114 protein-coding genes and 3 pseudogenes (2 of these 117 only partly in view) are annotated in these 108,451 nt (G+C 71.6%); 77 read left to right on the forward strand and 40 right to left on the reverse strand.

Annotation, left to right across the window (positions count from 1 at the left end):
• The 3 genes from ACIA5C_RS22110 to ACIA5C_RS22120 all read right to left on the reverse strand — a co-directional run.
• Positions 1-759, reverse strand: partial view of an ABC transporter permease gene (locus ACIA5C_RS22110; RefSeq protein WP_396057362.1) — the 5' portion only. 594 nt of this gene lie to the left of the window's left edge; only the first 759 of its 1,353 coding nucleotides appear in the window; the start codon lies at positions 757-759; its stop codon lies off the left edge, out of view.
• Positions 756-1,664, reverse strand: coding sequence for an ABC transporter ATP-binding protein (locus tag ACIA5C_RS22115; protein WP_396057364.1), 909 nt, complete (start codon positions 1,662-1,664; stop codon positions 756-758). Before ACIA5C_RS22115 ends, ACIA5C_RS22110 begins: the two co-directional genes overlap by 4 nt.
• 89 nt (positions 1,665-1,753) lie before the next feature.
• Positions 1,754-2,089, reverse strand: a complete 336-nt coding sequence (locus ACIA5C_RS22120) for a PASTA domain-containing protein (RefSeq protein WP_396057366.1) — start codon at positions 2,087-2,089, stop codon at positions 1,754-1,756.
• An 18-nt stretch (positions 2,090-2,107) separates the two neighbouring features.
• On the opposite strand from ACIA5C_RS22120, the gene ACIA5C_RS22125 reads away from it, so the two are divergent.
• From ACIA5C_RS22125 to ACIA5C_RS22135, 3 genes are all read left to right on the forward strand, one after another.
• Complete coding sequence (locus tag ACIA5C_RS22125) at positions 2,108-3,427, forward strand: PQQ-dependent sugar dehydrogenase (protein WP_396057368.1); 1,320 nt, start codon at positions 2,108-2,110, stop codon at positions 3,425-3,427.
• A gap of 240 nt (positions 3,428-3,667) precedes the next feature.
• Entirely contained in the window at positions 3,668-3,970 is a 303-nt protein-coding gene (locus ACIA5C_RS22130; RefSeq protein WP_396057371.1) for a hypothetical protein, read from the forward strand.
• A 40-nt stretch (positions 3,971-4,010) separates the two neighbouring features.
• Positions 4,011-4,256: a hypothetical protein gene (locus tag ACIA5C_RS22135; protein ID WP_396057373.1), complete on the forward strand. Its 246-nt coding sequence runs from the start codon at positions 4,011-4,013 to the stop codon at positions 4,254-4,256.
• On the opposite strand, the gene ACIA5C_RS22140 is transcribed toward ACIA5C_RS22135, so the two are convergent.
• The gene (locus ACIA5C_RS22140) at positions 4,253-4,459 is read right to left on the reverse strand and encodes a hypothetical protein (protein WP_396057375.1); all 207 of its coding nucleotides are present in this window, start codon (positions 4,457-4,459) and stop codon (positions 4,253-4,255) included. The two genes, ACIA5C_RS22135 and ACIA5C_RS22140, sit on opposite strands and share 4 nt — an antisense overlap.
• Before the next feature lie 38 nt (positions 4,460-4,497).
• On the opposite strand from ACIA5C_RS22140, the gene ACIA5C_RS22145 reads away from it, so the two are divergent.
• The 4 genes from ACIA5C_RS22145 to ACIA5C_RS22160 all read left to right on the forward strand — a co-directional run bounded on the left by ACIA5C_RS22145 (position 4,498) and on the right by ACIA5C_RS22160 (position 8,559).
• Positions 4,498-5,265, forward strand: coding sequence for an esterase/lipase family protein (locus ACIA5C_RS22145; protein ID WP_396057378.1), 768 nt, complete (start codon positions 4,498-4,500; stop codon positions 5,263-5,265).
• Between the two features lie 88 nt (positions 5,266-5,353).
• Positions 5,354-5,935, forward strand: a complete 582-nt coding sequence (locus tag ACIA5C_RS22150) for a LemA family protein (protein ID WP_396057380.1) — start codon at positions 5,354-5,356, stop codon at positions 5,933-5,935.
• A complete protein-coding gene (locus ACIA5C_RS22155; protein WP_396057382.1) occupies positions 5,928-7,634 on the forward strand; it encodes a DUF2207 family protein in 1,707 nt (568 codons plus the stop codon). Before ACIA5C_RS22150 ends, ACIA5C_RS22155 begins: the two co-directional genes overlap by 8 nt.
• A 43-nt stretch (positions 7,635-7,677) precedes the next feature.
• On the forward strand, positions 7,678-8,559 hold the full coding sequence (locus ACIA5C_RS22160) for a UbiA prenyltransferase family protein (RefSeq protein ID WP_396057384.1): 882 nt from the start codon (positions 7,678-7,680) through the stop codon (positions 8,557-8,559).
• Here ACIA5C_RS22160 and ACIA5C_RS22165 read toward each other — a convergent pair.
• Positions 8,547-8,756 carry a hypothetical protein gene (locus ACIA5C_RS22165; RefSeq protein WP_396057386.1) on the reverse strand — a complete coding sequence of 70 codons (210 nt, stop codon included), beginning with the start codon at positions 8,754-8,756 and terminating at the stop codon, positions 8,547-8,549. The genes ACIA5C_RS22160 and ACIA5C_RS22165 overlap by 13 nt on opposite strands.
• Before the next feature lie 30 nt (positions 8,757-8,786).
• Between ACIA5C_RS22165 and ACIA5C_RS22170 the strand changes: the two genes are divergently transcribed.
• The gene (locus ACIA5C_RS22170; protein WP_396057388.1) at positions 8,787-9,062 is read left to right on the forward strand and encodes a hypothetical protein; all 276 of its coding nucleotides are present in this window, start codon (positions 8,787-8,789) and stop codon (positions 9,060-9,062) included.
• Positions 9,063-9,165: 103 nt separating this feature from the next.
• The gene (locus ACIA5C_RS22175; protein ID WP_396057391.1) at positions 9,166-9,444 is read left to right on the forward strand and encodes a hypothetical protein; all 279 of its coding nucleotides are present in this window, start codon (positions 9,166-9,168) and stop codon (positions 9,442-9,444) included.
• 4 nt (positions 9,445-9,448) lie between these two features.
• Here the strand turns inward: ACIA5C_RS22175 and ACIA5C_RS22180 are convergent, their stop codons facing one another.
• A complete protein-coding gene (locus tag ACIA5C_RS22180; RefSeq protein ID WP_396057393.1) occupies positions 9,449-9,844 on the reverse strand; it encodes a VOC family protein in 396 nt (131 codons plus the stop codon).
• Positions 9,845-9,890: 46 nt separating this feature from the next.
• Here ACIA5C_RS22180 and ACIA5C_RS22185 point away from each other — a divergent pair, with 46 nt between their 5' ends.
• Both ACIA5C_RS22185 and ACIA5C_RS22190 read left to right on the forward strand, forming a co-directional pair.
• Complete coding sequence (locus tag ACIA5C_RS22185) at positions 9,891-10,385, forward strand: hypothetical protein (RefSeq protein ID WP_396057395.1); 495 nt, start codon at positions 9,891-9,893, stop codon at positions 10,383-10,385.
• A gap of 51 nt (positions 10,386-10,436) precedes the next feature.
• Positions 10,437-11,314 (forward strand): annotated as a pseudogene (locus tag ACIA5C_RS22190) (IS5 family transposase).
• Positions 11,315-11,329: 15 nt separating this feature from the next.
• Here ACIA5C_RS22190 and ACIA5C_RS22195 read toward each other — a convergent pair.
• From ACIA5C_RS22195 to ACIA5C_RS22205, 3 genes are read right to left on the reverse strand one after another with little or no spacing between them, the layout of a single operon-like run.
• Positions 11,330-12,163, reverse strand: a complete 834-nt coding sequence (locus ACIA5C_RS22195) for an ABC transporter permease (RefSeq protein WP_396057397.1) — start codon at positions 12,161-12,163, stop codon at positions 11,330-11,332.
• A complete protein-coding gene (locus ACIA5C_RS22200; RefSeq protein ID WP_396057399.1) occupies positions 12,160-13,062 on the reverse strand; it encodes an ABC transporter ATP-binding protein in 903 nt (300 codons plus the stop codon). Before ACIA5C_RS22200 ends, ACIA5C_RS22195 begins: the two co-directional genes overlap by 4 nt.
• Complete coding sequence (locus ACIA5C_RS22205) at positions 13,059-14,186, reverse strand: hypothetical protein (RefSeq protein WP_396057401.1); 1,128 nt, start codon at positions 14,184-14,186, stop codon at positions 13,059-13,061. The genes ACIA5C_RS22200 and ACIA5C_RS22205 overlap by 4 nt, the downstream gene beginning before the upstream one ends.
• Before the next feature lie 209 nt (positions 14,187-14,395).
• Between ACIA5C_RS22205 and ACIA5C_RS22210 the strand changes: the two genes are divergently transcribed.
• The 5 genes from ACIA5C_RS22210 to ACIA5C_RS22230 all read left to right on the forward strand — a co-directional run bounded on the left by ACIA5C_RS22210 (position 14,396) and on the right by ACIA5C_RS22230 (position 17,599).
• Positions 14,396-14,722, forward strand: coding sequence for a YciI family protein (locus ACIA5C_RS22210; protein WP_396057705.1), 327 nt, complete (start codon positions 14,396-14,398; stop codon positions 14,720-14,722).
• Entirely contained in the window at positions 14,719-15,933 is a 1,215-nt protein-coding gene (locus ACIA5C_RS22215) for an RNA polymerase sigma factor (RefSeq protein ID WP_396057403.1), read from the forward strand. The genes ACIA5C_RS22210 and ACIA5C_RS22215 overlap by 4 nt, the downstream gene beginning before the upstream one ends.
• Before the next feature lie 32 nt (positions 15,934-15,965).
• Positions 15,966-16,292 (forward strand): ArsR/SmtB family transcription factor, encoded by a 327-nt coding sequence (locus tag ACIA5C_RS22220; RefSeq protein WP_396057405.1) that lies wholly within the window; start codon positions 15,966-15,968, stop codon positions 16,290-16,292.
• Positions 16,289-16,831 carry an SRPBCC family protein gene (locus ACIA5C_RS22225; protein WP_396057407.1) on the forward strand — a complete coding sequence of 181 codons (543 nt, stop codon included), beginning with the start codon at positions 16,289-16,291 and terminating at the stop codon, positions 16,829-16,831. Before ACIA5C_RS22220 ends, ACIA5C_RS22225 begins: the two co-directional genes overlap by 4 nt.
• A gap of 93 nt (positions 16,832-16,924) precedes the next feature.
• Entirely contained in the window at positions 16,925-17,599 is a 675-nt protein-coding gene (locus ACIA5C_RS22230) for a hypothetical protein (protein ID WP_396057409.1), read from the forward strand.
• Here ACIA5C_RS22230 and ACIA5C_RS22235 read toward each other — a convergent pair.
• Positions 17,586-18,578, reverse strand: coding sequence for an SGNH/GDSL hydrolase family protein (locus tag ACIA5C_RS22235; RefSeq protein WP_396057411.1), 993 nt, complete (start codon positions 18,576-18,578; stop codon positions 17,586-17,588). The two genes, ACIA5C_RS22230 and ACIA5C_RS22235, sit on opposite strands and share 14 nt — an antisense overlap.
• Positions 18,579-18,712: 134 nt before the next feature.
• Here ACIA5C_RS22235 and ACIA5C_RS22240 point away from each other — a divergent pair, with 134 nt between their 5' ends.
• A complete protein-coding gene (locus ACIA5C_RS22240) occupies positions 18,713-18,934 on the forward strand; it encodes a hypothetical protein (protein ID WP_396057413.1) in 222 nt (73 codons plus the stop codon).
• Between the two features lie 79 nt (positions 18,935-19,013).
• Positions 19,014-20,837: a glycoside hydrolase family 76 protein gene (locus ACIA5C_RS22245; protein ID WP_396057415.1), complete on the forward strand. Its 1,824-nt coding sequence runs from the start codon at positions 19,014-19,016 to the stop codon at positions 20,835-20,837.
• Here ACIA5C_RS22245 and ACIA5C_RS22250 read toward each other — a convergent pair.
• Complete coding sequence (locus tag ACIA5C_RS22250) at positions 20,823-21,431, reverse strand: hypothetical protein (protein ID WP_396057417.1); 609 nt, start codon at positions 21,429-21,431, stop codon at positions 20,823-20,825. The two genes, ACIA5C_RS22245 and ACIA5C_RS22250, sit on opposite strands and share 15 nt — an antisense overlap.
• Before the next feature lie 71 nt (positions 21,432-21,502).
• Here ACIA5C_RS22250 and ACIA5C_RS22255 point away from each other — a divergent pair, with 71 nt between their 5' ends.
• A complete protein-coding gene (locus tag ACIA5C_RS22255) occupies positions 21,503-21,700 on the forward strand; it encodes a hypothetical protein (RefSeq protein ID WP_396057419.1) in 198 nt (65 codons plus the stop codon).
• 50 nt (positions 21,701-21,750) lie between these two features.
• On the opposite strand, the gene ACIA5C_RS22260 is transcribed toward ACIA5C_RS22255, so the two are convergent.
• Positions 21,751-22,257 (reverse strand): hypothetical protein, encoded by a 507-nt coding sequence (locus ACIA5C_RS22260; RefSeq protein WP_396057421.1) that lies wholly within the window; start codon positions 22,255-22,257, stop codon positions 21,751-21,753.
• Between the two features lie 108 nt (positions 22,258-22,365).
• On the opposite strand from ACIA5C_RS22260, the gene ACIA5C_RS22265 reads away from it, so the two are divergent.
• The gene (locus ACIA5C_RS22265) at positions 22,366-22,530 is read left to right on the forward strand and encodes an ATP-binding protein (protein WP_396057423.1); all 165 of its coding nucleotides are present in this window, start codon (positions 22,366-22,368) and stop codon (positions 22,528-22,530) included.
• 15 nt (positions 22,531-22,545) lie between these two features.
• On the opposite strand, the pseudogene ACIA5C_RS22270 reads toward ACIA5C_RS22265, so the two are convergent.
• Positions 22,546-23,418 (reverse strand): annotated as a pseudogene (locus ACIA5C_RS22270) (DMT family transporter); the annotation flags it as partial.
• A gap of 55 nt (positions 23,419-23,473) precedes the next feature.
• Between ACIA5C_RS22270 and ACIA5C_RS22275 the strand changes: the two are divergent.
• Positions 23,474-24,034, forward strand: coding sequence for a TetR/AcrR family transcriptional regulator (locus tag ACIA5C_RS22275; protein WP_396057425.1), 561 nt, complete (start codon positions 23,474-23,476; stop codon positions 24,032-24,034).
• A 380-nt stretch (positions 24,035-24,414) separates the two neighbouring features.
• On the opposite strand, the gene ACIA5C_RS22280 is transcribed toward ACIA5C_RS22275, so the two are convergent.
• Positions 24,415-25,407: a Gfo/Idh/MocA family oxidoreductase gene (locus ACIA5C_RS22280; protein ID WP_396057427.1), complete on the reverse strand. Its 993-nt coding sequence runs from the start codon at positions 25,405-25,407 to the stop codon at positions 24,415-24,417.
• Positions 25,408-25,578: 171 nt separating this feature from the next.
• On the opposite strand from ACIA5C_RS22280, the gene ACIA5C_RS22285 reads away from it, so the two are divergent.
• Positions 25,579-26,706, forward strand: a complete 1,128-nt coding sequence (locus ACIA5C_RS22285; RefSeq protein ID WP_396057430.1) for a LacI family DNA-binding transcriptional regulator — start codon at positions 25,579-25,581, stop codon at positions 26,704-26,706.
• 39 nt (positions 26,707-26,745) lie between these two features.
• Here ACIA5C_RS22285 and ACIA5C_RS22290 read toward each other — a convergent pair whose 3' ends face one another.
• On the reverse strand, positions 26,746-27,252 hold the full coding sequence (locus ACIA5C_RS22290; protein WP_396057432.1) for a winged helix-turn-helix transcriptional regulator: 507 nt from the start codon (positions 27,250-27,252) through the stop codon (positions 26,746-26,748).
• Positions 27,253-27,330: 78 nt separating this feature from the next.
• Between ACIA5C_RS22290 and ACIA5C_RS22295 the strand changes: the two genes are divergently transcribed.
• The gene (locus tag ACIA5C_RS22295; RefSeq protein WP_396057434.1) at positions 27,331-27,984 is read left to right on the forward strand and encodes a Type 1 glutamine amidotransferase-like domain-containing protein; all 654 of its coding nucleotides are present in this window, start codon (positions 27,331-27,333) and stop codon (positions 27,982-27,984) included.
• A gap of 130 nt (positions 27,985-28,114) precedes the next feature.
• Here the strand turns inward: ACIA5C_RS22295 and ACIA5C_RS22300 are convergent, their stop codons facing one another.
• Positions 28,115-29,734 carry a RecQ family ATP-dependent DNA helicase gene (locus tag ACIA5C_RS22300; protein ID WP_396057438.1) on the reverse strand — a complete coding sequence of 540 codons (1,620 nt, stop codon included), beginning with the start codon at positions 29,732-29,734 and terminating at the stop codon, positions 28,115-28,117.
• A gap of 91 nt (positions 29,735-29,825) precedes the next feature.
• Here ACIA5C_RS22300 and ACIA5C_RS22305 point away from each other — a divergent pair, with 91 nt between their 5' ends.
• Entirely contained in the window at positions 29,826-30,263 is a 438-nt protein-coding gene (locus ACIA5C_RS22305; RefSeq protein WP_396057440.1) for an SRPBCC family protein, read from the forward strand.
• Positions 30,264-30,272: 9 nt separating this feature from the next.
• Here ACIA5C_RS22305 and ACIA5C_RS22310 read toward each other — a convergent pair whose 3' ends face one another.
• Genes ACIA5C_RS22310 through ACIA5C_RS22320 form a run of 3 tightly spaced genes read right to left on the reverse strand, consistent with a single transcriptional unit; the run spans position 30,273 to position 32,871 of the window.
• Complete coding sequence (locus ACIA5C_RS22310) at positions 30,273-30,944, reverse strand: DivIVA domain-containing protein (protein ID WP_396057442.1); 672 nt, start codon at positions 30,942-30,944, stop codon at positions 30,273-30,275.
• A gap of 53 nt (positions 30,945-30,997) precedes the next feature.
• Positions 30,998-31,633 (reverse strand): LuxR C-terminal-related transcriptional regulator, encoded by a 636-nt coding sequence (locus ACIA5C_RS22315; protein ID WP_396057444.1) that lies wholly within the window; start codon positions 31,631-31,633, stop codon positions 30,998-31,000.
• Positions 31,606-32,871, reverse strand: a complete 1,266-nt coding sequence (locus tag ACIA5C_RS22320) for a sensor histidine kinase (protein ID WP_396057446.1) — start codon at positions 32,869-32,871, stop codon at positions 31,606-31,608. The genes ACIA5C_RS22315 and ACIA5C_RS22320 overlap by 28 nt, the downstream gene beginning before the upstream one ends.
• A gap of 121 nt (positions 32,872-32,992) precedes the next feature.
• Here ACIA5C_RS22320 and ACIA5C_RS22325 point away from each other — a divergent pair, with 121 nt between their 5' ends.
• The 4 genes from ACIA5C_RS22325 (at position 32,993) to ACIA5C_RS22340 (ending at position 36,016) form a co-directional block, all read left to right on the forward strand.
• Positions 32,993-34,021, forward strand: a complete 1,029-nt coding sequence (locus ACIA5C_RS22325; RefSeq protein WP_396057448.1) for a fatty acid desaturase family protein — start codon at positions 32,993-32,995, stop codon at positions 34,019-34,021.
• A 188-nt stretch (positions 34,022-34,209) separates the two neighbouring features.
• Positions 34,210-34,413: a cold-shock protein gene (locus ACIA5C_RS22330; RefSeq protein WP_396057450.1), complete on the forward strand. Its 204-nt coding sequence runs from the start codon at positions 34,210-34,212 to the stop codon at positions 34,411-34,413.
• 164 nt (positions 34,414-34,577) lie between these two features.
• Positions 34,578-35,405, forward strand: a complete 828-nt coding sequence (locus ACIA5C_RS22335; RefSeq protein WP_396057452.1) for a phytanoyl-CoA dioxygenase family protein — start codon at positions 34,578-34,580, stop codon at positions 35,403-35,405.
• Positions 35,406-35,467: 62 nt separating this feature from the next.
• A complete protein-coding gene (locus tag ACIA5C_RS22340; RefSeq protein ID WP_396057454.1) occupies positions 35,468-36,016 on the forward strand; it encodes a hypothetical protein in 549 nt (182 codons plus the stop codon).
• Positions 36,017-36,051: 35 nt separating this feature from the next.
• On the opposite strand, the gene ACIA5C_RS22345 is transcribed toward ACIA5C_RS22340, so the two are convergent.
• Positions 36,052-36,711: a hypothetical protein gene (locus ACIA5C_RS22345; RefSeq protein ID WP_396057456.1), complete on the reverse strand. Its 660-nt coding sequence runs from the start codon at positions 36,709-36,711 to the stop codon at positions 36,052-36,054.
• Positions 36,712-36,799: 88 nt separating this feature from the next.
• Between ACIA5C_RS22345 and ACIA5C_RS22350 the strand changes: the two genes are divergently transcribed.
• On the forward strand, positions 36,800-37,528 hold the full coding sequence (locus ACIA5C_RS22350) for a hypothetical protein (RefSeq protein WP_396057458.1): 729 nt from the start codon (positions 36,800-36,802) through the stop codon (positions 37,526-37,528).
• Positions 37,529-37,587: 59 nt separating this feature from the next.
• Positions 37,588-38,820, forward strand: a complete 1,233-nt coding sequence (locus ACIA5C_RS22355) for an ROK family protein (RefSeq protein ID WP_396057460.1) — start codon at positions 37,588-37,590, stop codon at positions 38,818-38,820.
• A 631-nt stretch (positions 38,821-39,451) separates the two neighbouring features.
• Here ACIA5C_RS22355 and ACIA5C_RS22360 read toward each other — a convergent pair.
• The 3 genes from ACIA5C_RS22360 to ACIA5C_RS22370 all read right to left on the reverse strand — a co-directional run bounded on the left by ACIA5C_RS22360 (position 39,452) and on the right by ACIA5C_RS22370 (position 42,700).
• Positions 39,452-40,210 (reverse strand): ABC transporter permease subunit, encoded by a 759-nt coding sequence (locus ACIA5C_RS22360; protein WP_396057462.1) that lies wholly within the window; start codon positions 40,208-40,210, stop codon positions 39,452-39,454.
• 70 nt (positions 40,211-40,280) lie between these two features.
• Positions 40,281-41,780, reverse strand: a complete 1,500-nt coding sequence (locus ACIA5C_RS22365; protein ID WP_396057464.1) for an ABC transporter permease subunit — start codon at positions 41,778-41,780, stop codon at positions 40,281-40,283.
• Entirely contained in the window at positions 41,777-42,700 is a 924-nt protein-coding gene (locus ACIA5C_RS22370) for an ATP-binding cassette domain-containing protein (protein WP_396057467.1), read from the reverse strand. The genes ACIA5C_RS22365 and ACIA5C_RS22370 overlap by 4 nt, the downstream gene beginning before the upstream one ends.
• Positions 42,701-42,815: 115 nt before the next feature.
• Between ACIA5C_RS22370 and ACIA5C_RS22375 the strand changes: the two genes are divergently transcribed.
• The 3 genes from ACIA5C_RS22375 to ACIA5C_RS22385 all read left to right on the forward strand — a co-directional run bounded on the left by ACIA5C_RS22375 (position 42,816) and on the right by ACIA5C_RS22385 (position 45,216).
• Positions 42,816-43,478, forward strand: a complete 663-nt coding sequence (locus tag ACIA5C_RS22375) for a response regulator transcription factor (protein ID WP_396057469.1) — start codon at positions 42,816-42,818, stop codon at positions 43,476-43,478.
• Positions 43,475-44,548, forward strand: a complete 1,074-nt coding sequence (locus ACIA5C_RS22380; protein ID WP_396057471.1) for a sensor histidine kinase — start codon at positions 43,475-43,477, stop codon at positions 44,546-44,548. Before ACIA5C_RS22375 ends, ACIA5C_RS22380 begins: the two co-directional genes overlap by 4 nt.
• A gap of 332 nt (positions 44,549-44,880) precedes the next feature.
• Positions 44,881-45,216, forward strand: coding sequence for a hypothetical protein (locus ACIA5C_RS22385; protein ID WP_396057473.1), 336 nt, complete (start codon positions 44,881-44,883; stop codon positions 45,214-45,216).
• Positions 45,217-45,508: 292 nt separating this feature from the next.
• On the opposite strand, the gene ACIA5C_RS22390 is transcribed toward ACIA5C_RS22385, so the two are convergent.
• Complete coding sequence (locus ACIA5C_RS22390; RefSeq protein WP_396057475.1) at positions 45,509-45,646, reverse strand: hypothetical protein; 138 nt, start codon at positions 45,644-45,646, stop codon at positions 45,509-45,511.
• Positions 45,647-45,709: 63 nt separating this feature from the next.
• Here ACIA5C_RS22390 and ACIA5C_RS22395 point away from each other — a divergent pair, with 63 nt between their 5' ends.
• The 7 genes from ACIA5C_RS22395 (at position 45,710) to ACIA5C_RS22425 (ending at position 55,277) form a co-directional block, all read left to right on the forward strand.
• Positions 45,710-46,696 (forward strand): sugar ABC transporter substrate-binding protein, encoded by a 987-nt coding sequence (locus ACIA5C_RS22395; protein ID WP_396057477.1) that lies wholly within the window; start codon positions 45,710-45,712, stop codon positions 46,694-46,696.
• Positions 46,693-47,619: a carbohydrate ABC transporter permease gene (locus ACIA5C_RS22400; RefSeq protein ID WP_396057479.1), complete on the forward strand. Its 927-nt coding sequence runs from the start codon at positions 46,693-46,695 to the stop codon at positions 47,617-47,619. The genes ACIA5C_RS22395 and ACIA5C_RS22400 overlap by 4 nt, the downstream gene beginning before the upstream one ends.
• The gene (locus ACIA5C_RS22405; protein WP_396057481.1) at positions 47,616-48,461 is read left to right on the forward strand and encodes a carbohydrate ABC transporter permease; all 846 of its coding nucleotides are present in this window, start codon (positions 47,616-47,618) and stop codon (positions 48,459-48,461) included. Before ACIA5C_RS22400 ends, ACIA5C_RS22405 begins: the two co-directional genes overlap by 4 nt.
• Positions 48,462-48,474: 13 nt before the next feature.
• Positions 48,475-51,180, forward strand: coding sequence for a hypothetical protein (locus tag ACIA5C_RS22410; protein ID WP_396057483.1), 2,706 nt, complete (start codon positions 48,475-48,477; stop codon positions 51,178-51,180).
• Positions 51,181-51,188: 8 nt separating this feature from the next.
• Positions 51,189-54,128, forward strand: coding sequence for a glycoside hydrolase family 2 TIM barrel-domain containing protein (locus ACIA5C_RS22415; protein ID WP_396057485.1), 2,940 nt, complete (start codon positions 51,189-51,191; stop codon positions 54,126-54,128).
• A 105-nt stretch (positions 54,129-54,233) separates the two neighbouring features.
• A complete protein-coding gene (locus tag ACIA5C_RS22420; RefSeq protein WP_396057488.1) occupies positions 54,234-54,623 on the forward strand; it encodes a helix-turn-helix domain-containing protein in 390 nt (129 codons plus the stop codon).
• 66 nt (positions 54,624-54,689) lie between these two features.
• Positions 54,690-55,277 carry a dihydrofolate reductase family protein gene (locus ACIA5C_RS22425; protein WP_396057490.1) on the forward strand — a complete coding sequence of 196 codons (588 nt, stop codon included), beginning with the start codon at positions 54,690-54,692 and terminating at the stop codon, positions 55,275-55,277.
• 239 nt (positions 55,278-55,516) lie between these two features.
• Here the strand turns inward: ACIA5C_RS22425 and ACIA5C_RS22430 are convergent, their stop codons facing one another.
• The gene (locus ACIA5C_RS22430) at positions 55,517-57,403 is read right to left on the reverse strand and encodes a glycoside hydrolase family 9 protein (RefSeq protein WP_396057492.1); all 1,887 of its coding nucleotides are present in this window, start codon (positions 57,401-57,403) and stop codon (positions 55,517-55,519) included.
• Between the two features lie 94 nt (positions 57,404-57,497).
• Between ACIA5C_RS22430 and ACIA5C_RS22435 the strand changes: the two genes are divergently transcribed.
• The 5 genes and pseudogenes from ACIA5C_RS22435 to ACIA5C_RS22455 all read left to right on the forward strand — a co-directional run bounded on the left by ACIA5C_RS22435 (position 57,498) and on the right by ACIA5C_RS22455 (position 61,853).
• On the forward strand, positions 57,498-58,400 hold the full coding sequence (locus ACIA5C_RS22435) for a thioredoxin (protein ID WP_396057494.1): 903 nt from the start codon (positions 57,498-57,500) through the stop codon (positions 58,398-58,400).
• 113 nt (positions 58,401-58,513) lie between these two features.
• Positions 58,514-59,176 (forward strand): annotated as a pseudogene (locus ACIA5C_RS22440) (ABC transporter ATP-binding protein); the annotation flags it as partial.
• A gap of 50 nt (positions 59,177-59,226) precedes the next feature.
• Positions 59,227-59,958: an ABC transporter permease gene (locus tag ACIA5C_RS22445; RefSeq protein WP_396057496.1), complete on the forward strand. Its 732-nt coding sequence runs from the start codon at positions 59,227-59,229 to the stop codon at positions 59,956-59,958.
• A gap of 9 nt (positions 59,959-59,967) precedes the next feature.
• Positions 59,968-61,200: a sensor histidine kinase gene (locus ACIA5C_RS22450; protein ID WP_396057498.1), complete on the forward strand. Its 1,233-nt coding sequence runs from the start codon at positions 59,968-59,970 to the stop codon at positions 61,198-61,200.
• Positions 61,197-61,853: a response regulator gene (locus ACIA5C_RS22455; protein ID WP_396057500.1), complete on the forward strand. Its 657-nt coding sequence runs from the start codon at positions 61,197-61,199 to the stop codon at positions 61,851-61,853. The genes ACIA5C_RS22450 and ACIA5C_RS22455 overlap by 4 nt, the downstream gene beginning before the upstream one ends.
• Here ACIA5C_RS22455 and ACIA5C_RS22460 read toward each other — a convergent pair.
• Positions 61,808-63,064, reverse strand: a complete 1,257-nt coding sequence (locus ACIA5C_RS22460) for a cytochrome P450 (protein WP_396057502.1) — start codon at positions 63,062-63,064, stop codon at positions 61,808-61,810. The genes ACIA5C_RS22455 and ACIA5C_RS22460 overlap by 46 nt on opposite strands.
• 68 nt (positions 63,065-63,132) lie before the next feature.
• Positions 63,133-63,921 carry an endonuclease/exonuclease/phosphatase family protein gene (locus tag ACIA5C_RS22465; RefSeq protein ID WP_396057504.1) on the reverse strand — a complete coding sequence of 263 codons (789 nt, stop codon included), beginning with the start codon at positions 63,919-63,921 and terminating at the stop codon, positions 63,133-63,135.
• A gap of 116 nt (positions 63,922-64,037) precedes the next feature.
• Here ACIA5C_RS22465 and ACIA5C_RS22470 point away from each other — a divergent pair, with 116 nt between their 5' ends.
• Both ACIA5C_RS22470 and ACIA5C_RS22475 read left to right on the forward strand, forming a co-directional pair.
• Complete coding sequence (locus tag ACIA5C_RS22470; RefSeq protein WP_396057506.1) at positions 64,038-67,031, forward strand: EAL domain-containing protein; 2,994 nt, start codon at positions 64,038-64,040, stop codon at positions 67,029-67,031.
• Between the two features lie 54 nt (positions 67,032-67,085).
• Positions 67,086-70,850: an AfsR/SARP family transcriptional regulator gene (locus ACIA5C_RS22475; protein ID WP_396057508.1), complete on the forward strand. Its 3,765-nt coding sequence runs from the start codon at positions 67,086-67,088 to the stop codon at positions 70,848-70,850.
• Positions 70,851-70,853: 3 nt separating this feature from the next.
• On the opposite strand, the gene ACIA5C_RS22480 is transcribed toward ACIA5C_RS22475, so the two are convergent.
• Both ACIA5C_RS22480 and ACIA5C_RS22485 read right to left on the reverse strand, forming a co-directional pair.
• A complete protein-coding gene (locus ACIA5C_RS22480) occupies positions 70,854-71,681 on the reverse strand; it encodes an ABC transporter permease (protein ID WP_396057510.1) in 828 nt (275 codons plus the stop codon).
• Positions 71,678-72,661 (reverse strand): ATP-binding cassette domain-containing protein, encoded by a 984-nt coding sequence (locus tag ACIA5C_RS22485; protein ID WP_396057512.1) that lies wholly within the window; start codon positions 72,659-72,661, stop codon positions 71,678-71,680. Before ACIA5C_RS22485 ends, ACIA5C_RS22480 begins: the two co-directional genes overlap by 4 nt.
• Before the next feature lie 162 nt (positions 72,662-72,823).
• Here ACIA5C_RS22485 and ACIA5C_RS22490 point away from each other — a divergent pair, with 162 nt between their 5' ends.
• On the forward strand, positions 72,824-74,419 hold the full coding sequence (locus tag ACIA5C_RS22490; protein WP_396057514.1) for an FUSC family protein: 1,596 nt from the start codon (positions 72,824-72,826) through the stop codon (positions 74,417-74,419).
• On the opposite strand, the gene ACIA5C_RS22495 is transcribed toward ACIA5C_RS22490, so the two are convergent.
• On the reverse strand, positions 74,409-74,840 hold the full coding sequence (locus ACIA5C_RS22495) for a GtrA family protein (RefSeq protein WP_396057516.1): 432 nt from the start codon (positions 74,838-74,840) through the stop codon (positions 74,409-74,411). The two genes, ACIA5C_RS22490 and ACIA5C_RS22495, sit on opposite strands and share 11 nt — an antisense overlap.
• A gap of 258 nt (positions 74,841-75,098) precedes the next feature.
• Between ACIA5C_RS22495 and ACIA5C_RS22500 the strand changes: the two genes are divergently transcribed.
• From ACIA5C_RS22500 to ACIA5C_RS22525, 6 genes are all read left to right on the forward strand, one after another.
• Positions 75,099-75,965: an alpha/beta fold hydrolase gene (locus ACIA5C_RS22500; protein WP_396057518.1), complete on the forward strand. Its 867-nt coding sequence runs from the start codon at positions 75,099-75,101 to the stop codon at positions 75,963-75,965.
• Positions 75,966-75,979: 14 nt separating this feature from the next.
• Positions 75,980-76,252: a hypothetical protein gene (locus ACIA5C_RS22505; RefSeq protein ID WP_396057520.1), complete on the forward strand. Its 273-nt coding sequence runs from the start codon at positions 75,980-75,982 to the stop codon at positions 76,250-76,252.
• Between the two features lie 69 nt (positions 76,253-76,321).
• The gene (locus tag ACIA5C_RS22510) at positions 76,322-78,871 is read left to right on the forward strand and encodes an AAA family ATPase (RefSeq protein ID WP_396057522.1); all 2,550 of its coding nucleotides are present in this window, start codon (positions 76,322-76,324) and stop codon (positions 78,869-78,871) included.
• Positions 78,872-78,935: 64 nt separating this feature from the next.
• Positions 78,936-79,436: a sigma-70 family RNA polymerase sigma factor gene (locus tag ACIA5C_RS22515; protein WP_396057524.1), complete on the forward strand. Its 501-nt coding sequence runs from the start codon at positions 78,936-78,938 to the stop codon at positions 79,434-79,436.
• A gap of 39 nt (positions 79,437-79,475) precedes the next feature.
• A complete protein-coding gene (locus tag ACIA5C_RS22520) occupies positions 79,476-80,183 on the forward strand; it encodes a histidine phosphatase family protein (protein WP_396057526.1) in 708 nt (235 codons plus the stop codon).
• The gene (locus tag ACIA5C_RS22525; protein WP_396057528.1) at positions 80,176-81,000 is read left to right on the forward strand and encodes an NAD(P)H-hydrate dehydratase; all 825 of its coding nucleotides are present in this window, start codon (positions 80,176-80,178) and stop codon (positions 80,998-81,000) included. The genes ACIA5C_RS22520 and ACIA5C_RS22525 overlap by 8 nt, the downstream gene beginning before the upstream one ends.
• Positions 81,001-81,054: 54 nt before the next feature.
• On the opposite strand, the gene ACIA5C_RS22530 is transcribed toward ACIA5C_RS22525, so the two are convergent.
• Positions 81,055-81,291 carry a hypothetical protein gene (locus ACIA5C_RS22530; RefSeq protein ID WP_396057530.1) on the reverse strand — a complete coding sequence of 79 codons (237 nt, stop codon included), beginning with the start codon at positions 81,289-81,291 and terminating at the stop codon, positions 81,055-81,057.
• Positions 81,292-81,423: 132 nt separating this feature from the next.
• Between ACIA5C_RS22530 and ACIA5C_RS22535 the strand changes: the two genes are divergently transcribed.
• The 3 genes from ACIA5C_RS22535 (at position 81,424) to ACIA5C_RS22545 (ending at position 83,372) form a co-directional block, all read left to right on the forward strand.
• Positions 81,424-81,762: a hypothetical protein gene (locus tag ACIA5C_RS22535; RefSeq protein WP_396057532.1), complete on the forward strand. Its 339-nt coding sequence runs from the start codon at positions 81,424-81,426 to the stop codon at positions 81,760-81,762.
• A gap of 80 nt (positions 81,763-81,842) precedes the next feature.
• Positions 81,843-82,568: an SDR family oxidoreductase gene (locus tag ACIA5C_RS22540; RefSeq protein WP_396057534.1), complete on the forward strand. Its 726-nt coding sequence runs from the start codon at positions 81,843-81,845 to the stop codon at positions 82,566-82,568.
• A 12-nt stretch (positions 82,569-82,580) separates the two neighbouring features.
• The gene (locus tag ACIA5C_RS22545; RefSeq protein ID WP_396057536.1) at positions 82,581-83,372 is read left to right on the forward strand and encodes a nuclear transport factor 2 family protein; all 792 of its coding nucleotides are present in this window, start codon (positions 82,581-82,583) and stop codon (positions 83,370-83,372) included.
• Here the strand turns inward: ACIA5C_RS22545 and ACIA5C_RS22550 are convergent.
• Entirely contained in the window at positions 83,289-84,125 is an 837-nt protein-coding gene (locus ACIA5C_RS22550) for a hypothetical protein (RefSeq protein WP_396057538.1), read from the reverse strand. The two genes, ACIA5C_RS22545 and ACIA5C_RS22550, sit on opposite strands and share 84 nt — an antisense overlap.
• A 155-nt stretch (positions 84,126-84,280) precedes the next feature.
• Between ACIA5C_RS22550 and ACIA5C_RS22555 the strand changes: the two genes are divergently transcribed.
• On the forward strand, positions 84,281-84,538 hold the full coding sequence (locus ACIA5C_RS22555; RefSeq protein WP_396057540.1) for a hypothetical protein: 258 nt from the start codon (positions 84,281-84,283) through the stop codon (positions 84,536-84,538).
• A 10-nt stretch (positions 84,539-84,548) separates the two neighbouring features.
• The gene (locus tag ACIA5C_RS22560; protein ID WP_396057542.1) at positions 84,549-85,469 is read left to right on the forward strand and encodes a cation diffusion facilitator family transporter; all 921 of its coding nucleotides are present in this window, start codon (positions 84,549-84,551) and stop codon (positions 85,467-85,469) included.
• A 22-nt stretch (positions 85,470-85,491) separates the two neighbouring features.
• Here ACIA5C_RS22560 and ACIA5C_RS22565 read toward each other — a convergent pair whose 3' ends face one another.
• The 4 genes from ACIA5C_RS22565 to ACIA5C_RS22580 form a co-directional block, all read right to left on the reverse strand.
• Positions 85,492-86,310, reverse strand: a complete 819-nt coding sequence (locus ACIA5C_RS22565; RefSeq protein WP_396057544.1) for an endonuclease/exonuclease/phosphatase family protein — start codon at positions 86,308-86,310, stop codon at positions 85,492-85,494.
• 3 nt (positions 86,311-86,313) lie between these two features.
• Positions 86,314-86,946: an NADPH-dependent F420 reductase gene (locus ACIA5C_RS22570; RefSeq protein ID WP_396057546.1), complete on the reverse strand. Its 633-nt coding sequence runs from the start codon at positions 86,944-86,946 to the stop codon at positions 86,314-86,316.
• 214 nt (positions 86,947-87,160) lie between these two features.
• Positions 87,161-88,924, reverse strand: a complete 1,764-nt coding sequence (locus ACIA5C_RS22575) for a thiamine pyrophosphate-dependent enzyme (protein ID WP_396057548.1) — start codon at positions 88,922-88,924, stop codon at positions 87,161-87,163.
• Positions 88,925-88,980: 56 nt separating this feature from the next.
• Positions 88,981-89,196, reverse strand: coding sequence for a CDGSH iron-sulfur domain-containing protein (locus ACIA5C_RS22580; protein ID WP_396057550.1), 216 nt, complete (start codon positions 89,194-89,196; stop codon positions 88,981-88,983).
• Between the two features lie 74 nt (positions 89,197-89,270).
• Between ACIA5C_RS22580 and ACIA5C_RS22585 the strand changes: the two genes are divergently transcribed.
• From ACIA5C_RS22585 to ACIA5C_RS22615, 7 genes are all read left to right on the forward strand, one after another.
• Complete coding sequence (locus tag ACIA5C_RS22585; protein ID WP_396057552.1) at positions 89,271-90,245, forward strand: iron-containing redox enzyme family protein; 975 nt, start codon at positions 89,271-89,273, stop codon at positions 90,243-90,245.
• A 103-nt stretch (positions 90,246-90,348) separates the two neighbouring features.
• Positions 90,349-91,128, forward strand: coding sequence for a hypothetical protein (locus tag ACIA5C_RS22590; protein WP_396057554.1), 780 nt, complete (start codon positions 90,349-90,351; stop codon positions 91,126-91,128).
• The gene (locus tag ACIA5C_RS22595; RefSeq protein ID WP_396057556.1) at positions 91,125-91,532 is read left to right on the forward strand and encodes a phage holin family protein; all 408 of its coding nucleotides are present in this window, start codon (positions 91,125-91,127) and stop codon (positions 91,530-91,532) included. The genes ACIA5C_RS22590 and ACIA5C_RS22595 overlap by 4 nt, the downstream gene beginning before the upstream one ends.
• Positions 91,508-92,167: a DUF3618 domain-containing protein gene (locus tag ACIA5C_RS22600; RefSeq protein WP_396057558.1), complete on the forward strand. Its 660-nt coding sequence runs from the start codon at positions 91,508-91,510 to the stop codon at positions 92,165-92,167. The genes ACIA5C_RS22595 and ACIA5C_RS22600 overlap by 25 nt, the downstream gene beginning before the upstream one ends.
• On the forward strand, positions 92,164-92,613 hold the full coding sequence (locus ACIA5C_RS22605; RefSeq protein ID WP_396057560.1) for a DUF2243 domain-containing protein: 450 nt from the start codon (positions 92,164-92,166) through the stop codon (positions 92,611-92,613). The genes ACIA5C_RS22600 and ACIA5C_RS22605 overlap by 4 nt, the downstream gene beginning before the upstream one ends.
• Positions 92,595-93,371, forward strand: coding sequence for a cytochrome c oxidase assembly protein (locus ACIA5C_RS22610; protein ID WP_396057562.1), 777 nt, complete (start codon positions 92,595-92,597; stop codon positions 93,369-93,371). Before ACIA5C_RS22605 ends, ACIA5C_RS22610 begins: the two co-directional genes overlap by 19 nt.
• A gap of 107 nt (positions 93,372-93,478) precedes the next feature.
• Positions 93,479-94,384, forward strand: coding sequence for an alpha/beta fold hydrolase (locus ACIA5C_RS22615; protein ID WP_396057564.1), 906 nt, complete (start codon positions 93,479-93,481; stop codon positions 94,382-94,384).
• Positions 94,385-94,388: 4 nt separating this feature from the next.
• Here ACIA5C_RS22615 and ACIA5C_RS22620 read toward each other — a convergent pair whose 3' ends face one another.
• Positions 94,389-95,057: a sensor histidine kinase gene (locus ACIA5C_RS22620; protein WP_396057566.1), complete on the reverse strand. Its 669-nt coding sequence runs from the start codon at positions 95,055-95,057 to the stop codon at positions 94,389-94,391.
• A 30-nt stretch (positions 95,058-95,087) separates the two neighbouring features.
• Here ACIA5C_RS22620 and ACIA5C_RS22625 point away from each other — a divergent pair, with 30 nt between their 5' ends.
• Positions 95,088-95,723, forward strand: a complete 636-nt coding sequence (locus ACIA5C_RS22625) for a response regulator (protein WP_396057568.1) — start codon at positions 95,088-95,090, stop codon at positions 95,721-95,723.
• Between the two features lie 34 nt (positions 95,724-95,757).
• On the opposite strand, the gene ACIA5C_RS22630 is transcribed toward ACIA5C_RS22625, so the two are convergent.
• On the reverse strand, positions 95,758-97,008 hold the full coding sequence (locus tag ACIA5C_RS22630) for an Nramp family divalent metal transporter (protein WP_396057570.1): 1,251 nt from the start codon (positions 97,006-97,008) through the stop codon (positions 95,758-95,760).
• Between the two features lie 123 nt (positions 97,009-97,131).
• Between ACIA5C_RS22630 and ACIA5C_RS22635 the strand changes: the two genes are divergently transcribed.
• Complete coding sequence (locus tag ACIA5C_RS22635; RefSeq protein ID WP_396057572.1) at positions 97,132-98,052, forward strand: manganese catalase family protein; 921 nt, start codon at positions 97,132-97,134, stop codon at positions 98,050-98,052.
• Between the two features lie 42 nt (positions 98,053-98,094).
• Here ACIA5C_RS22635 and ACIA5C_RS22640 read toward each other — a convergent pair whose 3' ends face one another.
• Positions 98,095-99,267: a zinc-dependent alcohol dehydrogenase gene (locus ACIA5C_RS22640; protein WP_396057574.1), complete on the reverse strand. Its 1,173-nt coding sequence runs from the start codon at positions 99,265-99,267 to the stop codon at positions 98,095-98,097.
• Positions 99,264-99,668 carry a hypothetical protein gene (locus ACIA5C_RS22645; protein WP_396057576.1) on the reverse strand — a complete coding sequence of 135 codons (405 nt, stop codon included), beginning with the start codon at positions 99,666-99,668 and terminating at the stop codon, positions 99,264-99,266. The genes ACIA5C_RS22640 and ACIA5C_RS22645 overlap by 4 nt, the downstream gene beginning before the upstream one ends.
• A 94-nt stretch (positions 99,669-99,762) precedes the next feature.
• Between ACIA5C_RS22645 and ACIA5C_RS22650 the strand changes: the two genes are divergently transcribed.
• The 9 genes from ACIA5C_RS22650 to ACIA5C_RS22690 all read left to right on the forward strand — a co-directional run.
• Positions 99,763-100,737: a methyltransferase gene (locus tag ACIA5C_RS22650; protein WP_396057578.1), complete on the forward strand. Its 975-nt coding sequence runs from the start codon at positions 99,763-99,765 to the stop codon at positions 100,735-100,737.
• Complete coding sequence (locus tag ACIA5C_RS22655; protein WP_396057580.1) at positions 100,734-101,825, forward strand: glutamate--cysteine ligase; 1,092 nt, start codon at positions 100,734-100,736, stop codon at positions 101,823-101,825. The genes ACIA5C_RS22650 and ACIA5C_RS22655 overlap by 4 nt, the downstream gene beginning before the upstream one ends.
• 28 nt (positions 101,826-101,853) lie before the next feature.
• Entirely contained in the window at positions 101,854-102,654 is an 801-nt protein-coding gene (locus ACIA5C_RS22660) for an MBL fold metallo-hydrolase (RefSeq protein WP_396057582.1), read from the forward strand.
• Between the two features lie 54 nt (positions 102,655-102,708).
• The gene (locus tag ACIA5C_RS22665; RefSeq protein ID WP_396057584.1) at positions 102,709-103,110 is read left to right on the forward strand and encodes a ChaB family protein; all 402 of its coding nucleotides are present in this window, start codon (positions 102,709-102,711) and stop codon (positions 103,108-103,110) included.
• A 33-nt stretch (positions 103,111-103,143) separates the two neighbouring features.
• Positions 103,144-103,911: a MerR family transcriptional regulator gene (locus ACIA5C_RS22670; RefSeq protein WP_396057586.1), complete on the forward strand. Its 768-nt coding sequence runs from the start codon at positions 103,144-103,146 to the stop codon at positions 103,909-103,911.
• A gap of 72 nt (positions 103,912-103,983) precedes the next feature.
• Positions 103,984-105,060, forward strand: coding sequence for an L-dopachrome tautomerase-related protein (locus ACIA5C_RS22675; protein WP_396057588.1), 1,077 nt, complete (start codon positions 103,984-103,986; stop codon positions 105,058-105,060).
• A 54-nt stretch (positions 105,061-105,114) separates the two neighbouring features.
• Positions 105,115-105,720: a flavodoxin family protein gene (locus ACIA5C_RS22680; RefSeq protein ID WP_396057590.1), complete on the forward strand. Its 606-nt coding sequence runs from the start codon at positions 105,115-105,117 to the stop codon at positions 105,718-105,720.
• Positions 105,721-105,800: 80 nt separating this feature from the next.
• The gene (locus tag ACIA5C_RS22685; protein ID WP_396057592.1) at positions 105,801-107,156 is read left to right on the forward strand and encodes a hypothetical protein; all 1,356 of its coding nucleotides are present in this window, start codon (positions 105,801-105,803) and stop codon (positions 107,154-107,156) included.
• 64 nt (positions 107,157-107,220) lie between these two features.
• Positions 107,221-108,451: the 5' portion of a catalase gene (locus ACIA5C_RS22690; RefSeq protein ID WP_396057594.1), read on the forward strand. Its footprint extends 983 nt past the window's final position; the window shows 1,231 of its 2,214 coding nt (coding positions 1-1,231); its start codon is at positions 107,221-107,223; its stop codon lies beyond the right edge, outside the window.

Raw genomic sequence — 108,451 nt, forward strand, 5'->3', positions numbered from 1 at the left:
CAGCGGGCCGCGCTGGGCCGGGCTGGTGAGGAGACCGTTCCACGAGATGAAGGCGTAGCCGGGCAGGGCCAGCCGTACGGCGACCGGCAGCGGCAGCATCTGCGCCAGCTGGAGGGCGAGCGCGACGATCGCGGGCAGCAGCAGGCCCATCGGGGAGCGGCGCAGCAGCACCGAGCCGAGCAGGCCGATGCCGGCCAGGGCCAGGGTCGGTGCGATCGCGCAGGCCCAGGCCAGGAAGACCCGGCCGGCCGCGTCGCCGCCCGGCAGCAGGTCACCGTCGAGGCCGATCAGCGGCTGGTTGCCGACCGCCAGGACGCCGCCGAGCGACGCCGAGACGACCAGTCCGATCAGGAGCATCAGCAGGACGGTGAGACAGGCCAGAGTCTTGCTGACGAAGATCCGCCGGGGCGAACGGACCGAGACCAGCAGGTGACGCCAGGTGCCGAGGCGGTCCTCGGAGGCGAAGATGTCGCCGGCCACCACCGAGGTGAGCAGCGGCAGCGCCCAGGTGCCGGCGAAGCCGAGCATGACCAGCGGGCCGGCCCAGCCGGTGGCGTGCATCCAGCGGCCGAACAGGGTGTCGACCGGCAGGGTGCTCTGCCGGCTGACCGCGGCGACGAAGAGGCCGGGGGCGAGCCAGCAGGCCAGCACGAGCAGGCGGATGCGCCACTGGGCGAACAGTTTGACCATTTCCAAGCGGTAGCCGCGGTGGACGCTGACGGGCTTCCTGATCTCGGCGCGGAGCAGCGTGTCGGTCATTGAAGATCTCCGGTCAGGGCCAGGAAGGCCGCTTCGAGGGGCGAGACGAGGGGAGACAGCTCGCGGATCGCGACCTTGGCTTCGACCAGGCGGATGATCAGCTGGTCGAGGGCCGCCACCTCCGCGCGTACGACCAGAGCGTCGTCGCCGTCGGCGACCTTGACCCCCGCGGTTCGGATCGCGACCTTCCGGGCGGCCGGCGGGTCCGACGTGACCACGCGATAGTCGAGCTCGCGATTTTCCGAAGCCAGCTTGCTCAGCGGACCGGTGAAGACGACCCGGCCGAGGCTGAGGATCGTGACCTCGGAACACAGCGCCTCGACGTCGTCCATCCGGTGACTCGACAGGATCACCGTGGTGCCCTCGCCGGCCAGCCGCCGGAGGACATTGTGGACGTGTCGCGACCCGGACGGGTCGAGGCCGTTGGCCGGCTCGTCCAGCACGAGCAGCCGCGGCCGGGTGAGCAGCGCGGCGGCGAGCCCGAGCCGCTGGCGCATGCCGAGCGAGAACCCGTTCGCCTTCTCGTCGGCGACGGCGGCCAGACCGACCTCGGCCAGCACGTCGTCGATGCGGTCGGCGCTCTCCGCCCGCAACCGGGCCAGCGCGGCCAGATTCTGCCGGGCGGTGAGCGACGGGTAGAGGCCGGGGCCGTCGACGAACCCGGCGACCCCGTCCGGGGCGGCGAGCGCCCGCTTGATCGGTGTGCCGAGGATCTCGAGGCTGCCCCCGTCTGCGACGGCCAGGCTCAGCAGCAGACCGAGCAGTGTGGTCTTTCCGGCGCCGTTCGGGCCGACCAGGCCGTGGATCTGACCTTGCGGTACGTCGAGGTCGACGCCGTCGAGCGCGACGACCTCCCCGAAGCTCTTGGTGATCCGGCGAGCCCGGATGGCGAGGCGTGTGTCCATGGTGCCCTCTTTCGTGACTCCGACCGAACGTAGGAGAAGATCACGAAGAGAGACCACGACGTAGGTGAACGTCGATGGAACGGCAGGCGTCAGGGAATCGGCAGGACCCACTTGTGGTCGCCGATGCGGGCGCAACCGAGCACGATCTTGGCGTCGGGGGCCAGGTGGGCGCCGCTCTTGGCCGACTGTGCCCGCACGGTCCAGTTCTGCGGGAGCACGACCACGTGGTGGCCGTCGACCGTGCCGAGGTCGATGTTCTTGAAGCCGAGCTTCTTCAGCGAGTCCTGCGCGACGTCGGCGTTCTGCCCGACCACGTTCGGCATGGTGAGCAGGGCGGGAGTGGTGGACGGCGCGGATTGTCCGAGCGCGCTGGCGTCACAGCCGGCCAGCGCCAAGGTCAGGGCGAGCACTAAAGCGGCCTTCACCTGGCTAGAGTCTCAGAGATGGGAGGCTTGGCGAGGGCAGTAATTGGCGGCAGCCTGGTTTTGACGCTGGCCGCGTGTTCCGACTCGTCGGCCGGTGCGCCGCGGGCGACCGTGCCGTCGTCGGTCGGCCCGTCACTGGCCGCGGTGCCCGGGCTGGCCACCGCCACGGTGCGGACCCCGGCCGGCGACGACGCTTCGCCGTTCAACAAGAAGAGGCAACTTTCGGCCCCGCCGGGCTGGGAAGTGACGGTCTGGGCGCGGGTGCCCGGTGCGCGCCTGCTGGCCTGGACGCCGGACCGGCGACTGCTGGTGTCGCGGCCGTCGGCCGGCGACGTGGTCGTGCTGACCGCCTCGGGAACGGAGACGACGCTGGTCGGCGGCCTCGACCAGCCGCACGGGCTCGCGTTCGACGGCGACACGCTCTACGTGGCCGAAAGCAATCAGGTCGACACGTTCACCTACCGGGACGGGGCCGTTTCCGGCAAAAACGTCGTGGTGAGGGGCCTCCCGGACGCCAAGAGCGCCGAACTCGGCGGCGCCTACGCGCACGCCCTCAAGAGCGTGGCGATCGGCAAGGACAAGACCATCTACATCTCCGTCGGCTCGACCGGCAACGTCTCACCCGACGACCGCGACGCGACACCGGAACGGGCCACGATCCTCAAGGCGCCGCCGGGCGGCGGCACACCCACGACGTACGCCCGGGGCGTACGCAACGGCACCGGCCTGGCCATCGACCCGGACGGCGGGGTGTGGACCGCCGTGAACAACCGGGACAACGTGGCCTACCCGTACAACGGGCCGGAGCGGGGCGACGTCAAGCAGGACTACGTCAACGACCACCCGCTGGAACCCCTGGCCAAGCTCACGCCGGGACGCGACCTGGGCTGGCCCTACTGCAACCCCGACCCCGACCTCAAGCCCGGCGCGGCGGACACGCCGCTCAGCTACACCCACCGGCCGTTCGTGCGCGACCTGCAGACCAACGCCGGCGGCAGCAAGCTCGACTGCTCCGCGCTGCCCCCGGTCGAGCAGGGCATGGGCGCCCACTCGGCGCCGCTCGGCCTGAGCTTCGGCACGCTGCCCGGTGCGTACGGGGCGGGCGCGCTGGTCGGCGTCCACGGCTCATGGAACCGCAAGCCGCCGCGGGCCCCCGAGGTCTCGTTCTTCGCGTGGCGCGACGGCACCCTGGGCCCGCAGCAGACCTTGCTGTCCGGCTTCCAGAATGCCGACGGCTCCCGCTGGGGCCGCCCGGTCATGGCGGTCATGGGTCCCGACGGGGCGCTCTACGTCAGCGACGATCTGGCCGGCGCCATCTATCGGGTCACCGCCGGTTAGCCGTTCCGCCGCTGGGTGTGCCCGGCACCTGCTCCTACTTCAGCTGCATCGCGGCCTTGGGGGACGGCGTGGGCTACATGGAGCAGTGCGAGGACGGCATGGTCAGCATGTCCGGGCGCCGCTCCGGCTCATGTTCCCGGCACGGCGGCAACCGACGGCCGGCATATCAGCGTTGACGCAGCGGAAGTTGTCTATAAAGTGGCTGCCGGTTGATCTTCCGGTGCGTCGAGGGGTAGGGGCATGATCCCGCTGTGGCGAGAGCGCTGGGTCGAGCGGGAGAACGCCCGTCGCGGCGCCGCCTATAAGGCCTACTTCGACGCCTGGCAGCGCGAAGACGCTGACCTGCGGGCGGCCGGTGAGCAGTGGGCGGCGGCGGTCGCGGCGCATCAGCAGCATCGGCCGCTTCCGCCGCCGAGGGCCGACCCGGATCAGGCTCCCGGCACGGCCTGGTGGACGCCGACACGCGTCACCTGGATCTCGATAATCGGCGGACTGTTGCTCATCTGCCTCTGCGACAATCTCCTCAACCGCATCCTCGACTGAACGCCCAAATCGGGAATGTCGGAAGCGTACCGTCGGCAGCATGACCTACATCCAGTCTCCGCTGGCCCTGCCGCTCGCGATGCGGCTCGTCGCCAAGGCCACCCGGGCCCAGGTGGCGGCCGGTGAACCCGAGGACCCGTGGCCGCTGATCGGCGCGTCCGACGTCGAGGCCGACGCCGCGCTCTCCGGCGCACCGGCCGACCTGTCCAACGTCATGCGCGACGGCGACGGCGTAGCGGTCGGCGAACAAGACCTGGCCGCCGACCGCCACAACTCGGGGGTCTAACCGGCGAGAATCCGGCGGGCCTCCGCCTCGTCCTCGCGGTAGACCAGCACGTGCACGCCCTGCAGCTGCAACTGCGGCTCCTGCGCGCCCGCGTCGTCGGCCGTCACGCCCGCCCGCAGGCCGTTGCTGCGCAGCAGCCCCACGGCGATCTCCGCTTCGATGCGGCTGCCCACGGTAGCCACGGAAACGATGTTTTTCTCCACGGTCCAACTCCCCGGTCGGTCAAGAGCATGATGGAGTGGTGTCACCGCGACGGAAGTACCTGCTTCTGGGCGCCGCCGCGGTCGTACTGATCCTGATCATCGTCCTCGGCATCCGCCTTTTCGCCAACCGCGCCGACGACCACGGTCCCCGCCCCGACCAGGCGCTCCCCGGCACGGTCCTGCTCGTGCCCGGTTACGGCGGCAGCCGCTCCGCCCTGACCCGGCTGGCCGAGCGCCTGTCCGCCACCGGCCGGACCACTCAGGTGCTGACCCTGCCGGGTGAGGGCACCGGCGACCTGCTTGCGCAGGTCGAAACCCTCAATGCGGCCGTACGCGCGGTGCTGCGCAACGGCGCACCGTCGGTCGACGTGATCGGCTACTCGGCCGGCGGCGTGGTCACCCGGCTCTGGGTCGACCGCGACCACGGCGCCGAGTCGGCCCGCCGCATCGTGACGCTCGGCTCGCCACTGCACGGTGCGAAGATCGCCGGCCTGGGCGCCGCCCTCGCGCCGGACGCCTGCCCTCAGGCCTGCCGGGAGCTTGCACCGGGCAGCGACCTCCTCGACAGCATCGACAAGCCGCTACCCGCCGGCCTGCCCTGGCTCTCCATCTGGACCACCGACGACGAGACCGTCCAGCCACCCGACTCGGCCCGTCAGGCCGGTGCGGTCAACCTGCCGCTGCAGAGCATCTGCCCGTCGGCCCAGGTCTCGCACAGCGACCTCCCCACCAACCCGCAGATCGAGGCGCTGGTCGTCCGGGCGCTCGGCACCGGCCCGCTCACCGAGCCGACGACCTGTCCTTGAGGCGGGAGCCGCCGTCGGTGTCCGGACTGGACCGCCGCCGTTGGCCCGCGCCGGAGCGCGGTGGACGGCGTCCGCTATCTTGCCCCGCATGGCATCGATTGTCGCCATCGCACTGCTGGTCGTGGTCGTGGGCGTCGGCCTGCTCGCGGTCTGGCTCGTCATCGTCTACAACCGACTCGTCCGGATGCGCAACCAGGTCGACGCGTCCTGGTCGCAGATCGACGTGCAGCTCCGGCGGCGGCACGACCTGATTCCCCAGCTGGTCCAGACCGTCAAGGGATACGCGTCCCACGAACGCACCACCCTCGAGGCCGTGGTGGCCGCACGCGGCGCCGCCATGGCGCACCAGGGCGGCGACGCCGGCCGGGCCGACGCGGAAAACTCGCTGAGCCGGGCGCTGGGCCGGCTGATCGCGCTCGGCGAGGCGTACCCCCGGCTGCGGGCGAACGAAAACTTCGCGGCGCTGCAGCGCGAGCTCGCCACGACCGAGGACAAAATCGCGTACGCCCGGCAGTTCCTGACCTACGCCGTGCAGCAGTACAACACCGCGATCGAGAGCTTCCCCGCCAACCTGGTCGCCGCCCGGTTCGGGTTCGGCAAGCGGGAACTGTTCGCGGCGGCCGGCGAGGAACGCGACGCGGTCCCGGTCAGCTTCCAGTTCGATGCTTGAGATCGTCGTCGCGGCGGCCGCCGTAGGGCTCTGGCTGCTGGCGTACGCGTGCTGCCGGGCCGTGACCCGCACCGTGCTGCCGCCCACCGGGCCGGCCGGCATGGACCTCGGCCCGGAGCCGCCGGCCGTGGTCAGCATGCTGGTCAACGGGTGGTCGACGAGCGTGGACACGGCCGAGTCGACGGTGCTCGACCTGGCCGCGACCCGCTATTTCGAGCTGCGCCAGCCGGACGCCGACCCGTTCCGGACCACCATCCACCTCTCCCCGGCCCCGCCGGACGAGAGCGGGCTGCGACCCTACGAGCGGCAGGTGCTCGACCGGATCCGGGGGCTCGCGGTCGGCGGCGTCGTGCCGGTCACGGCGCTCGGCTTCCGCGACGACAACGAGTCCAAGGCCTGGAACAACCGGCTGCGGGCCGCGGTGGTCGCCGACGCGCGGGCGGCCGGTCTGTCCCGGCGGCGGTTCGGCCGGACGATGATGACGGCGCTGTACCTCGGCGCTGTCGCCGCCGGGCTGGTGTGCAGCTGGGTGACCGCGCACGCCACCTCGCCCTTCGGCGCGTTCCTCGCCTTCCTGCCGGTGGCGGCCCCGTTGGCGGGCCTGGTTCAGCACACCGGTGAGCGGGACACCCCGGCGGGCGTGGAAGCCGCCTCGCGCTGGTTCGGAGTGCAGGCCTGGCTTCGCAACCACGAGCAGTTCGCCGGGCTGCCCCCGTCGGCGGTGGCGATCTGGGACCGCTACCTCGCGTACGGCGCCGCGCTGGGCGTGACCGGGTGTGCCAGCGCCGTGCTCGACCTCGGGGTGGGCGACCGGCGGAGGGTCTGGTCCTCGTACCGCGGAGGCTGGCGCCGCATCCGGGTGCGTTACCCGGCGGCGTGGCCCTGGTCGGCGGCCACCACTCCGGCTCTGGTTCTGCGGGCCGCGCTGTTCATGGCGGTCGGCGCGGTCGTCCTGGCCGTCACCGGCCCGCCCCGCGGGTGGTCGCTGCCGGGGTACGCGCTGCTCGCCGTCGGCGTCTACATGCTGGTCCGCGCGGTGCTCGACGCGCAGCGGCCGGTGGACGTCACCGGCCAGGTGCTTCGGCGCCGGACGTGGCGGTCCGGGCTGGAATACCTGGTGATCGACGACGGCACCGCGGACCGGACGACCGCGTGGGGCCTGCCCGGCCGGTGGAGCGACCTCTGCCGCGAGGGCGACGTCGTGACGATCACGGCCCGGCCGTGGACGAGGCGCGTCGTCCAGGTGACCCGGCATTCGCGCGGTCCGGCCGCGGCCGGCGCCGGGGAACCGACTGGCGCGGTGGTGATGGACATCTTCGGCGAGGAGCGCCCGGTGCGGCTCGGCCCGCTCCCGGTGTCGGTCGAGGACGTGGCCCGGTTCGCCGGCCGGCCCGTGCACGCCCGGCCGGGGCCCCAACGCGTCGAGTTCCGCGCCGAGGACGACAACGCGCTCGTGCTCCGTGCCGAGTGGGCGTACGGAGCGTCCGGACGGCTCGCCTGGCAGCTCAACGGGCGCGGGCGGGGGACTCCGCTGCCCGGGATCGGCGACGAGGCGTACGCGGCCGGCAACCGGGTCGTGATGCGCGCGGGTGACCTGACGCTCCTGCTCATCGCGGTCGGCGCCGGCCGGATCGGCATACCGCACCTCCCGTGGCTGCTCAGCCGGTGCGCACACGACGGCCTCCAGGCGGCCGAGTAGCGATCTCAGCGGGGGCACAGGGCCCGGGGACGACGATGCGGGCATGACGGCGTTGTACGAACGTCCCGCTGCGGTGCTCGTCGCGGTGTCGCGGCCCTGGTTCTGGCCGGTGTCGTGGGTGCCCGCCTACCTCGGCACCGTGCTCGCCGGTCGCGCCTGGCTGCCCGCCCGCGAGGACGCCGCCCGGGCCGTCGTGGCGTTGCTGATCCTGGGCCCGCTGGTCTGGGGCGCGGTGCTGGCGCAGAACGACCTGCACGACCTGCCCAGCGACTGCGCGAACCCGCGTAAGGCGACCGCGCCGCTCGTGACCGGCGCGGTGTCCGTCGCCGATCTGCGGAGGTGGTACCGGGTGATCGCGCTTGCCGCGGTCGGGGCGGCGCTGTTCGTGGGCCCGCTGTTCGTGCTCGGCGTGGCCGGCGTACTGCTGCTCGGCTGGGCCTACAGTGTGCCGCCGTTGCGTCTGAAGACCCGGCCGGGCTGGGACGTCGCGGTCAATGCCCTCGTCGTCGGGGTGGTGTCACCGGTCGCCGGTTGGTCGATCACCCGCGCCCCGTGGCAGTTCCCGTGGCAGTTCGGCCTGATCGGGGTGTTGTTCGCCGCCGCACTGTACGTGCCGACCACGGTGACGGATCTGGCCGCGGACACGGGGGCCGGCGACACCACGTTCGCCGTGCGGCTCGGCGCGCGTTTCGCGTACGGGCTCGGACTCGCCCTATGGGGCGCGGCGCTCGCCGTGTCGGTGCTGTGCGCCGCGCTCGACGTCCTGGTGCCGCGCTCGACGCTGGTCGAGCAGCTGGTGATGGCGCCGGTGCTGCTGGCCGCGTACGCGGCTCTCACCCGCCGCCCGACGATCACCCGGATGGCCGCGGTCTCGATGGTGTTCGCCATACCGACCGTCGGCTTCGTGCGGGCCTATCTCGGGTAGGACACGCCCGGGACGCGCGTGCCGTCGAGAAATACCGTGATGACCGCCGCCGAGGCCTCCTCGGTGCCGACCCGGCCGCCGGCGGTCGTTTCGAGCGCCGCCTTGATGAGGCCGCTGTAGAGGACACTCAGCGTCTCCAGGGTGAGGCCGGCCCGGAGTGCGCCCTCGGCGATGCCCCGGCGGAAAAGCGCGCGCACCGGCTCGGTCGGCCGGGCGTCGGTGTCGGGGTGGTCGGCGGTCCGCTGACGGCCTCCGCCGGCCAGCACGGTGTACCGGTTGCCGACGGCGAGGAATCCGCGGGTCAGGCGTCCGATGGCCGCATCAGCACGGTTCTCGACGACCCGGACGCCATCTGCCTGACCAAGATCTGGACCGACAAGGCGGCACACGACACCGCGACCCGCTCCGACGTCGTGGTGTCGGCCACCGCTCGCGTGACAGCGTTGCTGGCGGGACGGCCGGAAGGTTCCTACGGCCACGTGGCACTCCGATGGGACGGATAGGCGCCGGAAACTTCCGGTTTCACCCACCCGTTATCGGTGGAACTGACGCTACAGCGCTCGACTGTGCGACATCTGCCCCGTGGGCCCGTTACGGTTGGCGACCATGACGACCTATTCCGGTCCGGCGAGGCTGACTCTCGTCGACGGCTCCCACGTGTCCGGCATGGCTTCGCTCAGCACCAACCAGCGCGGAGGCATCGAGGGCTGGGGCGGCACGTTTCGCCCCGACCAGATCAGCGATGACCTCCGCAACGCCGGTGAAGGGCTGTACCTGGAGCTGCCCTATGACCAGGTCGCGGCGGTGGCCGTGACCGGCTTCCGGAAGCTGCTCGCGACACAGATCCTGGTGTCCCTCACAGGGAGCGGACCGGCACCGTTCTGAGCCGTCACGACGGCCGGCCGGTGAGCTCGGCTTCGCCGCGGAGGATGCAGAACTCGTTGCCTTCCGGATCGGCGAGCACCACCCAGCCGGTTCCGTCGGTGTGGCGGCGGTCGGCCACCACTGTCGCACCCAGCTCGGTCAGCCGGGCCAGTTCGGCGTCGCGCGCGCGGTCGGCCGGACGCAGGTCGAGATGGATCCGGTTCTTGACCTGCTTGGCGTCCGGCACCTCGATGAAGAGCAGGCGGTGCCGCCGGTCGGCCGAGTGAATCATGCATTCCTCGTGGCCGGGCTCGTTCGGATCGTCCGGGTCTTCGCCGTAGTTCAGAACGGTCCGCCACCACCGGGACAGGGCATAGGCGTCGGCACAGTCGACGGTGGTGTGCGATATGTAAGACGTCATAGCCCGATGATCTCAAGGGCCGGCCCGGACCCGGAACGGAGAACGAATGGAGACCGTGGACTCGGACGCCCAGCTCATGCAACGAGTGCGGGACCACCTGCGGCCCGGCGAGACGCTCGGCGCCGTGACCCTGGCCAGCCGGGCCGACGAGCGTACGTCGGTCGGGGTGACCCGCGCCGAGATGTCGCCGTTCCGCTTCCGGTTCCGCCGGCCGGAGTCCGAGGGCGCCGGTGGCCGCCGCGGCGTGCAAGGTTCGCCGAGCAGTCTCGCCGTCGGTCTGGACCAGCACATCCGCATCGTCACCGATCCGCGGGTGCTGGCCCGGACCGACCGCCGCCTGCTGGTCCTGGCGAGGCGGCGGGGGCTGTTCCGCCCGGCCGCCGACCCGGTGCCGCCGCTGAGCCTGCTCTGGGAGTGCCCCCGGGAGGCTCTCGCATCGGCCTCCGAACGGGCCGGCCGTCTGCGCCTGGCCTTCACCGACGGATCGGCGATCACCCTGCTCACGCCGGCCACCGGCCTGCATTCCTTCCTCGCCGGCTGAAGGGGCCTAGGGCGTACCTGACGGATCATGCTGCTGGGTCGTTGTATTGATGTGGCGCGTTTCGGTCTGATGGATGCTGAGTGGGCAATCTTGGAGCCGTTGTTGCCTGAGCAGGGCAAACGGGGCGGTAGGTGGCGTGATCACCGGCAGGTGATCAACGGGATCTGCTGGGTGAAACGTACTGGATCACCGTGGGCGGACATGCCTGAGCGGTACGGGCCGTATCAAACGGCGTACGACCGGTTCTGCCGCTGGCGTGACGACGGCACCTGGGCCCGGCTCAAAGCAGCGGTCATCGCGCTGGCCGAAGCCGAGCAAGACATCGACTGCAACGCGCAGGCCGACTCAACGATCGTGCGGGCCGACCAACACGCGGCCGGGGCTCGTAAAGGGGGCTGGATGCCAAAACCTCGCAGGCACGTCAAGGTCTGGGTCGCTCCCGCGGGGCACTGACCACGAAGGTGCACACTATGGCCGACGGCCGGGGCCGGTCGCTCGCCACGCGGGTCACTGCTGGTCAGGGTTCTGACACCCGGCAACTGATCGCCTTGCTGGACCAGGTCGCCGTGGCCCGGCCCGGCGGCGTGGGCCGGCCGCGCAAGCGCCCGGACTCGGTGACCGCCGATAAGGCGTACTCCAGCAAGGCGAACCGGGCCGCGCTACGCGCCCGCAAGATGGTGGCCGTGATCCCCGAGCGCAGTGACCAGAAAGCCAACCGGGCCAACAAGAAAGCAGCCGGTGGACGCCCGCCGAACTTCGACGCCGAGCGCTACCGCGACCGCAACAACGTCGAACGAGGCTTCAACCGGCGAAAGCACTGGCGTGGCCTGGCGACCCGATACGACAAGCGAATCGACTCCTACCAGGCCACCCTCAACCTCGCCGAAACCCTTGACTGGCTGCGCGCTACCCGCGACCACACACCATGATCCGTCAGTTACGCCCTAGTTGGCGACGTCCTTGGTGAGGAAATTGGCCCACGCGGCGCCCAGCAGCACCACCAGATAGACCAGCTGGATCCCCGCGCCGCGCTCGATGTCCCGCCACAGCACCGGCTCCCGGAAGAAGTCGATCCAGGCCAGCCAGTAACGGGTCGGCAGATAGGGCCGGATCGCCGCCGCCGCGTCCAGCGTGACCAGAACCTGGCTGGTCACCAGCACCGCCAGCGCCCCCATCGCCGCCCCGAGCGCCGAATCCGTCACCGTCGACAGGAACAGGGCGATCGCCGCCACGCCCAGCATCGAGATCACGATGTAGGCGACCGTACCCAGCAACCGCAGCGCCAGCCCGAACGGCGTGATCGTCACCCCGGACAGCGAGGTCACGTCGGCCGGCAGCGCCACCCCGGCCGACGACGTGGTCTCGCCGAAGAGCAGCGTGCCCGTCACGAACGCGGTCACCAGGACGGCCAGGATGGCGAACAGCACGAACGTGACAAGCGACAACAGCTTGGCGATCAGCAGGCGGCTGCGGGAGACCGGCCGGATCAGCAGGTAGCGCAGCGTCCCCGCGGAGGCCTCGCCGGCCACCGCGTCGCCGGCCAGCACCGCGACCGACACCGGCAGGAAGACCGGCAGGACCAGGGCCATCGCGGCCGCCGGGTAGAGGGCGCCGTTGCTCAGCACCGCGGACAGGAACGCGCCGCCCTGGCCCGGCGGCGGCGGGATCCGGCTGGTGGCCAGGAAGATCGCGACGATCAGCGGCAAGGCGCAGAGCAGGCCGGTGATGACGTACGTGCGCGGCCGACGGAACAGCTTGGCCAGCTCCACCCTGATCATGCAACCCGGTCCGAGCTGGTCGTGGTCGCTTCGAGCACGACCTCTTCGAGCGTGCGGCGCCGGACCGAGAGGCCGGTGACGGATATGCCGGCCTCGACCAGCGACGCGTTCAGCACCCCCGGGTCGTCGTGACGCACCGTGACGACATCGCCGGAAAGCGACAGGACCCGGCCATCGAGCAACGCCACCACCTCCGAAGGCGTAGGTGTGGTCACCACGACCTCCCCGGTAGCGGAGCGCAGCGACGACAACTCGTCCTGCACGACGAGCCGCCCGCGGTCCATCACCCCGACGCGGGTGCACAGGGCGTCGATCTCACCCAGCATGTGGCTGGACAGGAAGACGGTGGTGCCGCCCGCGTTCAGCGACGCCAGCAGATCCCGGATCTCGCGTATCCCGCGCGGGTCCAGCCCGTTCGTCGGCTCGTCGAGAATCAGCAGCCGCGGCTTGCGCAGCAGCGCCCCGGCCAGCCCGAGCCGCTGCCGCATGCCCAGCGAATAGGCCCGCACGGGCCGCCGGTCGATACCGGCGAGCCCCACGCGCTCCAGCGCCTCGTCCACCCTTCGGCGCCGGTTCCGGCGCTCGCTGCCGGGCCCGGCCGCGTCGAACAGCGCCAGGTTCGTGCGTCCGCTCAAATTCCCGTACGCGCCGGGGCCTTCGACAAGCGCACCGATCTCGGGCAGGACTTCTCGCACGCGACGGGGAACCGCCTTCCCCATCACCTCGATGTCGCCGCGTGTCGCGAACACCAGCCCGAGCAGCATCCGGACCAGCGTGGTCTTGCCCGAGCCGTTGGGCCCGAGCAGCCCGTAGCGGTCGCCCTCGCGCACGTCCAGCCCGACCCCGTCGACCGCGACCGTGTGCCCGTACCTCTTGGTCAGCTCGTGCGTGGTGATCATCGGCTGCGCTCCGCCAGGCTGCCCGCCACGCGCTGCATGAGCGCCGGACCGACCAGGCCGGCGACCAGGAACACGCGGTTGTCCATGCGGACCGCCAGCAGGCTCAGCAACCCGGTCGTGATCAGGGACGCCTCGCTGTCACCCGGCACGGTCACCTCCTGTCCGTACGTCTGGATCTGCTGGAACGCCTGCCCGCCGAACCGGCCCGGCAGCCCGAGGACCACCACCGACGCCAGCCCCGTCCCGTACACCGCGACCGCCGACAGGCCGGCCACCGAATCGCGGCGCGGAAGACCCGCCAGGCCGGCGGGCAGGAGAACCGGCCGGCCCCGCCGGTTGATCGCGCTGATGATGTCGGGCGCCTCGGTGACCGTGTAGCCGATGCCGGGACGCGGGGCCGGCGGCGTCAGCACGGACGCGGCCGGCGCGCCGAAGTGGATCTCAAGAAATCGGGTGACGAAGACCGGGCGGGTGCCGCCCTTCGCAGTGACCTCGGCCTGCAGCGGCAGCCCGTGCGCGGCGTCGGCCCAGATGTCGACGTGCGCGACCGTCGTGTCGGGGCTCGCCGGCACCAGCCGGAGCCCGGCCGCGTCGACCCCGGCGACCCGCTTGGCGGGCAGCGGCACGACCCGGTCGGTGGATGCGATCGACAGGACGCGCCGGGCCAGTTCGGGCGGCGTGAAGTCGGCCGCGCGAGGCAGGCGTACGGGCTGGTCGCCGACGACACGGGTGAGCTGGTTGTCGCCGAAGTCCCAGGTGAACTCGGCGTCGGAGGTCCGGTAGACGTCGTGCTCGGTGCCCTCGCCGAGCACGTCGACCCGCCAGCGGTCGGCCGCCGCGTACCAGGTGCGCATCTCGGTGACGCCGCTGACCAGGGCCGTCACCTGGGACAGGCCGGGCAGCGACGGGAGGGGGAGGAGACCGGAGCTCTGCGCGTACCCCTGGAAAGCCTGACCCCCGGAGGCCGCGACGCGGGCCCGCAGCGTGCCAACATCGATGCCCGCCGCCCGGACCGGCCAGCGGCTGATGCCGATCGGGATCGCCGCGAGCACGACGATCAGGCCCAGCACGAGGCCCCACCGGCGCAGCCCGGGCCCGGTGACGACGGTGCGGCTGGTACCCATAGGCCGCCAAAGCTACCTCGGCCTCCCCGCGCGTACGGCTGATCCGCAACCACGACCTCGACCTCGACCTCCCCGCGTGACCGAGGCGGCGCTGGGCCGGCCCAGGACGGCGACGCCGAGGACGCCGCCGGCGGCGAACGTGTCCGACCGGGGCGCTGCCGTTCGTAGTAGTGGTGGAATGCAGGCCACGACGACAGGAGATGACCACGATGGCGCAGTACCTGATTTCCGTCCTGACCGACTCGACCGACCTGGCCAGCGACGAGGAGATGGCCGCGATCGACGTTTTCAACGCGCAGATGCAGACCGACGGGCACTGGGTCTTCGCCGGCGGCCTCGCGGGACCTGACAGCGCCACGGTCGTCGACAGCCGGGCGGGTGACGCCGTGTTCACCGACGGGCCCTTCCTGGAGTCGAAGGAGTTCATGATCGGCTTCTGGATCGTGGAGGCTCCGCACCTCGACGTGGCGCTGAAGCTGGCCGCCGCGGGTTCGAAGGCGTGCAACCGGCGGGTCGAGGTCCGCCCGTTCCTGTGACCGGTACCGACGACGCGATCGTCCGGGTCCACCACGAGGAGTGGGCCCGGGTCGTCGCCGCCCTGGCCCGGCGTTTCGGCGATCTCGACATCGCCGAGGAGGCGGCGGCCGAGGCGTTCGCGGCCGCCGTCGAACGCTGGCCGGCCGACGGCGTGCCGCCCAACCCCGGCGCCTGGATCACCACCACCGCCCAGCGCAAGGCCATCGACCGGCTGCGGCGCGAGGCGAAACGCGACGAGAAACATCGGGAGGCGCTGATGCTCATCGACACGCCGGGGCCGCTGGGCGCCATCGACGACGACCGGCTGCGGCTGATCTTCACCTGCTGCCATCCGGCGCTCGCGATGGAGGCCCGGATCGCGTTGACCCTCCGCATGGTCGGCGGGCTCACGGTGGGCGAGATCGCCCACGCTTTCCTGGTCGAGGAGACGGCGATGGCCCGGCGCATCACGCGCGCCAAGGCGAAGATCAAGGCCGCGAAGATCCCGTACGGGGTTCCGCTGCGGGACGATCTCCCGGCGCGGGTGACCGGCGTGCTCGCCGTCCTCTACCTGATCTTCAACGAGGGCTACCTGTCCTCGAACCCCGGGTCGCAGGCGGTCCGCGCCGACCTGACCGCCGAGGCGATCCGCCTGACCCGGCTGGTCCGCGCGCTGCTCCCGGCCGACGGGGAGGCCGCCGGGCTGCTGGCCCTGATGCTGCTGACCGAGGCCCGCCGGACGGCCCGCATCTCGGCCGGCGGCGATCTGGTCACCCTCGACGAGCAGGACCGCGGCGCGTGGAACCGCACGCTGATCGCCGAGGGGCATGCCCTGGTGCGTGCCCGGCTGGCCGCGGGCGAGGCTCCCGGCCGCTATCAGATCCTGGCCGCGATCAACGCTGTCCACACCGACGTCCGGGACTGGTCGCAGGTGGTCGCCCTCTACGACCAGCTGATGCGCCTCGATCCGTCGCCGATCGTCCGTCTCAACCGGGCGATCGCGGTGGCCGAACTCGACGGCCCGGCGGTTGCGCTCGCGCTGGTCGAGGGGCTGCCGCTGGAGGGTTACCGCGCCTTCCACGCCACCCGGGCCGAACTGCTGCGCCGTCTGGGCCGTACGGCGGATTCCCGCGCCGCCTACGACCGGGCTCTCGACCTGCCCGGCAACACCGCCGAGACCGCCCACCTGCTCCGCCGCCGCACCGAGCTCACCGATCCTTATGTACCTTGACGGTTACGTAACCAGCTTGGTACGTTCGCGGCATGGAAGCGGCGCTGCGTGCCCTGGCGGACCCGAGCCGGCGGGCGATGGTGGAACGGTTGGCCCGCGGTCCGGTCACGGCCGGCGAGTTCGATGCGATGCTGCCGATCGCGCGCCCCGGGGTGTCCCGGCACCTGCGGGTGCTGCGGGAGGCGGGCCTCGTCGACGTGCGCCAGGACGCGCAGCGCCGGATCTACAGCCTGCGGCCCGCGCCGCTCGCCGAGCTCGACGAATGGCTGGCCACCTACCGGGCCCTGTGGGAACAGCGGCTGGACGCCCTGCACACCGAGATCGCCCGGGGTAAACATCAACGAGGGAGCACCCGATGAACAGTCCGCGTGTTGTGGGCCACCTGCGGTCGGCCGGCGGCGCCGGCGTCGTCCGCATCGAGGACCGCTACGACACCGGCATCGACGACCTCTGGTCGGCGGTCACCGACCCCGAGCGGCTGGCCCGCTGGTGGGGCCGGGTGGACGGTGACCTCCGGCCCGGTGGGGCGGTCCGGTTGTTCGTCGAGTCCGCCGGCCTTCAGAGCACGGGACGCATCGAGGAATGCGAGCCCCCGCGGCGGCTCCGGGTGACGAGCAGGGAAACGGACGAGAGCTGGGCCGGGAGTGCCCCGGACGCACCGCCGCCGTTCGACTCCGTCATCGAGGTCACGCTCACCCCGGCCGGCGACCAGACCATCCTGGTCATCGAGGTCTCGGGCCTGCCCCTCGACAAGGTCGCCTTCTACGGCGCCGGCTGGCAGATGCACGCCGAAAACCTGGCCGCCTACCTCGCGGGTCGCGAGCGCGGCGACGAGGAGGCGCGGTGGAAGGAACTCGTGCCGCCCTACCAGGACCTCGCGGCGGTATTGAACCCCTAGGCGGTGCCGGGCCGTAGTGCTGGGCGGCCGGAATTGTCCGGCTGACCCCGGGCCTTGGAGGGATCCCTAGTGCGACGGCAGGCAGTCGGCCTCGTGGCGGCACTTCTGACGCTGGCGGCGTGCGCACCAACCGCACCGGCCGCCACGCGTACCGGCAGCAACGGTGGCAACGGCGGTGGTGGGACGGCGACCGGGCAGCCGGCGGCGGGCGGCGACGGCGGGGGAGCGGACTGCGCCAAGGCCAGCAAGGTGACGATCGGGTCGGACGGCTCGATCAGCCCGGCGAAGCTGTCGCTGAAGAAGGGCGCCTTCATCTTCGTCACCAACCGCTCGGACGCGGTGCACGAGCTGGTCGCCTCGCCGGACGCCGGGCTGGTGACCAGCGTGCTCGGCAAGAAGGAGAAGCAGGTCATCCAGTTCCCCGAGACGGGCCGGTTCGCGGTCTCGGCGGGCGGCGCCGAGATGCACGTGACGGTGTCCGGGGACAGCGGCTGCGGCACGCCGGAGCCGACGCTGACGATCAAGGACGGCTACGCGTTCTCGCCGTCGGAGCTCGAGGTCGCGGCGACCGCCAACTTCACCGTCGTCAACAAGTCGGGCTCCGCCCACGGCATCCTGTGCGACCCCGACCCGGGTGGCAACGGCGACAACACCCGCCTGGAGAAGGGCGAGACGCAGATCCTCGCCTTGGACAAGCCCGGCACCTACCGCTGCCACAGCGTGCAGCACCCGGACGCCAAGGTGGCGATCACCGTCACCAGCCGGTGATCCACCGGGTCGACGAGACCTTCCTGGTCGTCCCGCCGACCTTGACGGTCCGGGTGGTCACGACCGGCAACTGCCACAGCTGCTTGGCGCGGTTGAGGTACCAGGTGTGGCAGCCGACCGCGTACCGGGCGAACGGTGCGGCCGTCCAGCTGATGCATCGCGAAACCCGGGTCCGGCTGTAGGGGTCGTTGCCGGCCGGCCACCGGCCGGCGCCCAGGACGCCGTTCATCGCCTGGTACCACTTCCAGGCCATCTTGGCGTAGCCGGCGCCGTTCGGGTGGACGGCGTCGGCGAGGTCGAGCCCGTGGATGTCGGACATGTCGACGAGGTGGAAGTTCGGGCCGGCGGCGGCCACGATGCCGGGGACGGCCGCGTTGATCAGGTCGATGCGACGGGCTCGAGTGACGCCCGTGGCGTCGTAGCGTGCGCTGTCCACGATCTCGGCCACGAAGACGACGGCGGCCGGGTCGTGCGCCTTGATGATCTCGATGGTCCGGCGGTAGGCCTCGGGTGCCGCCGCGGTGTACGTGTCGCGCCTGGAGTTGTTGGTGCCCAGGTGCATGAGGATGACGTCGGGCCGGTACGTGTGGAGCCGGTCGGCCAGCACGTCGTTGATCTGTTCGATGGTCCAGCCGGGGTGGCCCTCGTGCTGGACGTCGCCGAAGGTGCCGCTGTGCCGGCTGCCCACGAAGTCTGTCCTGAGGCCGGCCCGGTTCAGCCGCGCCTTCAGGTCCGGCCGGTAGCCGTTGTAGGGGTCGGTGTGGGCCTCTTCCCAGTCCGGGTCGGTTCTCGACCCGGGGTGGGCGTCCAGCCAGGCCACGGTCGCGGCGTACGGAATGCTTCCCAGGCCGTTGGTGATCGAGTCGCCCAGCGGCATGACCTTCAGGGGCGCGGCCTCCGTGGCGGTGGCGGCACCGGCCGGGGCCACGGTGAGGGCCATCGCGGCGCAGACGAGCACCGCGGCAAGTGGTTTCGTCATCGCTCGTACAGTCGGCAGCTTCGCCCCCGCGGATTAACAACCGGCGTCCCGGCACGTAGTTCATCAAGATCCGCTAGACTCCGCGTCCGGCAACGGCGAATCCACTGTGGATTCCCGCTTTTCTAGGAGGAACTATGGCCGGCACCGTCGATCTGACGACGATCATCGACAAGGCCTGGCAGGACAAGTCGCTGGCCGAGATCGCGGACGCCCCGGTGGAGGCGCTGGCCGGCGTCAGCGAGAGCGGCGGTCAGCTGATCCGCCAGGCGCTCGGCATCCGGACCATCGGCGAACTGGGCCGCAACAAGTACTTCAAGGCGGCCGCGGCGATCGCCGCCCTCGCCGACGCCAACTGAGTCAGAAGGGGCGCCGCGACCCGGCCGAACGGGCAACAAAGCTTGCTGAAAACATTCACGTGCGCCTATACGTGGAGGTATGAAGCGTGCCGTGCTCGTCGTCCTCGTACTGGTCGCGGCGCTCCTTGCCGCTCCCGCGGCCGCTGCGGCCGCCACCGCCGTCTGCTCGGTCTACTGCGACACCCGCGACCCGTCACTCAGTCGCCAGGACACCTTCCCGGTCGCCGACCGCATCCAGAACGGCCGGAAGATCTCGCTGCACCTCTCCGACGCCGACGCGATGGCCTGGGGCAGCATCGACAACGGCACCGCCGGCGACTCGATCTGGCTCGACCGCACCTTCGACGGCGGCGCCACCTGGGACGGCCTGCTCGGCAAGGTGTCGATCCCGGGCTCGTGGACCGGCACCCGCACGCTGATGTACAACCTCGCCGACCCGTCCCACCACCGCCGCGGCATGATCCGGGCCTGCGGCGACGCGGCCGGCGTGCAGTGCACCGACTGGGTGCACCTCCAGGCCTGCGACGCGGTGTGCGACGGCACGACGAACCCGGTCGGCGACGCGCAACCGGTCGGGCCGGCCACGCTCAGCGGCCGCACGATCGCCCTGCACACGGACACCCGCGGCATGGCGTGGGCGACGATCGCCGGCGGGGCCGCGGGCGACGAGGTCTGGCTCGACCGGTCCTTCGACGAGGGCGCGACCTGGTCCGGCGGGTCCTCGCTCGGCCGGGTCAGTACGCCCGCCGGGGCATCCGGCACCCGCACCGCCCTGTTCGCGTCGCGCGACCCCAAGGCGCTGCTCTACGGCGCGGCGCTGCGTGCCTGCGGCCGGGCGGTCACCGGCAACAACGGCTCATGCACGGCGTGGGGCCGCCCGGGCACGGACCGGGCCGCCGCGGCCGCCGACGCTCTGATGTGGGCCTACCAGCCGGACACCGCGTGGTGGCAGTCGAGCTGGTGGAACTCGGCCGACGCGCTCACCAACCTGATGGCCTGGATGAAGCGCAGCGGCCGCACCGACTACCTGTGGGTGGTCGACCGCAGCTTCACGGTCAACAAGGCGGCCTTCCCGGCCGGCCAGAAGAGCAGCGACCCCATCGAGGGCGATTTCATCAGCCGGGCGGTGGACGACGCGGCCTGGTGGGGGCTGGCCTGGGTGCAGGCGTACGACCTGACGCGCGACAGCCGCTACCTCAGCGAGGCGACCGTGATCGCCAACTACGTCAGCGGGTTCTGGGACACCTCCACCTGCGGGGGCGGCGTGTGGTGGGACCGCGAGCGGACGTACAAGAACGCGGTCACGATCGGCCTCTACGTCCGGCTCGCGGCCGGCCTGCACAACCGGATCGCCGGCGACACGACCTGGCTCAACCGGGCCACGACCGGCTGGAACTGGTTCACCGGCAGCGGCCTGATCAACTCGTCCGGCCTGGTCAACGACGGCCTGACCGCCGGCTGCGCCAACAACGGCGGCACGGTCTACACCTACAACCAGGGCCTGGCGATCGGGGCCGGGGTCGAGGTCTACCGGGCCACCGGCAGCAGCGCGGTGCTGGCCACCACCCGGCGCCTCGCCGACGCCGCGACGACCGGCGGCACGCTGACCAGGAACGGCATCCTCACCGAATCGTGCGACGGCGCCAACAGCGCCTGCGACGACAACGCCAAGGAGTTCAAGGGCATCTTCATGCGCTACCTGATGGAACTGGCCGACGTGACCGGGGAGGCCGGCTACCGGGCGTACGCGCGTACGCAGGCCGACAGCGTTTGGAACGCCGACCGCGACTCCCTGAACCGTCTCGGAGAGCGCTGGTCGGGCGTGACTTCCACGGCGTACCCGAATGTGCGCGACTGGCGCACCCAGGCCTCCGCCCTCGGGGCCCTGCTAGCCGCGATCTGATCGCCATCCGACGTTGACCCGGTCCCGGCGGGGTTCGCGGCGGGCCGGCTCGGCGAGAGCGTCGAGCACCTGGGTCAGCGCCGAGGCGAGCCGGTGGTCGGCGCCGTAGCGGCTGCGCTGCCGGTGAAGATCGTGCATGACCGTGCCGAGCAGGCGGGCGGCGTCGGGCTCGGTCCTCGCGAAGCGGGTCAGTGCCTCGTCGACCTGTTCCCGGGCGGCCGTGAAGGCGGTGGTGAGCAGGTCGTCGAGCCGCTGGGGGGTCATCGGGCCCAGTTCGCTGTCCAGCACGACCCGCCACGTCTCGATCAGCTCGATCGGATGCGCCTTCTCGTCCCGGTCGAGGATCCGGCGGTGCGGGACGCAGAGCAGCAGGAGGTTGGCGAACGAGTCCCGCTGCCGCGGGCTGGTGCCCGCGACGTAGCGCGGGCCGGCCGGATCGGTGTCCCGGATGGGGACGATCTCGACGTTGATCTCGAGGTCGTCGCCGAGGAACACCAGGATCGGGGTGCGGCAGCCGGGGAATTGGCACGAACCCTGGGCCAGGGCCACCAGGGCGGCGCGAGTCTCCGGTGTGAATTGCGGTAGTTCGTCCATTCTTCGCTCCCGAGTAAAGGGCGTTTGCCGTGGAACATGGAGAAAGGACCGACCGCTGAGAGGAGTCGATCATGAGCGTGCACCGGATGGTCTGCGAGGGTGAGAACTCCGCCGAGGTCCTGTTCGTCTGCACCGACGATCAGTGTGGGCGCCGGGTGGTGCTCGGGAAATCCAGCCCGAAGATCGTCGTCATCGACGACGGCGAGTTCGGGGCCAGCCACTTCGGCTCGATGGGTGGCGTCTTCATCGACGACGTGGAAGCGGCGTAGCTCGAGATGACGCGGCCCGCCCGGACCGGCTGGTCCGGGCGGCCCGGTCGTCAGATCGGGTTCTCCACCTTGACCAGCGGGAAGTCGGCGACGCCCATCATGTCGAAGCCCACCGCCCCGAGATCCGAGTCGAGGAACGCGGTCACGGTGAGCTGGTAGACACCGGAGTTCTGCGGGTTGCCGGGGTCCTCCTCCGGCAGCGTGTTCGCCGGCACCGTGATCTTGGCGTTGTAGGCCACGTTGTCGGTGAACGGCGGGCCGGCGATCGGGACGTCCACGCTGCCCAGCGTCAGGCCGTTGCCGGGTCCGCGCGGGTTGGCGTACGCGGTGACCACCCAGTTCTTGGTGTCTACCGAGAGGGCGGTCAGCCACAGCGGCGTCAGGTTGCCGGTGATGTGCCAGGCGACGTCGATGTCGAACGACTTGCCGCCGTTGATCACGAGGTTGGACTTGCCCAGGGCGGGCTGCTCGGCGATGCGGATCGTCGTGAACGCGCCCTCGATGGACGGCGAGTTCGGCCCGGTGGACGGGATGTTGGGATCGAAGTTGTTGCTCATCGCGATGCTCCTTAGCTTGCCGACGCCTAGCAGGTTCACATCCGGTGAGTCACCACGCCGTCACCACGCAGCACCTGACGAGTTCCTGACTTTCAGCCGGGCGGCTCGGTGTTTTTCGACGGAAGGCGGGCCGACGAATCACACAGCCGCGCCACCGGAGGGAGTGGTCTGGGGCCGGCGATCGCCCGCAAGCTGGTCGAGGCCCACGGCGGCAGGATCGAGGTCGCCGGCGAGGTCGGCGTGGGCACCACCTTCACCATCCGGCTGCCGTAGGGACGCCACCGCGGTCAGGATCATCGCCCCTCCGAGGAACGCGGGCCAGGGCAGGCGTTCACCGAGCAGCACGGCGGCGAGCAGGGCCGCGGCCACCGGCTCGAGCAGTGTGGCCACGGTCGCCGCCGAGCCGGAGGTCGTGCGCAGCCCGGCGTAGAGCAGGCCGTAGGCGAGCGCCATGGTCGCCACCCCCAGATAGGCCAGGGCGCTCAGCGAGGCCGGGCTGGTGCCGATCAGCGGGTCATGGCGGGTCGCCGCGACCAGCAGGAACGGCGCGAGGGCAAGCGAGCCGACCGCGGTCGCGCAGGTGGTCAACGCGACCGGGTCGGTGGTCCGGGCGACGGTGTGACCCACCACGGTCGTCGCCGCGTAGGTCACCCCGGCGGCCACGGCCAGAGCCAGGCCGAGGAGCGGGTTCCGGCCGGATTCGGCCGTGCCGTGGCCGGCGGTCAGGCTGATCAGCACCAGCCCGGTCAGGGCGGCGACCAGCACGGCCGCCTGCCGCGCCGACGGGCCGGTCCGGCTGCGCACGTGTTCGGAGAGCGCGGCCAGGATCGGCGCGAGCCCCAGCGCGACGACCGTGGCCACGCTGACGCCGACCAGCAGCACCGACACGAAGTAGAGCCCCTGGTAGGCGGCGGTGCCGCAGCCCACGAGGGCAGTGCGCACCGGCCGGGTCCGCAAGGTCGCCAGCACCATGCGCGACCGGCGGGTCACGACCGCGAACCCGAGCAGGGCGACCGCCCCGACGGCCATCCGCCAGGCGCTGACGGTCATCGCGCCGAGGCCGTCCCGTTCGTGCAGAAACGTGACCACCAGGCCGCCGGTGCCCCACAGCACTCCCGCCGCGCTCACCTGGAGAAGGCCCACCCGGCCGCTGACCGCCATGGCGCCAGGCTAGCATCATGGGTAGACCGACCTACCTAATTTGTCGGAGGCTGTGATGGGCAGAGCACGCGAGCGTCTGCTGTCGGCCGCGGGCCGCCTGTTCTACGCCCACGGGGTGTCCGCGACCGGCATCGACACGATCACGACCGAGGCCGGCGTGGCCAAGATGAGCCTCTACAACAACTTCGCCTCCAAGGCCGACCTGGTGCAGGCCTATCTGGACGCCCGGCACGACGAATGGCTGCGGCTGTACCGGCGGCGGCTCGAGCAGACCTCCGACCCCCGCGGTGCCGTGCTCGCGATCTTCGACGCCTACGCCGACCACGCCGCCTTCGCCTACGAGCACGGATTCCGCGGCTGCGGTCTGCTGAACGCGGCCGCCGAACTCCCGGCCGGCGACCCGGGCCGCGACATCGTGCGCCGGCACAAGGAACACGTCGAAAGCCTGCTGGCCGGGCACCTCCGGCAGTTCCGGCCGGACGATGCCGGGGCGCTCGCCGAGCACCTGTCGTTCCTTCTCGAAGGGGCGATGGCCCGGGCCGGGCTGGAAGGCGGACAGGCACGCCTCGAGCACGCCCGCGCGATGGCCGCGGCCCTGATCGGCGCCCCGGCCTAAGGAGTCGAGAAGGCGCTTCGGAACCGCTCCAGCGCCTCGCCGGACGGACCGGAGGCCCAGGCCGACCGCCTCGACCACGGCGATCGTGTCGGCGGCCCGGGCGAACGGCGTGCCCGGGTGGTCGGCCGCGGTGTTGAGATTCTCGAGCGTGAAGACCCGGCCCGCCCGCTCACCGAGATCGGCCAGGCGGGTCAGGGTGCGGGCGCGGTCAGCCACATCGCCGAGGTGACCTCGGTCGCCGGAACCACCGGCCGGCCACGGTCGTCGAGACCGGTGCCGTGCAGTTCCGGATCTCCACCTCGAACCCCGGATCGGCGATTCCCGGACCCGCTCGGCGAAGGGCAGATCCAGAAACACCATCTCGGCGCATGCGGCCGGCCTCATCGGGCCACCGCCTTTCCGGTACGCGCGGACTCCGCGGCCGCCAGCGCGATCTCCAGGGCCGCGCGCGCGTCCTCGCCGGTGACCTCGGCCGGGCGGCCGGTGGTGACGGCCGCGGCGAACGCGGCCAGCTCGGCCGTGTAGGCGCCGCCGAACAGCTCCTGGTCGCCGCGTACGGTCTCGACGGTGCGGCCGCCGGGGCCGGAGAAGGTCAGCCCCGTGCGGCGGCCGTCGCCCAGGGACGCCATCCCGCCCTCGGCCAGCACCTCACCGCGTACGTCATAGCCGTAAGCCGCCTCGAAGCAGGCCTCGGCGATGCCGATCGCGCCGTTGTCGAACCGGACCGTGACCACCGCGGTGTCGAGCAGGCCGCGGTCGCCCCAGGTCGGCTCGACCAGCGCGCCGGCCGCCGCGAACACCTCGGTCACCGTCGCGCCCGGGTTGAGGAAGCGCAGCGTGTCGAAGTCGTGGATGAGCGTCTCGTTGAAGATGGTGTCCGGCGCGACGCGGCTCGGGTCGAACCCGCCGGGGTCGCGGGTCAGCGAGCGCAGAAGCCTCGGAGTGCCCAGGGTTCCGTCGTCGAGCAGGGCGCGGGCGGCCGCCCAGTCGGGGGCGAACCGCCGGTTGAACCCGACCTGGAACACCACCCCGGCGGCGCGGGTCGCCTCGATCGCCCGATCAAGGTCGTCGAGGGTGAGCGCGGCCGGCTTCTCGCAGAAGACCGCCTTGCCCGCCCGGGCCGCCGCGACGACGAGCCCGGCGTGGAAGCGGGCCGGCGCGGCGATCACGACGGCCTGCACGCCGGGGTCGTCCCAGACCGCTTCGACGTCGGTGCAGAAGCGGTCGGCGCCGAGGTCGCCGGCCAGCTTCTCGGCCGTGCCCGGGGCCGGGTCGGCCACCGCGGCGAGGCGCACGCCGGGCAGTCGCCGGCTCAGCGTCTCACCGTGGAACGCGCCCATCCGGCCCGATCCGATCAGTGCCACTTTCAGCATCTCGTGGCCTCCCTCGCGATGTTTCCTGGAACGTTCCAGCGAATGCGGCTCGTCGTCAAGGGGCGTGACTGGAACGTTCCAAGATGTGCGATTAGGCTGCGGCCGACGGCCGGTCCGGGTCGTCCTCGGGCGGGAAGGGCGGCCGTCGTGCCGGGAGATCGCAGACCGACCTTGCCGGATGTCGCCGCGCTGGCCGGCGTCTCGAAGTCGCTGGTCTCGCTCGTCATGCGTGACGAGCCCGGCGCGGGCGCCGAGACCCGCCGGCGGGTGCTCGACGCCGCGGCGCGGCTGGGCTACCAGCCGGACAGCCGGGCGCGCCTGCTCCGCAGCGGCCGCAGCCGCCTGCTCGGGGTGGTGTTCGGCATTCAGCACCCCTTCCACGGCGACCTGGTCACCGACCTCTATACGGCGGCCGGCGAGGCGGGTTACGAGCTGGCGCTGAGCGCGGTCACCCCGCACCGCGACGAGGAATCGGCGGTCACCGGGCTGCTGCAGGACCGTTGCGAGGCCCTGATCGTGCTCGGCCCGCAGTCGTCGGCGGCCCGCCTGACCCGCCTGGCCGAACGGCTCCCGGTGGTGGCGGTGGCCCGGGGCGTGCGCTCGGCCGCGGTCGGCGTGGTCCGCAACGCCGACGCGGACGGGCTCCGGCTCGCCGTCGACCACCTGGCCGGGCGCGGCCACCGGCGGATCGCCCACATCGACGGCGGCCGGGCGCCGGGCGCCGCCGACCGCCGTCGCGGCTACCGCGAGGCGATGCACCGGCACGGCCTCGACGCCGAGATCCGCATCATCCCGGGCGGCCTGACCGAGGAGGACGGCGCCGCCGCGGCCCGCGCCATGCTCGGCCTCCCGCCCGCGGCCGGGACCGCCTCGACCACCGGCATCGCTCCTGCCACCGAAGCCGCGGCGGCCGCCTCGCCCACCGGCATCGCTCCTGCCACCGAAGCCGCGGCGGCCGCCTCGACCACCGGCATCGCTCCTGCCACCGAAGCCGCCACGGCCGCCTCGCCCACCGGCCGGCCCACCGCGGTGACGGTGTTCAACGATCGGTGCGCGACCGGGGTGCTCGACGTGCTGGCGCGGGCCGGTGTGCGGGTGCCCGAGGACGTCAGCGTGGTCGGCTACGACGACAGCCGGCTGGCCCGGCTCGCCCACGTCGACCTGACCACGATCGCGCAGGACACGGCCGCGATGGCCTGCCTCGCCGTCGACCAGGCGGTCGCCCGGGTGGAGGGCCGCCCGGTCGCCGCCCGGGAGTGCATCGTCCCGCCCCGGCTCGTGATCCGCGGGACGGGTTAGAAGTCCGTCCATCCTGCCGATCACGCCGGAGGGCAGACCCTAGCCTTCCTTGACCGCCGCCTCGTACGCCTCCTGCAGCTCGGCGAAGACCGACGGCGTGCCGGGTGGGCGGGGGATGCCCATGTGCTGTTCGCGCAGCTCGTCCATGAACCGGTCCCACAGTTCGGGGCCGCCCTGTTCGAGCAGCTCCGCGCGTACGGAAAGCTCGTGGCTCGCCGGCATGTGCCGGCGCCCCCATGTTCCGAGGGCGGCCATCACCGGAACCAGTTGCACGCCGGCCTCGGTGAGGCTGTAGCGGATCTTCTGCCGGTGCGACTCGTCGTCGGCGCGCCAGAGCAGCCCGTTGGCGACCAGGCGCCGCAGCCGGTCGGCCAGGATGTTGGAGGCGATGCCCTCCTCGGAGCCGGTCAGCAGCTCCCGGAAGTAGTGCCGGTTGCCGAACATCACGTCGCGCAGCACGACCAGCGACCACCGGTCGCCGAGCACCTCGATCGCCAGATTGATCGGGCATCCCGACCGGTGCACCGGGCCTCCTTCGTCAGCCATCGGATCCGATGGTAGTTCGCAATCGGTCGTGTTACGGTCAGCCAACCAATTTCAATCTGCAACCGGTTTGGAGGCTCGGTGAAACTGCTCCTCACGTCCGCCGGCATCAGGAACGCGAGCATCCAGGAGGCGCTGGTCGAGCTGCTGGGCAAGCCGATCGCCGAATCCCACGCCCTCGCGATCCCCACCGCACAGTACGGGCATCCCATGATCAAACCTCAGGGGGTCTGGCGTTTCATCGCCGGGCAGAGTCCCCTGCACATGTGCGACCTGGGGTGGAAGTCGGTGGGCGTCCTTGAGCTCACCGCCCTGCCGAGCATCGAGAGGGAGCGCTGGGTGTCGTGGGTCCACGAGGCCGACGTCCTGCTGGTCACCGGCGGCGACGCGGCCTACCTGGCCCACTGGATGCGCGAGTCGGGACTGTCCGATCTGCTGCCGTCGCTGGGCGACAAGGTGTGGGTGGGCCTGAGCGCCGGCAGCATGGTGATGACGCCGCGCATCGGGTCGGCCTTCGTCGAGTGGGAGTCCGCCACCAGCGACCGCACGCTGGGGGTCGTCGACTTCTCGATCTTCCCGCATCTCGGCATGGAGCCCGAGAACACGATGGCCGAGGCCGAGAAGTGGGCCGCGTCGATCGGGGCACCGGCGTACGGGATCGACGACGAAACCGCCATCAAGGTTGTCGACGGCCGGGTCGAAATCGTGTCCGAGGGTCAGTGGAGGAGGTTCTGATCAGGCGGGCGGGTTCCGGCGGACGAAGAGGACCAGCTCGACGATCCCGGTGATCGCGGCGATCACCATCGCGACCGGGAGCGTCATGAGGGCGTTCGCCAGTGCCCCCGAGCAGTCGGCGGCCGTGACCTCACGCGGGCTCAGGGGTGAGCAGTCCGTTGGTCAGCGAGGCCGCGGTGAGATGCCGGTAGCCGACCGAGTCGAACGCGACCACCAGCTCGTGGTCGTCCCGGCTGAGCAGCGTGCCCGGCCCCCAGAGCTTGTGCCGCACCTTCAGACCGGCGGCGGGCGGCCGCTCCTTGAACGTCGGGGCGGCGGGGGCGTGCTCGTCGTTGTCGCAGGAGCCGCACGGCGGGTCGTACTCCTCGCCGAAGTAGCCCAGCAGCTCGGCCCGGCGGCAGTGGACCGTCTCGGCGTACCCCCGGGCGGCCTCGATCCGCGACCGCAGGATCGCCTGCCGCCGGTTGCCGGCCGCGGTCACCTGGCGGAACGCGTCGCCCATCGGCGCCGCCAGAACCGCGTCGTTGCCGTCCGGCTTGAGCAGGTCGAGGTCGAGCAACTCGTCGACGACCCGGGACACCGAGGCCCGGCTCACCTTGCTCACCTCGGCCAGTTCCTTGACCGTGATCCGCCCGCCGGCCGCCTCGATCGCGTCGATCACCGCGTGCACCGGCGCGTCGCCCATCCTGGAGCGGGCCGCGAGCAGACGCGGGATGCGTACGGTCCGGGGGTCGTAGACCAGCACCGCACTGGCCGGCTTGCCGTCCCGCCCGGCCCGGCCGATCTCCTGGTAGTACTCGTCGAGGCTGCCCGGCACCCCGGCGTGCACGACCGTGCGCACGTCAGGCTTGTCGATGCCCATGCCGAACGCGCTGGTGGCGACCACGACGTCGAGCCGCCCGGCGAAGAACGCGTCCTGCACCTCGCTGCGCCGGGCCGCGGGCAGGCCGGCGTGGTAGGGCTCGGCCCGATAGGCGTCCAGGCGGAGCCGTTCCGCCAGGCTTTCGCAGCGGGCATGACTGAGCGCGTAGACCAGCGCCGGACCGTCGTGGGCGAGGACCACCTCGACCGTACGGTCGTCGACCGCCCGGTCTTCCGGCAGATCGTGCCGGGCCCGGCGCACGGCCAGCGAGATGTTGGGCCGATCGAAATCGGCCACGATGACCTGCGGCTCGCGCATCCTCAGCTGGCGGGTGATGTCGGCCTGCACCGGGGGAGCGGCCGTCGCGGTCAGCGCCAGCACCGGCGGCCGGCCGGCCGCGTCGACCACGTCGGCGAGCCGCAGATATTCCGGCCGGAAATCGTGCCCCCACTCGCTCACCAGGTGCGCCTCGTCGACCGTGACCAGCGTGATGCGCCGCGGGCTGCCCTGGATCGCCGCCAGCGTCTCGGCGTTGGCCAGCTGCTCCGGCCCGAGCATGACGAAGTCGACCTCGCCCCGGCCCAGCGCCTCCAGCGACGACGCCCGGTCGGCGTGGTGCTGCGACGAGTTGAGCATCACGGCCCGCACCGACCCGCGCGCGGTCATCGCCCGCAACTGGTCGCGCTGCAGGGCGATCAGCGGCGACACGACCACGGTCAGGCCGCCCAGCGCGAGGCCGCCGACCTGATAGATGGCGGTCTTCCCGCTGCCCGTCGGCAGCACCGCCAGGGTGTCGCCGGTCGTGGTCAGCGCGCTGAGGGCCCGGCGTTGCGCGGGCCGCAGCGTGATGCCGAGGACGTCGGCGGCGATCCGGTCCAGTTCATCCATGGCGTTCAGCAGCTTAGCCAGCGATGTCCCGGGTGATCGACCAGGGAGTTGCCCGGGCTCGCCCGGGCCCGGCCTCGGGCAGTCTGGTCGCATGTCAACGATTCACTTCGCCGAGACCGTCGCCGCCACCCCCGAGCGCATCGTCGCGGCGCTCACCGACTTCGGGCCGGGGCGGCAGGAGCTCTTCGGCAACAGCTCCGACGACTACCTGCGGGTGCACGGCCGGGGCGCGACCTACGCCGACGTCACCGAGGGTGCGGGCGGCGTCTGGGAGCGGCTCCGGTACGACTGGGCCGACCCGCGCCGCGTGGTCATGACGACGACCGACTCCAACCTCTGGGGCGGCCGGTCGGGTCACGTCTATGCGATGACCCCGCAAGCCGACGGCACGACGCTGCTCGACGTGGTCGTGGTGCGCGAGGGCCGGAACCTCAAGGGGCGCCTGGTCGGCGCCCTGCTCGGCAGCGTCGGCAAGGGTGGCCTGCACAAGGCCCTGCGCAACACGATCAAGGTGATCGAGTCGCGATGACCGGCCGGCTCAAGCCTGGGGGGCGTCGCTGAGGTGGTGCTGCTGCCGGACGATGTGATCCTGCAACGCGGCCTGGTAGTCCTCGGCGAACGTGGTCATCTCGCCGATGTCGCGCAGCGCACCGGCCTGCTGGGTCTCCAGCTCGGCCACGGCTTGGTCGTGGCGGCGGCGGGCGTCCCGTTCGATGTCGCCGGCCTTCTCGGCGGCCTCGTGCACCAGGCGCCCGGACCGCTGCCGGGCCTGGTCGAGCAGCTCTTCGGACTCCCGGCGGGCATCGGAAAGATGCTGGTCGGCGGTGTGCTGGGCCATCGCCAGGACGCGCCCGACGCTCTCCGGCGGCACGATCGCGGGCGCGGCCGGCGTCGTCCGGGCCTGACGGAGCTGGTGCTGGAGTGCGTCGGCCCGCCGCTGCGCCTGGTCACACGCCTGGCGGGCGCGGTCGAGCTGGGCCGCGAGCGCATGAAGCTGGGCTTCGGCGGCACCGTCGTCGCGGCGCACGACCGGCGCGCCCGAGCGGTTGAGCAGGTCGGCGTTCTCCTCCAGAAGATTGATCATCTCCATGGAGACCTCGTCGAGGAGGGCGTCGACCTGCTCCTCGTCGTAGCCACGCTTGCCGAGCGTGGCCTTCCCGAACTCCCGGTTGTGGATGTCGGCTGGGGTCAGCGGCACAGTGCTCCTCACGTCGGTGCTCCTCACGTCGGTGGACAGGGTCCCACCGTACGCGCTTCCGCGGATCAGGCGTCCAGGTACATCAGGACGGCGAGCACCCGGCGATTGTCGTCCTCGGACGGCGGCATCCCGAGCTTGCTGAAGATGTTGTTGATGTACTTGCTGACCACCTTCTCGGTGATGAACAGCCGCGACGCGATGGCCGCGTTGGATCGGCCCTCGGCGATGCAGCCGAGCACGTCCCGCTCGCGCTGGGTGAGCACGGCCAGCGGTTCCCGCCGGGCCAGCAGCTTCGTGACGACCTCGGGGTCGAACGCGGTGCCGCCGGCCGCGACCCGCTCGACCGCCTGCACGAACTCCTCCACGTCGGAAACCCGCTCCTTGAGCAGGTAGCCGATGCCGCCGCCGCTGTCGGTGAGCAGTTCATGGGCGTACAGCGGTTCGACGTGCTGGGAGAGCACCAGCACCGGCAGCCCGGGAATCGCCGCGCGGGCCGCGATCGCCGCCTTCAGGCCCTCGTCGGTCTGCGTCGGCGGCAGCCGGACGTCGATGATGGCCACGTCCGGCCGGTGGCCGAGCAGGGCCGGCAGCAGCGCCGGCCCGTTGTCGACCGCCTCGACGACCTCGAAGCCGAACGCCTCCAGCAGCCGGGTGAGACCGACCCGCAGCAGCGTCAGGTCTTCGGCGATGACAACACGCACGGCACCTCCATGCTCACAACGGTCGGGCCGCCCGGCGGGGAGGTCAGCGCCATGGTCCCATCGAACGCGTTCAGGCGGCGCTTGATGCCGTCGAGTCCGGTGCCCCGCCCCGGGTCGGCGCCGCCGACCCCGTCGTCGCCCACCTCGACGATAAGGACACCCTCGGTGTGCCGGATGGTTACCCAGGCCGACTCGGCGTGACTGTGCCGGCCCATGTTGGCGAGCGCCTCGGCCACCGCGAAATAGACCGCCGACTCGACCGGGGTGTCCAGGCGCCCGGGCAGTTCGGAGGTCACCCGGGCGCGTACGGGAAGGCTCAGCGCGAGCGCCCGGACCGCACCCTCCAGACCCCGCTCGGCGAGCACCGGCGGATGGATGCCGCGGACCAGGTGCCGCAGGTCGACCAGCGCGGCGGTGCTCGACGCCCGCGCCTCGGCGAGCAGCTTGAGCGCGGCCGCCGGGTCGCGGCGTACGAGCCGCTCGGCGAGCCCGATCGTCATGCCGACCGAGACCATCCGGGCCTGCGCGCCGTCGTGCAGGTCACGTTCGATGCGGCGCAGCTCGGCCGCCTGCGCGTCGATCGTGTCGGCCCGGGTCACGGTCAGGTGGGCGACCCGCAGCCGCAGCTGGGCGCCTCCGGTCGGCGCGAGCAGCAGCCGGGCGAACCGTACGTCCAACGCCCGCAACTGCGGTGCGACGGTAAGTCCGACCGCCAGGATCACCAGGCCCTGGGGAAGGGCCAGCCAGGCCTCGCCGAGGTCGCTGGTCGGCCAGATGAGGCCGTAGCCGAACCACACGTCACCCAGGTACAGCCAGAGCGGCAGCAGCGCGATGCCAACCACGCCGTACACCGTGACCGCGAGGGCGAGCAGCCCGAGAGCGGCCCCGATCAACGCACCCGGCAGCAGCCAGGCCATGTCGCGCCAGGTGGCGGGGTCGGTGATGATCCAGCGAAGCCAGCGGCGGCTGCCCATCTCGGCGCGGTCCGGGGCGGGCAGGTAGGGACGGAGGATCGGGACGCCGACCCGTGCCGCGAGGCGCCGCTCGACGTCGGCCCGCCAGCGGACGACGGTGGTCGTCACCGCGAGCAGGTCGGTGCCGAGGACGGGAAGCGGGCACAGCAGCAGCCCGGTCAGCCACAGGGCGAGCACCGGCACGTTGAGGACCGCGAGGCCGGCCGCGAACAGGCTGTACGCGGTCGCGCGCAGACCCGTACGCATCCAATGCCCCGGTGTCATGTGTCCATCATCGCGCGCCCCGGCCGGCCGCTGAAAAGGGGGCACAAGGGTGCTGGCACCCCAAGCCGGGTGGGGCCCCGCACTCCTGATGAGCCGGCCCGGAAAGCGAACAATGGACGACATGACGGCAACCACAGTCGAACGGAGCGCGGTCGCCGGTAGCGACTTCGCCCAACTGAACCGGCGTATCACCGCACTCGGCCTGATGAAGCGCCGACCGGCCTATTACGCGCTGCGCCTGATAGCGGTAGGCCTGTTGGTGGCCGGCGGCTGGACCGCCTTCTTCCTCATCGGGTCGTCCTGGTGGACACTCGCCGTGGCGGTGCTGCTGGCCGTCGCGTTCGCGCAGCTGGCCCTGGTCGCCCACGACCTGGCCCACCGGCAGGTGTTCCGCACCAAGCGGCCCAGCGAGATCGCGGGCATGGTGGCCGGAAACCTCGGCATCGGCATGAGCTACGGCTGGTGGATGGACAAGCACACCCGCCACCACAACAACCCCAACCACGACGACCTCGATCCGGACGTGGCGCCCGAGGTGCTGATCTGGGCGACCGAGTCGGCGCTCGGGCGGCGGGGCCTCAAGGGTTTCGTCACGCGGCACCAGGCCGGGCTGTTCTTCCCGCTGCTGACACTGCTCGGCGTCGACCTGAAGGTGTCCAGCGTCAAGGCGCTGCGCAACGGGATCGTGAAGCGCCGCCGGCTCGAGGCCACCCTGCTGGCCGTGCACGCGATCGTCTACTTCACGACCCTGTTCCTGGTGCTGTCGCCGCTGCAGGCGGTCGCGTTCATCCTGGTGCACCAGGCCCTGTTCGGCGTCTACCTGGGCATGACGTTCGCGCCCAACCACAAGGGGATGCCGCACCCGACCGGCGACGAGGACTACCTCCGCAAGCAGGTGCTGACCTCCCGCAACGTCCGCGGTGGCTGGTTCGTCGACGTCGCCCTCGGCGGCCTCAACTACCAGATCGAGCACCACCTGTTCCCGGGCATGCCGAGCCCGAGCCTGCGGCGCGCGAAGCCGATCGTGGAGGCGTACTGCGCCGAGATCGGGGTGCCGTACGCGCAGACCGGCCTGATCGAGTCGTACCGTCAGGCGCTGCGTCACCTGCACGAGGTCGGCGAGCCGCTGAGGGCTTCGCGGGCCCGCTGAAGACCGGCGGGCCGTGCTACGGTTGCCGGGTTGCAGTTTTGATTCCTTAGACGTTCTCAACGCCTGATGGGCATCTCGGCCCGTCAGGCGTTTTGTCTTCGTCGGTGTTCGGATTTGTCCGAGGCGATCAATGCGGTGACGTGAGGGGTCACACGGTGTGGCACCTCCAGGTTTGCAGGGAGAACAGCATGGTTACCGGAACCGTTAAGTGGTTCAACGGCGACAAGGGCTTCGGCTTCATCACTCAGGACGGCGGCGGCGCTGACGTCTTCGCGCACTACTCGGCCATCGCCGCCTCGGGCTTCCGCAGCCTCGAGGAGAACCAGCGGGTCGAGTTCGATGTGACGCAGGGCGCCAAGGGCCTCCAGGCGGAAAACATCCGTCCGCTCTGATCGAACGGCCCGGCCACCCCGCAAGGGGAGGGCGGGCGTGGTGGCGGCCGATCGCCCCAGGTCGAGATCCGTGCAAACGTGATCTCCCGGGGCGGTCGGCCGCCTCCTTTTCTCTCCGGCCGGTGGACGTGCGCTGCGGCGACTGTGGCCGCAGCATGGAAAGCATGACGACTTCCGTTACCCCGGACGCCGGCGAGAAGGCCCGCACGGCGATCTACGAGGACGGCATCACCGCCCTGCCCGGCGCCTTCACCACCGCGTGGGCGGACGACATGCGCGCCGACATCGAGGCCGCCTTCGCGGAGGCGAAGGACCGCCCCGGCGGCGCCGTCGGCCGCGGCCCCAACCGCTACTACGTCGAGATCCACCCCGAGCAGCTGCGCGGCTTCGCGGACCTGGTCACGCACCCGTGGGTCACCGCGGTCTGCGCCGCGGTGCTCGGCGCCGACTACAAGATCGTCGAGCTGGGATTCGACATCCCGTTCCCGGGCGCGGCCGATCAGCCCTGGCACCGCGACTTCCCGATGCCCGAGATCACCCGCACCCAGCGGCGGCTCGACTCGCTGGCCTTCAACCTGACCGGCGTGGACACCGTCGACGAGATGGGCCCCTTCGAGATCGCCCCCGGCACCCAGTTCGACGACGAGCCCGACTTCGACCACGGCATGTTCCCGCCCAAGTCGCGCTACCCGCGGTACACCGACCGGGCGGTACGGAAATATCCACGCCGCGGCGACATCTCGGCCCGGTCGGCGCTCACCCTCCACCGCGGCACCGCGAACCGGTCGTCGTCCTCCCGGCCCGTCCTCGTACTGGGTGTGGACGCCGCCAACGGCACTAACGCCGACAAACACGACATGGCGGTCACCGACGCGTACTGGAAAGCGCTGCCGACGCAGGCGCGTGACCACCTGCCCTGCCGCATCGTCGACCGTCTCACGCCCATCGTGCAGAAGCACACCATCGAGGGATTGGTGATGGGCGACGCATAGGCGAGCCGTGTAACCGCCGGACACCGGGGTAGGCCAAAAGCACACCTACCTTGGAGGACATCTTGTCTACCGACACACTTTCCCGTTCCCTGCACGACGTCGGGCTCGCGGCCTGGTTCGGCGGCACCCTCGCCAACGCCGTCGCCCTCAACCGGGCGTCGGCCGAGGCCGACACGGCGAACGGCACCGGCCGCGTCGCCAACACCGGCTGGAACAAGTGGACGCCGGTCAACGCGGCCGCGATCGGCGCGCACCTGGCCGGCAGCGTCGGCGAACTCGTCGGCAACCGCGCCCGCCTGGCCGTCCAGCAGGGCGCCGGGGGCACCGCGATGGCCAAGACCGGCCTGACCGTGGCCGCCCTCGCCGTCACCGGGTACAGCCGGCTCCTGGGCCGCAAGGTCGCCAAGGAGTCGTCGGTTCCGGCGCTCGCGGCCACCGAGCCCGCGGCCAGCACCCCGGACGACGTGGCGAAGGCACAGCGGAAGCTCGCGTTGCTGCAGTGGGCCGTGCCGGTCCTGACCGGTGCGCTCATCGTCGTCAGCTCGCTGGCCGGCGAGCAGCAGCGTGCCGGCGCCGTGAAGAAGGGTGTACTCGCCCGCTTCAGCCGCTGACCCAGTTCGGTCATCAGGTTTTCGAGGGCGGCAGTTCAGGTTTTCGAGGGCGGCAGGAACGCGGCTGCGGCAGCCGCAAGATCGGTACCGGAGTGCGCGGCGTGGATGCACAAAGTCAGGTACGCGTCGTCGGCGGTGCCGCGGTCCTCCTTCATGATGGCGGCAACAGCGCGGTGGATGCGGTCACGCACCGCCAGCGCCTCGGCGTAGCCGGCAACCAGTTCCTGACCGCCGGAATCGGTCAGCGAAGGGGCGCCCTCGAGAACCAGCCCCCGGACGGTGCAGATCGCGCCGATCAGCGGCATCATCGCCGACGGGTTCCGGCCGTACACATTCAGCACGGCCACCGCCTGCCCGCAGCCGGTGTGCAGCGGCACCGACACGGAGGCGGTCAGGCCGAGCCGCGGCGCCTGCTGATGGAAGCCGGGCCAGTGGATCGTCGTATCGGCGACGGGCCCGGTGCCGCCGTCCACCGCCCGGACAAGCTCGTCGCCGACCGCGACGACCACGTCGGACCCGTCGCGCAGCGAGGCGACCGAGGCGTAGGCAGCGACCGACACCCGATTCGCGGCCAGCCGCACGATGGCCGAGAGCTGCGACTCGATCGTGGACAGATATTCCGGGCTCCCGGCCAGGTTCCGGAGACCCGTGAGCAACGGGCCCCGGATCGACGGATAAGGATTGTCGACGACCATGATGGCGGCGCGGGTTACCCCGAACGACGCGTTTTAGTCCGATCGACTCCATCAGATTGGAAAAGATGGACCCGGGAATCCTCCGCACATGAGAGCCCGCTGGTTGGCGGCGGCCGTCGCCGCTGTAGCCCTCACCGTCCGTGCCACCCGGTCGAGGCATCGCCGCTCGCTGCACCCGGCGGGCCGGTCGTTCACCGGCGACCTGCACATCACGGCGGCCGACCCGCCGATCGGGGCAACCCTCCTCGATCAGACGGCAAGCTATCCGGTCACGCTTCGCGTGTCCAAAGCCGCGGGTACGCCGGGAAGCCTCCCCGACGTCAGAGGGCTGGCCATCCGCGTACACCTGCCCGGCCGCGACTTCGACCTGCTGCTCGACAGCACCGGCCGGCGGGTCAGGCACTTCCCGGTGCCGAGGCGCAGCTTCAACACCCCGTACGGCACGATCACCTCCTACCGCGCTGGCAGCAGCAGCCGTGGTCGTGCTCCTGACCGCGGCCGTCGCACCTCTAGCCCGGGTGGCACCGGCCGTGGCGAGAAGGTCTACCTACTGGCTGAGCCGGACCGGCGCCACGGGCTCATTCTGTGGGCCGGCGATCAGACGGTCGGCCGGGTGACGATCGGCCGCCCCCTGCCGCCGTCGGAGGATGCTGCTCTCGCGTTCGACCCGGTCCGCAACTCCCTTCCCGACCTGCATCCGAGCGGCTTCCTCCACGCGGCGCGCGCGTTCGCGTACCCCTGGAGCCAGCGCTGGCGCCGCGCCGCACCCGCGCCGCAGAATCCGGCCGCGGTGAGGCGGGCGGGCGCGCATCGCTGAGGGCGCGGCCCGGGTCGGAGCTACGCTGTGGCCAGTCGGGTCGCGTGGAGGGGTCAGCGTTGGACAGAACGGGGACGAACCTTCCCGCAGTCGGCGGATACAACCAGACGGTCGTCCTTGACGCGATCCGCCGGCGCCCGGAAGGCATCACCCGCTCGGAGCTGGCCGCGCTGACCGCCCTGAGCAACATGACCGTCACCAACGTGTGCCGGCGCCTGCTCGACGCCGGCCTGGTCGACGAGCAGGGCCGCCGGGCAGGCGGCCCCGGGAAACCGGCCGCGGTGGTCAAGCTCAACCCGGGCGGCGGCTTCGCGATCGGCGTACACATCGACCCGGCCGCCGTCACCTACGTGATGGTCGATCTGTCCGGGACGGTGCGGGACCACTCGCGTACGGGAACTCCCGCCGTCGGCGACCCCGGACTGGTCATCGACGAGATGGCCAATGCCATCGAGGCCTTGATCGTCAGCTCGGCGGTCGACCGCTCGCGCATCCTGGGCATTGGGATCGCCTCGCCCGGCCCGGTCAACACGTCCGACGGCATCGTGCTCAACCCCCCGATGATGCCCAACTGGCAGCGCGTCCCGCTGCGCCGAGCCCTCGCCGAGGCAACGGGCTTGCCGGTGCTGCTAGAGAAGGACGCGACCGCCGCGGTCGTAGCCGAGCTCTGGTACGCCGACCCGGGCGCCAGCCGGGACTTCGCGTTCATGTACTACGGCACCGGCCTGGGCACCGGCCTGTCCGTCTCCGGCGAGGTGGTCCGCGGCGTCACCTCCAACGCCGGCGACGCCGGCCACATCACCGTCGACCCGGCGGGCGCCGTCTGCCCGTGCGGCCGCCGCGGATGCGTCGGCTACATCACCGTCCCCCGTACGCTCGTGGACCGCGCAGCCACCGAAGGCATCCTGGAGCCCGTAGACCTGGACGACACGGACGCCGTCGAGACCGCCTTCCGCCGCCTGGCCGACCTGGCAGACAACGGCGACCCGGCCGCGACCGCGATCCTGACCGACGCCGCCCGCGCCCTGGCCCGAGCAATCGTCCTGGTGGTAAACCTGCTGGACATCGACCGAGTCATCTTCGGCGGCCCCTTCTGGCCCCCGATTGCGGCAACGATCCTGGCCGCCCTCCCGACCGCAGTCCAGAACGACCCGGCCCTGGTCCTGCCCCATCCGGTCCGCCTGTCCGAGTCCGCAATCCCCGTCGACGTAGCCGCCGTCGGCGCCGCCACCCTGGTCCTGGACAACACGTTCTCCCCACGCCCCTCAGCCCTCCTCCTGGCCGCAGACTGACACCGCCGCAGCCGGCAGCCGCAGCCGGCAGCCGGCAGCCGGCAGCCGTAGCCGTAGCCGTAGCCGTAGCCGTAGCCGTAGCCGTAGCCGTAGCCGCAGCCACCGCCGTAGCCGTAGCCGTAGCCACCGCCGGTCGTCGTTGCCGCCGCCGGACCCGTTGCCGCCTGCGCCGCCGCTCGCCGCCCGGCGCCCACACCGCCATCGCCACGACCCATCGCCGCACCCGTCGTGACTGCCGCACCGCGACCCGCTGCCGCCTGCTACCCGCCGCCCGGCGCGGAGCCCCTCACCGCCACCGCCCCGATGTCCTCGATGGCGAGGGCCGGCCGCGGCCACATCGCCGCACCCGTCGTGACTGCCGCCGCTGCGACCCGTTGCCGCCTGCGCCGCCGCCCGGCGCCGAGCACCCACCGCCGCCGCTGCGACCCACCGCCGCCGCTGCGACCCGTCGCCGCCTGCGCTGTCGCTCGTCGTCGCCCGCCGCCGTGGCCTGTCGCCGCCGCCCGTCGGGCGCCCGTTGCCGCCGCCATCCGTCATCCGCCGTCGTCGTCACGGCCCGTCGCCCGTCACGTGGCCCGCCGCCCGCCGCGAGCGCCGAGCGCTGTCACCGCCCGGCGCCGCCGCGGCGCTGTTACGCGTCGCGCGCGATGAGGAGCAACCAGCCCACGATGAGGGCGCCGAAGGCCCATGCGGCCAGGACGGCGAGACCGGCCCACGGGCTCAGCACCAGGTCGTGCAGGTTTACCGTCGCCTGGATGTTGAGGCCGGCGCCCATCGGCTGGATCTGCTCGAGGTGGCGCCGCCAGTGCTTGTCGCTTACGACCGAGGTGATGAGCGGAAAGACGTACAGCAGGCCCAGCACGATTCCGATTGCCGCCGCCGGCTCGCGTACCGTCGCGGCGAGGCCCAGGCCGAGCAGCGAGATCAGGATGAGGTAAAGGACGGAGCCGCCGACCGCGCGCAGTATCGTCGGCTCGGTCAGCGCCGCGAGGTGGTAGCCCCGGCTGGGAAGAAGCAGCCGGCTGCAGACGTAGCTGCCCAGCACGCCAAGCGCACCTGAGACTGTCACAAGCACGACCAGGTTGGCCGCCTTGGCCAGTAACAGGGACGTGCGGCGAGGAGTCGCGGCCAGACTCACCCCGATCATGCCGGTGCCGTACTCGCCGCCCAGCACCAGCACGCTGAGTGCGACCACGACTGCCTGCCCGAGTTGTACGCCGATCAGCCCGGTGCGGGCCGGGTCGACCGCACAGCCGTCCCCACCCGGGCACCCGGCGGTGGCGGCCGACGCGGCACTCATGCCGGTGGTCAGCGCGACGATCCCCAGCAGCATCCAGACCGTGCCGGGCGAGGTCCGCAGCTTCGTCCACTCCGACCGCAGCGCGCTCACTCGTCCCTCCGGCGTAGTAGGGCCGTCGTGACGCTCCGCGCGACGACTGTCCACTCTGATCGCCGTGCTTTCATGCGTCTCTCCGGCGTAGCAGGATCGTTGCGAGGCCCAGCGCGACGGCCGTCCAGGTGGCGAGCACCCCGAGGCCGGCCGTCGGCGAGAGCGGGAAGTAGCCGCCCGCCGGGGCGTACACGTTGTCGACCTGAGCCCACTGGACGGCGCTCTGCTGGATGGCGAATGCCGCCGCGGGGCTGAATCTCAGCACCCACTCGGCCGCGCCCAGCGGTAGCACCGAAACGGCCAGCAGATAGGGCAAGACGATCAGCACGATGACTCCGGCCACCGCCGCGGAACTGCGCCGCAGTACGACCCCGACGGCGAGGGCGAGGACTGCCGCCAGTGCAAGCAGGAGGCCGGTGCCGAAGACCAGGCGCAACTCGGTGCCTGTGCCGGCGGGTAGGACGTAGACGCCGTGGGAGCGCAACACCCCGACGCCGAAGGCCAGCACGACCGCCGCGGCGACCACGCCGACCACGAACGACACCGCGCCGACGACGGAGGCTTTCGAGGCGAGGACCACCCCGCGCCTGGGACGTGCGGCCAACGTCGTCCGGATCAAGCCGCGGCGATATTCCCCCGTGGCGTAGAGGGCGCCGACGACCACGATGGCGACCAGCCCGATGAAAGTGCCGATCAGCGTCTGGGTGATTGATACGCCCAGGCCGGCGCCACCGGTGACCAGGGGTGCGATGTCGCCCGAGCCGCTGAGGGTGAACGTGTCACCGCTGCGCCGGTAGTTCTGCTGCTCGAACGGACCTCCGTTGCCCGGCCCGCCGATCCGCGTGCCGGTCCACGCCGAGGCCGTCCAGTTGCCTTGCTGGGAGAGGTGATCGAAGGTTGCGGTGACCTGCGACGGGCCGCTCTCGACGCCGCTCATGCCGAAGGGGCCGCTGGCCGTGGCGCTGTAATCGGGCGACGCGGCGAACAACCCGGCCTGCGCGGTCGAAGGAAGGTCGGCCACGCGTACGGTTCCGATGGTGGTCCAAGTGATGCCGTCGGCGGACGATGCGCCCGTCACTTGGTCACCGCTGCGGGTCAGCCGGAGCCAGCGCGGCGAGGAACCGGACGGACCGGCGATGTCGCCGGTGAAGTCGGACTGCATCCGTACGCCGTGGGATCCGGTGAGCATGACGGCCGCGTACGCGGAGCCCGGTGTAGTGCCGGCCTTCATGATCAGACCGACCTTGGCCCACGGCACGAGGCCCGGGCGATTACCGTGCTCGCCGGCGATCGCGCCGGTCAGCGTGGCCACCCGTACGGTGATCGAGCCGTCGCCGGCCAGGGGCTGCGCGACCAGGTAGAGCCCGTCGCTGACCACCTCTCCACCCGGCCCGGTCGGCGGCTTGCACTCCGAACCCGGGCCGCGCGTGCCGCAGCTGCCCGACATGCCGGGCGCCAAGCCGAGCCCGATGACGGCGACGGCGGCGACGAACAGGGCGAACACCCAGCCCGGAACGGTGCGCAGCTTGGTCCACTCGGCCCGGGCCTGTTGCCGGAACTCGGCGATCATCGCGCGCCTCCCGGAGCCCGGTAGTCGACCGCGTTGCGGGTCAGCTCCAGGTAGGCGTCTTCCAGCGTCGGCCGGTGCGCGGCGACCTCAGAGAACGGGACCTCAGCCGCAAGGAGCGCCGCGATGACGCGCTGGGACCCCAGCCCGGTGACCGACCATGAGTCAGGCCCGGTGCGCGTGACCGCCCCGCCTTCGCGGTGGAGCACGTCGGCCACCGCGGTCTCCTCGGTGCGCAGGGTGATGCGGTCGCCGGCGGCCCCGGCCAACAGCTCCGCCACCTCGGTGTCGGCGATGACGCGGCCCCGGCCGACCACCACCACGTGATCGGCGGTGTCCTGCATCTCGCCCATCAGATGGCTGGACACCAGCACCGTCCGGCCCTCGGCGGCGAGCGACCGCAGAAAGCCGCGCATCCAGACGATGCCTTCCGGGTCCATGCCGTTGAACGGCTCGTCGAGCATCAGCGCGGGAGGCTCGCCGAGCAGGGCGGCCGCGATCCCCAGCCGCTGCCGCATGCCGAGTGAGTAGCCGCCGGCCCGGCGCCGGGCCACGCCATCGAGCCCGACCTGCTCCAGCGTCTCGTTGACCCGGCGAACCGGGATGCCCTGCGAGTGGGCCAGCCACAGCAGGTGGTTGCGCGCGGTGCGGCTGGGTTGCAGGGCGCCCGCGTCGAGCAGCGACCCCAGCCGGGTCAACGGCCGACGCAAACTGCGGTAAGGCCGGCCGCCGACCAGTGCCTGACCCTCGTCGGCCGAGTCCAGCCCGAGGATCACCCGCATCGTGGTGGACTTGCCGGCGCCGTTGGGCCCCACGAACCCGGTCACCCGCCCCGGCCGCACCGTGAACGTCATGCCGTCGAGCGCGACGGCCGGACCGTACCTCTTGTGCACCGCTGTGACCTCTATGGTCGCCTCGTTCATCTCGCTTCCTCTCCCGAGAAGTCGCTTCGCCGGCAAGTTCTACGCGGGCGGTGGTGTCATGCCGGTGTCATCGGCTGACACCTGGATGACACCGGCCAACTGGCAAGGTGTTGGCATGCGAGTGCTGGTCGTGGAGGACTTCGAGATACTGGGGCAGACGATCGGCACCGGCCTGCGCCGCGAAGGGATGGCCGTCGACGTGGCGCTCGACGGTCACGAGGCGCTGGCCCACCTGGCGGCGACGCGATATGACGTGGTGGTGCTCGATCGTGACATCCCGGGCGTCCCGGGCGACGAGGTGTGCCGGCGGATCGTCGCCGGACCCTCGGGCAGCCGGGTGCTGATGCTGACCGCGGCGAGCACGGTCAGGCAGCGCGTGGAGGGGCTGGGCCTGGGCGCCGACGATTATCTTCCCAAGCCGTTCGACTTCGCCGAGTTGGTGGCCCGGGTGCGTGCTCTGGCCCGCCGTTCGGTTCCCGCGTTGCCGCCGACCCTGGAGCACGGCGATGTGAGCCTGGACCCGGCGCACCGGGTGGCGACGCGCGGCGGCCGCCGGCTCGACCTCAGCCGGAAGGAGTTCGCTGTCCTCGAGTGCCTGTTGTCCTCGCCCGGCCGTCCGGTCTCCGCCGAGGAGTTGCTGGAGCGGGTCTGGGACGAGGCGGCCAACCCGTTCACCACCGCTGTCAAGACCACGGTTAGACGCCTGCGAGCCAAGCTTGGCGATCCGCCGGTGATCGAGACCGTCCGCGAGGGCGGCTACCGGATCGGGCAGCCATGATTCCCCGGCGAAACCGGCTGCGGGTGCAGTTGACGCTGCTGTACGCGATTCCGTTCTTTGCTACCGGGGCGGTGCTGTCATCGATTCCGCTCTTCGGCGCCGAATCGACGGCGCCGGCCGGCTCGGCGGCGACGCAGCCTGAGCAGCACCCTCCGCTGGAGACCCACGGTTCGCTCACGAGCACGGCCATTGCGCTCGCTGTGCTGACCGTGCTGTCGCTGCTGGTCGGGTGGTGGGTGGCCGGCCGGTTCCTGCGGCCGCTGCGCACCCTGACGGCGACGGCCCGGGAGATCTCGGCCACCAACCTCGACCGCCGGCTCGGCCTGGCGGATCGCAAGGACGAGTACGGCGAGCTCGGCGAGACCCTCGACGACCTGTTCGCGCGCCTGGGAATGGCCTTCGAGTCCCAGCGGCGTTTCGTCGCCAACGCCTCGCACGAGTTGCGCACCCCGCTGACGGCCGAGCGGGCGCTGCTCCAGGTGGCGCTGGCCGACCCGGCCGCCGATCCGGAAGAGTTGCGCCGGGCCTGTGCCGAGGTGCTGGAGCTGGGCCGTCGCCAGGAACGACTGATCGACGCGTTGTTGACCCTGGCCAGCAGCGAGCAGGGGGTGGAACGGCGGCTCCCGTTCGACCTCGGCGCGCTCGTGTCGGAGGCGGTCGACGCGCGGCGGGACGAGGCCGCGGCCAGGGGCATCCGGTTGACCGCCACGGTCTCCGCCGCGCCGGTGGTCGGCGATCCCAACCTGGTGGGCAGCCTCGTGGCCAACCTGCTTGACAACGCGTTGCGGCACAACGTGCGCGGTGGCCGGGTCGAGGTCGGCGTGGGCGGCGGGGCGCTGTCGGTCGGCAACGACGGGCCGGTCGTGCCGGCCGACGAGGTCGACGGCCTGTTCGAGCCGTTCCGGCAGATGGGAGGTGACCGCATCGGCAATACCGCCGGTCACGGCCTGGGCCTGGCGATCGTCCGGGCGATCGCGAATGCGCACGGCGCCGCGCTGACCGCCACGCCCCGCCGCGCCGGCGCGGGCGGCCTCGACATCACGGTGACCTTCCCGGCCCTCGGCCGCTGACTGCTGCCACCAAGGGTTCAGGGCGGCGTCGGGCGCTGGTTGGGCTGGTCGCGCGGCTTCGCGGGCGAGCTCGTCCTCTGGCGGGGTCGGAGTGGTGGCGCGTCCAGGTTGGCCAGGGTGTGGCGACCTTGCGGGCGAGGTTGCTGCCCGGCGGTGGCGGTGGCGCCGTCGGAGGCGGTGGCGGTCGCGGTCGCGGTGGCGGTCGCGGTCGCGGTGGCGGTCGCGGTGGCGGTGGCGGTCGCGGTGGCGGTGGCGGTGGGGGTGGCGAGGTGAGGTTGGCCGGATTCTGGTCGCTTCGGGCGGTCGGCCGCGAGCGCAGCCAGGTCTCCCGCATGCTCAAGTCGCTGGTCGCGACCGGTCTCATCGAGCAGGATCCGGAGACCCGCGCCTATCGGCTCGGCCTGCCGATGTACGCGCTGACGGCGCGCGCCGGCGATCAACAGCTGTTGCGACGGGCCAGCCCGGTGCTCCGGGCGCTGGCGCTGGAGACGGGTGAGTCGGTGGTGCTGTCGGTGCTGCGTGGAATGGTCGCCGCGCTGAACGTTTCCGGTTCGTCGGAGCGGATGTGCGACCGCGTCGCGACGCACAGTATTGCTGCTCAGGGTGCGGCGATGCGGATCTTCCCGGGCTTCGGTCACGAGGGTGTTGCCTGCAGTTTGAAAATATGATGTTCTAACTCGGTCACGGCGCCTGGTGCGCGAACCGCCCCGCGTTGTGCCCCACTCCACCGATCCTTAAGGCATCCCGAAACCCACGCGTCAGCGTCGACCGGCTTGAGAAAGACCTCGGGAAGGACCACATGAGCACTGCAAGGAAGCGCCTGCGGCTGGCGGGCGTCGCGTTCACCGTGGCGGTCGGCGTGGCCGCGCTCACCGCCTGTTCGTCGAGCGACAAATCGGACAGCAGCGCCGGGGACGCCAAAGCGGCGGCCTGTGCGCCCGCAAGCGGCCCGGTCACCGTTCAGTACTGGAACACGGTCCCGGGCATGGACCAGGTCGTCGCGCTCTGGAACAAGAACAACCCGAACATCCAGGTGCAGGTCAAGAACATCTCGAACGACCAGTACGGCCAGATCGGCAACGCGCTGAAGGCCGGCACCGCCCCCGAGCTGGCCCAGGTCGGCTACGACGAACTGCCCGACCTGCGGACCCGGACGCGTTCGTGGACGCCTCGGCCTGCGCCGACGCGAAGGCGGCCGAGTCGAAGTTCGTGCCCTGGACGTGGACGCAGAGCAGCTTCGGCAAGACCGGAGTGTTCGCGTTCCCGCAGGACACCGGCCCGATGGCGCTGTTCGTGCGCAGCGACCTGTTCACCAAGTACCACGTCGACATCCCGAAGACCTGGGACGACTACGCCACGGCGGCCCAGAAGCTGCACGCCGCGAACCCGAACCTGTCGATGACGTTCTTCGACCCGAACAACGCCGAGTGGTTCAACGGCCTGCTCTGGCAGAACAGCGCCGACATGTACAGCTACTCAGGCGACCAGTGGCACGTCACCGTCGCGTCGGACAAGAGCAAGCAGGTCGCCGAGTACTGGCAGAAGCTGATCGACCAGAAGCTGGTGCGCACCGATCTGGCCAACAGTTCGCCCCCGATGTATGCGGCTTACCAGAAGGACCAGGTCGCGACGTATGTCGGCGCCGCCTGGGGGTACAGCATGTTCCGCGACAACCTGCCGAAGCAGGCGGGCAAGTGGACGATCGTGCCGATGCCGACCTGGGGCACCAGCCCGGCCTCGGGTGACTGGGGCGGCTCGACGGTCGCGTTCATGAAAGGCAACAAGCACCTCTACGAGTCGGTCAAGTTCAACGAGTGGCTGAACTCCGACCCGGAGGCGCTGGCTCTGGAGAACAAGCTCGGCGGCCTTTACCCGGCCGCCACGGCCGGCCTGCAGCTGCCCGCGCTGTCGCAGGGCGTGCCGTACTACAACAACCAGAAGATCTTCGACGTCTTCGCGGACTCGTCGAAGAACATCGACACCAGCTTCACCTGGGGCCCGACTCAGAAGACGGTCAACCTCGCCCTGCAGGACGCGATGGCCAAGGCGGCGGCCGGTAAAGGCACGCTGACCGACGCGATCAACGCCGCGCAGGACAAGGCGCTGTCCTCGATGAAGGACCAGGCGATCCCGGCTTCTGCCGGATGACCGGTACCGCCAGGCCGGCCATGGGCCGCCGTCGCCATCGCGGCGGCGGCCCCCGGGCGGGCACGATCGCCGCTTTCCTGACGCCGTTCTTCGTGCCGTTCGCGCTGTTCTACCTGCTGCCGGTCGGCTACGCGATCTGGCAGAGCACCCAGGTGGTGAGGCGGACCGGCGGCCAGTACGGGGACTCGTACACCGCGTTCGGCGGGTTCGAGCAGTACGTCAAGGCGTTCCAGGACAACGAGTTCCTGGCCAGCATCGGCCGGATCGCGCTGTTCGGGATCGTGCAGGTCCCGGTCATGCTGTTCCTGGCGCTGGTCATGGCGTTGCTGCTGGACACCCCGTTGCTCAAGGGCAAGGCTTTCTTCCGCATTGCGGCGTTCATGCCGTACGCCGTGCCGGGCGTGATCGCCGCGATCATGTGGAGCTTCCTGTACTCGCCGCAACTGAGCCCGGTCGTCGACCTGCTGCAGAAGCTCGGTTTCCACCCTGACTTCCTCGGCCCGGGCGCCGTGCTCTGGTCGGCCGCGAACGTCTCGACCTGGCTGTGGACCGGCTACAACATGCTGATCATGTTTTCCGCGCTGCAGTCGATCCCGCAGGAGCACTACGAGGCCGCGAAGATCGACGGCGCGAGCAACTGGTCGATCGCCTGGAAGATCAAGGTGCCGATCATCGCCCCGTCGATCGTCCTGACCACGGTCTTCTCGATCATCGGGACGCTTCAGCTGTACGCCGAGCCGGCCGTGCTGCGCCAGATCTCGTCCAACATCTCCAGCACGTTCACCCCGAACATGCTCGCCTACGCGGTGGCGTCGGGGAACAACTACCAGCAGGCGGCCGCCGTCTCGGTGATCATCGCCGCCATCACCTTCGTGCTGAGCTTCGGCTTCATGAAACTGACATCAAAGAGGGCCGGGCTATGAAAAGCCAGGAAAGCAAGGTGTCGCGGACCGCGGCGATGGCTCTCATGTTCCTTCTGGCCATCTACTTCCTGCTACCGGTCTATTTCCTGCTCGTCGCCGCGACCAAGCCGCAGGGCGACCTGGCCACCACGTTCGGCCTGTGGTTCTCGCACTTCGATCTCGGCGCCAACCTGAGGACCCTGTTCAGCCGCACCGACGGCATCTTCCTGCGCTGGGCGCTGAACAGCGTCATCTACGCCGTGCTCGGGGCGGCGATCGGCACGCTGATCTCGGCGCTGTGCGGCTATGCGCTGGCCAAGTTCAGGTTCCGCGGCCGCGAGTTCCTCTTCTCGGTCATCCTCGGCGGCGTTCTCGTGCCGACGACCGCGCTCGCACTGCCGCTGTTCCTGCTCTTCTCCAAGCTCGGCATCGTCGACACCTATCTCGCGGTGTTCCTGCCCAGCATCGTCAGCCCGTTCGGGGTCTATCTCGCGCGCATCTTCGCCAGCGCGGCCGTACCGGAAGAGATTCTGGAATCGGCGCGCCTGGACGGCGCCGGCGAATTCCGTACGTTCTTCTCGGTCGCCTTCAAGCTGATGTCGCCGTCGCTGGTGACCATCTTCCTGTTCCAGTTCGTCGGGATCTGGAACAACTTCTTCCTGCCGATGGTGATGCTCCAGAAGGAGTCGCTGTTCCCGATCACGCTCGGCCTTTTCGAGTGGAACGGCCAGACCGCGCGGGTGTCGCTCCTCCAGGAATCGGTGATCACCGGCTCCCTGGTCTCGATCGTCCCGGTGATCATCGTCTTCATTCTGCTTCAGCGGTTCTGGCGGACCGGCCTCGGTGCCGGCTCGATCAAGTGAGGGTTCTGCCGTTATGCCGAGCAATGCCGTCTTCGTGCCCCACTTCCACTGGGATCGCGAATGGTACGAGCCCTTCCAGGTTTTCCGGCACCGGCTGGTGACGGCCATGGATACGGTCCTGGCGTCCGCCGAGGCCGATCCGGACTTCCGGTTCACGGTCGACGGGCAGATGGCGGCGATCGAGGACTATCTCGAGATGCGGCCGGAGAACCGGGATCGCGTCGCCGCCCTGGTCGCCGAGGGGCGGCTCGGCATCGGGCCGTGGCTCATCCTGCTCGACGAGTTCCTCTGCTCGGGCGAGACCATCGTGCGCAACCTGCAGATGGGCTGGGCGGCCGCGGCCGAGCTCGGCGGCTCGATGCCGCTCGGCTACCTGCCCGACATGTTCGGCCACGTTGCCCAGATGCCGCAGATCCTGGCCCGGGCCGGGCTCGAGCACGCGGCCCTCTGGCGGGGGGTGCCGGGCACGGTGACCGGGCACGCGTTCCGCTGGCGGGCGCCGGACGGCTCCGAGGTGCGCACCGAGTTCCTGTTCGACGGCTACGACAACGGGCTCGACGTGCTGCTGATCCCGGACCGGATCGGCCCGGCGCTGGCCGAGTACGCGTCGATGACCGCCGAGCGCTGGGGTTCCGACCCGGTGCTGGCGATGGCCGGCACCGACCACAACGCGCCGGACCCGCGGCTGCCGGAGTGGCTGCGGCGGGTCGGCGGGGTGACGATCGCGACGCTCGACGACTACGTGCGCGAGCACGCGAAGGACCCGGCCGCCGCCGTGGTCACCGGCGAACTCCGCAGTCACGTGCGCGGCAACATCCTGCCCGGCGTGTTGTCGGTGCGGCTCGCGCTCAAGCAGGGCATGGCGGTCGCCGAGCGGACCATCGACCACGCGGAACGTCTGAACGCCCAATGGTCGGACCACGACGAGTCGCCGTTCCTGACCCTGGCCTGGCACAAGATCATCGAGTCGACGGCGCACGACTCGGTCGTGGGATCGGGCACCGACGAGACCTCTGACCAGGTCGAGTCCCGGCTGGCCGAGGCGACCCAGGCCGCGCGCGCGGTCCGCGACGCGACGCTGACCGCCGCCGCCGCGAACGTGCCGAGCGATGCCTACCTGGTGGCCAACCCGCTGCCGGTGCCCCGGACCACGCTGATCGAGGTGGACGTGGCCGCGGGCGACGGCGACGACCTGGTCGCGGTCGGGGCCGACGGGACGGCCCACCCGGTGCAGCCGACCGCGTACGCGCCGACCGTGCTCAGCGACGAGCGGATCGGGGCCTTCCAGCTGGAGCGGGTGCTGCGGCGGATCCACCGGCGCGAGCTGTTCGGACGGCTGATCGATCGGTATGAACTGCGGCCCGGCGAATTGGTCTTTCACGTCGCCGAGGTGCCGCATCGCAAAGAGTTCGACCTGATGATCCTGCGCGGGGAGGTCGCGGCGCTGGCCGAGCAGCACCCGGGGGAGTGGACGGTGAAAACGCTCGCCGAAGCCCGCACCACCGTGCTCGCGCCGGTTTCCGTTCCGGCGGGCGGGTTGGCGGCGGTCCGGGTTTCGGCGAGCGCGGAGAACGGCGTACAAAAAACGGCGCCGGCCGATGCGGCGACCGCAACCGACCGTGGTTTGTCCAACGGACTGGTCGAGGTGCTGATCGCGGAGAACGGGACGCTCGACATCACCGGAGCCGACGGAACCGTTCTGCGCGGGGTCGGCCGGCTCGTCGACGGCGGCGACCGGGGCGACAGTTACAACTACGGCCCGCCGGCGCGGGATGTGCTTGTCGAAACGCCGGCCGTGGTCGCGGTGGAAGTCGTCGAGACCGGTCCGCTGCGGGGCCGGGTCAAAGTCACTCGCGTCTATGACTGGCCGGTCACGATCGACGTCGACGACCGTGACCGCCGCAGCGGCAGCACCGTCGCAACCCCGGTCGAAATGGTCGTCGAGGTGCGCGCGGGTGAACCATTCGTGCGGCTCGGCACCTCGTTCCTCAACCAGTCCGCCGACCACCGGCTGCGTCTGCACGTGCCCTTGCCGGTTCCCGCCGCGATGTCGGCCGGCTCCGGGCAGTTCGCGGTCACCGAGCGCGGGCTGACCGCCGAGGGCGGCTGGGGCGAATACCCGATACCGACCTTCCCGGCCGACGAGTTCGTATCGGCCGGTATGGCAACCGTGCTGTTGGACCATTCGACGGAATACGAGTTGGTCCAGGGCGGATCGGAACTCGCGGTCACGCTGCTGCGCGCCGTTGGATCGATCAGCGTCAACATCCATCCCTATCGGGACGAGCCGGCGGCGACCGAGATCAGCGCCCCGGGGGCGCAAGATCTGGGCGTACGCATCGAGCACCGGTTCGCGGTCGTTCCGTCGGCGACCGGCTGGCCGGGTGCGCACGCGGTCGCGCTGGCCGCCGCGTTCCGGCACGACGTGCTCGCCGTCCGCGGCAGCGGGCCGTCCGGCGACATCCTGCCCCCGGACCGAGCGGGCCTCGGCGTGGCGGGCGATGATCTGTTGGTGTCGAGCATCCGCCGGGTCGCCGGGGGCACCGAGGTGCGCCTGGTCGCGATGAGCGACGCCGGCGCGACCGCCCGCCTGACCGGGGCGTTCACCGAGGCGACCACCGTCGACCTGCTCGGGCGGCCGCTCAGCACGGTGTCCGCGGCCGGCGAGCTGGAACTCGGCCTGGGGCGCTGGGAGATCCGTACCGTCGTAGTCCGATAGGGGTTGTCATGTCGTACATCTCGGACCAGAAGCCGTTCCGCGGTGCCGTGCAAGCGGCGCGCTCATGGCTGCATTCGGACGCACCCTCCCGCTCGCTGAACGGGCCCTGGCAGTTCCGGCTGTCGCCGTTCGCCACCGCCCCGACGGATTTCGTGGCCGAGGACTTCGACGACGCGAAATGGGACAGCATCAACGTGCCGTCCCACTTCGGGACACCGATCTACACCAACGTTCAATACCCGTTCCCGATCGATCCGCCGCACGTGCCGGACGAGAACCCGACCGGCGATTACCGGCGCCACGTCGAGGTGCCGGCCGAATGGCTCGAGTCGGGCCGGGTCGTGCTCCGCTTCGACGGGGTCGAATCGCTGTTCAAGGTCTGGGTGAACGGCGACGAGATCGGCTCGGCGAGCGGCAGCCGGCTGGCCCACGAATTCGACGTCACCTCCTCGCTCTACGCCGGCGACAACGTCGTCGCGGTGCGCGTGCACCAATGGTCGGCCGCCAGCTATCTCGAGGATCAGGACCAGTGGTGGCGGCCCGGCATCTTCCGCGACGTCACGCTGCAACATCGGCCGTCCGGGGGACTCGAGGACGTCTGGCTGCGCACTTCCTTCGCGCCGGACGGGCACGGCACCATCGCGCCGGAAATCAATTCCGCGGGCTTCCCGGTGACGTTGCGCATCCCGGATCTCGGCCTCGAGAAAACCTGGGAAACGCCGGCCGACGTCGGACCCATCGACGTCGGCGAGGTACGGCCGTGGACGGCCGAGGCGCCTTTCCTGTACGCCGCGACGGTGTCCGCAACCGCAGAAACCGTGTCCCTGCGGCTCGGCTTCCGCACGGTCGAAATCGTCGGCGACCAGTTCCTGGTCAACGGCCGCCGGGTCGTCTTCCACGGCATGAACCGGCACGAGACCCACCCGGTGCGGGGGCGCGTCTTCGACGAGGGCGACGCGCGCGCCGACCTGGCCCGGATGAAACAGTTCAACGTGAACGCCATCCGCACCAGCCACTATCCGCCGCACCCGCGCCTGCTCGACCTGGCCGACGAACTCGGCTTCTGGGTCATCGAGGAATGCGACCTGGAAACCCACGGCTTCTCGGCCCTGGACTGGGTCGGCAACCCATCCGACGACCCGGCGTGGCGGGACGCCTATCTGGACCGCATCGAGCGGACCGTGGAACGGGACAAGAACCACCCGAGCATCGTCATCTGGTCGCTCGGCAACGAGGCCGGAACCGGCGGCAACCTGGCCGCGATGTCGGCCTGGGTGCACGGCCGGGACCCGTCCCGCCCGGTGCACTACGAGGGCGACTACACGGGCGATTACACCGACGTCTACTCGCGGATGTATTCGTCGATCCTTCAGACCACGGCGATCGGGACGGACGGGTCGCGGGACAAACTGCTCGGCTGCACGCCCGCCCAGGGGGCCCGGCAGCGGACCAAGCCGTTCCTGCTCTGCGAGTACGCCCACGCGATGGGCAACGGGCCGGGCGCCCTCGACCAGTACGAATCATTGGTGCACCGGTTCCCGCGGCTGCACGGCGGGTTCATCTGGGAGTGGCGGGACCACGGCATTCTCGCCTCCTCCCCGGACGGGACGCCGTATTACGCCTACGGCGGCGACTTCGGTGAGGTCGTCCACGACGGCAACTTCGTGATGGACGGAATGGTGCTCAGCAACGACGTGCCGACGCCCGGACTCCACGAATACAAGGCGGTGGTCCAGCCGCTCCGGTTCGCCTTCCACGACGACAGCGTCGAACTGACCAACCTGCGTCACTCCGCCGACACGTCCGATCTCGCATTCCGCTGGCAGGTGACGCACGACGGCGAGGTCGTGTCGGCCGGCGATCTGCAGGTGCCCGAGATCGAGGCCGGCGCAGCCTCGCGTGTGCCGCTGCCGACCGTCGACGTCGCGACCGCGCCGGGCGAGACGTGGCTGACGCTGGAGGCGGTCCTGGCCGCGGACGCCGCCTGGGCGCCGGCCGGGCACGTGGTCGCCACCGCCCAGCTCGACCGCTCCGCTCCGCGGCCCGCACCGGTAGCGCGGCGCGAGCCCCGCTGGGAACCCGGCGACGGGACGATGACCCTCGGGCCCGCGCGGTTCGAGGCCGGCACCCTCGTACGTCTCGCGGGCCGGACCGTGGCCGGCCCGCGCCTCGAATTGTTCCGTGCCCCGACCGACAACGACGAGGGAACCTCCGGCAACCCGGCCGAGAGCGACGGCAGCCTTCCCGGCGTCTCCAACGCCTCCCTGTGGCGCCGCGACGGCCTGGACCGCCTGACCACCCGCCTGGTCTCGGTGTCGGCCGCCCCCGGCGCCCTTCGGGTGATCTCGCGGGTCGCGGCCGCCAACTCCGGCCGGTCGGTGGTCGTCGAGACCGTCTGGACCCTGGTCGACGACGAGCAGCTGGACCTGCGCGTCTCGATCGAACCGTCCCGCGGCTGGTCCACGGTCTGGCCCCGCATCGGACTCCGCTTCGACTTCCCGGACGCGGACGATGCCGTCGACGGCGCCTCGTGGTTCGGCACGGGCCCGCTCGAGTCCTATCCCGACAGCCGGCACGCCGCCGTCGTCGGCCGGTTCGCCGCGGAGATCTCCGACCTGTCGGTCGAATATGCGCGCCCGCAGGAGACCGGCCACCGTTCCGGGCTGCGGACTCTGACACTGAAAGCCGACGGTGGCGACGTCCTCCGAATCGACGCCGTCCCGGACACGCGAGGCCGCCGTCCCGGCTTCACGCTGACCCGGCACACCCCGCAGGAGACCGCGGCCGCCCGGCACCCCTACGAGCTGCCGTCGTCGACCACCAGCCACCTGTTCATCGACGCGGCCCAGCACGGCCTCGGCTCGCGGGCCTGCGGCCCCGACGTGTGGCCCGACTTCGCCCTGCGCCCGGAGGCCCGCACCATCCACCTGCGCCTTCGCGAAGTCTGATGTCCGGGGATACCCCACCGGCGCGTTGGAGTTCGGCTACCCGCGCCCCGGACCCGGTCCGTCGGCGCGCACCTGAAGCCGTGGGAGCCGGCGCCGTTCCTGCCGATGCTCGCGGCCGAACTGCGCGACCGGCCGGTGACGGTAGAGCAGGTCTGGGGCCGGCCCGCCGTTGCTGAGCTGCGCGACCGGCTGGCCACGGCGGCCGGGCCGCACGAGATGCTGACGCTGCTGTTCAAGGAACTCGTCGGCGTCACGCCGAAGCGGCTGGCCCGCACCTACCGCTTCGCCGCCACCGTGTTCGCGATCGACCCCGCCGCTCCGATCGACTGGGGCGACCTCGCCGGCGGCGCAGGCTACTTCGACCAGGCCCACTTCGGTCACGAGTTCCGGGCGTTCACCGGGCTCACGCCGACCCGGTACGTCGAAGTCCGGCGGCGGTTCCTGCGCGAACATCCCGGCCACGCGATGGACGGCTGGCCGCTGCCGGCGGATTGATTTCTTACAAGAACGACAGCTCACGACCCGCTAATTTGGGGGCACACCAAGGCAGAGGAGAGCCCCGTGGGCAAGGTCGTCATGTACAGCTCAGTGTCGGTGGACGGCTTCGTCGCGGACGAGAACGACCAGCCCGGACCGCTGTTCGACTGGTTGTCCAGCGGTGACGTCCCGTTGGACGGGAGCGGCGAGCTGAAGGTGTCACAGACGTCCTACGACTACACCCGGCCGTACTGGAACGAGATCGGGGCGACAGTCGTCGGCCGGCGCGTCTTCGACATGACGGGCGGCTGGGACGGGAAGCCTCCGGGCGGGATCGACCACGTGGTCGTCGTGACGCACCGGCCGGAGCCTTCGAGCTGGGATTCCGGGGCGCCGTTCCACTTCGTCGACGGCGTCGAGGCAGCCGTGGCGAAGGCGCAGGAGCTTGCGGGCGACCGCACGGTCGAGGTCGCCGCCGGCGACGTCGGTGGCCAGGTGTTTGCCGCGGGCCTGGTCGACGAGGTGCGCATGGACGTCGTACCCGTCGTGTTCGGGTCCGGCAAGCGCTACTTCGGGTCGGCCGGCGCGCAGCACCTGTTGGAGGATCCTGACGTGGTGATTCAGGGCAACCGGGTGCTGCACCTGCGCTATCGGGTGCGCCGGGCGATGTAGTCGGTGAGGTTGCGGAAGCAGAGGGCGGCGGGGACGCCGGCACTGAGAGACCCGGTCAGCTTGACCGTCAGGTCAGCTCGTAGTCGAACCAGATGTGGTGGGTGCCGTCGTCGTCTTGACGGTCGGCTACCTCGAAGGTTCCGGTTACTCGCATGCCGTGACCCTAGGGCGGAAGGCTGACAGTTCCCGTCAGGTTCGTTGCGGACGGAGGCCGCCGCGCCGGGGCGCGGCGGCCCCTCTCAGTGCGAGGCCGACTGCAGGGCGGCGCCGATGATGGCGGCGCCGGTCATGTCGAGGGCCGGCTCGTCGGTCTGCCAGGCACGGACGTCGTCGACGAAGCGGCTGTCGGCGCGGTTGAAGGCGGCGAACGGGTCGTTGCCGGCGGGCGGGCAGGCCACCATGCCGTCCTGGTAGTCGCCGAGGCCGTCCTCGAACAGCGACGGGTCGTTGGGTCCGTTGACGACCGCGCCGGTCAGCACCGGGCGGGAGCCGTCGACGCTGCCGTTGAGGTTGGCGACCTGGTGCTGGGTGCAGTGCGGGAACGTCGACCCCTCGCCGACCATGAAGCTGGTGCCCCACGCGTTGGCGCCGAGCAGCCAGTTGCGCTGGGCGGTGGCGTAGGCGTCGAACGAGCGGTCGCCGGTCACCGAGCGGTACATCGCCTCGGTGGCGATCAGGCCGAACGTGTGCGAGTCGACGTCGAAGTCGGTGTAGACGCCGCCGGCCCGGAACGGATCGGTCGCCGACCGGGTCGCGCCGGTCTTCACCTGACGTTTGAGGTCGGCCGCCAGCTGGGCGCGGGACACGGCCAGGGCGCGGCCCGGGGAATGCCCCATGGCCACGATCAGATCCGTGTGGGCGAGCGCACTCACGTCGTACAAATTGAAGGTGTCGCCGGTCTCGCCGGCGATGTATCCCGCAGCGAAACCCGCCGCCTGGCTGATGAATTTGTCGGTGCCCGGCAGGTGCAGGCGCCGGCCGGCGAGGGCGATCTCGGCCGCCGCGAGTTCCATGTCGTCGTGCCAGGTGTCCTCCGGATAGAAGTCGAACGGCAGCGCGGTCGTCAGCTGCTTGGGCGGATTCTTCACCGCGGCCCGGGCATAGAGCGACGTCGCTGCCTTCAGGTCGGCCGCGGCGCGGGCCGGCGGGTCCTGCTGCGCGGCCATCGCGAATGCCGCCGCCACCCGGCCGGCCAGGTTGGGGCTGATCGGCGCGCCCGGCGCCGCCGCCTCGAAGACCGGCCGGTGGGAGGTCGCGTAACGGGCGTCCGGGTCGCTGTCGGTGTCGTCCTGTTCGGGTAGCCGCCAGATGTCGTGGTCGCCGAGGAACGTGCCGGCGTCGTTGCCCGAGCCGATTCCCACCTGCAGATAAAGGGTCTTCGACTTCTGGTCCCACATCTTGTCGAGCCAGTCGATGCCGTGACGCGATTCCGCGCCGAGCGCGGCGGGCGCTTTTCCGCCCATCGCACGCTGGGCGGCGAGCAGATCTATCGCACCGTACGCCGTGGAATGCGTGAACTTCAGGTAGTCCCCGGCGTCGAACCAGCCGCCCTCGACGTTCACCGCCGTGCCGCCGAGCCGGGTCAGGTCGCTTTCCGCGATGATGTCGTCGGTGACGAAGGTCGGCGTCTGATATACCCCGGCGTAGGCGTCGTTGAGGTGCGACGGCTTGCGGTTGAGGTCGCCCTTGATGACGTCCTTGCCGTCGCGCTGGGTCTGATAAAACGTGACGCCGTCGCGGACGAGTTGGCCGTAGAGGTCCTGCTCGCTGCGGATGGTGAAAGCCGGCGATTCCGCGCCGCCCACCTTGATGCTATAGGTGCCGGTCTTTTCCAGTGGACTCAGGTCGATCGGGTAGACGGCTTGGTAAGTGTCGTTCCACGCGCCGCGGCTGATTTTACCGACCTTTCCGGACAGCACGGTCCGGTTCCTGGAATCCAGCACGGCGAATCGCTCGCCGTTTCTCGCGGCGCCGGTCATGAGGTACGCGGTTTTGGTCTCGCCGGGCGCATAACCGCCCTGGTCCACGCGGACTTGCGCGGCTATCTCCGGCCGGGTGGCCGCGGTGATGGACAGGATGAGCGCGAGCCCGCTCAGGGCCGCGCCGGACTTCCGCAGGCTACCCACGGCAACTCCAAGATTGGAAGACTGTTTAACAGACCTTGGGCGGGACGCTACGACGGGTATCGACCGTGGTCAAGAGGCTCTAGGCTGGCCGTCGATGACCTCTCTTCCGCCCTTCACCGGGGCCGCGGGCTGGCTCAACTCGCAACCGCTCACGCCGGACGCGCTGCGCGGCCGGGTCGTGCTCGTCAACTTCTGGACGCTGACCTGCGTCAACTGGCTGCGGCAGGAGCCGTGGGTGCGGGCCTGGTCGCGGGCCTACGCCGACGACGGGCTCGTCGTGATCGGCGTGCACACGCCCGAGTTCGGCTTCGAGCACGATATCGACCTGATCCGCCGGTCGCTGGCCGATCGCGAGATCGACTACCCGGTCGCGGTCGACAGCGACTACGCGATCTGGTCGGCCTTCGACAACCACTACTGGCCGGCGCTCTACTTCGCCGACCGCTCCGGCTCGATAACCGACTTCCACTTCGGCGAGGGCCGCTACGAGAAGTCGGAAAAGACCCTGCAGCGACTGCTCGGGGTGTCCCGCCCCCTGGTCACGGTCGAGGGCGTCGGACCCGAGAAGGGCGCCGACTGGGACACCGTGCGCACCAACGAGACCTACCTCGGCCGGGGCCGCGGCCTCGATGAGCCGGTCGAGTCACCGGCCTACCTGCCGTTCAACCGCTGGGGCCTGGACGGCGGGTGGCGGATCGGCCGCGAGGAGATCGAGTCGACGTCCCCGGGCAGCACCATCGCCTTCCACTTCCAGGCCCGCGACGCCAACCTGGTGCTCTCCAACCCGACCGGCCGGCCGATGAAGTTCCAGGTCCTCCTCGACGGCGTCGCCCCGGGCGCCTCGCACGGCACCGACATCACGGCCGACGGGCAGGGCGTGCTCGACTACGGCCGCATGTACCAGCTGATCCGCCAGCCCGCACCGGTCACCGCGCGCACGGTCGAGATCAGCTTCGCCGTGGCCGGCGCGCGGGCGTACGTCTTCACCTTCGGATAGTCACTCGATCGATCGGTGGAGTGCACCCACCGGGTGGCCGAGCGGCCGATTCCACCGCCCGCCCGGGAGATCGGCCGATCCGCGCGGAGGGCGGATCGGCGACGCTCAACGGCATGAACGGCGTGATCGAGGTGGAGAGCCTCCACAAGAGGTACGGCAGCACGGTGGCGGTGGACGACGTGTCGTTCACCGTCGCGCAGGGCGAGATCTTCGGGATTCTCGGGCGCAACGGGGCCGGGAAGACGACGACCGTGGAGTGCCTGGTCGGGCTGCGGACGCCGGATCGCGGGCGGATCCGGGTGCTCGGGCGGGAACCGCGACGCGACCACGCCGAGCTGACCCGGCGGGTCGGGGTGCAACTGCAGGACAGCCAGTTACCCGAGCGGCTGCGGGTCGGCGAGGCGATGCGGCTCTACGCCTCGTTCTATCCCGAACCGGCCGATCCGACGGAACTCCTCGGGCAGCTCGGATTGAAAGGCCGGGAGAAGGTCCCGTACGGCAAACTCTCCGGCGGCCAGAAGCAACGGCTCGCGATCGCGCTGGCGCTGGTCGGGCGGCCCCGGATCGCCGTACTCGACGAGCTGACCACCGGCCTGGACCCGCACGCCCGCCGGGACACCTGGGATCTGATCGCCGGCGTGCGGGCCGACGGCGTGACGATCGTGCTCGTCACCCACTTCATGCCGGAGGCCGAGCGCCTCTGCGACCGCGTCGCGGTCATCGAGGCGGGCCGGGTGCTGACGATCGGCTCGCCGGCCGAGCTCATCGAGCGGGCCGGCCGGCCCACGCTGGAGGACGCCTTCGTCGAACTCACCGGGAGGACCGCATGACCGCGCTGACCCGGACCGAGCTCAAGTTGTTCCTGCGCGAGAAGTCGGGGCCCGCGTTCGGAGTCGGGCTGCCGCTGCTCCTGCTGGTCATCTTCGGCAATCTGCCCTTCTACCACGAGCACCGGGCCGATCTCGGCGGCCGGACGCTGCTCGACGTGTACGTCCCGATCCTGGTCGCGTTCGTGCTGGCCATGCTCGCGCTGAACGTGCTGCCACCGGTGCTCGCCGGCTATCGCGAGCGGGGCGTGCTGCGGCGGTTGCGGACCACGCCGGTCGGGCCGGTCCGGGTGCTCGCCGCCCAGCTGATCCTCACGCTGCTGACCGCCGCGGTCTCGGTGACCGCGCTTCTTCTGGTGGCCCGGTTCGCGTTCCACGTCGTGCTGCCCCGCCAGATGGCCGGTTTCCTGCTCGCCGCGCTGCTGGCGACCCTCGCCCTGACGGCTCTCGGCCTGCTGGTGTCCGGTGCCGCGCCGGGCGGCCGGTCGGCCAACGCGCTCGGCGCCGCCCTCTTCTATCCGCTGGTCTTCCTCGGCGGGCTGTTCCTGCCGATACAGACCATGCCGGCGACCCTGCGGCACATCAGCCACTTCAGCCCGATGGGTGCGGCGGTCACCGCGATGCAGGACGCCACCAGCGGGCACTGGCCGCACTGGCTCACGCTTGTCACGTTGCTCGCCTGGGCGGTCGCGGCGGCAGCCGCGGCGGCTAGATTCTTCCGCTGGGAGTAGGTGAGAGACATGCGGGAAGAGCAACCGGCCTGGCCGGCCGGGTGGGAACGGCGGCTGCGACCGATGGTCACCGTCCTTCCGTACGCGTTGCTGGCCGCTCTCGCCGCACTCACGGTCGTCGTGCGGCACAACTATCTTGACGCAGTGCTGTGCGCCGGGGCCGCCCTCTGGAACCTGGTGCTCTTCACGGCGCGTCCGGTGTGGCGGGACCGGCCGGCCGTCGTGGCGGTGTTCCTGACCGGCCTCAACGTCTTCGGCCTGGTCATGGTCATCCGTAACCCGTGGTTCGGCTTCTACTCGGTGGCCCTCTACGCGTACGCCTTTCAGATCGTCGGCTGGCCGCGCGAGCTGTACTTCATCTCGGCCGCCGGGGTCGTGGCGGGAACGGCCCAGGCGACCGGCCTCGACTACCACTCGTGGACCGGATGGCTGGGCTGGGCGGCCGTGGTCGGCGTCAACGTGCTGCCGTTCGGGCTGATCGCGTGGCTCGGCGAGGTCATGCTCCGCTATCAGGGCGGGCGCGAGAAAGCCCTTCGCGAGGCCCGGGAGGCCAACGGGCGCCTGGCGGCAGCCCTGTCCGAGAACGCGGCCCTCCAGGAACGCCTGGTCGAGCAGGCGCGCGCGGCGGGCGTACTGGACGAGCGGGGCCGGATGGCCCGCGAGATCCATGACACGCTGGCCCAGGGCCTGACCGGGATCGTCACACAGCTCCAGGCGGCCGAGCACGTGGCCGACGACCCGCACGCCTGGCGGCGGCACCACGCGGCAGCGACCGCGCTGGCCCGGGAGAGCCTGACCGAGGCGCGACGATCGGTGAACGAGTTGCGCCCCGGGCCCCTGGAAACCAGGCGGCTGGCCGACGCCATCGGCGAGGTCGCGGCCACGTGGTCGGCCCGGCACGGCATCCCGGCCGCGGTCACGGTGACCGGGTCCGCCCACCCGTTGCGCCCGGAGGCCGAGGTCTCGCTGTTCCGCACCGCCCAGGAAGCTCTGGCCAACGTGGGCAAGCACGCGTGTTCCGCGACCCGGGTCGGCATCACCCTGTCCTACATGGACCAGCAGGTGGCGTTGGACGTGCGGGACGATGGCCCCGGCTTCGACCCGCTGCTGCGGAACGGCGGCTTCGGGCTGGAGGCCATGCGTCAGCGGATCGAGGCGTTGTCCGGCATCCTGCAGATCGAATCGGAGGTGGGCGGTGGCACCGGCATCTCGGCCGCCCTGCCCTTGGAGGTGTCCTCGTGAGTGACCCGATCAAGTTGCTGATCGCCGACGACCACCCGGTCGTCCGCGACGGGCTGAGCAGCATGTTCGCCCGCGATCCGGAGTTCGCCGTGCTGGGCGAGGCGTCGGACGGGGCCGAGGCGGTGCGGCTGGCCGAGGCACTCGGGCCCGACGTCATTCTGATGGACCTTCGGATGGCGGGCATGGACGGCGTCACCGCGATCGGCGAACTGGCCCGGCGCGGGGTGCCGGCCCGGGTGCTGGTGCTCACGACGTACGACACGGACAGCCACGTGCTGCCCGCGATCGAGGCCGGGGCGACCGGGTACCTGCTGAAGGACGCGCCCCGCGACGAACTGCTGCGGGCCGTACGCTCGGCCGCCCGCGGCGAGGTCGCGCTCTCGCCGTCGGTGGCCGCCCGCCTGATGAACCGGCTGCGGGCCCCCGCGCCCCCGCCCGGCCCGCTGAGCCGCCGCGAGCTGGAGGTGTTACGCCTGGTCGCGTCCGGCCACACCAACCGGGAGGCGGCCGCGCGACTGTTCATCACCGAGGCCACGGTCAAGACGCACCTGCTCAACATCTACGCCAAGCTCGACGTCAACGACCGCGCGGCGGCGGTCGCCGAGGGCTACAACCGGGGCCTGCTCACCGGTGACGACGCCGGTCGGGCGTGATCTCCATCGGTGCCCAGATGGACCGGCAGGGTGAGGTGGCCGTTACCGAGGATGCTCGGAACCGGTTCGAGTGAAGCGGCCGGCACGGCCAGGCGCATCGCGGGGAAGCGGCCGAAGAGCCCGGCCAGCGCCGTCGCCCCCTCGGCCCGGGCGAGCGGCGCCCCGAGGCAGAAGTGCACGCCGTGCCCGAGCGCCACGTGCGACCGGTCCGGCCGCGTCACGTCGAACGTCCCGGCCGTGCCGGGTGGCTGATGCCGCGGATGGTTCGACGCCGCGCCGAACGACGGGAGGATCGCCTCGCCCCGCCGGATCACCGCGCCGCCCGGCAGTTCGATGTCGGAGACCGCGTACCGCATCGGCATGTGGCTGACCGGTGCCGCGAACCGCATCGTCTCCTCGATCACGTCACCCCAGGAGGCCCGGCCCGCGCGCACGTGAGCGACCTGCGCGCGATCGGCCAGCAGCGCCACGACCGCGTTGTCGATCAGGTTGACCGTCGTCTCGTAGCCGGCCGCCACGATCAGCAGCAACGTGTCGACCAGTTCCCGGTCGGTGAGTTCGGGAGTCTGCACCAACCCGGTGGTCAGGTCGTCGCCCGGCGCGTCCCGCTTGAGCGCGATCAGTGCCGTGAGCATCGCGTACACGTCCTGGGTCGCCGCCAGCGCATCGGACGCCGACGACGTCGTATTCCAGATGCGGTCGATCGTCTCCTTGAACGGTGCCCGCATCGATTGTGGAATGCCCAGCAAATCGCTCATCACCCGCACCGGCAACTGCACCGCGAAGGCCTGCCGCAGGTCGACCGGACCGGACCCGAGGGCCGCCAGTTCGTCCAGCAGCCCGGCGGTGTTCCGCTCGATCGACGGCAACAGACCATCGAGCCGCCGGGCGGCGAAAACGGGGGACACCAGACGCCGCAGACGGCGATGCGCCTGCCCGTACGCGGTGAACATGTTGTCGACCGACACCTGCAGATAGAGCGGCCACTTCCCGACGATCTCACCCTCGATGAACCGCGGCCAGTGCTGCCGCGGATCCTTGGAGACGCGGGGATCGGACAGCAGTTGCCGCAGCAGATCGGGATCCCCGATCGCCCACGCCGCCTCGCCCAGGATGTCGACAAGCACCGGCCCGCCGGCCGCGTGCAGAACCGCTTCCTCGGCCGCCCGCCGCCGCGCTGTCGGGTCGAGCACCAATTCTGGGGAATTCACCGGCCAAAGCTAACCGGCATCGAATACGAATGCACATTCGAACAATTGATGGCCGCTATCGAAATCCCTTATCGGAACAGGCCGAAGTACATGCAGTGGTCGGAATAGGCCGCGCAGGACGTGACCGCCCCGCGCCGTCCGAGGTTCGCGAACAGGTAGTCGATTTTGCGGGGAGCCGGCAGGAACGTGGTCAGCGGCTCCGAGCGGTCGCCGTTCGCCTCGCGGAAGGTGGCGTAGAACGGGTCCAGGTCGTCGTCGGAGGGCTGCGAGTTGAGGTCGCCGCCGAACAGGACCGGGCGGGTGCCGGCGAGCGGGGTCAGCCAGCGGCTGATCGCCGCCATCTGGGCCGCCAGATTGGGGCCGCTCGGCGAGGTGTGGGTGGTGACGGCGAAGACGGTGCGACCGGCGAGGCGTACGGTCGCGCCGAGCACCATGCGCTGTTCCGCGTTCACCGGCGACGTACCGATCAATTGGTGCGCGACCGCACCGCTCAGCGTGCCCTTCGCCAGAAGGGCGATGCCGAAGGCGCGCCCGTGCGCCCGGTCGTGGTCGGCGCAGTGGCCGCCCTTGGCCCCGGTCGCGAAGATCGCCTCGTAGCCGTAGCGGGCCAGCCGGTCGCGCACGCCGAGGAACTGCGAGTAGCAGAGTTCCTGGAGCATCGCGACCGAGACGCCGCGGGCCCGCACCTGGTAGGCGATGTTCGACGCGGTGAGGTCGACCTCGCCGTGCCGGCAGACGTTCCCGCAGGCGTTGAAGGTCATGCTGAGCAGGCCCGGCCCGCCCGCATGGGCCGGGGCGGCCCCGACCAGGAGGCTGAGAACGGAGACCAGCGCGGCGACGACCAGGCGGATTCGCATGTCCCGTCGCATCGGTCGCGGACCCGGGGGCGGTCAGGCAACGGCCGGTCGCAGCCTGGTTGCAAACGAGTCCCCGACCGGCCACCTGACCACCGAAAAGGTAATAATCTTGGGCCGTGGCGCATGGTCCGGTCGTGGGTGTGCTCTCGACGTCGTTCGGCGGCCCCTACTTCGGCGGCCTGCTGGACGGCATCCGGGCCGGGGTGGCGGCGCACGGCGGGCGGCTGATCGCGATCCAGACACTCGACGCGGGCACGTTCAACACCGACTTCAAGGACCCACCGCCCTTTCCGCACCACGTGGCCTGGGACTACATCGACGGGTTCGTCACGTTCCTCAACGGCGTCGGCCCGGCGTACATGCGGCTGGCCCAGCAGAGCGGGCGCCCGGTCGTGGTGATCAGCGACAACCCGGAGGGGTTGAGCTGCCCGACCGTCCGGCCGGACAACGGGGCGGGAATCGGGGCCGCGGTGCGGCACCTGATCGGGCACGGGCACCGCCGGATCGCCTTCGCCGGGTACCTCGGCCAGGTCGACGTCCAGGAACGGTACGCGGCGTACCGCGCCACGATGCTCGCTTCCGGCCTCGACCCGGAGGGCCTCTACTACGACACCGGCGACATGCAGGAGGCCGGCGGCGAGCGGGCGGGGCGCGCCATGCTGGCCGGCGGGCTGCCGTCGACCGCGGTGGTCGTGGCGAACGACCTGAACGCGTTCGGCGTCGTCCGGGTGCTGACCGAGGCCGGCTGCCACCTCCCGGCCGAGCAGGCCGTGATCGGCTTCGACGACATGCTGCTCGGTGCCTCGATGATCCCCAGCATGACCAGCGTCCGGCAGCCGCTGGACGAGATCGGCGGGCTGGCCGCGAGGCTGGTGGTGCGGATGGTGAACGGCGCCGCGGTGGCCGACGACGAGCACCGGCTGCCGACCACCCTGGTCGTCCGGGAGTCGTGCGGCTGCCCGGGCCCCCTGGCGCTGGCCTCGGGCCGGTTCGCCGACGACCCGGCCGACGCCGACCGGCTGCTGGCCGAGATCCGCACCGCCGTCGATCGGGACACCCCGGCCTGGTCGGCCGGTGCCCAGGCGGCCGAACTCGAGGTGGCGGTCAAGAACGTCGCGAGCGCCCTCAACGAGGCCGCGGCCGACCGGCCGACCCCGGCCGGCACCGAACTGCGCCGCCTGCTCATGCCGGTCGCCCGGCGCCTGGAGAACTACGAGACCGCGGTGGCGGTGATGCGGCTGTTCCGCGACTACGGCCGGGCGCTGCAGACCGCGACGAAGAACGAGCGGGTCGAGGACCTCGTCTATCAGATCTTCGTGGTGCTGGCCCAGGCCCAGTCGTCGTTCCAGGTCGCGCACGGCCGGTCGACGATGTCGGCGCTGGGGACCCAATATTCGGTCAGCATGCAGTTGTTGCGCAGCCAGGAGCGTGATCCGCGGTCGCTGGACTGGTTGCGGGCCACCGCGATCCGCGGCGGCTGCCTCGGGCTGTGGCCGAGCGCGGACGAGACCGGGGGTGCCTTCCTCGACGTGATCGCCACGTACGACCGGCGGGCCGGTGCGGCGATGCAGGGCGGCGGCCGCACCGGGATCGAGCGGTTCCCGCCGGCCGAGGTGGTGGCGCTGGCCGACTCCGCCGCCGACGACATGATCTACGTCGCTCATCTGAAGGTGGACAACGGGGACTGGGGGATGTTGGCGCTGGTCGGTCCGATTCAGGCTGGTCTGGCCGAGGGCCGGGAGACGATGAATCAGTGGGCGGCGTTGCTCAGTGTGGCTCTGGAGCATGATTCGGTGTTGCAGACGTTGCGGGAGCAGGAAGAGGTCCTGCGGCGGGCGGCGCTGTACGACGATTTGACGGGGCTGCCGAACCGTAGTCATTTCCGTGACCGGTTGATGCTGGCGATGGGCCGGCGCCGGCAGTATGCGGTGTTGTTGCTGGATCTGGACGGGTTCAAGCTGGTCAACGACAGTCTGGGGCATGAGGCCGGCGACCGGCTGCTGCAGGAGGTGGCCCGGCGGGTGACGGTCGAGTTGCGGGTGAACGAGGCGGCGGCCCGGCTGGGCGGCGACGAGTTCGCCGTACTGATCGAGGATTTTGCCGGGCGGGAGGCCCCGGCGGTGCTGGCCGAGCGTTTGCAGGCGGCGGTTTCCGCGCCGTGCCGCCTCGGCGACACCGACGTCGCCGTCACCGCGAGCATCGGGATCGCGCTGGGCGCCGACAGCTACGGCGACACCCAGGCGGTCATGCGCGACGCGGACGCCGCGATGTACTACGCCAAGAGCAGCGGCAAACGGACACACGCCCTGTTCGTGCCGTCGATGCACGAGTCGGCGCTCGACCGGCTGCGTACCGGCGCCGAACTGCGCCACGCCATCGACAACGACGAGCTGGAGCTGTTCTACCAGCCGATCGTCGCCCTCGACAGCGGCGCGGTGACCGGGATGGAGGCGTTGCTGCGCTGGCGGCACCCGACCCGCGGGCTGCTCGGGCCGCCGGCGTTCCTGCCGATCGCCGAGGAGAGCGACCTCGGCGTCAACATCGGCACCTGGGTGCTGCGCACCGCCTGCCGGCAGATCGCCCGGTGGCAGCAGCCGGCGATGCGGATGAGCGTCAACGTCTCCAACCGGCAGTTCTGGCACGGCAACCTGATCCAGGACGTCGTCGAATCCCTGGCCGCCGACCACCTCGACCCCGGCTGCCTCGCCATCGAGATCACCGAAGGCGTGATCATGCACGATGTGCGACACGCGACCAGGATGATCGGCGACCTGAGCGCGATGGGCGTCGAGGTCCACATCGACGACTTCGGCACCGGCTACTCCTCCCTCGAGGCCCTCCACGACCTGCCGTTCGACGCTCTGAAGATCGACCGCTCGTTCGTATCCCGGTCGTCCGGCAACGTCCGCAGCCGCGAACTGGTCCGCACCATCGTCACGATGGGCCTCAACCTGGGCCTGAAAGTGATCGCGGAGGGCATCGAGACCACCGAGGAGCAGAGTCTGGTGCGCGAGCTGGGCTGCACCCACGGCCAGGGCTACCTCTTTTCCCGGCCGGTTCCGGCCCAGGATTTCGGCGCCTTCCTGTACGGGTGGGCCGCCGCACCCTGAGGCGAAACTGATCGCGTTTTGGCCGGGTGGCCCCGGCGCGAGAGGATCAGAGACATGGGGGACTCGGCTCCGCGGCTGCGGGTGACGCTGCTCGGCACCTTTCAGGTGGCGCGAGGTGACACCCCGGTGCCCGTACCCGGGGCCCGGCTGCGCGGCCTGATCGTGCGGCTCGCCCTGGCCGGCGGCCGCGCCGTCGACCCGGGCGTGCTGACCGAGGCGCTCTGGCCCACCGAACGCCCGACCGACCCGGCGAACGCGCTGCAGTCCCTGGTCTCCCGCCTGCGCAAGCTGCTCGGCGGGGCCGGCACGGTCGTACAGGCCGAGGGCGGCTACCGGCTCGACGTGGCGCCCGGCGACGTCGACGCGCTGCGCTTCGAGCGCCTCGCCGCCGACGGCCGCGACCGGCTGCGGACGGGTCAGGTCGAGGCCGCGGCAGCGCTGCTCACCGAGGCGGTCGCGGTCTGGTCCGGAACGGAGGCCACAGACTCCGAGGCGGCGGGAGGCCCACCGGCGGCGGCGGGCTCAGCGGCGGCGGGCTCAGCGGCGGCGGGCTCAGCGGCGGTGAGCTCGACCGCAGCAGAGTGGGCCCCGGCGGGCCGGGCGTCGGTGGGCCGGGCGGCGGCGATGATGGGCACGGGTGCGCCGGCCGCCATCGCCGCGGTGGCTCCGGGGGTCGCGACCCGGCTGGCCCGGGCCGCCGCCGAGGCCGTCGCCGACCTGGCCGAGGCCGAGACGGTGCTGGGCGCGGCCGACATCGCCTCGGTTCGGCTTGCCGCTCTGCTGGTCGAACACCCGGCCGACGAGCGGGCCGCCGCGCTGCTGATGGACGCGCTCGCCGCGCAGGGCCGGCAGGCCGAGGCGCTCGCGGCTTTCGAGCGGGTGCGCGAGTTCCTGGCCGACGAGTTGGGAGTGGACCCGGGCACTGCCCTGCGCGACCGTCACCTCAGCCTCCTGCGTGCCTCCACCGAGCGGCCGGCCCCATCCCCACGGCCGGCGCCCGGCGAGCAGCGGCCCAGACACTGTGAGCAGCGGCCGAGGGCGGCTGAGCAGCGGCCGGGAGTGGGTGAGCAGCGGCCGGGAGTGGGTGAGCAGCGGCCGGGAGTGGGTGAGCAGCGGCCGGGAGTGGGTGAGCAGCGGCCGGGAGTGGGTGAGCAGCGGCCGGGGTCGGGCCAGCAGCGGCCGGGGCGTGGCGAACAGCCGGCGGGGTGGGGCGAGCAGCCGCTGGGGGGAGGCCCGCAGCCGCCCACGGGGGCCGAGCAGCCGCCGGCGGGGGCCGAGCAGCCGCCGGCGCGGGCCAAGCCGCTGCCGGCGTGGGAGGAGCCGCCTCCGAGCAACCTGCCGGCCCCGCTGACCAGCTTTGTCGGCCGGGACGACGACCTTGCCCGGGTGGACACCCTGCTCGCCGCCGGGCGGCTGGTCACCGTGCTCGGGCCGGGCGGCGCCGGCAAGACGCGGCTTGCGCTCGAGGCCGGGCGGCGGCATCGGCACGAGTACCGGGACGGCACCTGGCTCGTCGACCTGTCGTCGGTGACCGAGCCGGCCAAGGTCGGTGCGGCGCTGCTGGCCGCGCTGGGGCTGCGCGGCGCCTCGCTCTTCGACAGCGGCCGGTTGGCGGCCGAGGGCGACGAACTCGAGGTCCTGGTCGACCGGCTCGGTGGTCGCGAGACGCTGCTGCTGGTCGACAACTGCGAGCACCTTATCGAGGCGGTCGCCCGGCTGACCGCGGCGCTGCTGCCGCGCTGCGCCGGGCTGCGGGTGCTGGCGACCAGCCGGGAGCCGCTCGCCGTCGACGGGGAGGCGCTGGTGCCGCTCGGGCCGCTGACGCTGCCCGAGGCGGACGCGAGCGTCGAGGAGGCCCGCCGCACCGCCGCGGTGCGGCTTTTCGCGGAGCGGGCTGCCGCTGTACGCCCGGGGTTCGACGTCGACGTCGACACGCTCGCCGAGGTGCTCCGCATCGTCCGCGGGCTCGACGGCATGCCGCTGGCCCTGGAGCTGGCGGCGGCCCGGCTGCGCACGCTGTCGCTGGGGGAGCTCGCGGCCGGGCTGCGCGACCGCTTCCGGTTGCTCACCAGCGGCAGCCGCACCGCCTATCCGCGGCACCGCACGCTGCGGGCAGTCATCGCGTGGAGCTGGGATCTTCTCGGCGAGCACGAGCGTACGCTCGCCAGCCGGATCTCCGTCCTGCCCGGCGGCGTCTCGCCGGCCTCGGCCGCCGCGGTGTGTTCCGGCACCGAGGTGCCGGAGAGCGAGATTCCGGAACTGCTCGCCGCGCTCGTCGACCGGTCGTTGCTGCAGCTCGCGCCGGACGCCGGGCGTTACCGCATGCTGGAAACCCTGCGGGAGTACGGCATCGAGCGCCTCGCCGAGCGGGGCGAACTGGAGACCGTACGCGGTCTGGCCGCCCGCTATCTGACCCGGCTGATCGGTGAGCACGACCAGCAGTTGCGCGGCCCGTCACAGCTGAGCGCGATGAACGTGATCCGGGCCGAGTACGACAACGCGCTGTCCGCGCTGCGCCATCTGTGCGACACCGGCGCGGCCGACCGCGCGGTCGACCTGGCGCTCGATCTGTCCTGGTACTGGCAGATCTTCGGCCGGCACCAGGATGCCAGCTACTGGCTGGCCGAGGCCCTGGCGCTGCCCGGCGGCCGGGCGAGCGTGAAACGCGACTGCGCCCAGGTCGTGCTGCTGCTCAACCGCATCGGTTCGCAGCCGGTCGTCATCGAGGCCGAGGTGCTGGCCCGCGAGGGTGAGCTGCGGCAACTCGCCGACCGGCTGCTCGGCTACGACCACGAGCTGCCCGGGCTGGCCAGCGCGCTGACCGCGATCACCCTCTTCTTCCTGCAGGACGCCGACGCCGCGCGGGCCGTCATCGCCCGGATCGTCGACGGCCCGGACGTCTGGCTGGCCGGGCTGGGTCACATGTTCCGGGCCCAGGTCGCCGAGAACGAGGGCGACCTGGCCCAGGTCCGCGCGGACGTGACGGCCGCGTTGAGGTGCTTCGGAGAGGTCGGCGACCACTGGGGCCTGGCCACGGCGCTGCCGATGCGGGCGCTGCTGCGGCAGTACGACGGCGACCTCGACGGCGCCCTCGCCGACCTGAGCCGGGCCCGGTCCGAGGCGCGCCAGTTCGGTTCGCTGAGCTTGAGCGACGAGGTCTTCATCGACCTGCGCTGGATCGACCTCTACCTGCGGCGGGGCGACTTCGCGGAGGCCACCGCGATGATCGACACGGCGCGGGAGCGGGCGTTGCGGTCCAGCTCGGCCGAGATGATCATCCTGGTCAACGCGCTCGAGGCCGGCCTGTGGCTGCGGCTCGGCGATCTCGACCGGGCCGAGGAACTTCTGGTCGCGGCCGAGGACGGGATGAACGGCAACTTCCCGTTCGGCGGCGACCACGGGGTGGCCCTGATCGGATCGGTGCGGGCCTGGCTGTGCGTGCTCCGCGGCGATCCGGCGGGCGCCGAGGAACCGCTGGCCCGGGCGTACGCCGCGGCGGTGCAGAGCCGCGACATGCCGATCCTGTCGATGGTGGCGGTGACCGCGGCGGGCCTGGCCGATCTGCTCGGGCGGCACCGCGACTCGGCCGGGCTGCTCGGTGCGGCGGCCCGGCTGCGCGGCACCCACGACTGGACCGACCTGCAGGTCTCCGAACTCGCCGGCCGGGCCCGCAAGGCGCTCGGGGAGAACGGGTTCGCTTCCGCGTACGAGATCGGCTGGGCGATGGACGGCAAGACCGCGCTGCTCCAGGTCGATCCGGCGCGGCTGCGCCGAGAGGCGCTGCCCGCGTCGGACAGCGCCTCACCCCCCGCTTCCTGACCGCTACGCCCGCCGGGCGTAGCCGCGCAGCGCGAGCGGCACGAACACGACCAGCAGCCCGGCCATGAAGGCCAGCGTCTGCCACAGCGGGTGGGCGACCGGGCCGCCGATCAGCAGGCCGCGGATCGTGCCGACCAGCGGCGTGATCGGGTTGACGTGCACGAACGCCTGCAGCCAGCCCGGCAGCGTGCTGGTCTGCACGAACACGTTGCTGCCGAACGACAGCGGGAAGACCAGCAGGAACATCGTGCCCTGAACGGCACCGGGGGTGCGCACCATCATGCCGACCCACACCGAGATCCAGCAGAAGCAGAGGCCGAATCCGACCGCCAGCGCGACCGCCGCGAGCGCCGGCAGGAAACCGGTCTCGACCCGGAAGCCGATGATCATGCCGAAGCCCAGCATCACCACGCACACCGTCAGGTAGCGGACGATGTCCGCCGCGACGGCGCCGACCAGCGGCGCGGACCGGGCCACCGGCAGCGACCGGAACCGGTCGAAGACGCCCTTCTCGATGTCGGCGTTCAGGTTCTGGCCGAGCGCGATGCCGCCCATCGCCAGCGACTGGGCGAGCATGCCGGGCAGGAGGAACTGCAGGTAGGCGTGCCGGTCACCGCCGGCGATGGCGCCGCCGAAGAGGTACGTGAACAGCAGCAGGAAGATCACCGGCTGGAGCGTGACGTCGATCAGCGCCTCGGGCGTCCGAATCGTCTTGATCAAACTCCGCCGCGCGAGCGCGACGCTATGCCTGACCAGCGCGGCCAGCGCGCCTCCACGTGGCTTGTCGATGTCGCCGACGATGTTGCGAACGGGCACGTCAAGGGCGGTCATACGAGCTCACTCTCCTTCTTGGATTCGGTTTTCTCCTCGGTGAGCGCGTGGAAGACCTCGTCGAGGCTCGGCAGGTGCAGACCCAGTTCGGTGAACTCGACGCCGGCCCGGCGCAGCGCCGGAAGGGCCTCGTCGATCGCCGTGTCGGCGGCCACCGGGACCGCGACCGCGCCCGCACGGGCCCCGGCGGCGGTGTCCAGCGAGGCGTTGGTGCCCGGGGCGGCGACCGCGTCGAGCACCTTCAGCGCGTCTCCGATCCGGGCCGGGTCGCTCGGCCGGACCCGGAGAGTGAGCCCGCCGACGCGGCGCTTGAGGCCGTTCGGCGTGTCGAACGCGATCACCTTGCCGTGGTTGATCACCGCGATCTCGTCGGCGAGGGCGTCCGCCTCGTCCAGGTACTGCGTGGTCAGCAGCACGCTCGAACCCTGCGCGATCTGGGTGCGCACAACACCCCACATGTCCTCGCGCTTGGCCGGGTCGAGCCCGGTCGTCGGCTCGTCCAGGAAAATGACCTCGGGATGCCCGACCAGGCTCGCGGCCAGGTCGAGGCGGCGGCGCATGCCACCCGAGTACGTCTTGGCCGGCCGTGCCGCGGCCTCCGACAGGTCGAACCACTCCAGCAGCTCGACTGCCCGCTTCCGGGCATCTCGGGTGGTCAGGTCCAGCAGCTGGCCGATCAGCACCAGGTTCTGGGTGCCGGTCAGGTCCTCGTCGACGCTGGCGTACTGGCCGGTCAGCCCGATCCGCCGGCGCACCCGCTGTGGCTGTTTGAGCACGTCGATGCCGGCCACCTCGGCCATGCCCGCGTCGGGCCGGAGCAGCGTGGCCAGCACGCGTACGGCGGTCGTCTTGCCGGCGCCGTTCGGCCCGAGCACCCCGAGCACCGTGCCGCGGCGCATGGCCAGATCGACCCCGTCCAGAGCCTGCGTCTTGCCGAATCGTTTGCGGAGCCCCTCCGCCCGCACTACAAGATCACTCATGTCGATTTCCGTCCCCTCCGTCGCGGGCCGGTGTCCATGCCGGCAGCGGCCCTCGGGTAGCAGACTGCCCGGAGCCGCTGATATGCCGCGCACATAGCGCTGACACGGGCCTGACAGGCGCCGGGTGTGTGCTTTCGCCCCCGGCGGGGGTAGTCGGGTGCGGTGCGACACGATCTCCGGGCGGCGCTCCGGGTGCGTCCGGCCGACGCGGCCTGGGCGTTTGCGCTGCGGGCCGGGCTTGCCGTCTTCGTGCCCCTGGGTGTTCTGGTGGCTCTGGGCCGCACCTCCTCGGCGCCCTTTGCGACATTCGGCGCGTTTGCCGCCCTGTACGGGCGGGATTCCCTCTACCGCCGCCGCGCCGTCCTCGTCGCGGCAAGCGGGGCCGGCCTGGCCGCTTCGGTCTTCGTCGGCGGGCTCGCGGCACTGGCCGCGGCCCCGGTCGGCGTGATCGTGGTCGCCGCGGTCGGCGGAGCGGCGACCCTCTGGTGCAGCCGCTACCAGGTCGGGCCGCCGGGCGGGCTGATGTTCACCTTCGCGACCGCGGTGTGCAGCGCGTTGCCGACCCGGCCGGGCGATCTGCCCGGGCACGCGGGTCTCGCCGCCGGCTCGGCGCTCGCCGCCTGGCTGATCGTGATGTCGGGCGCCCTGCTCACGCCGGACGCGCCGCGCCGGTTGGCGGTCGCCCGGGCGTTGCGGGCGGCCGCCGCCTTGCACGAGGCCCCGCACGGCCCGGCCGGCCTCCGGGCCCGCCACCAGGCCGCGCTCGCTATCGAGGGGGCCTGGCGCGCAATCGGCCCGGACCGTACCGAACGCGGCGACCCGCGGCTCGAGGTGCTGGTCGCGCACGCGGAGACCCCGCGGCTCGAGGTGCTGGTTGCCCACGCGGAGACCGAGCTCAGCGGGGTGCACGGCCACAGCGCGGAGGTCGCCGCCGAGTTGCGGGGCCTGGCCGGCAGGCTGACCCGCCGGGGCATCGCGCCGCGGCTGGCGCCCACCCCGATCGAGAGCGCGAAGATCAATGAGCGGCATCTCGCGCTGGGCCTGCTGCGCGACCGGCCTCCGGCGGGGCGGGGCCCGCTCTGGCCGGCGGCCACCCGAGTCGCCCTGGGCGCGCTGGCCGCCGGTGCGGCCGCCGGGCTGCTGACCCATTTCACCGGGCTCGCCCACCCCTACTGGGCGGCCGTCTCCGCCGTTGCGGTGCTGCAGGCGGCCTCGCTCCGGCTCTCGTTCCAGCGAGCAGTGCAGCGCGCCGGTGGCACGGTTGCCGGGCTCCTGATCGCGGGTGGGGCGGTGGCGATCCCCGGCGGCCCCTGGGTGCTGGTCGCCGCGATCGTCGTGGCGCAGGTGATCGCGGAACTGCTGGTGATCCGCAACTACGGACTGGCCATGCTGGCCGTCACGCCGCTCGCGCTGCTGGTCGGGGAGCTCGGCCGGAAGTCGCCGCCGCTCGACCTGATCGGTGACCGGCTCGTGCAGACGATCCTCGGCTGCGTGCTCGGCCTGGCCGCCGCGGCCGTGGTCAGCAATCGGGCCGCGACCCGGCACCTCACCTCGGCGATCACCGCGGTCGAGGAAGCCACCACCGTGGTGCCCGATGCCCGGCGCCTGGCGCTGCTGGTCGCCACCATGCGCGAGGCGTACGAGGTGGCCGCCGGTGAACCTGGCCTGGCCGAGGAGACGGTCGACCGGATGCTCCACGCCGAACACCGGGCCCGGGCCGCGCTGGTCGACGCCGGGCAACGACGCCTCAGCTCCTGAATACCCACCAGCGGGAGGCCGAGTAGGTGAAGACGGCCACGAGGAACGAGGCGGTCACCCGGGCCGGCGCGAAGTTGAGGCCCAGGTCGGCCAGGCCGGTGGAGACACCGACGGTCAGCAGGTAGTCGCCGACGAGGACCACCGCGTACCGGAAGGCCTGGCCCCCGACCGGGGCGTGGGAACGGAAGTTGACGGTGCGGTTGAGGACGAAGCTCAGGCCGAAGGCGGCCAGGTAGGCGATCGAGACGGCGACCGGCAGGGGCAGGGCGGTGCGGTCGCGCAGGACGGCCAGCAGGCCGAGGTCGAGCGAGAACGTGAACGCGCCGATGACGGCGAAGCCGACCAGCTCGCGGGGTAGCAGGCGGCGCAGGCGCGGGGGCAGCCGATCCACCCACGAGGTGAGCTGCTCGACGGTGGTCACGCGGCCATCTTCGCGGGGGCGATCAACCAGCTCGACGCCGGGTCACCGACGTTGCCGGGCGTTTCCCGGCCCGTCTCGTCGGCGTCGGCCCGCGGCTTCCACGCGTTTCTCCCCGGCCGGCCGGAGGGCGAGGCACGGGTGGGCCGCGGGGCGAGGCAGGGGGTGAGTCACGGGGTGGACCGGTGGTCGGCACGGAAGCGGCGGCGGCCGGGGCCTGCCCACGCTGGCGGGTGAATTCAGCGACTCCGAGGAGGGGCGATGCCTGCCGTCCACCACCGTTACACCACCGTCGACCGACAGCGGCTCTTCTACCGGGAGGCCGGCCCGGCCGGCGCGCCGGTCGTGGTGCTGCTGCACGGGTTTCCGACCTCGTCGTTCATGTTTCGCGGGCTGATCCCGGCGCTGGCCGACCGCTACCACGTGATCGCGCCCGACCACCTGGGCTTCGGCTTCTCCGACGCGCCGCCGGTGGGCGAGTTCGACTACACGTTCGAGCGGCTCACCGACCTCACCCAGGGCCTGCTCGACCGGCTGGGCATCGACCGGTACGCGCTCTACGTGCAGGACTACGGCGCGCCGATCGGGTTCCGGCTGGCGCTGCGGCGGCCCGCCGACATCACGGCGATCATCACGCAGAACGGCAACGGGTACGACGCGGGCTTCGTCGACGGGTTCTGGAAGACGGTCCGGGACTACCAGGCCTCTCCGACCGGCGAAGCCGAGGCCGCGATCCGGCAGGCGTTCACGCTCGAGGTCACCCGCTGGCAGTACCTGACCGGGGTGCCGGACGAGACGCTGGTCAGCCCGGACGCCTGGGAGCACGACTTCGCGCTGCTGAGCCGGCCCGGCAACGACCTGATCCAGCTCGCCCTGCTGCGGGACTACGCGACCAACCCGCCGCTCTATCCGCGTCTGCACGAATATCTGCGGAGCAGCGCGGTGCCGGTGCTCGCCGTGTGGGGCCGCGGCGACGAGATCTTCGGGCCGGACGGGGCCCGGGCCTTCGCGGCCGACGCGGCCGACCCCGAGATCCACCTGCTCGACGGCGGCCACTTCCTGCTCGAGAGCGCGGGCGACGAGGTGGCCGAACTGATCCGTGACTTCCTGGGGCGGCGGCTCAAGTGAGGATCGACTGGAGCGTGGTCGGCCACGACGACGTGCTGCGGGCGGTCGCGGAATTCGACGCGCTCGGGGCGGCCGGGTTCTACGCGCGGCACGGGTTCGCGCCGGCCACGACGTACGAAATGGTGGTGGACGGCCGAAAGTATCCGCCGAAAGCGGTGCTCGGCACCGCCTTCGAATTAGCCACCGGAACGCGGCTGGCCTCCGGCGATTTCGAGGGCGGGCGTTCCGGCGCCGTGCGGGTGCTGCAGAAACTTGGGTTCGACATCCGGCATTCGCGAGTTCGATAGGCGACCTCGGGTTTTCGCATGGTCTTCACCGGGTTCCGGCGGCTCGAACCGCCCTAGACTCCGGAAACCATGAGTGAGCTGGTGGGCCGTCATGCCGAGCGCGCCGTGCTCGACGATCTGCTGGCCGCGGTGCGCGCCGGGGAGAGCCGGGCGCTGGTGCTGCGCGGCGAGGAAGGCATCGGGAAGACGGCGTTGCTCGACCACCTGGCCGGACGGGCGGCCGGTTGCCGGGTCGTGCGGGCGGCCGCGGTGCCGTCCGAGGCCGGGCTGGAGTTCGCGGGGCTGCACCAGGTGTGCGCGCCGCTGCTCGACCGGCTCGACGGTCTGCCGTTGCCGCAGCGCGAGGCGGTGGGGGTGGCTTTCGGGCTTCGCGCGGGGGCGGCGCCCGATCGGCTGCTGGTCGGGCTCGGCGTGCTGGGGCTGCTCGGCGAGCATTTCCGGTCGCAGCCGACGGTCTGCGTGGTCGACGACGTGCAGTGGCTCGACCCGGCGTCGGCGCAGGTGCTGGGGCTGGCCGCGCGGCGGGTCCGGGCCGAGTCGCTGGCCGTGGTCTTCGCGAGCCGCGTCGCCCGGGACGAGCTCGACGGGCTGCCGGTGCTACCGCTGGGCGGAGTGTCCGACGACGAGGCCCGGGAGCTTCTGGCGTTGTCCGGACTGCTCGGGCCGCTCGACGAGCGGGCGGTCGCCGAGTGCCACGGCAATCCGCTCGCTCTGCTCGAGTTGGCGCGGGCGTGGCCGGAAGCCGGGTCCCGACTCGAATCCGGGTGGCCGACCGAATCGTGGCTGCCCCGGCGGATCGAGGACATGGCGCGCCGGGAGAGCGCGGGCCTCGACGCGATTGGGCGACTGCTGCTGCTGGCTGCGGCGATCGAGCCCAATGGCGATCCGGCGGTGGTCGCGCGGGCCGCGGAGCGGCTGGGTGCCGGGAGCGAGGCTGCGGTGGTCGCGGGGGCAGCGGAGTGGCTGGGTGCCGGCAATGAGATGGCGGTGGCGCCGGCCGGGCTGGTGGAGTTCGGCGACCGGGTGCTGTTCCGGCATCCACTGCTGCGGGCGGCCGTCTGTCGTGGGGCCGGGCCGGCCGAGCGGCGCCGGGTGCACGCCGCGCTCGCCGAGGTCATCGACCCGGACGTCGACCCGGTCGGTCACGTCTGGCAACGCGCCCAAGCGGCCGTCGCCGAGGACGACGACCTCGCGGAGGCTCTCGCGGGGTGCGACGGCGGCCCGCTCTTTCTCCAGCGGGCGGCCGAACTCACGACCGACCCGGGCAAGCGAGGCGAGTGGTTGCTCGCCGCCGCCGAGTTGCGGCACTTCGCCGGTACGCCGTGGGCCGCGCGACACCTCCTCGCGCTGGCCGAGGGCGGCCCGCTGGACGAACTCGGTCACGCCCGGGCCGAGGTGCTGCGGGCGCAGGGCGATGCCGGGCTGCTGCGGAAGGCGGCGGCCGGGATCGCCCCGCTGGACTCGCGCCGGGCCCGCCGGGCTTATGTGGACGCTTTACGCGCGGCCGGACCGACGTCCTGGGACATCGCCGAGGCGCCCGACGACCCCCTGCTCCACGCGTTGACGGTCCAGCGCACCGCGGGCCTGCCCGCCGCGGCCGCGCTTCTGCGGGCGGCGCTGCCGGAATTGGACGACGGTGACCCGCGCGAACTGTGGGCCGGCGGATCCGCCGCGCTGGAACTGGGCGACGATACTGCGGCCGATGCTCTGACGGCCCGCGCGGTGCGGCTGGCGGCCGGCTCGGGGCCGGCCGGGATGCTTCCGGACCTGCTCGGTCAGCGGATCGTGAGCCGGGTCTACGCCGGGGCGCTGCCCGAGGCCGGGGTGCTGGCCCGGCAACTGGCCGCGGTGTGCCGGCGGATCGGGGTCGCCGCGCCGGTCCGCCCGGCGAGGCTGCTCGCGGCCTGGGCGGGCCGGGAGGTGACGGCCGGGGACGACGCGCGGGCGGTTCTGCTGAACGGGCTCGCGCGGCATGAGGAGGCGTACGCCGCGGCGAGCGGGCGCGCCTGGCCGGTGCTGGTCGAGCGGCTGGTGGCCGCCGCGCAACTCGGGCGGGCCGAGCCGCGAGCCCTCCAGCACCTCCAGGAACAGGCCCGGGCGGCGGGCAGTGAGGCGCTGCTGGGGCTGGCGGCGCTGTGCCGGGGGATGCTGGGCGGCCGGGAGGACGGCTACCGCGAGGCGGTCGAGCGCCTCGAGCGCACCACGATGCGGGGTTATCTGGGGCGGGCCCACCTCTATTACGGCGAATGGCTCTGGCGGGCTGAAAGGCGCAGAGACGCCCGGGGTCGGCTGCGGACGGCGTACGAAATGATGCGGGAGAGGGGGATCCTGGCCTTCGCCGATCTGGCGGGCGCCCGCCTCGGCGTAGCCGGGCGGAAGCGGCCCGAACCCGGGCTGACCTCGCAGGAGACGCAGATCGTGCGGCTGGCCCGCGACGGCCTGTCGAACGTGGAGATAGCGGCGCGCCTGTTCCTCAGCCCGCGAACTGTCGAGTGGCATCTGAGCAAGGTGTTCACCAAGCTCGGCATCAGCTCCCGCCGGCAACTGCGACTTACCGCGTCGCGAGGCCGTGAGCTGGACATCTACGCCGGCGAGCGGATCGCGGTCAGTCGACGGTAAGTATTTGGACAGTCGTCTTTCCTAGCCTGCGGGAACGAGTGGCAGTTTCCGTCAGGAGCTTTCAATGGATGACACCCACCACCGGGTCCGCATCGAACAGATCCACACCGAGCACTCGCTCGCGTTGCTTCGCTACCTGATCCGCTTCGCGGGGGAGCGGCACGCGGCCGAGGACATGCTGCAGGAAACCATGCTGCGGGCCTGGCGCCACCGCGACGCCCTGCCGGGGGACGAGAACGGCGTACGCGGATGGCTGTTCACGGTGGCCCGCAACGTGGCCATCGACGCCGACCGGATGCGCCGGGTGCGCCCGGCCGAGGTCGCCCTGACCGACCTGAACGACGCGGTCGCGGCGCCCGACAGCCCGGACTCGGCGCTCGCGGCCCAGGACATGGTCCGGGCGTTCGCCAACCTGAGCGAGGTGCAGCGCGACGTGATCCGCCACCTCTACTTCCGCGGCGACACGGTCGAAGAGGTGGCGACCCGGCTAGGCATTCCGGCCGGCACGGTGAAGTCGCGGGCCCATTACGGAGTGCAGGCGCTGCGCGCGGCGGTCTCGTCCTAGGACGGTTTACCCGGTGCGCGAGCGGGCACGGAGGGGAGCGTGGAACAGTTCAAGTGGCTCGCCGTGGTGCGACACGGCCAGAGCACCGGCAACATCGCCGCGGCGGCGGCCGAGGGGGACGCCGCCGAGGTGATCGACATCCCCGAGCGCGACGCCGACGTGCCGCTCTCGGTGACCGGGCGCGAGCAGGCCGGGGCGCTGCGGCGCGTCTTCGCCGACATGCTCGCCGACCTACGGCCCGACGTCGCGCTGGTCTCGCCCTACCTCCGGACCCGGCAGACCGCCGCGGCGGCGCTGGACGGCCTGCCGGTGCCGATGGTGGTGGACGAGCGGCTGCGGGACCGGGAACTGGGTGTGCTCGACCTGCTGACCACGCGCGGGGTCGAGGCGCGTTTCCCCGATGAAGCCCGGCGGCGGACCCGCCTGGGGAAGTTCTACTACCGGCCGCCGGGCGGCGAGTCGTGGACCGACGTGCTCCTGCGGCTGCGGTCCCTGCTCCGCGACCTCGAGTCGTCGCGGGTCGTGCTGTTCGCCCACGAGGCGACCGTGCTGCTGACCCGCTACCTGGTCGAAGGCCTGGACGAGGCGGCCCTCATGGAGATCGCCCACCGCACGACGGTCGCGAACTGCTCGATCAGCAGCTGGCGGCGCCGGGACGGGCTGCTGACACCGGAGACCTTCAACGACGTGTCGCATCTTCCGGCCGAGGGTGCGCCGGTGACCCGGCAGGAGGACGTCCATGCCTGAGGAAGAAGTGATCACCCCCGGTCTGCTGCGCGGATGGCGACTGCCGGATCCGGCGGGCGACAAGGAGTCGCGCGGAACGGTTCTGGTGGTCGGCGGGTCGCGGTTCAACCCGGGCGCGGTGCTGCTGGCCGGCACCGCCGCCCTGCGAGCCGGTGCCGGGCGGCTGCAGCTGGCGGTCGCCTCGGAGAGCGCGGTGGCCCTGAGCGTCGCGGTGCCGGAGGCCCGGGTGGTCGGCTTCCCGCCGGAGGACGAGCTGCTCACGCTGGCCGCCGACGCGGACGTGATCCTGCTCGGGCCCGGCCTCGACGACATCGCGCAGACCACCGACCTGATGCGGTCGGTGCTGGACGCGGCCTCCGCCGAGGCGGCCGTGGTGCTGGACGCCTACGCGCTGGGCGCCCTCAGCAAAGACCCGAAGCTGCTGCGCCACGAACGCGCCGTGCTGACGCCCAACGTGACCGAGGCCGGGCATCTGCTGGGCTCCGAGCCGGGGGACGACCTGGCGTCGGTGGCGCAGGAGCTGGCTTCGCGGTATCGGGCAGTGGTTTCTCTCTACGGGCACATCGCGGCCCCGGACGGCCGCGGCTGGCGCGAGGAGAGCGGCGACGCCGGGCTGGGTACCTCGGGCAGCGGCGACGCCCGCGCAGGGGTGGTCGCCGGGCTGCTGGGACGCAGGGCCGAGCCGGCCCAGGCGGCATGCTGGGCGGCGTACGCCCACGCGGTGAGCGGGCAGCGACTGGGCCCCCGCTACGGGCGCACCGGCTTCCTGGCCCGCGAGCTGGTCGACGAGATCGCCTACACGATCGCCACCGTCTGAGCCGCCGGCCGCCCGAGCGCGGTTGCCCGGCGCTCGGGTCGGTGGGCGTGCCGGTCAGGCGCCGGACTGGCGCTTGTCCTCCTCCAGGTCGGCCTCGCCGACCAGTACGCCGTCGGAGTCGCGGGTGGCGTCGGTGAGATCCGCGTCGGCGCCCGAGCGGGCGGCGTCGGCCTCGGCGTCCGAGGCGCCCACGGCGGGGCCGGACTCGTTGGTCTCGGTTTCCTGGTCGGTGAGGTGCGCGGCGGCCGCGGCGGCCAGTGGGAGGCCTGCGGCGGATGAGGGGTTCGTCATGCCGTGGAGGTACCCGTTTCCGCGGCATTCTCCCACCGGCCGCCGCCGGAACTGAGGAAAGCGCGGTTTCCCCGCCCCTGCACCCCGGGCGTGATGGCCTGGCCGGGCCATCTCATCAGAGGGAGGACCGAGATGCACTTCACGGCACGGCTGCCGATCCTGATCGGTGCCGGTCTCCTGAGCGCCGCCATCGGGGCGGCTCCGGCTCAGGCGGCGGGCGCCTCGCACCAGGGACCCCAGCCTCCCCACGGTCAGGGCGACCTGATCGGGTACTTCGAGAACCGGTCGGACTGCGACTGGGCCGCACGGCTCGGCGAAATGCAGAACCGGTGGGACCGATCCAACTGTGACGACGTCAACCACGGGCCGTTCCGCGGCATGTACGAGCTGACCGCTGACGTCAACAACGCGCACGACAACGGGTACCCGGGCGACCATCACCCGGGCGGCGGACACGGGCCGCACCACTAGGAGTCACGAGGCCGGTCGTCCGGCAGCGCCAGGGACTGTCACTGGCGCGACGGCCGGCCTCACCGCGCCATCATCGGCCCATGAACACCACCAAGCTGGCCGGGCAGAAGGTCGTCGTGCTGGGCGGCAGCGCCGGCATCGGGCTCGAGACCGCGCGGCTCGCCCGCGCCGCCGGGGCCGACGTGATCCTGGTCGGCCGCGACGCCGACCACCTGAAGCGGGCGGCCGACGAGGTCGGGGCGAGTGGCACGGCCGCGTTCGACGCCGCCGACCCGGAGCGCCTCGAGGAGTTCTTCGGCGGCCTCGGAGAGCCGGTCGACCACGTGATGGTCACCGCGGGCGGCAACTACTACGCCCGGCTCGCCGATCTCGACTTCGCCGAGGCTCGCAAGCTGGTCGACGAACACCTCTGGCTGCCCGTCCATCTGGCGCGGGCGGTCATCGGCCGGATCAACGCGGGCGGAGCCCTGCTCTTCATGGGCGGCACCGGCGGCCGCCGGCCCGCCCTCGGCCTGGCGCTGCCGGGCGCGCTGACCGCGGCCCAGCCCCTGCTCGTCGCCAACCTGGCGCTGGAGCTCGCGCCGATCCGGGTGAACGCGATCGCGGCCGGCTTCGTCGACACCCCGCTGTCGGCGCGGCTGCTCGGCGACGACCTCGACCGGCGGCGCGAGGAGCTGCGCACCAGGCTGCCGATTCACCGCGTGGTGCAGCCGGAGGACGTGGCCGCCCTGGCGATCCACCTGATGGTCAACACCGCGCTGACCGGCGCCACCTACGACATCGACGGCGGCCAGCAGATCGTGTGAGAGGGTTGCGTCATGCCGTGGCTGCCCGACTTTCTCAACGCCGCCGAACTCGCGCGCAGGCAGACTCACGCGGCCGGCCATGCCGACCCGGTGGGTCAGTACATTGTGGCGCTCACCGGCGGCGACCCGCACGCCATCGAGGACGCGTGGCCCGAGCGGGTCGTCGTGTTCGACCCGCGGGCCGGTGAGGTCCGGGGGCATCGCGAGCTGACGGAGTTCGTGCACCGCAGCCGCGACCTGCTCGCCCGGTTCCAGGCCCGCGTCGACGTCGAGGGACAGACCGTCGTGCCCGGCCGGGCGGTCATGGAACTGCTCGGCCACGCCACCTTCGAGGGGACGGAACGGCCCTGGCCGGTCGCGATCGTCGCCGACTCGCGGGACGACTCGGTGGTGTTCCGGAGCTACTTCAGCCGGCTGCCGACCGAGGGGCAGCGGTTCCCGCGGCCGGCCATCCTGCCCGGCGGCCCGACGGAGCCGGGCGACGTCGTCGGCCGGCACATCGAGGCGCTGGCGGCGGGCGAGGCCGACGCGGTGCTCGCCACGTTCGGACCGGACGCCTCGCTGCGCGAGACGACTGGACGGACCCATCGCGGCGGGGCGGAACTCCGGGCGTACGTCGAAAGCGTGCGCAGCGTCGAGCTGCAGCCGTGTGTCGTGACCGACGACGGCTCGGTCTGTGTGGTCGAGTTCAACTGCCTGCGCTTCGCCGGCCGCGAGCTGTCACCGCAGGCCGGCCTGGCGGTCTACCAGCGCGGGCCCGGGGGCCTGCTCGCCGGGGTCCGGGTCTACGGCGATCTGGCATAGCGTCCGGGCGTGGGCGGTGAGCCGCCTCGCCTTGGCGACACGGTCGCGGGCGGTGGCGATGGCCTGCGCGGCCCGCACGTTGATCGGGCATTTCTGCATTCCCGGCGGCGGTGCAGCCTCAGCGGTCCGCTTGCGCCGGCCGTTGGTCCGGCGCCGGATTCCGTACGCGGCGAGCAACGCCCGGATCGACTCGGCGCTCGCCCCGAACCGTTCGCCGATCTGCGCGCAGGTCAGCCCCTCGTCGTAGAGCCGGGTCAGCATCGCCTGGCTGAGGCGCCGCCCCAGCAGTGGGTTCGGTCCCGGGCGTCCGCCGGAGAGGTGGTACCGCGCCAGCCGGTAGCGCACCTGCCGCGCGGTGACCCCGGCGAGCGCGGCGATCTGGCTGACCGAGAAGCGATCGTGCAGGTACCAGCCGCGCAGCACGTCCTGGGGCAGCGGGTCGGCGGACGAGCCGAGCACGTAGTAGGTGCGGCTCGCCGTCATCGCCGCCGCGGCGACCAGCCGGTCGCGGACCGCGTCGATCGGCAGCCGGTATTCGATCGCCAGCTGGTCGGCCGGCGTCCCGGCCCGCCACCGCGCGGCGATCTGTTCCTGGGGCACCGGCGCCGTGGTGGCCGCGATGCCGTAACGCTGCAGCCACCGGTAGCCGGCCGCCCGGCTGAGCCCGAGCCGCGAGCCGACCTCACCGGCGGGCATGCCCTGCTCGTGGATCCAGTGCTGCAGCCGGTCCGGATCCGGCCAGTTGCCCTCCATGTTCCGGATTATCAACTCACCCTCTGACTATTTAGGGGTACTTTTCCGAATTCGGTGCGCGGTTTTGTTTTTGGCGGCAGCGGACCGGGAATGGGCGTCCCATGCAGCCATCGACACCGAATGAGCCGTTGCCCATCGCGACCGTGAACGTGGGCATGACAGTCGTGGACCGCGACGGCGCCGAGGCCGGCACCGTCACGGCCGTGCAGATGCCGGGGACCGACGTGCGGCCCGACGCGGTAGCCGGGGTGGCCGAGGAGTTGATGGGCGTCGGCTACGCCCGGATCGACGGCACCGGCTGGCTCTCCAACGACACCTACGCGGGGGGCGACCAGATCCGCGACACGGTCGAGGGCGAACCCGGAGTGGTCAACCTCCGGGTGACGCGCGACGCCTTGCACCGCGCTTCCTGACGGCTCCGGGATGGCTGAGGAGAGCGCGCGTACGGTCGTCGTCGCGGTGGCGGCGAACCTGGGCATCGCGATCGCCAAGACGGTGGCCGCGCTGTTCACCGGGTCGGCCTCGCTCTGGGCCGAGGCCGCACACTCGGTGGCCGACACCGGCAACGAGGTGCTGCTCTTCGTGGGGCTGCGCAGGTCGTCCGGCGAGCCGGACGCGGCGCATCCCTTCGGGCGCGGGCAGGAGCGCTATTTCTGGTCGTTCCTGGCCGCGCTGGGCATCTTCCTGGTCGGCGGAACGCTGTCGATCGGCGAGGGCATCCGCAGCCTGCTCCTGCCGGAGCCGCTCGAGTCGCTGTGGGTGGGCGTCGGCGTGCTGCTGGTGTCGGCCTGCTTCGAGGGCTATTCGTGGCACACCGCCCGCAAACAGCTGCGCCGCAACGCCCGCGACCGGCAGCGCTCGCTCTTCCAGCAGCTGAGGAGAGCGTCCGACCCGAGCGCCACCACGGTGTTCCTGGAGGACTCGGCGGCGCTGGTCGGGCTGGCGCTGGCGCTGATCGCGTTGCTGCTGCACGCATGGACGGGCTGGGCCGGCTGGGACGCGCTGGGCAGCATCGCCATCGGGGTGCTGCTGATCGCGGTGGCGTTCCTGCTCGCCGTACGGTCGAAGGCGCTGATGCTCGAAGAGGCCGCACCGGCCGATGTGGCCGATCCGATCCGGGCCCGGGTCCTCGACGTCGACTGGGTGGGCGAGCTGGCCGACATGCACGCGGTCTATCTCGGTCCGTCCCGGCTGCTGGTGAACCTCTGGATCCGGCCGTCGTCGCCGGCCTTGGGCAACTCCGGCGGTGAGCTCGCGCTGCGGGTCGATCGGCTACGGTCGGATCTGCTGACCGACGACGGGATCGCCCAGGTGACCGTGACGCTGGTCGGCTCGCCGGACTGAGCTCGCCCCGGTTCGCCGCCGGTCAGCCTCGCCAGCGCAGGTCGGCGACCACCGCCCGATGGTCGGAGGGGTGGACTCCGCCGACCGGTCCGCCGGCCAACTGCACACGCTCGACCAGGACGTGCTGATCCTCGCGCCCCGGCCGGAAGAAGATGTGGTCGATGCGCTGGTCGACCATCTGCGGTCCGGCCTCCAAAGGTGCGGAGGGGTGGGTCGACGGCAAGGTGACCGCATCGGCTGGGCCGTGGCCGGCACTCCAGGCGTCGGTCAGCACGTCCTGGGCCCGCCGCAGGACCGGGGAGCCGGGCGCGGCGTTCATGTCACCCATCAGCAGGACGGGGCACGGCCCGTCGAGGCCCGGTTCGGTGGCGAGGTCGGCCACGAAGGTCCCCTGCGCGATGCGGTCGTCGGTGAACGGAACGCCGTAGTCCAGGCAGGCCGCCACGACGGGCAACGGCCCGGCCGGGTGATCGACCCGGACCGTGAGCGCAACCGGGTCCCAGGGGCGGTGCCGGGCCGGCATCACCGCCGTCTGATGGCCGAGGATCGGCCACCGGCTCAGCACGGCGATTCCCAGGTCGATCCCGGCCCAGTCATCCACGCCGGGGTCGTCCGGGGCCGGAGGGTAGGACGGCGAGGCGAACACCGCGTGCATCCCGAGAGCGGATGCCAGCTCGTGGGCCTGGGTCGTCCCGTCGCCGGCCCAGACCTCCTGCAGCGCCACGACGTCGGGGCGCAGCCCCTCGAGGGTCGCTCGGAGGCCCGGCTGCCGATCGCGCCAGCGCGGGCCGAATCTCCACCAGATGTTCCATGTCATCGCGCGGACCATGCTGTCGGCCATCGGTCAGGCAGCTTCGATGCCGATGCGGGCGCGGAGGTCGTCGGCCCACAGGTCGGCGGTGTAGACGTCGGCGCCGGGCTCGAAGGTGCGGCTCTGCGCGAGGGTGCCGGCGTCCACCGGTTCGAAGCCGACCTGCTCGATCAGGTCCATGGCCTGACGTTTCGCGGCCGGGTCGTCGCCGGCGACCGGGATGCCGTAGCGCTGGGCGGCGCCGCCCTCGCGGCCGTACTCGCGCAGATGGTCGTAGCGCATGGCGTTGAACGCCTTGACGACATGGGCGCCGGACAGGTGGCGCTGGATCAGCTCGCTCGAGGTGGTCTCGCCGTTGTCCAGGGCGGCGATGTGCCCGTCGCGGGACGGGTAGTAGTTGCAGGTGTCGATCACGGTTTTGCCGGCCAGTTCGGCGGCCGGGAGCTCCTCGTAGCGGCCGAGCGGGATCGTGACGACCACGACCTCACCGTCGCCGGCGGCCTGTTCGGCGGTGACCGCGCGGACGTTGTCGCCGTACTCCTTCTCTAGGTCGCTGAGCGTTTCCGGGCCGCGCGAGTTGGCGATCTCCACCTGGTGGCCGCCCTTGCTGAACAGGTAGGCGAGTGCGGAGCCGATGTGCCCGGCCCCGATGATGCCGATCAACATGAGGTATCTCCCGTAGTCAGATAGGGGCCGGCGTTGCGCACCGCCGCGCCATCGCGGTGTTGACCGCCGATACGTCCAAGGCCGAGCGCCCGACGACGACCGGGACGAGCATCTCCGAGATCAGATGCCCGCTCGCGGCCGGCGCGTAGGTCCAGCCGAGACCCGACGCCTCGGCTCCATTCGACGGACCGGATCTCACCGGACTGCATGCGCCTCAGCCCTTCAACTGCTCGATCTTGTCCTTGAACAGCGTCGTGGCGATCGCCGCCTTGTGCGGCTGCCCGTGCAGCCATGCCGTCGCGAACTTCTTCGCCTGCTCGTAGGAGACCTTTCCGGGCACCGGCGGCTCGTTCGGATCCACGGCCACGTCGACCAGCGCCGGCCCGGGATGGGCCAGGGCTTCCTGCAGCGCGCCCGGCAGATCGCCGGGCTTGCTGACCTGTACGCCGAAGCCACCGCACCCGCGGGCCCAGGCGGCGTAGTCGGGAACCGGTTCGCCGAACCGCACCCCGTGCTCGGGGTAGCCCAGAACCATCTGCTCCCACAGGATCTGCCCGAGCGCATTGTTGTTGTTGATGATCACTTTGATCGGCAGGTGGTAGCGGGCCGCGGTGTGGAACTCGGCCATCAGCATCGCGAAGCCACCGTCCCCGACGAACGCGATGACCTGGCGGCCGGGGAAGGCGTGCTGGATGCCGATCGCGTAGGGGAGCCCCGGCGCCATCGTGGCGAGGGTGCCGGATAGGTAGAACTCGCGGTCCTCGCGGATGTGCCAGTGCCGCGCGGCCCAGGTCGCGATCGTGCCCGAGTCGCAGGTCAGAATCGCGTCGCCGCGAGCCAGCTGGTCGAGTTGCGCGGCGAGGAACTGGGGGGCGATCGGCTCGCGTTCGGCCGATTCGAGGGCGCCCATGTTGTCGCGCCAGTCCTTCATCTTGTCCTGGTACTTCTGAAGGTGCTTGCGGTCCTTGCGCTCCAGCAGGGGGATCAGCGCCTCGAGGGTGGCGGCCACGTCGCCGACCAGCGGGACGTCGGTCGGGATGCGGGTGCCGGCCCGCTCGGGGGCGATGTCGATCTGGACGACCTGCACCTTGCCGGGGGCGGGAAGGAACTTCGTGTACGGGAAGTTGGTGCCCAGCATCAGCAGGGTGTCGATGTCCTCCATCAGTTCCTCGCTCGGCGCGGTGCCGAGCAGGCCGAGGCCACCGGTGGTGTAGGGCGAGTCGTCGGGCACGACCATCTTGCCCATCAGGGATTTGACGATCGGCGCGCCGAGCACACCGGCGACGTGCTCGACCTCCGTCCGCGCGCCGCGGGCACCGATTCCGGCCAGGATCGCGACCTTCTTGCCGGCATTCAGCACGGTGGCCGCGTTCCGCAGGTCGGCGTCGCGGGGGCGCACCGCCGGGGCCAGGTAGATCGGCTTGGTCGCGGGCGGGCTCACCGGCGCCACCGACGTGTACGGGTCCTTGTGGGCCGGCGCGATCTGGATGTCGTTCGGGATGGTCAGGTGGACCGGGCCCCGGCGCGCATAGGCGGTGCGGATCGCGATGTCGAGCACGGCCGGCACCTGTGCCGGGTTCATGATCACCTGGTTGTAGGCCGAGACGTCCTCGTACAGCTTGTCGAGCGCGACCTCCTGCTGGTAGGCCGTGCCGAGGATGCTCGACTCCTGCATGCCGGTGATCGCGAGCACCGGGACGTGGTCGAGCTTCGCGTCGTACAGGCCGTTCGCCAGGTGGATGCCGCCCGGGCCGCTGGTCGCCAGGCAGACGCCGATCTTCCCGGTCGCCTTGGCGTACGCGCAGGCCATGAAGGCGGCCGCTTCCTCGTGATGCACGAGGACGAACTTGATTTTGTCGGTGTTGCGGCGCAGGCCTTCCATGATGCCGTTGATGCCGTCCCCGGGAAGCCCGAAGACGGTGTCGACGCCCCACTCGGCGAGCCGCGCGATGAGTACCTCAGATGTAATCTCGGCCACGTTGGTCGGATAACCCCGCCGGCCGGGGTCAAACCTGCCGCAATGTCACACCCGCGTCAGCGGGGGCTCGACGTGTCGCGGCCCGTGCCGGCGTGAAAATTGATTGCCTTGTGGGTGCCGTCGCAGAACGGCTTGATCGCCGACTTACCGCACCGGCACAGCGCGACCGTGGCCCGGCCCGGCTCGATCGGGGTGCCGTCCGGGGTCAGCATCTCGAAATCGCCGCGGACGATGAGCGGGCCGTCCTCGTACGGGGTGATCGTCGAAGTCATGCCGCACCGGATCCCCAGTTTCGACGCGGGAAAACCTGGGTTTACCTCGGGTTCTGACGGGAAGCCGGTGCGGCATGAAACTTCCCGGGTCACGGGGCGCAGTCTCCGGCGCGCTGATCGACGTACTCGCCGGCGAGGCGACCGACCTGCCGACCGGCCGCGCACCGGACGACGACGAGGACCTTCAGCTGGCCCTGTTCGTCTGCTACGAACTCGCCTATCGCGGCTGGGACGGCGTCGACGATGCCTGGGAGTGGCATCCCGGCCTGCTGACCCTGCGAGCCGAACTCGAGGACCACTTCTCCGTCGGCCTGCGCGAGTTGACCGGCCCGCCGGTCGCCGCCGACCCGGCCGACGTCCCGCACCTGCTGGCCGAGATCGTCGCGGCCGATGACGGTCCCTCGCTCTCCGGCTATCTGCGCGGGCGGGCGACCCGCGGGCAGTTCCGCGAGTTCGTCACCCACCGGTCGATCTATCACCTGCGCGAGGCCGACCCGCACACCTGGGCGATCCCGCGACTCGGCGGGCGGCCCAAGGCCGCGCTGATCGAGATCCAGGCCGACGAGTACGGCGGTGGCGTGGCCCCGCGCATGCACCAGGAGCTGTTCAAGCAGACCATGGGCTGGTTCGGTCTCGACCTGGCCTACGGCGCCTACGTCGACGTGGCCGGGGCGCCGACCCTGGCCGTCAACAACCTGATGTCGTACTTCGGCCTGCACCGGCGCCGGCGCGGCGCGATCCTCGGCCATCTCGCGGCCTACGAGATGACGTCGTCGCTGCCCAACCGGGCCTACGCCAACGGTTTGCGCCGCCTGGGCGGTGACCCGGCGGCGACCGCGTTCTACGACGAGCACGTCGAGGCCGACGCGGTGCATGAACAGATCGCCGCCCACGACCTGTGCGGCTCGTTCGCCGCCGCCGAACCCGAACTGTCCGGGGACGTGTTGTGGGGCGCGCGGTGTGCGCTGGCCGTGGACAACGTCTGGGCCCGCAGTCTGCTCGGCAGTTGGGAGCACGGGCGCTCGTCGTTGCGTACGGCATCGAACTGAAGCGATCGAGTTTCTCCGGCCGCCATTTTTTGCAAGAACACGAGTAGGCGGCCGAAAGACGGGCATTCGAACGGCCACAAGACTGGTAAATGAAGGAGGCAAGGTGACTGATTCATCGACCGGTTCCGACCAGTCCACTGTGAAACAGGTCGCTACGCAAGGAGCACAGGCGGCCGGGCAGGCGGCGTCCACGGTTCGGGACACCGCGGCCGATCAGGCCCAGCGGGTCGGTGCCGAGGCACGTACCCAGGCTCGGCATGTGGTCACCGACGTCCGCGACAAGCTGGGCGAGCAGGCGCGCTCGCAAAGTGACCGGCTGGTCGGCACCATTCGTGAGACCGCCGACCACCTCGACGAGATGCGCGGCGACCGCAGCGGCACCCCCGCCGCGACCGTCGTGTCGCGAGTGGCCGACGGCGGCCGTCAGCTGGCCGACTACATCGACCACCATGGACCGGACGGGGTGTTGCGCGAAGTGCAGGACTTCGCCCGGCGCCGGCCGGGAGCGTTCCTGGCCACCGCGCTGGCGGCGGGCTTCGTCGTCGGGCGGCTCGGCAAGAGCGTGGCCAAGGCCGACCCGGACGCCGGCAAGCCGGCGAGCGACACGTACGCGTCGCGCTACCCGTCCTCGGTCACGCCATCGGTCGACCCCCTCGTCGACCCTCTCGTCGACCCGAACGCGACCAGCGGCTACCCCGCCACGGGCAGCGGGTACTCGACCACGGGCACCGGCTACTCGACCACGGGCACCGACTATCCGCCGGTGGGCACCGAGTACCCGGCGACCGGCACCGAATATCCGTCGACCGGCACCGAGTACACGTCGACCGGCACCGGCACGCCGCTGGTGGCCGAGCCGGAGTACCCGGAGACCCGGCCATGACCACACCGGACCGTGCCCAGCCGGCCGGCGAGACCTCGATCGGCGAGCTGATCGGCAACATCAGCACCGACCTGTCGCAGCTGTTCCGGCAGGAGGTCGAACTGGCCAAGGTCGAGCTGAAAGAGGAAGCCACCAAGGCGGGCAAGGCGGCCGGGATGCTCGGCGTGGCCGGGTTCGCCGGCTACCTCGCCATCGTCCTGCTCAGTTTTGCGGCCGTGTTCGGCCTGGCCAACGTCATGGACGCGGGCTGGGCCGCCCTGATCGTCGCCGTCGTCTGGGCGATCATCGGCGGCGTTCTCTACGCCGCCGGCCGCAAGCGGCTCAAGACCGTGGACCCCATGCCACGGCGCACCGTCGACACGCTCAAGGAGGACGCCCAGTGGCTGAAGAACCCGACCGGCTGAGGCAGGAGATCGAGTACACGCGGGCCGGCCTGACCCGTGACGTCGACCGGCTCGCCGAGAAGACGAGCCCCAAGCAGGTGGCCCGCCGCCGGTGGACCGCAGCGAAGGAGAAGGTGATGGGCAGCACCGGGCACGCCCGGGACACGCTGGGCTCCGGCGCGTCGACCATGCAGGACAAGGCGTCCGACTTCGGAGGGACCGTGCAGGAGAAGGCGTCCGACCTCGGGGGAACCGTGCAGGAGAAGGCATCGCACCTCGGCAGCGTGGCCGGCGAGAAGGCGCACGATGCCGCGGACGCCGTCCGCAGCGCGCCCCAGGCGCTGGCCGGCCAGACCCAGGGCAACCCGATCGCCGCCGGCATCATCGCCTTCGGCGTCGGCATGCTCGCGGCCACGCTGATCCCGGTCACCGACGCCGAGCGGCGGGCCGGCCAGGAGCTCAAGGACCACAGTGAGCCGCTCACGGACAAGGCCAAGGACGTCGCGGGCGACCTGAAGGACGACCTCGGCGGAACCGTGCAGGAGGCGGCCGGTCAGCTCAAGGAGACGGCCCAGGACGCCGTCCAGACGACCAAGGACCAGGCGCGATCCTCCGCGCAGGACACAGTGCAGGCGGCCCGTCCCGACGGGTCATGACCGCCTCGCCGCAGGCCGGGGAACGCACCGGGCGCAATGTCGTCTCGGGTGTGTTCCTCGGCCTCGGTGTGGCAGCGTTCGTGGACGAGACGGTCTTCCACCAACTGCTGCACTGGCACCACTTCTACGACCGCTCCACGCCCGCGGCCGGGCTGGTCTCGGACGGGCTGTTCCACGCCTTCGGATTCTTCTGCGCGGTCGGCGCCCTGTTTATGCTGGCCGACCTGCGCCGCCGGGGCGTCTTCGACGCCCGGCGCTGGTGGGGAGGCCTGCTTGCGGGGACGGGCGGGTTCCAGCTCTACGACGGTACGGTGCAGCACAAGCTCCTGCACCTGCATCAGATCCGCTACCGCGTCGATCTCGTGCCGTACGACTGGACCTGGAACGTGATCGCCGTCGTCCTGCTCGTAGCGGGGGTCGTGCTGCTGTGGCGTCGCCGTCGATAGCCCTCGCGCCGCTGCTGTTTCTCGGCGCACTGGCCTACGCGATCGGGCTGCTCGCCGCCCGCCGCCGGGGCCGCTCGTGGCCGGCCGTCCGAGCCGCCTGCTGGTACGCCGGGCTGGCCGCTCTCACCGCCGGTCTGGCCGCACCGGACACCTCGTTCACCGCGCACATGGCCGGGCACCTACTGCTCGGCATGGCCGGCCCGCTGCTGCTGGTGCTCGGCGCGCCGGGCACGCTGGCGTTCCGGGCGCTGCCGGTCCGGCCGGCCCGCCGCCTGAGCCGGTTCCTCGCCGCGTGGCCGGTGCGGGTCGTCATCCACCCGATCACCGCGCTGGTGCTCGACGCCGGCGGGCTGTGGCTGCTCTACACGACGCGGCTGTACCCGGCGATGATGCACTCGCCGCTGATCCAGCTGCACGTGCCGGCGGCCGGCTTCCTGCTCACCTACGCGGTGGCCGGGACCGACCCGATGCCGCGCCGCCCGTCGCACGCGGTGCGCGCGGTGGCGCTGCTGGTCTTTCTGGCCGCCCATGGCGTGCTGGCGAAGTATCTCTACGCGCATCCGCCGGCCGGAGTGCCGCTGCCGGATGCCGAGAACGGCGCCGAGCTCATGTACTACGGCGGCGATCTCGCCGATCTCGCCCTCGTCGTCCTCTTCTGCTGGCAGTGGTACGACCCGGCCCGGTTCCGCGTGGGCGCCCGCCGGGCTCCGCAGCCCTGGCACCTGGAGGCCACCGGGTCCTCGGCACCCGGGGGATAACCCCACCGCCGATCGACACGGCAGCCGGATCGAAAGCGGGGCCGCCGGGCCGGAGGATCGATCTTGATCAGCCGCGACCTCCGCGGCCGGCTTCGAGAGGATCCGCCATGACGTACATCCGTCCATCCCGCCGCCTCCGCCGGGCGCTACCGGCGATTGTCCTGCTGATCCCGGCGGCGGGCGCTCTGGCGGCGTGCGACAGCGCTGCTGCGCCGCCCGCGACGTCGCCGGCATCGACGGCTCCCACGGCCGGCTCCGGGATGCAGACGATCGACAACGGGGGTCACCGCCTCGCCTTCTACGTCACGCCCGGTGCCGCTCCCGCGATCGTTCTGGACTCCGGCGGCGGCGAGGACCACACCGAGTGGAAGGACATCGTTGCCAAGCTGCACGCCGCGACCGGTTCGGAGATCATCACCTACGACCGGGCCGGAATGGGTGCCAGCGACGAGGTGCCCGGGCCGTGGAAGGTCGAGGACGCCGTCAGCGATCTGACGGCCGGCCTGACCCGGCTCGGTGTCACCGGCAACGTCGTCCTGGTGTCCCACTCCCAGGCGGGCGAGATCGCGACGTATTTCGTCCGGCAGAACCCGAGGCTGGTCACCGGCGCGGTTCTCGTCGACGCGAACCTGCCCCAGTTCTTCACCGACGACGAGATCGCCCGCCTGGTGGCCGCGACGAAGCCGCAGGTCGACGCCGCGAAGGCCGGTCCCTCGACCAAGGAGAGCCGGCAGCTGATCGCGACCGCCGAGAGCTTCGTCGCGACGCAGCACGCCTATCACCACGTTGCCTGGCCGGACGCCGTTCCCGCCGTCGTGATGGTCTCGGAGAAGACCCCGTTCGACGGGTCACCCGAGGACGTCCGGCGCTGGCACGACGCGGCCAAGGCGTTCGCCGCGGCCGGGACCGGACGTACGCTCGTCAACGCCGACGGCAGCTCGCACGAGGTCCCGGCGGACCGCCCCGACCTCGTTCTCGCCGAGGTGGAGAAGATGGCCGCGGCCGGTCGCTGACCGCTCAGGGGCGCCCGGTGGTCTCGACCGGGCGGTAGCGGGGGAGGACCACCTCCATCACCAGGCCGCCCGACCGGGCGCGACGGGCGCGGATCCGGCCGCCGTGCGCGGCCGCGAGGTGGCGCACCACCCAGAGGCCGAGGCCGTTGCTGCCCGGCGGGGGAGTGTCGCGGTCCAGGGCGCGGGCCAGGTCCGGGTTCGGTCCGCCCTCGTCGGCGACGGTGAGCCGCAGCCGGCCGGCCCACTGCCGCGCGCCCACCCGGACCAGGCCCGGCGAATGCCGCACGGCGTTGCCCACCAGGTTGATCAGGATCTGCCGGGTGTGCTGGAGGTGGACCGGCCAGCGGGCCGCGGCCGGCGTGGCCAGGGTCGTCAGCCGCCCGTCCGGCGCGGCGGCGGCCACGCTCGGCAGCAGTTCGGCCAGCGGTGCGGCCTCCCCGGCAAGATCGGACAGCCCGGTCACCATGGCGTCGGCCTCGGCGATCACCGACAGGGCGTGGGCGGCGTACTCGGTGGCCAGCCGGGCCATCTCGGCCCGCCGGTCGGCGTTCGGCTGGACCTCCATGGCGCGGGCCAGCGAGGACAGGGTGGCGATCGGCGGGCGCAGCTCGTGGCAGACGCTGCGGAGCAGCAGCTCGCCGACCGGCTCGGCGGCCCGGCGATTCAGCCGCATGACGCGGCCCGGGCGGGGCATACGTGCGACATGCGTACGCACATGCGGATCGTCGTCATCGATGATCATCCCCTCTTCGTGCGCGGCCTGGAACTGCTGCTGCCCGACGTGAGCGACAGCCGGGCGACCGTGGTCGCGAGCACCAGCGATGCCGCGTCGGCGGCCGGCCTCGTCCGCCGGACCGTGCCGGACCTGGTCCTGATCGACCTGCACATGCCGCCGCCGGGAGGTCTGCGGGCGATCACCGCGGTGCGGCAGGCCGAGCCGCGCAGCCGGGTGCTGGCGATGTCCGGCGACGCCGACCCGGCGGCCGCGGTCGAGGCGCTGCGGGCCGGCGCCGAGGGCTTCCTGCCCAAGAGCAGCGAGCCCGGCGACCTGGTGCATCCGCTGCTCGCGGCGTTGGAGGGGTGGGCCGTGCTGCCGGGCTCGGTGCTCGCCGCCCTGACCGCCGAGGCCGGCGGCGGGCGCATCGAGGTGCGGCTGAACGACGACGAGCGTGATCTACTGAGGATGATCGCGGCCGGCCTGTCGACATTGGAAATCGCGGCCCGGCTGCATCTGTCCGAGCGCACGGTGAAGCGGCAGACGGCCACGCTGCTGCGCCGGCTGCGGGTGTCCAGCCGTACGGAGGCAGCCGCGCTCGCCGGGAGCGCCGGCCTGTTGTGATGCGCCATGGCGCGGGGCGTTCCCGCCTATTTCGCTAACTAACACCCACAAAACGTAGGATCAGCAGCGCATTCAGCCCGATGATCAGAGCCGCGGCGGTGCCCGCGAGCAGCGTGGTGGCCGGGTGGTTGCGATATTCGCCCATGATCCGGCGGGCGCTGGTCAGCCAGATCAGCGGCACCAGCGCGAACGGCACCCCGAACGAGAGCACGACCTGCGACCAGACCAGGGCCGAGGTCGGGTCGGCGCCCAGCATCAGGACGGCCATGGCCGGGGCCATCGTGAGCAGCCGGCGGACGGTCAACGGGATGCTGCGCCCGATGAACCCCTGCATGACCACCTGCCCGGCGAACGTCCCGACGCTCGACGAGGCGAGACCGGAGGCGAGCAGGGCGATCGCGAACGCCAGGGCGGCCCAGTGATCGAGCACCGCGCCGAGCGCGGAATGGATCCCGGCGAGACTGTCGGTCCCGGTGGTGCCGGTGCCGAAGAACAGCCGCGCGGCGATGGTCAGCATCACCAGGTTGATCACGCCGGCCAGCCCGAGGGCGAGCAACGTGTCGGCGCGCTGATAGCGGAGCGCGCTCCGCCGTACGTCCGGAGCCGCGGCCGCCGCGGCGGCGCGTGATTTCGTCAGGGCCGAGTGCAGATAGATCACGTGGGGCATCACGGTCGCGCCCAGGATTCCGGTGGCCAGCACGACGCTGTCCGGCCCCGCGAACGACGGCACCAGGCCGGACGCGACGCCGCCCGCGTCGGTGCCGGCGCGCACCGCGTCGTAGAGGAAGCCGAGCAGGATCACTCCCAGCAGGCCGCCGATCACCGTTTCGAAGCGGCGCAGGCCGCGCTGGTGCAGCGCCAGCAGGGCGAACGCGACCAGGCAGGTGAGCAGGCCGCCGACCGGCAGCGGGATGTGGAAGAGCAGGTTCAGCGCGAGTGCCCCGCCGATGATTTCGGCCAGGTCGGTCGCCATCGCGACCACCTCGGCCTGCACCCAGAGCAGCCGGGACACCGGCCGCGGCAGGTTGTCGCGGCACAACTGGGCGAGGTCACGGCCGGTGATCAGGCCGAGCTTGGCCGACAGCGACTGGATCAGCATCGCGATCAGGTTGGCGCCCGCGACCACCCAGACCAGGCGGTAACCGAACCCCGCGCCGCCGGTGAAGTTGGTGGCGAAGTTGCCGGGGTCGGCGTACGCGATGGCGGCCACGAAAGCGGGCCCGAACCAGGGAGCCACCCGCGCCACGTGCCGGCGCAGGGGGAGAGCGACATCCAGGACGACCATGCCGGCACGAATGCCCGGCCCGGCTGGCCCCTGGAGGCCACGAGAGGTCCCGTCCGGGTCATCCGTCCGGGTAGCCAGTCCCTGCCGCAACGATGCGCATGGTTTGAATGGGAGGAACCCCCGATGTTCAAGCACGTGGACTACCTGCAGTTCCAGGCCAAGCCGGAGAAGCCGGACGCCTTCTTCGCGGCGAAGCTCCAGGAACTGGTCGGCGGCCAGTTCGGCGAGATGACCGTGATGATGCAGTACCTGTGGCAGGGCTGGTCGTGCCGGATGCCCGGCAAGTACAAGGACATGATCATGGACATCGCGACCGAGGAGATCGGTCACGTCGAGATGCTCACCACGATGCTGGCCCGCCTGCTCGAGGGCGCACCGTCCGAGACCACCGAGAAGGCCGTCGCCGCCAACCCGGTGCTGGCCGCGGTCATCGGCGGAATGAACCCGCAGCACGCGATCGTCACCGGCGGCGGCGCGATGCCGACCAACAGCCAGGGCGTGCCCTGGAACGCCGGCTACATCGTCGCCAGCGGCAACCTGCTGGCCGACTTCCGCTCGAACGTGTCGGCCGAGGCGCAGAGCCGGTTGCAGACCAGCCGCTGCTACAACATGACCGACGACCGCGGCGTCAAGGACATGCTGCAGTTCAACCTGGCCCGCGACACCTACCACCAGCAGCAGTGGCTGCTCGGCATCGAGTCGCTGATCGAGGACGGCTTCACCGACAGCCCGATCGAGAACTCCAACGGCGAGGACGAGAAGGAATTCGCCCGGCGGACGTTCTACAGCTTCGACCCGGAGAGCCAGGCCGGGCGTGGCCGGTGGGCCGTCGGCCAGACGCTGCTCGGCGACGAGATCGAGTACGTGGCGGACGCCCTGCCGCTCACCGACGACAAGCCGCTCGGGCCCGCCCCCGACCCCAAGCTGTTCGTGACCTACGACGGCTCGATGGGCAAGGGCAAGCCGGGCACCGGCGCCGGTGCGCACGGCCAGGGTGTGGCCAACGTGGTCAACAAGATCAAGGGTGCGGTAACGGACGACTGATCCGGTGCCTGGGCCCGGCGCAGTCGCGCCGGGCCCGGCCGGTCAGTTGGGGCGGAACACCGCCCGGACGCAGTCGTCCTCCTTCTCCTTGAACATCCGGTAACCCTCGGGCGCCTGCTCCAACGGCATCACATGAGTGGCCAGATGCTCCGAGGTCAGCTCGTCGCGGGCCATCCGCTCGAGCAGCATCGGGATGTAGCGCTGGCCGTGCATCTGGGCGCCGCGGACGGTCAGGCCCTTGTTCATCAACGCGCCGAGCGGGAACTTGTCGACGAACCCGGCGTAGACGCCGAGCACGAACACCGAGCCGCCCTTGCGGCAGGCGTGTATCGCGTCGCGTACCGCCGCCGGCCGGTCGGTCTGCAGCCGTAGCTGCTGCTTCACCTGGTCGTACGCGAACTGCGGACCCGGCGTGTGCGCCTCCATGCCGACCGCCTCGATGCAGACGTCCGGCCCCCGGCCGCCGCTGCGCTCCCGCAGTTCACCGGCCACGTCGTCCCGCTCGTAGTTCAGCGTCTCGGCACCACCGAACCTCTGCGCCTGGTGCAGCCGGAAGTCGTACCGGTCGATGACGATGACCCGGTCGGCGCCGAGCAGCGTCGCCGCCCGCGCCGCCATCTGCCCGACCGCTCCGGCGCCCCACACCGCGACCACGTCACCGGGCTGCACGCCGCCGAGGTCGGCGCCCATCCAGCCGGTCGAGACGGAGTCGGACGCGAACAGGGCCCGCTCGTCGGTGACGGCGTCGGGCACCAGGAAAGCGCCCACGTCGGCGAACGGCACCCGGATGTACTGCGCGTGGCTGCCCGGGTTGCCGCCCATCGCGTGCGAGTAGCCGAAGCAGCCGCCGGGTGCCTGGCCCCACAGTGTCTCGGTGATGGCCGGGTTGGTGTTGCCGTTGTCGCAGAGCGAGTACAGCTTCTCACTGCAGAACCGGCACTGCCCGCAGGCGATGAACGACGCCACCACCACCCGGTCGCCGACGTGATGCCGGTGGACGTCCGACCCGACCTCGACCACCTCGCCGACGAACTCGTGCCCGAGCACGTCACCCTTCTCCATGAACGGGATGTAGCCGCCGAGCAGGTGCAGATCGGAGCCGCAGGTCACGCTGAGGGTGACCTTGACGATGATGTCGCCGGGGTTGCGGATCTCCGGGTCCGGCACGTCGCCGACCGCCAGCTTGTTGACGCCCTGCCACTGCAGTGCCCTCATAGCAATCCCTTCTCCCGGCCGTGCCTGGTCGCGGCCCGCAGCGGGCGGTTGAGCGGCGTCGGTGTCGTCGTGGCGACGCCCGGCTCCAGCACGTAGCCGACTTCCAGCTGAGACCGCCCGGTCCGCAGCGCGCGCCGGATCTCGTCGTCGGAGACGGTGCCGTCGGTACGGCGTACGTGGATCTCGGTGCCCCGCCCGGCCGGGGCCTCCCGCAGCTCGACCGCGATCCCGTCGCGTTCGCGAAGCTGCTCTGGCAGGTTGTCTCGCACGTAGTCGACCGGCCGGAAGACGGTCAGGGTGTGTGTGGTGCGGGTCGGTGGTCTCGTCCGGCGCCGGCGGGCCACCGCCAGGCCGGTCGCGGCGGAGGCCGCGCCGAGCATCAGCCATCGGGAACGTCTCATCGGTGCGGCATACCGGCCGGGATGGTCGATAAACCCGGTGCGGCGCGGCGATCGGTAGCGAATAACCCGGCCGACTCGGGGAATGCGCGCCGCCATGACGACGACCGAACGGGTTCCCGCCGCCCTCGACGAGCGGACCCTGGCCGACGACGCACTGTTGCGGCTCGGCCAGACGTTGAAGGAGGCCGGCTATCAGTTCACGACGGTCACCCCGGCCACGCACGAACGGGTGAACCGGCGACCGGCGAACGCCGCCGCTCGCGACCTGCGGGATGTGTTCGGATGGAGCCGGCCGTTCGCCGGTTCCGTGGTGCCCGAGGCGATGCTGTCCCTGCTGGAAACGGCCGATGCGGTCGAGCAACGCGGCGATCTGCGGCGGAGCCGGGTGCGGTTCTCGTCCTACGACGGTGAGCTGTTCGTGCACTCGGCGTTCCCGACCGAGCGGGCCGACTCCGTGTTCCTCGGGCCCGACACCTACCGGATGGCCGACGCGGCGATCGCGCACGTGACCGACCGGGCGGAACCGGTCCGGCGGGCGGTCGACATCGGCTGCGGGACGGCGGCGGGCGCGATCGCGGTGGCCAAGCGGGCGCCCGGCGCCGAGGTCCTCGCCGTCGACATCAACGACACCGCCCTGCGGTACGCCCGGATCAACGTGGCGCTCGCCGGGACGCCGGGCGTCCGGCCCTGCCGCAGCGACCTGCTCGACGACGTCGACGGTCCCTTCGACCTGATCATCTCCAATCCGCCGTTCATGATCGACCCGGCCGGGCGGACCTACCGCGACGGCGGCGGCCCGGACGGGAACGACCTGTCGCTGCGGATCGTCGACGTGGCGGCCGAACGGCTGGCCCCGGGGGGATCGCTGGTGCTGTTCAGCGGGGCCGGCATCGTCGACGGGCACGACCCGCTGCGGGCGGCGGCCGCGCGACGGCTCGCCGGAACGGACCTCACCTGGACCTACCGTGAGGCCGACCCGGACGTCTACAGCGAGGAACTGGACGGTGAGGCGTACGCCCGGGCGGAGCGGATCGCCGTCGTCGTGCTGACCGTGACGCGGCCTCGATGAGCAGCCGGACGGTGGGTGTCGAGGAGGAGTTCCTGCTTCTCGACCCGGCCACCGGGGAGAACCTGTCGGTCGCCGAGAAGGTCCTCGGCGATCTGCCGGAGGCGTTACGCGACCGCGGCCACCTGGAGTTCCGGCCGTGCATGGTCGAGATGGTCACCGACGTCTGCACCAGCCTCGACGAGCTGGAGGACCAGTTGCTGCGCGGCCGCCGGGCGGCCTCCCGGGCGGCCGACTCGCACGGGGCCGCGCTGGTGGCGATCGGGGCCACCCCGGTGCGCGAGCGAAGCCGGGTGCCCTCGGGCAGCGCGCGGTTCCGCGAGATCGTCGAGCACTACGGGCCGGTCGGACGCGATCCCGCGGTCTGCGGCTGCCACGTGCACGTCGGTGTGCCGGATCCCGAGGAGGCGGTCGCGATCTGCACGCGTCTGCGGCCGTGGCTCCCGGTGATTCAGGCGCTGGCGGTCAACTCGCCGCTGTTCGAAGGGGACGACACCGGCTACGCCAGCTGGCGGTCGATTCAGCTCGATCGGTGGCCGAGCCTCGGTCCGTGGCCTCATCTGCGGTCGGTGGCGGACTACGAGCGTACGGTGGCTTCGCTGATCGCCTCCGGCGAGATGCTCGACGAGAGCCTGGTTCTCTGGCATGCCCGGCCGTCGGCCTCGTTCCCGACCGTCGAGGTCCGGATCGCCGACGTCTGTGCCGAGGCGCGCGACACCGTGCTGGTGGCCGCGCTGGTGCGCGGGCTGGTCGACACCGTGGCCGGCGACGGCGGCGGCGACGGGCCGGAGATCCCCGATGCGATCCTGCACGCGGCCCACTGGAACGCCGCCCGGGACGGCCTGGCCGGAACCCTGCTCGACGCCCGCACCGGGCGCCCCTGCCCGGCCTGGGACCTCGTCCAGGAGATGGTGCGCTGCGTGACGCCGGCCCTGCGGCGGCACGGCGACCTCGAGCGCGTCACGGCCGGCCTCGACCGGATCCGCCGGGAGGGCACCGCCGCTGCCCGGCAACGCGGCATCTTCGCCGAATCCGGCAGCGTGGCCGTCGTGCTCGACCATCTCGCGGAAGCCACCGTGCACGGTGCATGACCGGCCGTTTGCGGGGTAGCCGACACCCATGCATGCCGCCGCCACCTTCATCGGCAACGCGACCGTGCTCCTGCGCATCGGCGACTTCACGTTGCTCACCGACCCCGCGTTCGGGCCGGCCGGCAGCCGTGTCTCGCTGGGCCACGGGCTCTGGACCAAACGGCTGCGCGACCCGGTGCTCGACCCGCTGGAGGACGTCGACCTCGACGCGGTGGTGCTGTCGCATCTGCACGGCGACCATTTCGACCGGGCCGCGCGCCGCCGCCTCGACCCGCACCTCCCCATCATCACGACCCCGCAGGCCGAGCGCCGCCTGCGGCGGCAGTTCACGGCCGTACGCGGTCTGCCGACGTGGAAGTCGCACGAGTGGACCCGGGGGGATCAGCGGCTCCGCATCACCGCCGTGCCCGGCAAACACGGTCCCGGGCTCGCCGATGCGCTGCTGCCCGACGTGATGGGTTCCGTGGTCGAGTTCGCGGTCGCGGGGCAGCGCGGGCTGACCCTCTACATCACCGGCGACACCCTCTACATGCCGCGGCTGGCCCAGATCCCGCGCCGGTTCGGCGACATCGACGCCATGCTGATCCATCTCGGCGGCACGCGGGTGCTGGGCCTTCTGGTCACCATGGACGACCGGGAGGGTACGCGGCTGTCCCACCTGATCGGTGCGGGCCGGACGATCCCCATCCACTACGACGACTACAAGGTGATGAAGTCGCCGCTCTCGCGCTTCGTCGAGCGCGCCCGCCGGGAAGGCCTGGGTGGTGTCCAGCCGATCGGCCGCGGCGAGACCATCGACCTGCCGCTGCGCGGGCTGGCGGCTCTCTAGGCGCTGTGGTCCAGCGGTGCGGTTTAGCGGTCCTTCCAGCGGGCACCCAAAAGCATGCCCGCACGTGAAGACATGCCGAGCACCTTGAAACGGTCGCCCAAGAAGGCGCAGGACACCTACGCCGAGACCCACGACTCCGCGGTGCAGGAGTACGGCGAGGGCGAGCGCGCCCACCGCACCGCCTTCTCGGCGGTGAAGCACTCGTTCGAGAAGGTCGGCGACCACTGGGAGCCGAAGAAGAAGCGCGGCCCGAGCGACGCCAAGGCGGCCGGTGGCCGCGGCACGAAGGCCCCGACCGCGGGCGGCGTGGACGCGAACGCCAGCAAGCAGCACCTGATGGACGTCGCGAAGCGCCTCGACATCGCCGGCCGCTCCCGCATGACCAAGCCCCAGCTGGTCGAAGCCATCCAGAAGGCCAACGCCCGCAGCGACCGCAAGGCCCGCGCGAACAGTTGACCCTGACGTCACGTCAGGCCGCAGAGTGGTGGCATGACCGACGAATACACGGTGGGTGTCGCCGCCGACATGGCCGGCGTCTCGGTGCGGACCCTGCACCACTACGACCAGATCGGGCTGGTGCGCCCGAGCAGCCGCAGCCCGGCCGGATACCGGCTCTACACCGAGGCCGACCTGGGGCGGCTGCAGCGCGTCCTGTTCTATCGGGAGCTCGATCTCGACCTCGGCGACATCGCGGAGGTCGTGTCCGACCCGAAGATCACCGACGAGGGGCATCTGCGGCGGCAGCGCGAGCTGATCGAGCAGCGGATCGGCCGCTGTCAGGGCATGCTCGCGGTGATCGACCGGGAGCTGACGGCCCGCAAGGGCGGCATCAGCCTCACCCTTCACGAGCGGTGCAAGGTGTGGGGCGGCGACCGGCTGCTCGAACACATGGACGACGCCGAGCGGCGGTGGGGACACCAGCCCTCGTTCGCCCAGCGGCAGCTGCGGACGGCGGCCTACACCGAGCAGGACTGGCTCCGGCTGCGCGACGAGCTCCACGTCATCCACCGTCGTCTCGCCGACTCCCTGAGCCAGGGTGTGCCGGCCACCGATCCCGCCGTGACGGACCTCGCCGAACAGCTGCGGCAGCACACCGACCGCTGGTTCCATGACTGCGGTTACGACAAGCACCGGGAGCTGGCCGAGCTCTACCGCACCAACCAGCGCAGCGGCCGCAACTACGACGACATGGCGCCCGGCCTGTCGCAGTACGTGCACGACGCGATCATGGCGAACTGCGACCGGGTGAAGTCTTGACGAAGCGTTTCATCCCGCGCGGCGGTGGTACCCGGACTCGCCACCGGCATGACCGTGCGTGGTGAAGGAGGGATGACAGTGCTCGAAACCGTGCACAACTTCGACGACGGGCCGATGCCGACCGGGGTGAGTGTGTCCTCGGCCGGCCGGGTGTTCGTCAACTTCCCGAAGTGGGGCGACGACGTGCCCTTCACCGTGGCCGAGATCCGCGACGGCAAGGTGGTGCCCTTCCCGGATCAGGCCATGAACGACCCGTCCGGCGACGACGACGCGACCGCCTTCGTCTCGGTGCAGAGCATCGTGGTCGACCCCGCGGACCGGCTCTGGGTGCTGGACACCGGCGCACCGATGTTTCGCGAGACCGGGCCCGGCGGCCCGAAGCTCGTCTGCATCGACCTCGGCACCGACACGGTCGTGCAGACCATCACCTTCGATCCCGCGGTGGCGCTGCCGACCACCTATCTCAACGACGTGCGCTTCGACCTGCGCCGGGGTTCGGCCGGGGTCGCCTACATCACCGACTCCTCCGACCAGGGGCCGAACGGGCTCATCGTGGTCGACCTGGCGAGCGGGCAGGCCTGGCGGCGGCTGCACGAGCACCCGTCGACCAAGGCGCTGCAGCCGCCCGACTTCCTGCCGATCGTCGAGGGCTCACCGTTCCTGGAACGGCCGGCCGACGGGCCCGCGAAGCCGGTGCTGATGGGCGCGGACGGGATCGCGATCGCCGCCGACGGCAGCCGCGTCTACTACTGCCCGCTCGCCTCCCGGCGTTGGTACAGCGTCAGCGCGTGCGCGCTGGCCGACCGCGACATCAGCGACGACGAGGTGGCCGCGACCGTGGTCGACGAGGGCGACAAGGGCGGGGCGTCGGACGGGCTGGAGACCGACGACAAGGGTCGCCTCTACCTGACCAGCGGTGAGCACAACGCCGTCCTGCGCCGGCTGCCCGACGGCACCTTCGAGACCGTCGCCCACGACCCGCGGCTGCTCTGGCCGGACACCATGTCGGTCGCCGACGGCTATCTCTACGTGACCGCCAACCAGTTGCACCGGCAGGACAAATACCAGCGTGGCAAGGATCTGCGCCGCTATCCGTACGCGCTGTTCCGGGTTCCGATCGACGCCGGGCCGGTCCGGTTGATGCACTGACGGTCGGCCGCCCCCACGCCCCCTCGTCGCCGACCGATCACTTTGGAGTCCCCCATGCGCGCACTGGTCATCAACTGCACCCTCAAGCCGTCCCCGGCGCCGTCCAACACCGAGGCGCTGGCCGCCGTCGTCGCCGAGGCCCTGGAGAAGCAGGGCGTCACGGTCGGATGGGTCCGCGCGGTCGACCACGACATCAAGCCCGGCGTGGAGAGCGACATGGGCGACGGTGACCAGTGGCCGGCGATCCGCGAGCAGATCCTCGCCAGCGAGATTCTGATCATCGCCACCCCCACCTGGGTCGGTCACCCGTCGTCGGTCGCCCAGCGGGTCATCGAGCGGATGGACGCCATGATCTCGGAGACCGACGACGCGGGATGCCCGGTCGCCTACAACCGGGTCGCCGGGGTGGTCAACACCGGCAACGAGGACGGCGCCCACCACGTGATCAGCGAGATCTGCGGGGCGCTGGTCGACATCGGCTTCACGATCCCGGCCCAGGCCTGGACCTATTGGCACCTCGGCCCGGGCGGCGGCCCGAACTACCTCGACGACCAGCGCGGTCACGACTGGGCGGCGTCCACCGGCCGGGCGATGGCCCAGAACCTCGTCACCGCCGCGGCGGCGCTCGCCGTCACCCCCCTGAAGGCGCCACCGGACTGACCCGGCGCGGCCGGTGCCGCAGTTCTCCCGCTCGATGGGCGACCGGCGTTTGACCGATGCCACCCCGGGTAGCCGTGCGCATGCCTCCGATCGCAGCGCATCTCCGGCCCGACACGGTTCTCTGCCCCGACAGCCTGGAAAGCGCCCTGCTGGACGCGATCGGCACCGGGGAGCACGTCCGGCACGTGCCGGTGCTCGGCCGCCGCGGCGAACTGCCGGACGATCTGCGCCGGCCGGCGCTCGGTGCCGAGGCGCGGGCGTCCGCGGTGCCGCTCGACGCGGTCGGCGCGATCGATGCCGAGGCGGTCGCCGGCTGGATCGTCGAACGCTACCCGGAGCCGCACTATCCGGCCGTGCTGCTGGGCTCCCCGCACGGCTCGGCGGTGCACCTCACGGCGGCGATGCGGGGCGCCTGGCTCCCGACGAGCTTCACGGTCCGCGTTCCGTGGCCGGGCGGCCACGTGGGGGACTGGCGTGGGGCGGGCGAGGCGGGCAGGGTCGTGGCCGGGCGCATCACGGCGGCGAACCCGGCGGTCAGCGTGCGGCAGGTGCACGACCCGATCCTCGACGGGCCGCTCTGCGCGGCCACGATCACGCTGCACGTGCGGTGGCGGGAGTTGCCCACGGCGTACGAGAACTTTCTGCGCTCCCGGCTGCGGCCGGGAGCGATGTCGCTGGTCTTCCGGGACGTGCGGACCTGGCCGGTGCTCGACCTCGGCGGCGGCCACACCCTGCAGGTCGGCAGCCCGGTCACCGGCCTCACCTACGACCAGTACGACATCGCCCGCCCGGCTTTCCGGAAGATCCTGCGGGATCTCGGCCCGGACGAGTGGTCCCGGCCCGGCCGGGGCATGCTTCCCCGGTACGCCGAACGCGCCGGCGAACCGGCCCTCGAACCGCAATTGCGTGAAGTGGCCGCCGAGGCGGGGCATCGCGCGCACCGGGTCCTCTACCGTGGCCCGGCCGCTCTGAGTGCCGTCGTCGCCGACCTCCATCGGGAATCCGAGCCGTCCGGCGGCTCGTGCCTGATCGAGACCGACCGGCTGGTCGATCCGCAGGGGGTCCTGCGGCGGGGGATCGTTCCCTACTGGTGTGAGTCGGCCGCCGGGACCACGGTCGCCGCGGCCGAGCAATGGCTGGCCGGGAGCCGGCCGTTCGCACGGGTCGCCGTGCTGCCGTCGCCGCCGGGAACCGTCGCCGAGACGCACGCGGGGCTGGGGCAGTGGCGGTCGCTGTCGACGTTCGCGGAGCGGGGTGGCTGGGTCGATCGGCAGGCGGCCGGGCGTTACCCCCGGCTGCCGCTGGCGCGCAGCAGCGCCGTACGGATGACGGCCGAGACCGGGCCGGCCGGGCGGCCGGCGCCGCCGATGAGCGCCGAGCGGGTCCTCGCCGGGTTGCGCAGGCAGGGCCCGCTGCTAGGGATGTTCGTCGGCTGAGTTAGATCGGCGATTTGCCGGGTATGGAGGGAACGCCCCGTAATTCGTCGTGAGGAGCAGCTGAATGGACCCGCGCAAGGCCATCAAGGCGGTCAAGGACGCCGTCACATCGCCCAAGGTCCCCGGAGCGCCCGGTAGCGGCACGCCGTCGATCGAGGAGCCGACGACGCCCGCCGAGCCGCTGCCCCCGAAGCCGGAACAGGGCGCGCCCGAGCCGCGCACCCCGACCGGCGCGGTCACCGGCTGCCCGGTCACCGCGTACGGGCAGCAGGGCGCCTTCCTGACCACCGGCGACGGGACCCGGCTGCGCGACACCGACCACTCGCTGAAAGCGGGCCCGCGCGGGCCGATCCTCCTGCAGGACCACCACTTCCGCGAGAAGATCACGCACTTCGACCACGAGCGGATCCCCGAGCGGGTCGTGCACGCCCGCGGCGCCGGAGCGCACGGCGTGTTCACCGCCTACGGCACCGCCTCCACGCTCACCCGCGCCGACTTCCTGAAGAAGGACAAGGAGACGCCGGTCTTCGTCCGGTTCTCGACCGTCCTCGGCTCGCGTGGCTCGGCCGACACCGTGCGCGACACCCGCGGCTTCGCGACCAAGTTCTACACCGACGAAGGCAACTTCGACCTGGTCGGCAACAACATCCCGGTCTTCTTCATCCAGGACGCCATCAAGTTCCCGGACGTCGTGCACGCCGCCAAGCCGCACCCGGACCGCGAGATCCCGCAGGCGCAGAGCGCCCACGACACCTTCTGGGACTTCGTCTCCCTGCACACCGAGGCCCAGCACCACACGATGTGGAACATGTCCGACCGGGGCATCCCCCGCTCCTACCGGACGATGGAGGGCTTCGGCGTCCACACGTTCCGGCTGGTCAACTCCGCGAACGAGACGGTGCTGGTCAAGTTCCACTGGAAGCCCGCGCTCGGCGTGCACTCGCTGACGTGGGAAGAGGCCCAGCTGCTCGGCGGCATCGACCCCGACTTCCACCGCCGCGACCTCTACGACGCCATCGAGGCGGGCGCGTTCCCGTCGTGGGAACTCGGCCTGCAGGTCTTCCCGGACGACCCGTCGGAGACCTTCGCCGGCATCGACCTGCTCGACCCGACCAAACTCGTCCCGGAGGAACTCGCCGAGGTGCAGCCGGTCGGCCGGCTGGTGCTCAACCAGGTGCCGACCAACTTCTTCGCCGAGTCGGAGCAGGTCGCCTTCCACCTCGGCCATCTGCCGCCGGGCATCGACGTCACCAACGACCCGCTGCTGCAGGGCCGGCTCTTCTCCTACCTGGACA

Origin of the sequence: Actinoplanes sp. NPDC051343 (assembly GCF_044455125.1) — a bacterium.
Classification (GTDB): Bacteria; Actinomycetota; Actinomycetes; order Mycobacteriales; family Micromonosporaceae; genus Actinoplanes.

What these genes read in the sequence shown, in the direction of transcription:
- ACIA5C_RS22660 (WP_396057582.1), top strand. Translation starts at nt 101,854, where the DNA reads ATGCATGCCGCCGCCACCTTCATCGGCAACGCGACCGTGCTCCTGCGC.
- ACIA5C_RS22485 (WP_396057512.1), bottom strand. Translation starts at nt 72,661, where the DNA reads ATGAGTGATCTTGTAGTGCGGGCGGAGGGGCTCCGCAAACGATTCGGC.
- ACIA5C_RS22305 (WP_396057440.1), top strand. Translation starts at nt 29,826, where the DNA reads ATGTCAACGATTCACTTCGCCGAGACCGTCGCCGCCACCCCCGAGCGC.
- ACIA5C_RS22320 (WP_396057446.1), bottom strand. Translation starts at nt 32,871, where the DNA reads ATGACACCGGGGCATTGGATGCGTACGGGTCTGCGCGCGACCGCGTAC.
- ACIA5C_RS22635 (WP_396057572.1), top strand. Translation starts at nt 97,132, where the DNA reads ATGTTCAAGCACGTGGACTACCTGCAGTTCCAGGCCAAGCCGGAGAAG.
- ACIA5C_RS22480 (WP_396057510.1), bottom strand. Translation starts at nt 71,681, where the DNA reads ATGACCGCCCTTGACGTGCCCGTTCGCAACATCGTCGGCGACATCGAC.
- ACIA5C_RS22580 (WP_396057550.1), bottom strand. Translation starts at nt 89,196, where the DNA reads ATGACTTCGACGATCACCCCGTACGAGGACGGCCCGCTCATCGTCCGC.
- ACIA5C_RS22405 (WP_396057481.1), top strand. Translation starts at nt 47,616, where the DNA reads ATGAAAAGCCAGGAAAGCAAGGTGTCGCGGACCGCGGCGATGGCTCTC.
- ACIA5C_RS22400 (WP_396057479.1), top strand. Translation starts at nt 46,693, where the DNA reads ATGACCGGTACCGCCAGGCCGGCCATGGGCCGCCGTCGCCATCGCGGC.
- ACIA5C_RS22245 (WP_396057415.1), top strand. Translation starts at nt 19,014, where the DNA reads ATGAAGCGTGCCGTGCTCGTCGTCCTCGTACTGGTCGCGGCGCTCCTT.
- ACIA5C_RS22275 (WP_396057425.1), top strand. Translation starts at nt 23,474, where the DNA reads ATGGGCAGAGCACGCGAGCGTCTGCTGTCGGCCGCGGGCCGCCTGTTC.
- ACIA5C_RS22525 (WP_396057528.1), top strand. Translation starts at nt 80,176, where the DNA reads ATGCCTGAGGAAGAAGTGATCACCCCCGGTCTGCTGCGCGGATGGCGA.
- ACIA5C_RS22125 (WP_396057368.1), top strand. Translation starts at nt 2,108, where the DNA reads ATGGGAGGCTTGGCGAGGGCAGTAATTGGCGGCAGCCTGGTTTTGACG.
- ACIA5C_RS22350 (WP_396057458.1), top strand. Translation starts at nt 36,800, where the DNA reads ATGAGAGCCCGCTGGTTGGCGGCGGCCGTCGCCGCTGTAGCCCTCACC.
- ACIA5C_RS22115 (WP_396057364.1), bottom strand. Translation starts at nt 1,664, where the DNA reads ATGGACACACGCCTCGCCATCCGGGCTCGCCGGATCACCAAGAGCTTC.
- ACIA5C_RS22160 (WP_396057384.1), top strand. Translation starts at nt 7,678, where the DNA reads ATGACGGCGTTGTACGAACGTCCCGCTGCGGTGCTCGTCGCGGTGTCG.
- ACIA5C_RS22200 (WP_396057399.1), bottom strand. Translation starts at nt 13,062, where the DNA reads ATGATCACCACGCACGAGCTGACCAAGAGGTACGGGCACACGGTCGCG.
- ACIA5C_RS22650 (WP_396057578.1), top strand. Translation starts at nt 99,763, where the DNA reads ATGACGACGACCGAACGGGTTCCCGCCGCCCTCGACGAGCGGACCCTG.
- ACIA5C_RS22410 (WP_396057483.1), top strand. Translation starts at nt 48,475, where the DNA reads ATGCCGAGCAATGCCGTCTTCGTGCCCCACTTCCACTGGGATCGCGAA.
- ACIA5C_RS22210 (WP_396057705.1), top strand. Translation starts at nt 14,396, where the DNA reads ATGGCGCAGTACCTGATTTCCGTCCTGACCGACTCGACCGACCTGGCC.
- ACIA5C_RS22130 (WP_396057371.1), top strand. Translation starts at nt 3,668, where the DNA reads ATGATCCCGCTGTGGCGAGAGCGCTGGGTCGAGCGGGAGAACGCCCGT.
- ACIA5C_RS22420 (WP_396057488.1), top strand. Translation starts at nt 54,234, where the DNA reads ATGCTCGCGGCCGAACTGCGCGACCGGCCGGTGACGGTAGAGCAGGTC.
- ACIA5C_RS22680 (WP_396057590.1), top strand. Translation starts at nt 105,115, where the DNA reads ATGCGCGCACTGGTCATCAACTGCACCCTCAAGCCGTCCCCGGCGCCG.
- ACIA5C_RS22195 (WP_396057397.1), bottom strand. Translation starts at nt 12,163, where the DNA reads ATGATCAGGGTGGAGCTGGCCAAGCTGTTCCGTCGGCCGCGCACGTAC.
- ACIA5C_RS22620 (WP_396057566.1), bottom strand. Translation starts at nt 95,057, where the DNA reads ATGCGGCTGAATCGCCGGGCCGCCGAGCCGGTCGGCGAGCTGCTGCTC.
- ACIA5C_RS22325 (WP_396057448.1), top strand. Translation starts at nt 32,993, where the DNA reads ATGACGGCAACCACAGTCGAACGGAGCGCGGTCGCCGGTAGCGACTTC.
- ACIA5C_RS22205 (WP_396057401.1), bottom strand. Translation starts at nt 14,186, where the DNA reads ATGGGTACCAGCCGCACCGTCGTCACCGGGCCCGGGCTGCGCCGGTGG.
- ACIA5C_RS22670 (WP_396057586.1), top strand. Translation starts at nt 103,144, where the DNA reads ATGACCGACGAATACACGGTGGGTGTCGCCGCCGACATGGCCGGCGTC.
- ACIA5C_RS22545 (WP_396057536.1), top strand. Translation starts at nt 82,581, where the DNA reads ATGCCGTGGCTGCCCGACTTTCTCAACGCCGCCGAACTCGCGCGCAGG.
- ACIA5C_RS22155 (WP_396057382.1), top strand. Translation starts at nt 5,928, where the DNA reads ATGCTTGAGATCGTCGTCGCGGCGGCCGCCGTAGGGCTCTGGCTGCTG.
- ACIA5C_RS22240 (WP_396057413.1), top strand. Translation starts at nt 18,713, where the DNA reads ATGGCCGGCACCGTCGATCTGACGACGATCATCGACAAGGCCTGGCAG.
- ACIA5C_RS22235 (WP_396057411.1), bottom strand. Translation starts at nt 18,578, where the DNA reads ATGACGAAACCACTTGCCGCGGTGCTCGTCTGCGCCGCGATGGCCCTC.
- ACIA5C_RS22630 (WP_396057570.1), bottom strand. Translation starts at nt 97,008, where the DNA reads ATGGTCGTCCTGGATGTCGCTCTCCCCCTGCGCCGGCACGTGGCGCGG.
- ACIA5C_RS22565 (WP_396057544.1), bottom strand. Translation starts at nt 86,310, where the DNA reads ATGGCCGACAGCATGGTCCGCGCGATGACATGGAACATCTGGTGGAGA.
- ACIA5C_RS22540 (WP_396057534.1), top strand. Translation starts at nt 81,843, where the DNA reads ATGAACACCACCAAGCTGGCCGGGCAGAAGGTCGTCGTGCTGGGCGGC.
- ACIA5C_RS22415 (WP_396057485.1), top strand. Translation starts at nt 51,189, where the DNA reads ATGTCGTACATCTCGGACCAGAAGCCGTTCCGCGGTGCCGTGCAAGCG.
- ACIA5C_RS22450 (WP_396057498.1), top strand. Translation starts at nt 59,968, where the DNA reads ATGCGGGAAGAGCAACCGGCCTGGCCGGCCGGGTGGGAACGGCGGCTG.
- ACIA5C_RS22475 (WP_396057508.1), top strand. Translation starts at nt 67,086, where the DNA reads ATGGGGGACTCGGCTCCGCGGCTGCGGGTGACGCTGCTCGGCACCTTT.
- ACIA5C_RS22225 (WP_396057407.1), top strand. Translation starts at nt 16,289, where the DNA reads ATGAACAGTCCGCGTGTTGTGGGCCACCTGCGGTCGGCCGGCGGCGCC.
- ACIA5C_RS22530 (WP_396057530.1), bottom strand. Translation starts at nt 81,291, where the DNA reads ATGACGAACCCCTCATCCGCCGCAGGCCTCCCACTGGCCGCCGCGGCC.
- ACIA5C_RS22330 (WP_396057450.1), top strand. Translation starts at nt 34,210, where the DNA reads ATGGTTACCGGAACCGTTAAGTGGTTCAACGGCGACAAGGGCTTCGGC.
- ACIA5C_RS22675 (WP_396057588.1), top strand. Translation starts at nt 103,984, where the DNA reads ATGACAGTGCTCGAAACCGTGCACAACTTCGACGACGGGCCGATGCCG.
- ACIA5C_RS22375 (WP_396057469.1), top strand. Translation starts at nt 42,816, where the DNA reads ATGCGAGTGCTGGTCGTGGAGGACTTCGAGATACTGGGGCAGACGATC.
- ACIA5C_RS22335 (WP_396057452.1), top strand. Translation starts at nt 34,578, where the DNA reads ATGACGACTTCCGTTACCCCGGACGCCGGCGAGAAGGCCCGCACGGCG.
- ACIA5C_RS22665 (WP_396057584.1), top strand. Translation starts at nt 102,709, where the DNA reads ATGCCCGCACGTGAAGACATGCCGAGCACCTTGAAACGGTCGCCCAAG.
- ACIA5C_RS22370 (WP_396057467.1), bottom strand. Translation starts at nt 42,700, where the DNA reads ATGAACGAGGCGACCATAGAGGTCACAGCGGTGCACAAGAGGTACGGT.
- ACIA5C_RS22185 (WP_396057395.1), top strand. Translation starts at nt 9,891, where the DNA reads ATGGAGACCGTGGACTCGGACGCCCAGCTCATGCAACGAGTGCGGGAC.
- ACIA5C_RS22345 (WP_396057456.1), bottom strand. Translation starts at nt 36,711, where the DNA reads ATGGTCGTCGACAATCCTTATCCGTCGATCCGGGGCCCGTTGCTCACG.
- ACIA5C_RS22255 (WP_396057419.1), top strand. Translation starts at nt 21,503, where the DNA reads ATGAGCGTGCACCGGATGGTCTGCGAGGGTGAGAACTCCGCCGAGGTC.
- ACIA5C_RS22150 (WP_396057380.1), top strand. Translation starts at nt 5,354, where the DNA reads ATGGCATCGATTGTCGCCATCGCACTGCTGGTCGTGGTCGTGGGCGTC.
- ACIA5C_RS22220 (WP_396057405.1), top strand. Translation starts at nt 15,966, where the DNA reads ATGGAAGCGGCGCTGCGTGCCCTGGCGGACCCGAGCCGGCGGGCGATG.
- ACIA5C_RS22260 (WP_396057421.1), bottom strand. Translation starts at nt 22,257, where the DNA reads ATGAGCAACAACTTCGATCCCAACATCCCGTCCACCGGGCCGAACTCG.
- ACIA5C_RS22625 (WP_396057568.1), top strand. Translation starts at nt 95,088, where the DNA reads ATGCGTACGCACATGCGGATCGTCGTCATCGATGATCATCCCCTCTTC.
- ACIA5C_RS22595 (WP_396057556.1), top strand. Translation starts at nt 91,125, where the DNA reads ATGACCACACCGGACCGTGCCCAGCCGGCCGGCGAGACCTCGATCGGC.
- ACIA5C_RS22365 (WP_396057464.1), bottom strand. Translation starts at nt 41,780, where the DNA reads ATGATCGCCGAGTTCCGGCAACAGGCCCGGGCCGAGTGGACCAAGCTG.
- ACIA5C_RS22510 (WP_396057522.1), top strand. Translation starts at nt 76,322, where the DNA reads ATGAGTGAGCTGGTGGGCCGTCATGCCGAGCGCGCCGTGCTCGACGAT.
- ACIA5C_RS22640 (WP_396057574.1), bottom strand. Translation starts at nt 99,267, where the DNA reads ATGAGGGCACTGCAGTGGCAGGGCGTCAACAAGCTGGCGGTCGGCGAC.
- ACIA5C_RS22385 (WP_396057473.1), top strand. Translation starts at nt 44,881, where the DNA reads ATGCTCAAGTCGCTGGTCGCGACCGGTCTCATCGAGCAGGATCCGGAG.
- ACIA5C_RS22615 (WP_396057564.1), top strand. Translation starts at nt 93,479, where the DNA reads ATGACGTACATCCGTCCATCCCGCCGCCTCCGCCGGGCGCTACCGGCG.
- ACIA5C_RS22290 (WP_396057432.1), bottom strand. Translation starts at nt 27,252, where the DNA reads ATGGCTGACGAAGGAGGCCCGGTGCACCGGTCGGGATGCCCGATCAAT.
- ACIA5C_RS22250 (WP_396057417.1), bottom strand. Translation starts at nt 21,431, where the DNA reads ATGGACGAACTACCGCAATTCACACCGGAGACTCGCGCCGCCCTGGTG.
- ACIA5C_RS22585 (WP_396057552.1), top strand. Translation starts at nt 89,271, where the DNA reads ATGAAACTTCCCGGGTCACGGGGCGCAGTCTCCGGCGCGCTGATCGAC.
- ACIA5C_RS22500 (WP_396057518.1), top strand. Translation starts at nt 75,099, where the DNA reads ATGCCTGCCGTCCACCACCGTTACACCACCGTCGACCGACAGCGGCTC.
- ACIA5C_RS22550 (WP_396057538.1), bottom strand. Translation starts at nt 84,125, where the DNA reads ATGGAGGGCAACTGGCCGGATCCGGACCGGCTGCAGCACTGGATCCAC.
- ACIA5C_RS22175 (WP_396057391.1), top strand. Translation starts at nt 9,166, where the DNA reads ATGACGACCTATTCCGGTCCGGCGAGGCTGACTCTCGTCGACGGCTCC.
- ACIA5C_RS22465 (WP_396057504.1), bottom strand. Translation starts at nt 63,921, where the DNA reads ATGCGAATCCGCCTGGTCGTCGCCGCGCTGGTCTCCGTTCTCAGCCTC.
- ACIA5C_RS22435 (WP_396057494.1), top strand. Translation starts at nt 57,498, where the DNA reads ATGACCTCTCTTCCGCCCTTCACCGGGGCCGCGGGCTGGCTCAACTCG.
- ACIA5C_RS22300 (WP_396057438.1), bottom strand. Translation starts at nt 29,734, where the DNA reads ATGGATGAACTGGACCGGATCGCCGCCGACGTCCTCGGCATCACGCTG.
- ACIA5C_RS22570 (WP_396057546.1), bottom strand. Translation starts at nt 86,946, where the DNA reads ATGTTGATCGGCATCATCGGGGCCGGGCACATCGGCTCCGCACTCGCC.
- ACIA5C_RS22655 (WP_396057580.1), top strand. Translation starts at nt 100,734, where the DNA reads ATGAGCAGCCGGACGGTGGGTGTCGAGGAGGAGTTCCTGCTTCTCGAC.
- ACIA5C_RS22445 (WP_396057496.1), top strand. Translation starts at nt 59,227, where the DNA reads ATGACCGCGCTGACCCGGACCGAGCTCAAGTTGTTCCTGCGCGAGAAG.
- ACIA5C_RS22380 (WP_396057471.1), top strand. Translation starts at nt 43,475, where the DNA reads ATGATTCCCCGGCGAAACCGGCTGCGGGTGCAGTTGACGCTGCTGTAC.
- ACIA5C_RS22555 (WP_396057540.1), top strand. Translation starts at nt 84,281, where the DNA reads ATGACAGTCGTGGACCGCGACGGCGCCGAGGCCGGCACCGTCACGGCC.
- ACIA5C_RS22645 (WP_396057576.1), bottom strand. Translation starts at nt 99,668, where the DNA reads ATGAGACGTTCCCGATGGCTGATGCTCGGCGCGGCCTCCGCCGCGACC.
- ACIA5C_RS22685 (WP_396057592.1), top strand. Translation starts at nt 105,801, where the DNA reads ATGCCTCCGATCGCAGCGCATCTCCGGCCCGACACGGTTCTCTGCCCC.
- ACIA5C_RS22515 (WP_396057524.1), top strand. Translation starts at nt 78,936, where the DNA reads ATGGATGACACCCACCACCGGGTCCGCATCGAACAGATCCACACCGAG.
- ACIA5C_RS22280 (WP_396057427.1), bottom strand. Translation starts at nt 25,407, where the DNA reads ATGCTGAAAGTGGCACTGATCGGATCGGGCCGGATGGGCGCGTTCCAC.
- ACIA5C_RS22135 (WP_396057373.1), top strand. Translation starts at nt 4,011, where the DNA reads ATGACCTACATCCAGTCTCCGCTGGCCCTGCCGCTCGCGATGCGGCTC.
- ACIA5C_RS22605 (WP_396057560.1), top strand. Translation starts at nt 92,164, where the DNA reads ATGACCGCCTCGCCGCAGGCCGGGGAACGCACCGGGCGCAATGTCGTC.
- ACIA5C_RS22560 (WP_396057542.1), top strand. Translation starts at nt 84,549, where the DNA reads ATGGCTGAGGAGAGCGCGCGTACGGTCGTCGTCGCGGTGGCGGCGAAC.
- ACIA5C_RS22180 (WP_396057393.1), bottom strand. Translation starts at nt 9,844, where the DNA reads ATGACGTCTTACATATCGCACACCACCGTCGACTGTGCCGACGCCTAT.
- ACIA5C_RS22535 (WP_396057532.1), top strand. Translation starts at nt 81,424, where the DNA reads ATGCACTTCACGGCACGGCTGCCGATCCTGATCGGTGCCGGTCTCCTG.